The sequence below is a fragment of the Streptomyces sp. NPDC058198 genome (assembly GCF_042882605.1).
Taxonomy (GTDB): domain Bacteria; phylum Actinomycetota; class Actinomycetes; order Streptomycetales; family Streptomycetaceae; genus Streptomyces.
In genome coordinates, this window is sequence record NZ_JBHVVP010000007.1 from 1 (window position 1) to 115,343 (window position 115,343).

Genomic DNA, 115,343 nt, shown 5'->3' on the forward strand with positions numbered 1-115,343 from the left:
GCGCGCCCCGCCGCGAGCAAGCGGCGGGGCGCGCTGCTCGCTGTCCGGCGGCCGGCCGCGCCGGCCGCCCCCTGCTGGTCGCTTGCGTGATCAGTTACGTAAGCTCGCGTCCTCCCGCGCGTCACCGAACTCCTTTACGCTCCTCCACGGTTGACATGCCCAAGACATGCGCAACGGGAGGAACAAGGAATATGGCAAAGCTCCTTCGCACCACGGTGGCGGCCGGTGCCGTCGCAGTGCTCGCTCTCGTCACCACCCCGGCCCACGCCGCCGACCCCGCTCAGCTGCCGTACTCCTCCACCACCGGGGTCGGTGTCCACAACGCGTACGTGAAGACCACCTTCCCCTACTTCGCGGACGCGCTGGACTCCGGTGCCGGGATGCTCGAACTCGACGTATGGACCAATGTGTTCGGCGCCTCCTGGCGCGTGTCGCACGACAATCCGATCGGCAACGACAACAACTGCGTGAACGCCGCCAACGCGAGCGGGCTGCGCACCGGTGCGCAGAACCGCGATCTGGCCGGCTGCCTGGCCGACATCAGAGCCTGGCACGACGCCAACCAGGGCCACCGCCCCATCGTCCTCAAGATCGAGCTGAAGGACGGATTCCAGGGAAAGTCGGGACGCGGCCCCGCCGCCCTCGACGCGCTGCTCGGCAGTAAGCTCGGCGACGCGCTCTACCGCCCGGCCGACCTGGTGGGCGGTCACAGCGACCTCGACCAGGCCGCCCAGGCCGGCGCCTGGCCCACCCGCGCGCAGCTGGCCGGCAAGTTCATCGTCGAGCTCATCCCCGGCACGGTCGAGGAGCAGAACCCGCTCGACACCCTGTGGACCGACCGTGAGTACGCCACCTATCTGCGTGACCTCAAGGTGGCAGGACGGCTGAGCGAGGCCGCGGCCTTCCCCGCCGTCCACGGCGTCGCGGCCGGCGATCCCCGCACCCGGTACGCGGACGCGTCGATCAGGCCCTGGTTCGTCTTCTTCGACGGCGACGCCTCCGGCTACGCGGCCAGTGGCTTCGACACCGCCTGGTACGACCAGCGCCACTACTTCCTGCTGATGACGGACGCGCACAACGTGGCGCCCGCCATCGACGGCACCAGCCCCACCGAGCAGCAGGCCCGCGACCGGCTGACGCTGCTGGCCCAGCGGAACGCCAGCCTGATCTCGGCGGACTGGCACGCACTGCCGACGGTGCTCTCGACCGTCGTCCCGCGCGGCACGGCCCAGTAGCGGTGCGGATCCCGGGACCGGCGCGATGCCGGTCCCGGGTCCTCAAGGAACGAGGCGTTTCTTAAGAACCGAGGCGGCCCGTAAAGACCGAGGCACCGCACGTCCGGCGCGGCCCGACACGCTCAGTCCTGTGGTCCCGCGTCCCGGCCGTGGGCCGCCAGCACCGTCCCGACCGTGTCCGCCTCCGCCGCCGGTTTGTCCTCGCGGTAACGGATCACCCGGGCGAAGCGCAGCGTCACCCCCGCCGGATAGCGGGACGACCGCTGCAGCCCGTCATAGGCGATCTCGACCACCAGTTCAGGACGTACGGTCACGGTGAAGCCGTCGTCCCGGACCGCCAGTTCCCCCAGGCGCTCGGTCTGCCACTCCAGCATCGCGTCCGTCAGCCCCTTGAAGGTCTTGCCGAGCATCACGAACGAGCCGTCCCGCCGCCGCGCGCCCAGATGCAGATTGGAGAGTCTGCCGGTGCGCCGGCCATGGCCCCACTCGGCGGCCAGCACCACGAGGTCCAGGGTGTGCACCGGTTTCACCTTCAGCCACCCCGCGCCGCGCCGGCCCGCGCTGTACGGCGCGTCGAGTCCCTTGACCACCACCCCCTCGTGTCCCCGCTCCAGGGTGTCCCGCAAGAACTCCTCGGCGGCGCGTCCGCCGTCGTCGGACCGGCCGGCGACGACGATCCGCCGTACCCGCATCGGCTCCGGCACCAGCCGGGCCAGCGCCTCGTACCGGTCCGCGCACGGCAGATCGAGCAGATCCTCGCCGTCGGCCGCGAGGATGTCGAAGAAGACGGGGGAGAGCGGCACCGCCGCGGCGGCCGAGCGCACATCGGTACGTGAGCCGACCCGGCCCGCGACCTCCTGGAACGGCCGGGGCCTGCCCTCCTCGTCCAGCGCGATGACCTCCCCGTCCAGCACGAAGCGGTCGCCGTCCAGTTCCCGCGCGACCGCGGTCACCTCGGGCAGCCGGTCCGTGATGTCGTCGAGCGTGCGGGTGAAGATCCGTACCGTGGAGCCGTCCCGGTGCACCTGCACCCGGATGCCGTCGAGCTTCTCCTCGACGGCGCAGCTCCCGAGCCGGCCGATCGCCTCCGTGACACCTCCGGCGCTCTGCGCGAGCATCGGCAGTACGGACCGGCCCACGGTCAGCTGGAACTCCTCCAGCACATACGGGCCGTCGGCGAGCAGCCGCTCGGCCACCCGCTGCAACGAGCCGGCCAGCATCACCGCCCGCCGGACGGCGCCGGCGGCAGCGCCCGAGGTCTCCGCGAGCGCCTCCACGGCGACGGCGTCCAGCGCTCCCTGGCGCACCTCGCCGGAGATCAGCCCCACCAGGAAGCGCTGCTCCTCGCCGGTGGCCGCGCCCAGCAGTTCCTGCACCAGCCGTCGGCGCTCGCCCTGTGCGCCGGGGCCCGCGACGGCCGCGAGGGCGCTGAAGGTGTCGTCGACCTTGTGCACGGTCAGCGTGGCCCGGTCCGCCGCCGGGGGCGGGTCCTTCAGGGCGTTCCAGCCGACCCCGATCCGGCCCTGGGGCAGCCGCCCGGCCAGATAGGGGATGACGACGGGCACGTCCTCGGGACCGGCCGTACGGAAGAGTCCGGCCAGCAGGGAGATCTTCCGGGACCTGGCCGACGTCTCGGCGACCTCCCGGGAGACATGGGCGAGCGGTGCCAGCAGCATGCAGCCATCGTGCTACGCCGGGCGCGGGTTCGCCCGGCAGGCGCCGGCGCGCACCATTCCGGGCGCGCACCATTTTGGGCGTGCGAAGGACAGCCGCGCGCGTGGGCTCCTTCGCGTCCGGCGCGGGAGCCCGCACACTTCTGTGAGGAGAGTGACCGGCCCCGCCCGGCCAGGGCGGACCTCCGAGAGGGACAGGCCCCGGCACCCGTCCCGCCCCGTGCACCGCGCACAGCCGGGCGGCCATACTGGACGGGCCGGGGAGGGCGTAGCGAGGCGACGGGGGCGACAGCACGCGATGGCGGAGACCAGGCTGATCCAGGGCCGCTACCGGCTGCTCGATCTGATCGGGCGCGGGGGGATGGGAGAGGTGTGGCAGGCGCGCGACGAATCGCTCGGCCGGCGCGTCGCGGTCAAGTGCCTCAAGCCGCTGGGACCTCAGCAGGACCACTCCTTCACCCGGATCATGCGCGAGCGGTTCCGCCGTGAGGCGCGGGTCGCGGCGGCTCTCCAGCACCGGGGTGTCACCGTCGTCCATGACTTCGGCGAGGACGAGGGCGTCCTCTATCTCGTGATGGAGCTGCTGGAGGGACGCAACCTCAGCCAGCTGCTGGAGGACAACAAACAGCTGCCCCTGCCCGTGCCCGATGTCGTCGACATCGCCGAGCAGGTCGCCGACGCCCTCGCGTACACGCATGAACAGGGCATCATCCACCGCGACTTGAAGCCCGCCAACATCATGCGGCTCACCGACGGCACGGTGAAGATCTGTGACTTCGGCATCGCCCGCCTCGGCCACGACATCGGCTTCACCTCGCGGCTCACCGGCACGGGCATCGCCATGGGCACCCCGCACTACATGTCGCCCGAGCAGATCGGCGGCGGCCATGTCGACCACCGCAGTGATCTGTACTCGCTGGGGTGTGTGCTGTACGAGATCGCCACCGGCGCACCGCCGTTCGACCTGGACGACGCCTGGGCGGTGCTGGTCGGCCACCGCGACACCGTGCCGGAGCCGCCCCGTACACACCGCTCCGACCTCCCCGTCTTCTTCGACCGGATCGTCCTCGATCTGCTGGGCAAGACGCCCGAGGAGCGGCCCGCCGACGCGGGGGACCTCCGGCGCAGGTTCGGCGCCGCGCGCCCGGCCATGAGCCGTCACCACTTCGTGGCCGTACCCGCTCCGGACGAGGGCCGGGCCCCGTCCCTCTCCGGGGTGCCCGGGCCGTCGGCGAGCGAGTCCCGGCTGCCGTCCTGGACCTGGGGCATGACGACAGGACACAAGGCGACCGGCGTCTCGGTCCCGCGGCCCACCCCGCCCGACCACACCGCCGGCCTGACCGGCGAGTGGACCAGCCCGGCGGACCCGCGCGCCGCCGCCCGTACCTCCGCCGGCTCCGCGCGGCCCACCCCGTCGCCTGAGCATCTCGCCGTCCTCACCAGCAGACACAACGCCGGTCTGAGCCTCGGCCGGCTGGGCCGCTGGGAGGAGGCGGGCGAGGTGCACCGGGCGGTCGCCGCGGAGCGCGAACACACCCTCGGCCCCGATCACCCGGACACCCTCGGCAGCCGGTACGAGGTCGGGTTCACCCTCAGCAGGACCGGGCGGACGGCGGACGCGCTGCGTGAGTTCACCCGCGTCGCCGAGGGGCGCGAGCGGACCCTCGGCCCCGACCACCCGGAGACGCTCGCCGCCCGCCAGGAGATGGCGTACGTCCTGGGGCAGCTCGGCCGCCACTTCGAGGCCCACCAGGCGTTCGCGGCGGTGCTCGCCTCCCGCGAGCGCACGATGGGGCCCGACCATCCGGACACCCTGCGCTGCCGCCACAACCTGGCGTACAACCTCGGCAGGCTGGGACGGCTCGACGACGCGTACCGGCTCGCGCACGAGGTCGCCGCGAGCCGCTCCCGGGTGCTCGGCGCCGGCCATCCCGACACCCTGGTCTCCCAGTACGAAGTGGCCTACGCGCTCGGCCGGCTGGGCCGCTGGCCCGAGGCGCTGGCGGGCTACCGGGAGGTGGCCGCGGCCCGCGCCCAGGCGCTCGGCCCCGACCACCCCGACACGCTCGCCGCCCGCTACGAGACCGGTATCAGCCTGGGCAGCCTCGGCCGCAGCGCGGAAGCCCTGGAGCTGTACAGGGCCCTGGCCGACGACCGCACCCGTGTCCACGGACCGCTGCATCCCGAGACCCTGCGGGCCCGGCACGGCCTCGGCGTCAATCTCGGCCGGCTCGCCCGCTGGGCGGAGGCCCTCGCCGAGGCCCGCGCTGTCTGCGCGATCCGCGAACGGGTCCTGGGCCCCGACCACCCCGACACGCTCGTCAGCCGCCGGGAGATCGCCGTCGGCCTGGGCTGGCTGGGCCGCTGGCCCGAGGCGCTGTCCGTCTACCGCCAGGTCGCGGGAGCCCGCGACCGGATCCTGGGCCCCGCCCACCCGGACGCCCTGGCCAGCCGCAACGACGAGGCGCACTGCCTGGAACGGCTGGGCAGGGGAGCGGAAGCGGCGGAGCTGTACCGCCAGGTGGCCGCGCTCCGGCAGCAACCCGGCGCGCGGGGCGGCTGACGGCAGGGCGGCGACCCGGGCGGCAGGGGTGCGACCCGTCGGCCTCCGGCCACGGCAGCCGCGCACCCTTGGCTTCGCGATCATCCTCGTGCTACCAAGGGCCATGCCCGCACATGTCTCGTACGACGTCGTCATCGTGGGCGGCGGCCACAACGGTCTGGTCGCCGCCGCTTATCTCGCCCGCGCCGGGCGCTCCGTTCTCGTGCTGGAGCGCCTGGGGAACACCGGAGGCGCGGCGGTGTCCAGCCGCCCCTTCGCGGGGGTGGACGCACGGCTCTCCCGCTACTCCTATCTGGTCTCCCTGCTGCCCGAGAAGATCGTGCGGGAGCTGGGTCTGCGCTTTGCCGTGCGCAAGCGCACCGTGTCCTCGTACACCCCGCAGGGTGGCGGCGGACTGCTGGTGGGCGAGGGGCGTACCCGCGCTTCCTTCGCCGCTCTGACCGGCGGCGAGGCGGAGTACGCGGCCTGGCAGGACTTCTACGCGATGACGGGGCGGGTCGCCGAGCGGGTCTTCCCCACGCTCACGGAGCCGCTGCCCACCCGCGAGGCCCTGCGTGAACGGATCGGCGACGAAACCGCCTGGCGGACGCTGTTCGAGGAGCCCATCGGGGTCGCGATCGAGGAGCGGTTCAGCGATGACCTCGTACGCGGCGTGGTGCTGACCGACGCCCTGATCGGCACCTTCGCCGACGCCCATGAACCGTCGCTCGTGCAGAACCGCTGCTTCCTCTACCACGTGATCGGCGGCGGCACCGGCGACTGGGACGTGCCCGTCGGCGGGATGGGCGCCCTCACCGACGCGCTGGCCGCCGCCGCCAGGTCCGCGGGCGCGGAGATCGTCACCGGGCACGAGGCGACCCGGATCGACACCGACGGACAGCGCGCCGAGATCTCGTTCCGTACGGACGACGGAGGCGGGGACACCGGCGCCGGGGACAACGGCGGCGCGAGCGGTACGGTGACGGCCCGCCAGGTCTTGGTGAACGCGTCGCCCCAGGCCCTCGCCGCACTCCTCGGTGAGGAGCCCCCCGCCGCCGCCGAGGGCGCCCAGCTCAAGATCAATATGCTGCTGAGCCGGCTGCCGCGGCTGCGTGACCGGTCCGTCGATCCCCGCGAGGCCTTCGCGGGAACCTTCCATATCGCCGAGGGCTACGGGCAGTTGGCCACCGCCTACCAGGAGGCGGCCGCGGGCCGGCTGCCGAGCGCCCCGCCGTCCGAGATCTACTGCCACTCGCTTACGGACCCGTCGATCCTCGGCCCCGAACTCGCCGCCCAGGGCTACCAGACGTTGACCCTGTTCGGACTGCACACCCCCGCGCGGCTGTTCGCCCAAGACAACGACGCCGTACGCGCGGAGCTGCTCGCCGCCACCCTCGCCCAACTGGACGATTGCCTCGCGGAACCGATCGCCGACTGTCTCGCGGTGGACGAGGACGGCCGTCCCTGCATCGAGGCGAAGACCCCGCTCGACCTCGAACGTGAACTGCGGCTGCCCGGCGGCCATATCTTCCACCGCGACCTCTCCTTTCCCTACGCCGCCGAGGGGACAGGACGCTGGGGCGTGGAGACGGCGCACGCGAACGTGCTGCTCTGCGGCGCGGGCGCGGTCCGCGGCGGCGGGGTCAGCGGAGTGCCCGGCCACAACGCCGCGATGGCGGCGCTGGGGCGGTGAGCACGGCCGCCGCGCGGACCGACGGTGATATCGAGCGGGCCGGCGGTGGCGTCAGGCGGGCCGGCGGTGGTGTCGAGCGGTCCGGCGGTGGCCTCAGCCGGTCCGGCCGTGGTCTCAGTCCGCGGACGTCACCCAGCCGGACGCCTCGATACGGTCCGCGTCCCCCTGCCGCGCCTCGTCGAAGACGGTACGGCTGCCGTCCTCGACCCGCAGCCCCTCCACGTACGCGCCCCGCCCCACATACCGCCGGTCCGTCGTGTATCGCCAGCGCAGCCGTACCTCCGCGCCGCGCCAGGCGGCGAGGTCCGCGGACAGCCGGTGCCAGACCCGGCCCGACCAGCCGGTGGCCGTGCCCGCCGGATGGGTCCGCTGCTCCTGCCCCGTACGTACGGTCGTGAAGGGCACCGGCCGCCAGCTCGACCCCGCGTCGGCCGAAGCCTCCAGGAACAGCGCGTCGCTCCCGGGCTCGGTGTCCCACCACAGGGAACAGCGCAGCCGCGCGTGCCCCGAGGCCGGCACGACCGGGGGCAGCGTGAGCGTGGCCGTCGTGCCGCTCGCCATGCCGGAGAACCAGGCGGTACGGCCCCGCTGGGGCCGGACCGCGACCGCGCGCGCCAGCCGGTCGGCGGCCGCCACCCGCGGCCCACTGCCGGAGCGCCAGCCACGTACGGGATGAACGGAGTTGCCGAGCACGATCAGGAAGGAGTCGGTCGTCGGGTCGAGGACGAGACTGGTGCCGGTGAATCCGGTGTGGCCCGCCGTGCGCGGAGTGGCCATCGCGCCCATGTACCAGTGCTGGTAGAGCTCGAAGCCCAGACCGTGGGAGTCACCGGGGAAGCCGGTGTTGAAGTCGGTGAACATCAGCTCCACGGACTCCGGGCGCAGGATCCTGGCCCCGCCGTACGCGCCGCCGTTCAGGAGCGTACGGGCGAGGATCGCGAGGTCCCAGGCACAGGAGAAGACACCGGCGTGGCCCGCGACCCCGCCGAGGCTGTACGCGTTCTCGTCATGGACCTCGCCCCAGACCGGCCCCCGGTCGAGACCGGACCACGGCGGCCGCGCGTCCTCGGTGGCGGCGATCTTCGGCTTCCAGGAGGCGGGCGGGTTGTAGCGGGTGCGGTGCATCCCGAGCGGAGCGGTGATCCCGGTCCGGAGCAGGGCGTCCAGCGGGTGCCCCGTGAGGTGCTCCAGGATCAGCTGAAGCGAGATCAGATTGAGGTCCGAGTACAGATAGACCGTGCCGGGCGGATGCGCGGGCGCCTCGTTCCACAGGAGCTGGAGCTTGCCCTCGCGGGTCGGCGCCGCGTAGAGCGGAATCCAGGAGCGGAAGCCGGACGTATGGGTCAGCAGCTGGCGCACCGTGATGTCCTGCTTGCCGCCGCCCCCGAACTCCGGGAGGTACGTGGTGACTTTCGCCTCCAGCTCCAGCGCGCCGCGCTCGATCTGCTGGACGGCGAGGACCGAGGTGAACAGCTTGGAGACGGAGGCGAGATCGAAGACCGTGTCCTCGGCCATCGCGATCTGCCGGTCGGCCGGGAACTCCACTCCGGTGTCGGACTTCTCGTCGTACGCCGCATAGCGCACGGCCGTGCCGATCGCCCGGTGCAACGCCACTGTGCCACCCCGCCCGGCGAGCAGCACGGCCCCGGCGTACCAGGGGTGCGCGGGGGACGGGCCGAGGAAGGCCATCGCGTCGATGACCAGCCGCTCCAGCTGACCGGGGATCAGCCCCGCCCGCTCGGGGGTGCCCCGCCGCAGCGTCCGCCTCCCGGAGCTGGGCCCCCGGCCCGAACGTGTCCCGGCCCCGCAACCCGGTCCGGCCGTCTCGGCGCGGGGCGGGCCCGCGGCGAAGGGAATCGGTGCCACCAGGAAGCCTCCCCCTTGAAAGTATCTTTCGGGATCTAGATCAACGGCTGAAACTTTCTTGCGGGACGCGGGTGCTGTCAACCCCTTTACTACATGCGGCCCGGCGGTCCCGGAGACGCGCGTGCCGTCTGGCGCAGCCCACCGCGCGTGCCTCCGCCGCCTCTGGCAGCGTGTGCCGCATGAGTGCGAGCACCGGCATCAGGTCGCTGACGTCCCAGTGGACCGTGGTGGTGCCCCTGCTCGCGATCGTCGCCCTGGTGCTCAGCTGGGGGCGGCAGCTGCCCGGCTTCGCGGTCGGGCTGGTCGCCCTGTGTCTCGCGGGCGCGGTGCTCGCCGCCGTGCACCACGCCGAAGTCGTCGCCCACCGGGTGGGGGAGCCGTTCGGCTCGCTCGTCCTCGCCGTCGCGGTCACGGTCATCGAGGTGGCGCTGATCGTCACCCTGATGATCGACGGCGGTAGCAAGACCGCCTCGCTCGCCCGGGACACCGTCTTCGCCGCCGTCATGATCACCTGCAACGGCATCCTGGGCCTGTGCCTGCTGGTGGGAGCGGTCCGCAGCAGGGTCGCCGTGTTCAACGCCGAGGGCACGGGCGCCGCACTGGCCACCGTCGCGACGCTGGCCACCCTCACCCTCGTCCTGCCGACCTTCACCACCAGCAAGCCAGGACCCGAGTTCTCGCCGGCCCAGCTGGCCTTCGCCGCGGTCGCCTCGCTCGCGCTGTACGGGCTGTTCGTCGCCGTACAGACCGTGCGCCACCGCAACTACTTCCTGCCCGTCACCCAGGAGGGTGAGGTACGGGAGGAGGACGCGCACGCACCGCTGCCCAGCCGGCGTGCGACGACCCTGAGCCTGGTGATGCTCCTCGTGGCGCTGGTCGCCGTCGTCGGGGACGCGAAGGCGGTGTCCCCCACCATCGAGTCGGGGGTGGAGTCGGCGGGGCTGCCGCAGGCCGTGGTCGGTGTCGTCATCGCCCTGCTGGTGCTGGCGCCCGAGACGCTCGCCGCCGTCCGCGCCGCCCGCCGCGAGCGGGTACAGACGAGCCTCAACCTGGCGCTGGGCTCCGCGATGGCCAGCATCGGGCTGACGATCCCGGCCATCGCGCTTGCCACCATCTGGCTGAACGGACCGCTGGTGCTGGGGCTGAGCGCGACCCATATGGTGATGCTCGCCCTCACCGTGGTGGTGGGCGCCCTGACCGTGGCCCCGGGCCGGGCCACGCTGTTGCAGGGCGGGGTCCATCTGGGGATCTTCGCCGCGTTCGTCTTCCTCGCCATCAGCCCGTGAATTCCGTCCGGTGTCCGTGCTCTTGACCCGCCGTACGGCTCCACGGAGGATCGCGCCATGAACGCCGAGGAGAGCGCCGAGGGCAGCATCGGGGACAGCATCGGGGAGACCGCCGCGAACCGCGCCCGGGACGACATGTTCCCGGACCTGCTCGACAGCACCGTCGACGGCGTCGTGCGCCGCAGCGCCGCACGGATCCCGGACCGCGTCGCCGTACGGTACGCGGACCGCGTCTGGACGTACGCCGAGCTGGACGCGGCCGTCTCCACCGCCGCCGCCCTGCTCAGGGCCCACGGGCTGGCCGACGGTGACCGGGTCGCGGCCTACGGACACAACTCGGACGTGTATCTGATCGCCTTCCTCGCCTGCGCGCGGGCCGGGCTCGTCCACGTACCGGTCAACCAGCACCTCACCGGCGACGATCTCGCGTACCTCGTCGCGCAGTCGGGCAGCGCCCTCGTACTCGCCGACCCCGCCCTCGCCGGACGGCTCCCCGCAGGCGTACCGGTCCGCGCCCTGCGGGACACCGACGACTCCCTGCTCACCGCGCTGGACACCCCGAAGCCGTACGAACGCGAGGGCGACCCGGGCGACCTGGTCCAGCTCCTCTACACCTCGGGCACCACCGCGCTGCCCAAGGGCGCGATGATGACGCACCGCGCCCTGGTCCATGAGTACGCCAGCGCCCTCACCGCCCTGGATCTGCGCGAGACCGACCGGCCCGTCCACTCGCTGCCGCTCTACCACTCCGCGCAGACGCATGTCTTTCTGCTGCCGTATCTCGCGGTCGGCGCGGAGAACACGATCCTGGACGCACCGGATCCGGTGACGATCTTCGATCTGGTGGGCGCGGGCCGTGCGGACAGCCTCTTCGCGCCGCCCACCGTATGGATCGCCCTGGCCGGCCACCCGGAATTCGCCGCACGCGACCTCAGCGGGCTGCGCAAGGCGTACTACGGCGCGTCGATCATGCCGGTGCCCGTACTGGAACGGCTGCGGGGCCGGCTGCCGTCGCTCGCCTTCTACAACTGCTTCGGGCAGAGCGAGATCGGTCCGCTCGCCACCGTCCTCGGCCCTGACGAGCACGAGGGCCGGATGGACTCCTGCGGCAGGCCCGTCCGCTTCGTGGAGGCACGGGTCGTCGACGAGAACGGCAAGGAGGTCCCTGACGGCACGGCCGGCGAGGTCGTCTACCGGTCTCCGCAGCTCTGCGAGGGCTACTGGGCCAAGCCGGTGGAGACGGCGGAGGCCTTCCGCGACGGCTGGTTCCACTCCGGCGACCTCGCGGTGCGGGACACCGAGGGCTTCTACACCGTGGTCGACCGGGTGAAGGACGTCATCAACTCCGGTGGCGTGCTGGTCGCTTCGCGGCAGGTCGAGGATGCCCTCTACACCCATCCGGCCGTCGCCGAGGCCGCCGTCATCGGACTGCCCGACGACCGCTGGATCGAGGCCGTCACCGCCGTCGTCGTCCCGCGCGGCGAGGTCACCGAGGCCGAACTCCTCACCCACGCACGCGAGAAGCTGTCCCACTTCAAGGCCCCGAAGCGGGTCCTGTTCGTGGCGTGGCTGCCGCGCAACGCCAGCGGGAAGATCCTCAAGCGTGAGCTGAGGGAGCGCTTCAGCGCGTCCTGAGGTCCACGCCCCGGCTTCCTTCCCTACGCCCCGTTCGCCGCGCCCTCTATGACTCTTGGTGGTGACCTCAGTGCCGGATCAGGCCGCCGACCGGGACGGGAGCGACGTGGCCGGTTGCCGGAACGGTCTGCGCCAGGGCGAGGCCGATGTCAAGCAGCGAGGATCGGCCGAGGCGAGCGATGTCGGGGACCGGAGTCCAGACCGACTCGGCGGTTTCGCCGTTCGGCTCAGGCCGGAGTTCGCCGCCGGTGATGCGGACCTGGTAGAAGATGCCCACATTCTGGAGCTCGGGCCGACCGGGCAAGCGGCGCTCTGCCGCCGGGATCACCCGTGAGTCCACGCCCAGCAGGCGTTCAACCACAGCATCCAAACCGGTCTCCTCGGCGACCTCCCGGATCACCGCGTCGAACGGATCTTCCGCGTGCTCGACCCTGCCGCCCGGAAGAGTCCACGTCTTCTCGCCGTCCGGCCGCACGGCATGAGCGAGCAGCACCCGCCCGTCCTCGATACACACGGCGTACGCCGCCAGTCGAAAATCCATCCCCGGAGGCTATCCAGGCATGGGCCGACCTGCCGCAGCGGCTGTGGCGGCTCACGCAGATGCTGCTCCGCTAAATTAGGGCTGAGATTGGACGACCTTCTTCCGCGTCCGCGAAGGTCTCCGGTGACGAGCAGCCCTGGCGTCCGCTGGTGGGTACGTACTTCAGTCGCGCGGCGCGGCCCAAACGTCTGGAGTCAGTCATGAAGCCGAATCGCTCCATTCCGGCGTCGACGGTTATCCCCGTCCTGATCTATCCCGATGTGCGCGAGGCGGTCGCCTGGCTTGGTGCAGCCTTCGGGTTCGCCGAGCGGGTGCGGATCGGCGAGGACCACCGCGCTCAGCTCAGTTTCGGCGATGGTGCCGTGATCGTCGGAGATGTACGACATGATCGCCGCCCGCCACGCCCCGGCGAGGTCACACACTCGGTGACGGTGCGTGTGGAAAACGTTGGCGCCCACTACGAGCGGTCCCGAGACCATGGCGCACGCATCATCATGGAACCGACCGACTTCGAGTACGGCGAACGGCAGTACACCGCCGAGGACCTTGCGGGCCACCAGTGGACGTTCTCGGAGACGCTCGCAGATGTTGCCCCGGAGGAATGGGGCGGAACGTCCGTCGCCACCGATTGACGCATCCTTGGCGTCGCTGCGTGGCGATGTGGGTGGCGAGCCGCGTCTCCGCAGGTAGGCGCGGTTCGCGCGGGAGCCGTACGCCTTATCGGCGCGACCTTGTCCGGCCGGGTGCGCGGTCGGCCCAGGCCGGGGCGGGGCACCCGGACGGCCTCCAGGCGCCGTCGCGCTGCCAGCGCCGGAACAGGTCGTAGGTCCGGTCCCACGAACCGTACCGTTCTGGTTCGCCACCTTATGCCGTCGACCAGTTGCCCGCCGTGACCATGTCGGCGGCCGGCCCGACTTCTTGCCCACCGGCAACAACGGCGGCTCAAGTCGTACGTGACTCGGGGAAATCATGCAGTACTGGCCGCCGGCCGCGCCGATAGTCTCTCCGGAACAGACCCGACGAACGGTGAGTAGCCAGTGATCCGAGACCTTCACAACGTCCGGTTGCAGCCTGCGGAAGGCGGCACCACGCCACTGACCGAGGAGGAAGAGCAGCGTGCGCGGGCGGTGTTGTTCAGTGATCTCGGCAACGTGATCGCCGAACGGGGCTGGGTCCGGTTCCCCGCGTACTCGCCGGAGGAGCGCCGCCGGCTGGTCGATGTCGCGCACCGTCTCAGCTCTCATTGGGGGCAGCAGGTGTACGTCGAGGCCGAGGATCAGTGCGCCCTGAAGCTCTATCTCGCCGGACACGGGCCGCAGTTGGCGAATCCGCCGCTGCCGCAGGCGTAGGGCGGGTCCACGCCGGTGGACGGCCCGGCTCGATGGCGCGCACGAAGTCGATGGCCTCGTCCGTTCATCCGGTGCGGAAAGCCGTTGCCGTGATCGTCGGCGGGCTGTGAGGATCGCGCCATGCCCACGTTCAGCGCGCACGACGGAACGGAACTGGCCTATCGCCTCCTTGGGGAGGGCGAGCCCCTGGTGTGTCTGCCGGGCAGGCCGATGGCGTCGGCGGCGTATCTCGGCGACCTGGGTGGACTCTCCGCCCACCGGCAGCTGGTGCTGCTCGATCCACGGGGGACGGGCGGCTCCGCGGTGCCGGACGACCCGTCGACGTACCGATGCGACCGCCAGGTCGACGATGTGGAGGCGCTGCGCTCCCACCTCGGCCTGGATCGCTTCGACCTCCTCGGGCACTCGGCGTCCGGGAATCTCGCCACCCTCTACGCGGCCCGGTATCCGCGGCGGCTGAGGTCCCTCATCCTGGTGACCCCGGGGATGAGGGCGGTCGGGATCGAGGTGACCGAGCAGGACCGGCGCGAGGCCGTGGACCTGCGCGTCGGCGAGCCCTGGTACGCGGCGGGCCTGGCCGCCTTCGAGGAGGTCGTACGAGGGCGGGCGACGCCCGAGGCGTGGGACAGCCTGGCGCCCCTCGGCTACGGGCGCTGGGGCGACGCGGCCAGGGCCCACGCCGCGTCCACCGACGAGCAGCGGAACGGGGAGGCGGCGGCCGCCTTCTACGGAGACGGCGCGTTCGACCCGGACGCGACGCGGGCGGCGCTCGCCGCGGTGGACACGCCGGTGCTGGTGCTCGCCGGGGAACTGGACGCCGGGCCGCGGCCTGAGCGGGCCCGTCAGCTCGCGGAGCTGTTCCCGCAGGGCTCGTTCGCCGTACAGCCCGGCGCGGCGCACTACCTGTGGCTGGACGGCGCGGGGGCCTTCGTCCGTACGGTCGCGGCCTTCCTGGATCCCGGCGTACACAGCGTGGCGGTGAACGGCGTCCGGCTCGCTCATCGCGTCTGGGGCGCCGAGGACGCGGAGCCGGTGGTGCTCGTCCACGGGCGCTGCGGCAGCGGCCAGGACTGGACCGAGATCGCCGAGCGGCTCGCGGGCAGGCGTCGGGTCATCGCCGTGGATCTCAGCGGTCACGGGTTGAGCGACTGGCCGGGCGACTACTCCCTGCCGGGGTACCGCGACGAACTGCGCGGTTTTCTGGCGGCCCTCGGTCTGGCGGGCGTGGATGTCGTCGCGCACTCCATGGGCGGGTTCGCGGCGTATCTGCTGGCGCAGGAGTCACCCGAGCTGTTCCGCAGGCTCGTCCTTGAGGAGAGCCCGCCGCTCTTTCCGCTGGATCCGCCCCGGCCGCCGGCCGAGCGGCCGGGGGGCGAGCCGGGTTACGACTGGGCTCTCGTACCCTCCATCGACGCCCAGCTCAATGAGCCGGACCCGCGGTGGCGGGAGCGCTTCGACCGCGTCACGGTGCCCGCGCTGGTCATCGCGGGCGGCGCCGACAGCCATATCGCCCAGGAGAAGTTCGCGTGGATGGCGGACCGGATCCCGGACTGCCGGCTGGTCACGATCGAGGCCGGCCATCTGGTGCACAGCATGCGGCCGGCGGAATTCCTGGCGGCGCTGGAGGAGTTCGGAATCTGATGGGGTGTGGGCCGTGCCCTTCCTCCGCGGCCTGTCCGGGACCGGCGGCGCTCGCTAGTCTGACCCCGGACGACGCAGCGGGAGGAGCAGGACGTGGCCGAGAGCACCACCACCCACCAGCCGCTTTCAGGCTGGGACAAGCCGGATCTCGATCTGAGCAACGCGGACTGGCAGTCGGGCAGCACAGGAACGGGCGACGTCCAGATCGCCTTCGTCGAAGGCTTCATCGCCATGCGGAACAGCGGCCGGCCGGAGAGCCCGTCGCTGATCTTCAGCCCGGCCGAGTGGCGGGCCTTCGTGATCAACGCGCGTGACGGGGAGTTCGACCTCACCTGACGGGCGAGGAGGCCGGCGGCAGGGGGCCGGACCCTGCCGGTGCCCCAGGTGTCCGGACCCTGCCGGTGACCTGGGTCCTGTCCGGCGGAGGGCTCGATATGGCGCGGAGGGGGCGGCGGGCTCCGGCGTGCCCCCAACGCCCGCGAGGGCGTGTCACATGCGCCCCGTTCGTACCGTCCGCACCACCCGCACCACCCGTCACGACGTGCTGAAACCGGTCCGCGCGGCCCCGCCCGCAGCCGCTTGAGAGACGGTCCACCCGGCTCCGGAGGAGCGGCGCGAACACGTACCATGGTGGGATGTCCTTCCTCCGCCGCCGCAGCGCCGCCACACCCGCCGGCCCGGACTTCGATGTCCTGGCCATGGACCCGGGTGACTGGCCCGGAAACCTGGGCGCCGGTCTGCTGCCCGCGCCCGACGGCAGCTGCCAGGGTGTCTTCCTCCGGTACGACCTGTTCGGCGGCCGTGGCCCCGCGATGATCATCGGCAATCTGCCGGAGGGCTCCCCGGCCCGTGATCTCGAGGACGGACAGATCCCGTTCGAGGTGGCGCAGCTGCTGCTGGCGCTGGAGAACGAAGAGCCTGTCGAGGTCGTCGCCGTCGAGGACATCCCGGTGATGCAGGGGGACAATCTGCTGATCGTCCACCGTCTGAAGCTTTCCGAAAGCCGCATCTCCTGCGTGCAGTTCGACCGCAGCGACAATGTCCTGGTCACCATCGCCAGCTGGGACCGGCCGATCACCGACGATCTCTACGCGCTGCTGAAGCCGCTGCCCGCGGAACTGTTCCAGCAGGGCTGACCGGCGGGGCCGGCCGGGGCTGACCGGCAGGGCCGGTCCGGCCGACTGAACCGAGGGCCGAGGGTCGAGGGCCGAGCACGGCCGCCCGGCGAATTTGTCATGTCCCTTGCCAATTCAGTCATCGGACTTTTAACGTGACTGGCCATGACTCCTGGGATGAGCCGCAGAACCACAATCAAGTCCGCAATCGGGGTAACAGGCGCCCTGGCGCTGGGTATTCCGGTCATGTCCGGAACCGCCGCCGCTGCCGACCCCTCCGATGAATTGACTCTCTGGTACGAAACACCCGCAGCCGACTGGGAACGCGAGTCGCTCCCCATTGGCAGCGGTGCGCTCGGCGCGAGCGTCTTCGGAACGCTCGCCACCGAGCGGCTCACCTTCAACGAGAAGAGCCTGTGGACCGGCGGTCCCGGCTCCGGGGGCGGCTACGACCACGGCGACTGGACCCAGCCCCGGCCCGGTGTCCTCGCCTCCGTCCAGCAGCGCCTCGACTCCGAGGGAAAGCTCACCCCGGAGGCCGTCGCCGCCGAGCTCGGCCAGCCGAAGCGCGGCTTCGGCGCCTATCAGGTCTTCGGCGATCTGGAGCTGGCCGTTCCCGGCGCGCCCACCGGCCCCGACGGCTCGTACCGGCGTTCCCTCGACATCGCGTCCGCCGTCGCCGGAGTCGCGTACAGCCACCAGGGCGTCGCGTACACCAGGGAGTTCTTCGCCTCCTACCCGGGCAAGGTCATCGCGGGACGGTTCGCCGCCGACCAGCCGGGAAAGATCGGCTTCACCCTGCGCTACACCTCACCGCGCGACGACTTCAGCGCCACGGCGAGCGGCGACCGGCTCACCGTGAAGGGCGCGCTCCAGGACAACGGGCTGCGGTTCGAAGCCCAGATCCGGGTACGCACCGACGGCGGCAGCGTCAGCGCGGGGGCGGACGGCACGCTCACCGTCAGCGGCGCCGACCGGGCCTGGTTCGTCCTCGCCGCGGGCACCGACTACGCCGACACCTATCCGGACTACCGGGGCGACGACCCGCACGCGGCCGTCACCGGCGCGGTCGACGCGGCCGCCGGCCGCTCGTACGACGATCTCCGCGCCGACCATGTGAGTGACTACCGCGCCCTTTTCGACCGGGTCTCGCTCGACATCGGCCAGCAGCTCCCCGATCTGCCCACCAGCAGCCTGCTGACCCAGTACACCGGCGGGACGAGCGCCGCCGACCGGGCGCTCGAAGCGCTCTTCTTCCAATACGGGCGCTATCTGCTGATCGCCTCGTCACGCGCGGGCTCGCTGCCCGCGAACCTCCAGGGCGTGTGGAACAACGTCACAGAACCGCCCTGGTCGGCGGACTACCACGTCAACATCAACCTGCAGATGAACTACTGGCTCGCCGAGGTCACCAACCTCGCCGAGACCACGGCCCCCTACGACCGCTACGTCGAGTCGATGCGCGCACCCGGCCGCCGCACCGCACAGGAGATCTTCGAGTCGGACGGCTGGGTCGTGAACAACGAGACCAATCCGTACGGGTTCACCGGCCTGCACAACTGGGCGACGTCGTTCTGGTTCCCCGAGGCCGCCGCCTGGCTCACCCAGCAGATGTACGACCACTACCGCTTCAACGGCTCCACCGACTATCTGCGCTCCACCGCCTACCCGGTGATGAAGGAGGCCGCGGAGTTCTGGCTCGGCTTCCTGCGGACCGACCCGCGCGACGGGAAGCTCGTCGTCACCCCCAGCTACTCGCCGGAGCACGGTGATTTCACCGTCGGCGCCGCGATGTCCCAGCAGATCGTCCACGATCTGTTCACCAATACGCTGGAGGCCGCGCAGACCCTGGGGGACGACCCCGCTTTCCGTACCCGCCTGGAGGACACCCTCGGCAACCTCGACCCGGGGCTGCGTATCGGCTCCTGGGGCCAGCTGATGGAGTGGAAGACCGACGTCGACAGCCAGACGGACGACCATCGCCATGTCTCGCACCTCTTCGGGCTCCACCCGGGCCGGCAGATCGAAGCGGGCAGCGAGTGGGCGGAGGCCGCCAAGGTCTCACTGACCGCGCGCGGCGACGGCGGCACCGGGTGGAGCAAGGCGTGGAAGATCAACTTCTGGGCACGGCTGCGTGACGGCGACCACGCCCACAAGATGCTCTCCGAGCAGCTCAAGAGCTCGACCCTGCCGAACCTCTGGGACACGCATCCGCCGTTCCAGATCGACGGCAATTTCGGCGCCACGTCGGGCGTCGCGGAGATGCTGGTGCAGAGCCAGCACGGACCGGTCGAGGTGCTGCCCGCACTGCCCGCCTCCTGGCCCGACGGCCAGGTGACCGGGCTCCGGGCGCGCGGCGGCGTCACGCTCGATCTCGTCTGGTCCGGCGGCCGGGCGAGCCGGATCGCCCTCCACGCGAGCCGTACGACGGACCTGACCCTGCGCAGCACCCTGTTCCCGGGGGGCGAGCACACGTTCAGGGCGAGCGCCGGACAGACCTACGTCTTCCCCGACGCCTGAGAAACGCCCTATGAGAGGTGGCCCCGCCCGTGCCGGGCGGGGCCACCTGCCGTACCCGCCTCGAAGATCGCGCGCCCCTCCTGCGGAACCCGGCGGCATCCCGCAAAATGGATCCACGACTGGGGGCCCGCATGCCGGCCGTCCGACCCGCTGCCGGACCTTCATCGAGCGAAGGGACAGCATGGACAGCAACGCTCTGACGCCCGACGTCCTGCGGGAGCTGCGCGCGCCGCGCCCGTATCCGGCTGTATCCCTGACGATGCCCACACACCGGCGCGAGCCACGCAGCGAACAGGACGTGGTGCGGCTGCGGAACCTGCTCGCGGAAGCCGGCCACAGGCTGGACGCCGAACCGCAGCTGGACAAGCGGGCGCGCGCCGCGGTCAAGGAGCAGCTCGGCCGGGCCGTAGCCGAGGTCGACCTGCTCCACAAACTCGACGGGCTGCTGATCCTCGCCGACGCGCAGGAGCACCGGATCTGGTATCTGCCGCGCGAGGTGCCCGAGCGCGTCGTCCTGAGCGACACGTATCTCACCCGGAATCTGGTGGCCGCCACCGCGCAGTCCCGGCCGTACTGGGCACTGGCGGTCGCCGCCGACCGCGCCAAGCTGTGGAGCGGCTCCGGCGAGTCCCTGCACGGGCACCGCGGGGACGGCTTCCCCATGACCCCGCCCGAGGAGAGCTGGGACGTCGAGCGTGAGGAACGGATCGGCGACACGCCGAGCACCTTCACCGACGAGGAGACGCGCCGGTTCCTGCGGTCCGTCGACACCGCCATGGGCAAGGTCCTGTCGTGCCGGCCCCGGCCGCTCCACCTGGTCGGCCTCGCGCCCGCCCTCGCCCTGCTGGAGGAGGTGGGCAACGCCAGCCACACGGCCGTCGGCCGGCTCGTCAAGGGCGGTCTGGCGGACGGGCCGGCCCCCGTGCTGCTGAAGGAACTGCGGCCCGTGATCGAGGAGTACGCGCGCCGCGAGAAGGACGAGGTGCTGACCCGTCTGGACGAGGCGAAGGGCCGGCGCACCTTCGCCGCGGGACTCGACGAGGTGTGGGAGTCGGTGCGCGAGAAGCGGGCGGATCTGGTCGCGCTCGAAGACCACTTCCGGCGTACGGCCCGGGTCAGCGACGGCCATCTGGTCCCCGTCGACGACCCGCCCGTGGCCGGCCCCGATGTCCGCGACGACATCGTCGACGAACTGGTGGAAGCGGCTCTGGACAGCGGCGCCGAGGTGGTGTTCCTCCCGGACGACACCCTCGCGGGGCACGACCGGATCGCCGCCGTACTGCGCTACTGACGCACCGCGCACCCTGACCCACCGCGCCCACCGGCACAGGCAGCGGCCGGGCGCCACCGGCCCCGGAGCGTGTGGCGAAAGTCCCGCTACGTTCGCAACACGCCCCGGGCCCGTGACGCCCGGCCTCCCAGCTCCTAGCTCCTGCGGTCAGCGGCGCGTCGGCCGCACCTCCACATCGGCCGCCTTCACATAGCCGATCCGGTGCCCGAACTGGATCTCGTAGTACATCTCCTTGCCCCGCACCACCTGGTGTCCCGTGGTGTCGAAGGTCGGGGCGAAGTAGTACTCGCCCGGCGCGAGGTCACCCACCACATACCGCTGGCCGGCGAGCACCTTGTACGGCAGCGCGGAGACCGTCTGCACCGGAACGCCCGCGGGATACGCCGACGCCTCCGGGTAGGCGCGCCCGTACACCGGCACCTCCGCGACCCCCGCCTTCGGCGTCAGCACCGACGCCTTGGCGCCCACCGCCGTCGGCTGCGTACGCGGGTTGTGGAACCACGCCTTCTGGCCGAGGTACCAGATCGCTGTCCAGTCGCCCTCGCGCCCGGCGACCGCGTACTGCTGGCCGGTCGAGGCGCGGGCCCCCAGGTCATTGACGTCGGTCGTGGAATCCTGGCCGCCGGGGCGCAGCCCGATGTCCTTCACCAGCGGCGCGTTCTCGTCCGGCGCGGTGCGCAGCCGTACGGCGCCCGAGCCGTGCGGGGCACAGGCCTCCCCGGCCTTCTCGCACCCGGTGTACGGCGGCTTGTGGGCCGCGAAGTCGGGCCGGATCGTCACCGCTTCCGCGTTCGCGCCCGCCGTCGGGACGAACGGCTTGCCCAGCAGCTGGAAGTAGTGCGCCCAGTCCCAGTACGGGCCCGGGTCCGTGTGCATCCCCGGGATCGTCGCGGTCGTCGTGCCCGGCACATTGTCGTGGCCGATGATGTGCTGCCGGTCCAGCGGGACGTCGTACTTCCGCGACAGGTACTTCACCAGCCGCGAGGACGTGCGGTACATCGCCTCCGTGTACCAGGCGTCCGGCGAGACGAGGAAGCCCTCGTGCTCCAGACCCACCGACTTGGCGTTGATGTACCAGTTTCCGGCGTGCCAGGCGACATCCTTGGCCGGCACATGCTGGGCGATGTGCCCGTCGGACGAGCGCAGGGTGTAGTTCCACGACACATAGGTCGGGTCCTGCACCATCGTGAGGGTGGTGTTCCAGGAGCCCTCGGTGTCATGGATGACGATGTAGTCGATCGACTGGGACGTCGGCCGCTCCGCCTTGTCGTGGTTGCCGTAGTCGCCGTCGCCGAACTCCGCGTACGCCGCCGGGATCCACTCGCAGGCGACCGAGCTCGGGCACTCGGTCTCTCCCGCCCTGGCCTTGCGCAGCCCGAGCTGTGCGGCCTGGGAGATGTCCGGCGAGATCTGCGGGGCCGCGTGCAGTGCCACCTGCTGGCCGCTGTCCGTGGTACGCCGCTGGCCGTCCTTGATCACCGCGTACACATCATTGGCGTAGGTGGCGGCGGTCGCGGAGTCGTCAGCCCCGGAGAACCGGGCGACCGCTCCGTACCATTCGGCCGGATCGCTGCTCAGCGGCTCACCCAGCTCCCGCTGGGCCGCGGCCAGCAGCGCCGCGCCGCCCCGCACATTGGCGGCGGAGCTCTCGCGCAGCTCCTTGGCGGACAGCCCGGTCAGCTTGGCGGCGCGGTCCAGGGTGCGCAGCCGCGCGGGGAGTTCCGACGTCTTGGGCAGTACGGCCTCGGTGACCGTCTTCACCTTGCGGGAGGTGTCGCCGCGCGGGTCCTCCGTGCCCTCCGAGTGGTGCGGTGCCTCGGCGAGCGCCGTCCTGGCGTCGGTCAGATGCATCGGGCCGTAGCCGCCGGTGACGCTGGGCGCCCCGCTGTGCGTGTCCCAGCGGGACTGGAGATACGAGACACCGAGCAGCACACTCTGCGGCACGTGGTACCGCGCGGCCGCCGCGGCGAACTCACCCTGCAGGGTGCCGGACCGGGGCTGTTCTGCGGTGGCGGAGGGACCGGCCGAGACCAGTGGCAGCAGCAGGGCGGCGGACGCCACGACGCCTCCTGCTCTCAGCGCGCGCCCGCGGCGGGTTCTCGGGCATGGGGGGACGGAACCTTGCAATGCAGCCTCCAGTGACGGGTGGTGCGCGAAGGGCCTGCGGAGGGCCGAGTCGACTACAGGGGTATCGGCTTCCGCACGATCCGTCAATCATGCGCCACAGCAAGGATTTCGCACGTCAGCACGGGTTCGCGGAGTTTCGCGGCGGTGGGGCCCCGGCCTGCGGCGCGTCAGTGGAGTGAACCAATGAAGGTATACGGTCCGTCGCTCGACGGGCGCGGAGGCCGCCCCGGCGGCGGGGGCGCCGGCCTCGCGAACGCGCGGTGCGCCCCGTGTGTCGGCACGGAGCCCACAGCGCCGTCTTCCCCCCGGACAGCCTCTGGGCCGGCCGGGTCAGCGCGTGCCGACCGCGGCCCGCACGGCCCGCCGTGCCATGGCGCAGTCGTCGTGCAGGCGCCGCAGCAGCAGCCGCTGCTCCTCGCCCGCCGACAGACCGCTCTGCCGGGGCGGGGACTGGGCAGGGGGCGAGCCCGTACCGGGGGAGGGCTCGCGCATCGCGCGCTGCACCGCCGTCTCGTACATCCGGATCTCCCTGGTCAGTACGAGCATCAGGTTGACCAGGAACGCGTCCCGCTCCGCCGGCCCGTTGGCCTGGGCGAGCTGGCTGATCTGCCGCCGCGCCGCCGGCGCGTACCCGAGCACCGCCCACAGCGTCGCCAGGTCGTACCCGGGCAGATACCAGCCCGCGTGCTCCCAGTCGACGAGCACCGGGCCGGCCGGGGACAGCAGTATGTTGGAGAGCAGGGCGTCGCCGTGGCAGAACTGGCCCATCCCCTGCCGGCTGCCCGCGAGACCGTGCAGCAGCTTCTGCAGATCATCCAGATCGCGGTCGGTGAACAGGCCCAGCTCGTGATAGCGGGCGATCCGCGGTCCGTACTCGAGCGGCGCGTCGAACAGTCCGGCCGGCGGCCGCCAGGTGTTGAGCCTGACGATGGCGCCGAGCGCGGCCCGCAGATCGGCGCGCGGCGGAGCCTCCACCGGATGGCGGGCCAGCGCCGCCGCACGGCCCGTCATCCGCTCGACCACCAGCGCGCAGTTGTCGGGGTCCGCGGCGATGAGCCGGGGCACCCGCACCGGCGGGCGGTGCCGGACGAAGGAGCGATAGGCAGCTATTTCGTGGCGGAACCGCTCCGTCCATACGGGGGAGTGGTCCAGCAGACACTTGGCGACCGCGGTGGTGCGCCCGGTGGATCCGACGAGCAGGACGGAGCGCCCGCTGCGGCGAAGCACCTGCACCGGATTGAACTCCGGACAGATCCGGTGCACGGCGGTGATCGCCATCCGTAGCTGCGCGCCGTGAGGGCCGGACAAGTCGATCCTCCCGCTGAGCGGTTGGGTGACTGTCCCCGCCCTGAACCGGGTCCGGCCGGCGTGCGCGGGGTCGAGATACGGTCCGCTGCCGGGCGCGACCGTACGCTGCGTCCGGGGCGGGGCGGACACGGAGGACGATGCTGTGTACATGGGCGATACAGATCCCTTCGTGCGCCGATGAGTTACGTGCGCCGTCCCGTCCCGGCGACTGGTCCGCACCCTGGGGAGTACGTCCGGTCGCCGGGACGGGGTGGCGCGTTCCTACCCGACACCGGCGAGCGGGTGGCACACCATCTGGCGCACCCTGGCGAAACCCTGGCGAATAGTCGCTCAGCATCTGACAGGGGGTTAGTGTCAACCCAGCCGAGAACCTGGGGGCTTGACGTGAGCGGAGAACCCAACACCCGTCTGTCGGATCTGTTCGGCCTGGCCGGCTGGTCCAAGGGCGAACTCGCACGGCTGGTGAACCGGCAGGCGGCGGCCATGGGCCACCCGCAGCTGGCCACCGACACCTCGCGGGTGAGGCGCTGGATCGACATGGGGGAGACCCCGCGCGATCCCGTGCCGAGAGTGCTGGCAACCCTGTTCACCGAGCGGCTCGGTCGTGTCGTGACCATCGAGGACCTCGGGTTCGTCAGGAACGGGCGCGCGGGAAAACGACAGGACGCCGGGAAGGCCGACAACCCCGACGCCCTGCCGTGGGCGCCCGACCGGACGGCAGCGGTCCTCACCGAATTCACGGGAATGGACCTCATGCTCAACCGCCGCGGCTTGGTGGGCGCGGGTGCCGCGCTCACCGCAGGTTCCACACTCAGCAGCGCCATGCATGACTGGCTGCACTCCGACCCCGCACTCTCGTCCGACGCCCCCCGGCTGGACGATCCCCTGCCCGCAGAACCCGCCGGGTTCGACCGTTACGAGGCCGCCCCCATCGGGTCGCAGGAGATCGAGGCGCTGGAGCATTCCGTCGAGGTGTTCCGCGCCTGGGACGCCGCCCGTGGCGGCGGACTCCAGCGCAAGGCCGTGGTGGGCCAGCTCAATGAAGTGGGCGGCATGCTCGCCTACCGTCACCCCGACCATCTCCAGCGGCGCCTGTGGGGCGTCGCCGCCAACCTCGCGGTACTCGCCGGCTGGATGTCCCACGACGTCGGCCTCGAACCCACCGCCCAGAAGTACTTCGTCATCGCCACCCATGCGGCGCGCGAGGGCGGCGACCGTCCCCGTGCGGGCGAAGCCCTGTCCAGGGCCGCCCGGCAGATGATCCATCTGGGCCGGCCCGACGAGGCACTCGATCTGATGAAGCTGGCCAACTCGGGATCGGGCGCGGAAGCCCTGCCCCGTACCCGCGCCATGCTGCGCACGATCGAGGCCTGGGCCCAGGCGTCCATGGGACGGGGGCAGGCCATGCGCCGGACCCTGGGCGAGGCGGAGGAGCTCTTCGTCTCCGACAAGGGGGATTCCCCGTCGCCCTGCTGGATGCAGATGTTCGACGAGGCCGATCTCCACGGCATGGAGGCGCTGGCCTTCCGTACCCTCGCCGAATACGAACCCTCGGCGGCGAGCATCGCGCAGCGCCATGCCAAACAGGCGCTGGAGCTGCGGATCGGCGGCCGGCAGCGGTCCAAGATCTTCGACTACATCTCGCTGGCGTCCGCCTGCTTCATCGCGGACGACCCGGAGCAGGCCGACGGCTATGCCCGGCTCGCGCTGGTGTCGATGGGGGAGACCTCCTCGCACCGCACCTGGGACCGGCTGCGGGAGATGTACCGGCTCACCGGCCAGTACGCGGACTACCCGAAGATCGAGAATCTGCGCGAGGAGATCGAGCTGTCCCTGCCGAAGAATCGCGCCAAGAGGGCGAGGAACGCCGCTATTTAGGGCGTCCCGTGCCCCTCCCGGCACCGTGTGCCGCGTCGACGTTCACCCGCCGATTCTGGCGGCCGTCACAGAGGCGGCGTCCGCGCGCCCGTCATCGCCAGGAGCCGCCCGCTCCGGGCCCGTGGTGTCACCGTCGCGCCCCGTCCCGTCGCGGAACAGCAGCGGGGCGCGGCGCTGCGCGGTCCGAACGAGGGACCGTAATAACTGTGGCACAGGCGTACGGGGTCCGTACGGGATTCGGCGATACTCGATCCGATGGTGCTTCTGGCATATGCCACAGGCCGTACGAATCCCGGGTGCCCCCACCGGCAGCGGGTGTTCCCGGCCGTCAGTGCGACGTCGGCGGCTCTTCCATCGCGCGCTTGAGATTGCGCAGCGTGGTCCGGATGTTCCGGGTCTGGAAGGCGGCGAAGGTGTGGCCCCGGGTGGCGATCCGGTCGAACGCGTTCGCCACGGCGTCCGGCCAGGAGCGCCGGTCGTCCGTCCAGGTCTCGGTGACACGGGTGCCCCCGGGCACGGGCTCGAACCGGTACTCCCAGGTGGCGATGGGGCCCCGCAGCCGTGGCGTCCGCATGCCTATCGCATGGACCCGGAAGGCGAACCGTTCCCCGGGATCGGCGGCGGTCACCGTGCACCGCGTGGTCCAGCGCGCGGGACCACGTTTGTTGTGGCCGTCGAAGACCGTCCCGACCGTCGCCTCCCGCTCGTCATGGACGGTCGCTCCGAGATTCTCCGGACTCCACCGGCCCATCAGGGAAGGCCTGCTGACCTGTCCGTAGACCGTGGAGGCGTCCGTCGCGATGACGATGGAGTCGGAAACGGTGAACGTGCGAGGCATGGAATCTCCGATCGTGTGCCGACGACAGTAGCGGCCTCGCGCGCGGGCGGCACGGACGTCGGCGGGGCCTGCCCGCTTCTCGTCCGTGCCGCGCCGTGGCACCCCCGTTCATGACCGCCCGCCAGGGATTACGGGACAGCCCTCAGCCTGCCAGCGGCAGGAGCTTCCGCGAGGGCACCGCCTTCAGCAGTTCCGCTCCCACCGGCTCCCCGCTGTCCGCGTCGAGGAAGCTGACGCGGACGAGGGGGTCGCCGGGGGTGTCTCGGCTGGATGTGGCGTCGAGTGCGAACACCACGGAGACCGGCCGGGCGCCCTCCTGTGTCCCGTACACGCCCGAGAACAGGAGAAAGCGCCAGCCGCCCTCCTCCCAGTGATCCAGCAGAGCCGACCGGACGACGGGTGAAGCGGCCTGCCAGGCAAGGGAGTTCTCCAGCAGTTCGACGCTCGCCGCGACCGGTACCCGGTCCTCTGTCGCGGTGCCGAAGAGCGGATGCCCGAAGACGCGCAGCCTCGCCCGGCGCAGCGGCAGCAGCCACCACCGGTCGAGATCGGCCGAGAGTGCGATCAGGACGACCGCGGCCGTGGCCAGGAACCCGAGCGAGCCGGCGGGCCGCTCGGAGACCGTGGACCACCAGGTGCCGTTCGCCATGGCCGCCGTCACCCCGCTCACCAGCACCACCGCGGCACGCGCGAACGCGCGCCAGGTGATCGGTGTGTCCTCGTTCGCCGAGCAGCCGCAGGAGGACTCCGGCGCCAGCGCCCGCCCGTAGCCGAGATAGCCGAGAAAACCCACGCCGAGGACGGCGGCGGCCGCCCCCGGCACCGGGTTCGTCGGTACGGCCAGCAGCCCCGCGGCGATGAGGAGCTCTCCGGCGCCGACGCCGCGCAGCACCAGCGCTGCTCGCTCGCTGCTGCTCAGCATGCGGGCCAGCGCCGTCTTCGGCGCCTGCAGAACGGTGCCCCGGCTGAAGAGCTTGACCGCGCCGGTCCACCCCAGCAGACCCGCGAGGACCAGCGGGGCGAGGCTTGTCGTCAGGGAGAGCATCTCAGTGCCCGACCGAGATACGGACGACGTCCACGGAGTTGTCGGCCGGCCGCCAGGCCCCGAGGACCTGGGCACTCTGCCCGATGCGCAACTGGGACAGGTCGGACGTGAGCGCGCGGCCCGCGTAGGAGGCGTTCGTGGTGTCCGGGAGGATGCGGCCGACGAGTTCGTGCTGACCGTGGGCGAGGTGCAGCCGGTCCTTCCCGATGCCACGGATCCGGGCGTCGAGGTTCACGATGTTCACCCACACCGCGTCGGCGGCGACGGTGCCGTCGGGCATCGGTACGCCGCGGGCGTAGAGCCCGTCGCCGATCTCGATCTCTGCGGCCGTGGTGGCGCGGACCTTCCACACACTGGTGGCGTTGGTCATCTGGACGCGGGAGCGGTCGCCGTAGGAGCCGGCGACCTCCAGGACGCTGCCGGTGATGCCCGTGATCCGGCCCTCCACGAAGGAGGACTTCGCGATGGCGGGGTCGAGTGACGGCTCGGCGGCGAAGGCGGCGTCGGCGTCGATGCCGCCGAGCGCGGTCGCGCCGATGATGGTGGCGCCGCTGAGGGCGGCGGTGGTGAGGAAGCGCCGGCGGCCGAGGTCGCGGCTGTTGTCCTGGCGAGAGGTCATGACCGGATCGCTCCTCACTCGTAGATGTAGACCGGCAGCTTGCCGGAGCTGAGGTTGCCGAGGACCGAGAAGGCGGCCGGGGTCAGGTCCAGGACGCGGTTGGTGCGGCACGCGCCGTTGCAGCAAGCGGCCTCCCCGCACCACTCCTTGGTGCGCGGTCCGCAGTCGGTGATCGTGATGCACACCGTCGCACCGGAACACTGGTGCTTGACGTTCATCACGGCACCGCAGCCTCTTCGGGGGATGTTCTCGCCGCACAGGTCGGGCCGGGTGATGTCCCAGCAGGCCTGTGACGCGTTGGGCCAGGCGCCGTGGTTGGCACTGGACCGGCAGTTGCCGCAGGCGCCGCCTCCGGCGCTGCCGCACGGACCCCACGAGGATCCGCAACAGAACCAACTCGTTTCACCAGCCCACAGGCTGGTCGATCCGCAAGCCATCGTGTCGCCTCCATGATTGACGAGAGCATGACAAAAACGCGCGAAGGTCGTGCGCCGAAACAGCCCAATGATGAGGGTGTCTACGCGCGTTGGCTAGTGCCGCGACCGGGAATGTTTGCCCGTCGAGGAGCGGCGGCCGGTGCGTGCGATCGCAAGGCGGCCGGAGGCCCTTGTAGCGGAGCTACTCGGGTCTTTGGCCAACGCGGCGAGCGTGCGTGCTGGGCGTCGCGACGGGGCAAACGTTTCCGGGAGGGGCACTAGAGGGCCCGGACATCGGGGCGGCGCGAGCTCGCTGATGCGGAAGGAAATCGGCTCCGGCCGTTCCTGCCCGCCGCGATGTCCGGCGCCCTACTCCGTGGGCAGCCGGTGGAGCGCCACCAGCAGCCGCCAGATCCGCACCGCGATTCCGTCCGGGGTGTCCTCGATCAGACCGTGCAGCCAGTCCGCCAGCACCCCCGTGAAGGTGGCGGCCACCGCCGAGGCGATCAGCTCCGGGGCGGGCGCCCCGGCCAGGGCGCGCTCGGCGCGGCTGCGCTCGCGCAGTTCGCGGTGGAGCAGTTCGCCCAGCGGGCCGCCGCCCCCCGGTCGCAGCAGCGACCGGTAGAGCGCGGCGTGCGGGGTCAGGCCGGTGAAGAACGAGCCGAGCGCGGGCGGCGGTACGCGCGGATCGGGGACGCCCCGCCACGCGTGCAGGGCGTCCACCGCGTCCCGTACCACCTCCGCACAGGCGTCGACGGCCAGCGCCCGCAGATCGGTGTAATGCAGATAGAACGTGGCCCGGCCCATCCCCGCGCGGCGCACCAGCTCGGCCACACCGACCTCTTCGAGCGGCCGCTCCGCGCAGGTGTCGAGGAGCGCCTGCCGCAGTCTGGCCCGGGTCCTGGCCGTACGGGGATCGCCCGCGGGTCCGCCGCCCCCGCCGGGTGTGTCCGCCGGCGCGCCGCTCAATCCGCCGCTCATCCCGCCGCCAGGACGGCGGCCAGGGTGATCGCGCCCGGCAGCGCCTGGACGAGCAGGATGCGCCGGTTCGCGGTGACCCCGCCGTACACACCGGCGACGACCACGCAGATCAGGAAGAATATCTGGACGCGGTACCCCGTCGGGTCGGCGGCGATCAGGCCCCAGAACAGACCGGCGGCCAGGAAGCCGTTGTAGAGACCCTGGTTGGCCGCGAGGGGCGCGGTCGCGCGGGCCATGTCGGCATCGAATCCGGAGAGCCCGCGACCGGGCTTCCGCTCCCACAGGAACATCTCCAGCACCATCACGTAGACGTGGAACACGGCCACCAGGCCGACCAGGATATTCGCGGCTGTCTGCATGATCGGATCTCCTACGCTCGCTCAACTGGACAGGTGTCCATGAAGTATAGACACCTGTCCAGAAGATCGGGCCCGAAGTCGCTACGGCAGCCGGAAAGCGTCGGCCAGTGCGTCGAGTTGGGCCGTCAGCAGCGTCCCTGCCCGATGTCCCATCCCCGCGTACTGGCCGGACACCTCCAGGCTGACCGCGCCGTGCAGTTGGGTCCAGGTCAGGACGGCTCCGGCGAGCGCCGTGCCGGAGCCCGGGTCCTGCGCCCCCAGGCCGGTGTGTTCCCCGAGCCAGTCGGCGACCGCCCCGTCCCGGCGTACCCACGCGTCCATCTCGGCGACGACCGGGCGTACGGCATCGGTGGGCGAGGCCCCGGCGAACACCCTCAGGAGCGGCCCCAGGGCGGCCCGCGCCCTCAGCAGGGTGTCGGGGGGAGCGGCGTATCCGGGGACGGGTGTGCCCTGGATCAGCTGGTAACGGTGCGGCTCGGCCACGGCCCAGTCGCGGTACGCGCCGGCGAGGACATGCAGCGCGGCGCGGGCGTCCTCGCGCGGCGCGCTGTCCGTGGCGTGCTCGACGGCCAGGGCCACCTCGTCGTACGCGTCCCTGATCAGGGCGCTGAGCAGATCGTCACGGCCGGCGAAGTACCGGTAGAGGGCGGGGCCCGAGAGGCCCATGTCCTTGGCGATGCGGGTCAGCGCCACCGACTGCACGCCCCCCTCGGCGAGCTGCTGGAGCGCGGCCGCCTTGATCTCCGCGCGGGTCTGCTCGCGGTAGCGCGCCCGGGGGGTCTGGGTCTCGCCGGCCATGGTGTCCTCCTGTATCCGTGACGGTGTCTAACGGATGTTACAGGGCATAGGTCAGCCACTTGCAATGCGTCATAGCAAGAGTTACGGTCCATAACAGAAGCGAGGGTGTGTCAGTCCACCAGGGTTTGCGCGCCACTCCGTCCGATCGAGAGGAAATCGCCATGTCTGCCGCCGAAAGCAACCTCCATGTCGTGCTGGGCGCCGGCCCCGCCGGCACCACACTCGCCGCCGAGCTCGCCCGCCGCGGCCACGCCGTACGGCTGGTGGACCGCGCGGGGTCGGGCGACGCCCCGGAAGGCGTCCAGCGGTTCGCGGCCGATGTGAGCACGCCGGAAGGGGCACTGGCCGCCGTGGCGGGCGCCGCCGTCGTCTACCACTGCGTGAATGTCGGCTATCACCTCCAGGTCGAGGTGATGCCCCGGATCCAGCGGGCGGTGCTGGCCGCGGTGGAGAACACCGGCGCGCGCCTGGTCGTCCTGGACTCCCTGTACCCGTACGGCGAGACACGGGGCGACGTGATGACGGAGGACACCCCCTGGCGGGCGACGACCCGCAAGGGCCGGATGCGGGCGCGGCTCGACGAGGTCTATCTCGCGGCGCACCGCGAGGGGCGGGCCCGGGTCGTCCTCGGCCGGTCTGCCGACTTCGTCGGTCCCGGAGTGCTCAACTCGACACTGGGCGGGGCGGTCTTCCCGGCCGCCCTGACCGGCGGCGAGGTCCTCGGTCTCGGCGATATCGACCTGCCGCACAGCTATACGGACATCGGCGATGTGGCGGCCGGACTGGCCACGCTCGGTGAGCGCCCGGAGGGCGACGGACGGGTCTGGCATCTGCCCACCGCGCCCGCGGTCACCACCCGCGAGATCCACACGATGATCCAGGAGCGGGTGGGCGGTCCCTTCACGACGGTCGTTCTCGCCGAGTCCCGCCCCTTCGGGCCGTTCGACGAGGTCTTCATGGACGAATACGCGGAGATGTTCTACCAGCACACCGAGCCGCAGATCGTGGACTCGTCGGCCTTCGAGCGGACCTTCGGCGTACGGCCCACCCCGCTGTCCGTGACCCTGGACTCCACGCTCGACTGGTACCGCGGCCTGCTCGCCCTTCCACGGGGCTGACGCGGCGTGCCGGGGCAAGCCGAAGCCCCCAGGAGAAGCGCGTCCTGGGGGCTCGGGCCAACATTTCCCCGGTGGGGGCGCTTGGAGTTAACCCGGCACAGTCTGGCACCGGGGATGATCAGGTACGGGCGTGCCGCGCCGCGCTCACCAGATGGACTCGACCCATTCGGGGTGGTCGATGAACGGGTTGCGGTTGTGCTGGTACTGGTCAAATATGACCTGGTTGCGGCGCTGCTCGAAGGAGTCCGGCGGGTCCTCGTCGTTCCACTGCTTCAGCACGGACAGTTTCCCCATGGCGGGGCTGGAGCCGTTGTTGACCCTCTCGTTGGGCTCGAGGTCGGCCCAGGAGTCGTCGCCCTCGTACCGCACGGCCATGTAGAGGATCATCCGGGCGACATCGCCCTTCACCGCGTCGCGCGGCTCGAAGGAGTCGGAGTCGGTGTAGTTGCCGGGTGCCCCGGAGACCGAACTCCCGCCGTTGTCGAAGTCCTTGTTCCCCCGGATGGAGTTCACCTGGACGTCTTCCGGCCGCAGGTGGTGGATGTCGGTGCCCGGGCCGGCCGAGGTGCCGAAGTTGCCGTGGGACTGGGCCCAGACGTGCTCACGGTTCCACTGGCCCACGTTGCCGCCGTTGCTCGACTTCGACTGGGACCTGCCGGTGTACAGCAGGATCACGTTCGACGAGTTCGCGGGGTCCTGGTCCGTGACCTTCAGCGCGTTCCAGACCTGGTCGTAGCTGATCTTCGACTGGGTCTTGATGATCGTGTGCAGGCTCGCCTTGAGCTGCGGTCCGGTCTTGCCGAGGGCGGCCTGGTAGTACGTGTCGTCCAGAGCGGCCGTGGCCGAGGCCGAAGCCGTGGGGGCGGCCGCGGACGGGGTGACGGCCGGTGCGGCGGCCGCGGTGGTGGCGAGCACCGCGGTGGCCGCGCAGACGGTCAACAACGTGCGTCGGGTGAGACGTTGGCGACGGGCCATGTGAGGGCTGTCCTCTCCGGGGGACCATCTCGGCGCGCGGTCACGGGGTGGGGACGGGCGCTGTCGTGGTCGTGAGGTAACGGTTCAGCGGGAGCCTTCCACAGGACCCGTGGAGCTTGTGTGAACATCAGGCGTCAGTCATGTGCAGGTCAAGTCAAGGCGGGGATCGGTGGCCGGTCGCCCGGTTGCGGAGGGTCTGCGTTCATATGGATGAGCGGCGGACACAAATCTGCCCAACTTTGGTCCATACCAGCTTCTTGACGGCCCCTTGGACCCTTACTTAAATCAAGTATTGAATTAAGCGCCTGAGATGGTCCCCTGGACCTCTCGGCGTGCAATGTCATGCGCATGACCCCCCATGTGAAGTGATGTGATGACTGTGCGAACCCCCCTGGGGCGCCGACTGGCCCTGTCCGCTCTCGCTCTCCTGTGCTGTTCCGGCGTGCTGGCAGCCGTGCCGGCAGGAGCCGCCGCCGCGCCTGAGCCGCGTACGAAAGCGGCCGCCGCGGCCGCCGCGGTGACGTTCACCGACGACTTCAACGGTCCCGCGGGATCGGGTGTCGACGGCGGCAAGTGGCAGATCGAGACCGGCGACAACGTCAACAACCACGAGCGGCAGTACTACACCGCCGGCAACAACAACGCCGCGCTCGACGGCCAGGGCAACCTGGTCATCACCGCGCGCAAGGACAACCCCGGCAACTACCAGTGCTGGTACGGGCGGTGCGAGTACACCTCGGCGCGGCTGAACACCTCCGGCAAGTTCACCTCGACGTACGGACGGGTCGAGTCGCGGATGAAGATCCCGCGCGGCCAGGGCATCTGGCCCGCGTTCTGGATGCTCGGCAGCGACATCGGCAACGTCGGCTGGCCCAACAGCGGTGAGATCGACATCATGGAGAACGTCGGCTTCGAGCCCGGCACCGTCCATGGCACCCTGCACGGCCCCGGCTACTCCGGCTCGGGCGGCATCGGCGCCGGCTACACCCTGCCGGGCGGACAGGCGTTCGCCGACGCCTTCCACACCTTCGCGATCGACTGGTCGCCCAACTCCATCAAATGGAGCGTCGACGGCAACGTCTACCAGACCCGGACGCCCGCCGACCTCGGCGGCCGGCAGTGGGTCTTCAACAAGCCGTTCTTCATCATCCTGAACCTCGCGGTCGGCGGCTACTGGCCCGGCGACCCGAACGGCAGCACCCCCTTCCCGTCCCAGCTCGTCGTCGACTACGTGCGCGTCAGCACGAACGACGGTGGATCGGGCGGATCGGCCGGCACGATCACGGGTCTGGGCGGCAAGTGCGTGGACGTGGCGGCGGCCAGTTCGGCCAATGGCACTCCGGTGCAGCTGTACGACTGCAACGGCTCCGCCGCCCAGCAGTGGAGCGTCGCCGCCGACGGCTCGCTCCGTGCGCTCGGCAAGTGCCTCGACGTCAAGGACAACAGCACCGCGGACGGCGCGCAGCTCCAGATCTGGGACTGCAACGGGAGCGCCAATCAGCGCTGGGCCCTCCCGGACGCCCGTGACGTCGTGAACATGCAGGCCAACAAGTGCATGGACGCGACCGGCAACAGCTCCGCCAACGGCACCCGTCTGCAGATCTGGACCTGCACCGGAGCCGGCAACCAGAAGTGGACGGTGAACCGCGCATGACCTCCGTACGCAGACCCTGGAAGCGCCTCAGATCCCTCGCCCTGCTGGCCGCGCTGCCCCTCGCGCTCGGCGCCTCCCTCCTCACCACGCCCACCCCCGCCACCGCGGCGGTCGCCGCGGTCGGCACGATCACGGGTCTGGGCGGCAAGTGCGTGGACGTGGCGGCGGCCAGTTCGGCCAATGGCACTCCGGTGCAGCTGTACGACTGCAACGGCTCCGCCGCCCAGCAGTGGGACGTCGCTTCCGACGGCTCGATCCGCGCGCTCGGCAAGTGTCTCGACGTCAAGGACAACAGCACCGCGAACGGCGCGCAGCTCCAGATCTGGGACTGCACCGGCAGCGCCAACCAGCGCTGGAGCGTCTCGGCGGCGCGGGACATCGTGAACACGCAGGCCAACAAGTGCGTGGACGTGACCGGTAACAGCTCCGCGAACGGCACCCGTCTGCAGATCTGGACCTGCACGGGAGCGGCCAACCAGAAGTGGACCGCGCCCTCGGGCGGCGGCGGCACCCCCGGGCCCAGCGGACCCATGGCCGTCGCGCCGTATATCTACAACGGCTGGGGCAGCCCGCCGAACCCGACCACGGTCATGAACGCGACCGGCGTCAAGTGGTTCACGCTGGCCTTCGTGCTCAGCAACGGCTACTGCAACCCCCAGTGGGACGGCGGACGGCCGCTGACCGGTGGTGTGGACCAGCAGACCATCAACACCGTGCGCGGCGCGGGCGGCGATGTCATCCCGTCCTTCGGCGGCTGGAGCGGCAACAAGCTGGAGAGCTCCTGCTCCAGCGCGGGTGAGCTGGCCGCGGCGTACCAGAAGGTCATCAACGCGTACGGCCTCAAGGCGATCGACATCGACATCGAGGCCGCGGCGTACGACAGCCCCACCGTCCAGCAGCGGACCGTGGACGCCCTGAAGACCATCAAGGCCAACAACCCCGGCATCAAGGTGTACGTCACCTTCGGCACCGGCCAGAACGGCCCGGACACCAGTCTGATCAATCGCGCGGCCTCCGCCGGCCTGACCGTCGACAGCTGGACGATCATGCCCTTCAACTTCGGCGGCGCCGGGCAGAACATGGGCACCCTCACCACCCGTGCCACCGAGGGTCTGAAGACCGCGGTCAAGAACGCGTACGGGTACAGCGACGACCAGACGTACCGCAGCATCGGCATCTCGTCGATGAACGGCATCACCGACAACAACGAGACGGTGACCGTCGCGGACTTCCGCACCATCCTCGCCTACGCCCAGCAGCACCACCTCGCCCGGCTGACCTTCTGGTCGGTCAACCGCGACCGGCCCTGCACCGGCGGCGGAGCCGACACCTGCTCCGGCGTGAGCCAGCAGGCGTGGGACTTCACCCGCGTCTTCGCCCAGTACACCGGCTGACCGGGCGAGGAGACACCGTGAACACACTCTCGTACGGCGGCGGAACCCTTCGCCGCCGCTACCGGCGCCTGTCGCCGGTCACGCTCGGGCTGACCGTGCTGGCCCTGGTCCTGTCGCTGGTCTCTCTCGACCAGCGGGAGGCCGCGGCGGGTACGGCCGCCGCCGCGGCCCTGCCCACCGGCTGGGTCACCGTCACCAACAAGGCGAGCGGCAAGTGCGTGGACGCCCGCGCCGCCGCCACCGGTAACGGCACCGCGGTGCAGCAGTACGCCTGCAACGCCAGCCTCGCCCAGAACTGGAGCCTCACCGCGACCAGCGGCGGCTATGTCAGGTCCGGCAACCGCAACGCCGACAACCAGGTCTGGGACGTGAAGGACGTCTCGGTCGCCGATGCCGCCGCGATCCAGCTCTGGACGTACAGCAACGGCAACAACCAGCAGTGGCTGCCGGTGGCGGAGGCCGACGGCGCGTACCACTTCGTCAACCGGAACAGCGGCAAGTGCCTCGATGTGCCGAGCGCCTCGACCGCCGACAGCGTCCAGCTCCAGCAGTACACCTGCAACGGCTCCACCGCCCAGTCCTTCCGGGTGGAAGCCGCAGACCCGGCGCCGCCCGCGGGCACGCCGGATCTTGGCCCCAATGTCGTCGTCTTCGATCCCTCGATGTCGGCCGCCTCGATCCAGAGCCGGGTGGACGCCACCTTCCGGCAGCAGGAGACCAACCAGTTCGGCACCCAGCGGACGGCCTTCCTGTTCAAGCCCGGTACGTACGACGCCAATGTGAATGTCGGCTTCTACACCCAGGTCGCCGGCCTCGGGCTCTCCCCGGACGACGTCAACATCCGGGGCGCCGTCCATGTCGAGGCCGACTGGTTCCCGCCGCAGAACGCCACCCAGAACTTCTGGCGCAGCGCCGAGAACCTGTCCGTCACTCCCACCACGGGCACCGACCGGTGGGCGGTCTCGCAGGCCGCCCCGTACCGCCGGATGCATGTCCGCGGCGATCTCGCGCTGGACGACGGCGGCTGGGCCAGCGGCGGGTTCATGGCCGACACGAAGGTGGACGGTCAGGTCAGGTCCGGCAGCCAGCAGCAGTGGCTGTCGCGCAACACCGAATGGTCGAGCTGGAACGGGTCGAACTGGAACATGGTGTTCGTCGGAGCGCAGAACGCGCCCGCGAACAGCTTCCCCAGCCCGCCCTACACCACGGTCGACCAGACCCCGCAGATACGGGAGAAGCCCTTCCTGTACGTCGACGCGGCCGGCGCCTACAAGGTGTTCGTCCCCGCGCTGCGTAACAACTCCAAGGGAACGACCTGGTCGGCCGGTGCTCCGGCGGGTACGTCGATCCCGCTGGACCAGTTCTACATCGCCAAGCCCGGCGCGACGGCCGCGGACATGAACGCCGCACTGGCGCAGGGCAAGAACCTGCTCGTCACGCCCGGTGTCTACCACCTCAACCAGACCCTGAAGGTCACCCGGTCCGACACCGTCGTCCTCGGGCTCGGCCTCGCCACACTCATCCCGGACAACGGCATCACCGCGATGTCGGTCGCCGATGTGGACGGAGCGAAGGTGGCGGGCCTGCTCATCGACGCGGGCCCGGTGAACTCCCAGCGGCTGATGGAGGTGGGCCCCGACGGCTCGAACCAGAGCCACGCGGCCAACCCGACCTCGCTGCACGATGTGTTCTTCCGCATCGGCGGCGCGGGCGTCGGCAAGGCGACCACCAGCCTGGTGGTGAACAGCCGCAATGTGATCGGTGACCATATGTGGATCTGGCGCGCCGACCACGGCAGCGGGGTCGGCTGGACCACCAACACCGCGGACACCGGTCTGGTCGTGAACGGCGCCGATGTCACGATGTACGGCCTGTTCGTCGAGCACTACCAGAAGCATCAGACGATCTGGAACGGCAACGGCGGCAAGACGTACTTCTACCAGAACGAGATGCCGTACGACCCGCCCAACCAGGCGGCCTGGATGAACGGAAGCACTCAGGGATACGCCGCCTACAAGGTGGCCGACTCCGTGACCAGTCACCAGGCGTTCGGACTCGGCAGCTACTGCTTCTTCAACGTCAACAGCAGTGTGACGGCGGAGCACGCGTTCGAGGTGCCCAACAATCCCAATGTCCGGTTCCGCAACATGGTGTCGGTGTCCCTGGGCGGCACGGGGACCATCCGGCATGTCATCAACGACAGGGGAGGTCCGTCGAACTCGGCCACGAACGTGGCCAATCTCGTCAGCTACCCCTGACGGATGATCCGCATGCCCCGGGCACCCGCGCGACGTGGGGTGCCCGGGGCATCCGGCGTTCCGTGGCCCCCCGCGGAGCGTGCCCGGGCGAGCCGGGCGCGCTCCGCGGGGTGAAGCTGGAGGAGTCACCACACTCCGCGCCCGGCTTCAGGAGGCAGCTATGCCAGTCACCAAGGTCTTCGTCACGGGCGGCTCCGGCTATGTCGGCCGCCACACCGTCGCGGCGCTGCTCGGGCGCGGTATCACCGTCACCGCTCTGGCCCGCAGCGACCGGTCCGCCGAGACCCTCTCCCGGCTGGGCGCGGAGCCCGTACGCGGCACGCTCACCGACACCGAGGTCCTGCGTGAGGCGGCATCCCGCGCGGACGGCGCGATCCACCTCGGTGTGGACTACTCGGAGGGGACGGCGGCCGCCGACCGCGTGGCCGCCGACGCCCTGCTGGACGGCGTGGGCGGCGGGCCGTACGTACACACCGGCGGGGTCTGGGTGTACGGGGACACGGACGGCGTAGTCGACGAGGACGCGCCGAAGAACCCGCCGGCGGTCACCGCGTGGCGGCTCGCCACCGAGAAGCACATCCTCGCGCGCGCGGCCACCGGGGCGCACCCGGTGATCGTGATGCCGGGCGTGGTGTACGGCGACGGCGGCGGGCTCGTCGAGATGTACTTCGCCGGCCCGGCGCGGGAGACCGGGGCGGTGCCCCTGATCGGCGACGGCGGCAATCACTGGGCGGTCGTCCATGTCGAGGACATCGCCGAGCTGTACGTTTTGGCCCTGGACGCGGCCGCCGGATCGCAGTACGCCGGCGTCAGCGAGGAGCACCCCACCCTGGCCGGGATCGTCGAGGCCATCGGCCGCTCCGCGGGCTGCCCCGGCCGTACGGAACCGCTGACGCCGGCTCAGGCGGCCGACCGGATGGGCCCGATCGCCGAAGCCTTCGCGCTCGACCAGCGGATGACCGGAGCCCGCGCCCGCCGCGAACTCGGCTGGAAGCCCCAGCACACGGACGCGCTCACGGAGCTGGCCCGCCCGCTCCCCACCTGACCCCACGGGGAGGACGGACTCGCTTCACCGGGGGTGGGAGCGATCCGGGTGTCCAGCGGTGCGTAGCGTTCTCCAGGGGGCCGGCGGAGGCTCACTCAGGGGCCGGCTCGACCTCCAGGAAGCGTCGTCGCCGGGGGCCGCGGTACAGGAGCGCTTCCCAGCCCAGGCGCTCCAGCGCGGCCGCGCACCCGGTCAGCGCGCGTTCCTCGTCCTGGGCGGCTCCGCTGCCGTGCGGGCCGAGCCACTCCACGTGTACGGCTCCGGCCCGCTCACCGGGACGTACGCGGAAGCCGGTGGCCATCCGCTGCCCGGCGTCGTCCGTGGCCGACGGCGCGAGGCCGGACGCCTCCAGCGCGAGCGCGACGGCCCGTACCGGTCGCTGCCGCTCCCACTGCGCCGGAACGGCCGCCGGATCACCGGCCCCGGTGTTCGTCAGGCGGCGGATCTGCAGCAGCCCTTCGAACGCGACCCGGACCTCCGCGGCCCGCGCCCGCGCCGTCACACCGGACACCGGACCGTCGCCGGTCGCCGCCCGGAAGCCGCCGTTCCGTTCCGTCTCTTCTTCAGCTGCCATCGTCGGTGCCGCCGTCGCCTCTCCGCCGCGCGGGCCCTTTCCCTGCCTGTCAGACCCTGTCCGTATGTCCCCCGAAGACTCTCTCAGCCGGCCGGTGTTCCGGGCGCCTGCCAAGGAATGTCTGCAATTTGCGTAACTGATCTTCATTTTTTGCGTGGTCGGTTGGTAGGTTGGTGGCGTGAAGAAAAGACTCTCTCAGGTGGCCGAGTTCGCCGGCGTCAGCGAGACAACAGCGCGACGGGTGCTCAACGGGGCGACGGATGTGGCGCCCGCGACCCGCGACGCGGTGCTGACCGCCATGGATGTCTGCGGTTTCGAGCGGCCGCGCCAGTTGCAGCGGGAGCGGGCGGCCCTGGTCGGGCTCGTGGTGCCCGACCTGCAAAATCCGATCTTCCCCGCGTTCGCGGAAGCGCTGGCGGGACTGCTGAACAAGCGCGGTCTCATCCCGGTGCTCTGTACGCGGACGGCCGACGGGGTCTCGGAGGCGCACTACATCGACATGATCCTCAAGCAGAACATCGGCGGGATCATCTTCGTCGGTGCCAGTTACGCGGACGCGGGACCGGAGCAGGGCCGGGCCCTGCGCGAGCGCCAGGTGCCGATCGTGCTGGTCAACGCGGCGGACGAGAACTTGGGTGTCGCCCAGGTGTCGATCGACGACGCGGCCTCGGCGGAGCAGGTGCTGGGTCATCTCGCGTCGCTGGGCCATGAGCGGATCGGTATGATCCTGGGCCCGGTCGGCCATGTCCCCTCGGCCCGCAAACTCGCCGGCTACCAGGCCTTCTACGGTCGCGGGAACGGCCTGGAGGGGGACTGGCGCAGGCTGGTCGCGCACGGCCTGTTCTCGATGGAAGGTGGCGCGACGGCGCTTCCCCGGCTGCTCGCCGCGGGGGTCACGGCGGTGGTCTGCGCGAGCGACGCGCTGGCTCTCGGCGCGATCCGAGCCGCCCGCCGCCAGGGGCTGCGCGTGCCGCAGGACCTGTCCGTCGTGGGATTCGACGACTCCCTGTACATGGTGGCGACCGACCCGCCGCTGACCACGGCCCGCCAGCCGGTCCAGGCGATGGCCGCCGCCGCGGTCGCCTCGCTGACCTCCCAGATGAAGGGGCACGCGACGGCGGGGGAGCTGATGCTGTTCGACACCGAACTGATTGTGCGCAGCTCAACGGCGCCCCCGGCCCGTCCCGGGCGCGATTGACGACACCGGCGGTGGCGCTCGCCGCCGCCGGCCGTCACTGAGGGGCCCGGCCGTCCGCCGGGCCCCTCTCCGCTGTCCGCGACCACGGTGCGCGAAACCCCGGCCGTCTCCGGTGCTGTGACGGTGTGTTACGGGCGCAAGCGTCAGAGATTAAGTTCTTGCGCAGAGTCATTGACTTCTTGCGGCGGGAACTTTTACTGTCAGCGCCGTTGAGACGACGCAGGGCACCAGCCCGTCGCACGTCTCACGCAAACCGTTTGCAGACCTCGCTGCCCGCGACCGGGCGAGGCGTCTGCTGTCGTTGTCAGGAAGGCATGGGATCCCCATGGTTGGCATAGCAAGACGTCAAGCGCTCGGCCTGGCCGTGGCCACCGCGCTGTCCCTCGGTCTCGCCGCCTGCGGCAGTCCGGCGGAGCCCTCGGGGGTGGGCAAGGACGGCGTGGTGACCATCAGCGTCAACGGCATGCCCACGAAGACCCAGCCGGCCGACCGCAAGGACTTCGAGGACCTCGTCAAGGAGTTCGAGGCGAGCCATCCGAAGATCAAGATCGATGCCCGTGAGGGCCAGATGGATCCGAAGACCTTCGCGGCGAAGCTGGCCGGCGGCCAGCTGGAGGACGTCTTCTACGTCTACTTCACCGACCCGGCCGGTCTGATCCAGCGTCACCAGGCCGCCGACATCACCCCGTACCTGAAGGGCGTGCCGTACCTCCAGGACGTCCGCCCCGAGCTGCAGGACGTCTTCAAGGACGCCGACGGCAAGATCTACGGTCTGCCGACCGGCAACTACTCGCTCGGTCTGCTCTACAACCGGGAGCTGTTCAAGAAGGCCGGGCTCGACCCGGACCGGCCGCCGGCCACCTGGGACGAGGTGCGTACGGCCGCCAAGAAGATCAGCGGACTCGGCGACGGCACCGTCGGCTACGCCGACTACAGCAAGAACAACCAGGGCGGCTGGCACCTCACCTCGTGGATCTACTCCATGGGCGGCGAGGTCGCGACACAGCAGGACGGCACATGGAAGGCCGCGTTCAACAGTGACGCCGGCCGTAAGGCGCTGCAGGCGCTGCACGACATGCGCTGGACCGACAACAGCATGGGAACCCGCCAGCTGCTGGAGATCGGCGACGTCCAGAAGATGATGGGCGCGGGCAAGCTCGGGATGTACATGGCCGGCCCGGACAACATCCCCACCATCGTCAAGCAGTTCGAGCGGGAGTACGACGAGTACGGTCTCGCCGCGCTGCCCGGCACCGCGACCCTCGGCGGCGGCGACGGCTTCATGTTCAACCCCAAGGCCTCGCCGGAGAAGATCAAGGCCGGTCTTCAGTGGATCCAGTGGAAGTACCTCAACCCGGACCGCGAGGAGAAGAACGTCAAGAAGTTCTCCGGCCTCGGCGTCCCGGTCGGCCTGCCGCAGCCGAACCTCTTCGGCGGCGCGGCGCAGGCCAAGAACGACGCCATCCACGCCAAGTACGCCAATGTGCCGCAGCAGAACTACAAGCCGTTCGTCGACCGCAGCCCGGAGGTCGCGGTGAAGGTCGAGCCGCCGAACGCCCAGCAGCTTTACACCGTGCTGGACGGCGTCATGCAGGCCGTGCTGACGAAGAAGGACGCGGACCTCGACGAGCTTCTCGCGACCGCCGCGAAGAAGGCCGACACCATCCTCGCGACGGTCAGGTGAGCTGACCGACCCGGCCGGGGCCGGCGGAGCACAGCCCCGCCCGCCGGCCCCCCACCCGGACCCCCGCACCGGCCCGCAGGAATCGAGTTCACCATGACGGCCCACCCGCTGACCCCAGCACGCGACGCGTCCGCCCCGGCGGCGGACACGGAGAGCGCGATGCCCCGGAACATGAAGCCCCGGAGCACGGCGCCCCGTAAGGGGACGCCCCGGAAGACGACCGCGCCCGCCGCGCCCGGCCGCAGGTCACGCCGTATCCGCGAGAACCTGGTCGCGTATCTCTTCCTGGCCGCCGGCCTCGTCTGCTTCGCGCTCTTCGCCTGGTACCCCATCGTGCGCGGCGTGCTGCTGGGCTTCCAGCAGGTCACCTTCGCGGAACCCGCCCGGTGGGTGGGCCTCGACAACTTCCAACGGCTCTTCGACGACCCGCTGTTCGTCACCGCCTGGCAGAACACCGGCTGGTTCACGCTGCTCGCGCTCGTCTTCGGGTTCGCCGCGCCCTTCGCCACCGCCGTCGTCCTGAACGAGCTGCGCCACGGCACGGCGTATCTCCGGATGACCGTCTATCTGCCGGTGATGCTGCCCCCGGTCGTCACCATGCTCCTGTGGCGCTGGTTCTACGATCCGGGACCGGGGCTCTTCAACAGTGTCCTGGAGGTCTTCCACCTCCCCGCCCAGCAGTGGCTGGAGTCGGAGAACCTGGCGATGGTCTCCCTGGTCCTGGTATCGACCTGGGCCAACATGGGCACCACCACGCTGATCTACCTCGCCGCGCTCAGCGGTATCCCCGGCGAGCTGTACGAGGCCGCCGAACTCGACGGGGCGTCGATCCGGCAGCGCCTGTGGCACGTCACCGTCCCGCAGATGCGCTTCATCCTGATGATCACGCTGCTGCTCCAGATCATCGGCACGATGCAGGTCTTCGTCGAGCCGTTCGTGCTCACCGGAGGCGGTCCCGACGACGCCACCGTCACCGTCCTGCTGCTGCTCTACCGCTACGCGTTCGTCTACAACGACTTCGGCCTGGCCAGCGCCATGAGCACGCTGCTCTTCGTGGTGCTGGGTCTCTTCGCGGGCGTCTATCTGCGCCTGACCCGCACCAAGGGCTGAAAGGAACCTCCCATGGCCGCCGAGACCGCCGTACGCACCCTGATAGCGCCGACCGAGATGAACCGCCGCACCGGCAGGTTCCTCCACCGCTTCGTCCTCACCGCGACGCTGACCGGATTCACCCTCGCCTTTGTCTTCCCCCTCTACTGGATGGCGACCGGCGCGCTGAAGTCGTCCGCCGAGCTGGCCGACCCGGACCCCGGCCTCCTGCCGCAGACCTGGCAACCGGAGAGCTACACCGAGGCCTGGACGAACGTCGGACTCGGTCAGTACTTCCTCAACACCTTCGTGCTCGCCGCCGGCGCCTGGCTGTTCCAGCTGGTGGTGGACGTCGCCGCCGCCTACGCGCTCTCGAAGCTGCGCCCGGCGCTGGGGAACGTGGTCCTCGGCATGATGCTGGCGACCCTCATGCTGCCGGTCTCGGCGCTGCTCGTGCCCACCTATCTGACCGTCGTCGATGTCCCGCTGGTCCATCTCAATCTCATCAACACGCCCTGGGCGGTCTGGCTCCCCGCCTGCGCGAACGCCTTCAACATCTTCATTCTGAAGCGGTTCTTCGACCAGATCCCCGCCGAACTCCTGGACTCCGCGCGCATCGACGGCGCGGGCACACTCCGGGTCCTGGTCTCCGTCGTGCTGCCGCTCTCCCGCCCGGTGCTCGCCGTGGTCTCCATCTTCGCGGTCGTGGGGGTCTGGAAGGACTTCCTCTGGCCGATGCTCGTCCTGCCCGACCCGGCGAAACAACCGATCACCGTGGCGCTCAACCGGCTGTCCCTGGACATGCCCGCCAACCAGCTGCTCGCGGGCATGGTCATGGCCAGCATCCCGCTCCTCGTCCTCTTCCTGATCTTCCAGCGCAGCATCATCGCGGGACTCACGGCGGGCAGCCTCAAAGGCTGATCCCCCGCCCCCGGATCCCGCTTCCCCCCTCATGCCCCTCATGGAAGGACACACCGTCGTGTCATCTGCACCGAGAACGCGACCGCCATCCCTACGACTGATCCCGGCTCTGCTCCTGTCCCTGCTGTGCGCCCTGCTGTACGGGCCGCTGGCCGCGTCCGCGCACGCCGCCGACGCCACGCTCGAAGCGGAGTCGGCGGCGCTCTCCGGCGGCGCGGCCGTCTCCACCGAGCACCCCGGCTACACCGGCAGCGGATTCGTCGGCGGCTACACCGACGGCAACAAGGGCCGCGCCTCCACCTCGTTCACCGTCCGCTCGGCGGCGGCCGGCGCCGGATCCGTCGCGATCCGGTACGCGAACGGCACCACGGCCACCATGACGCTCAGCCTGTACGTCAACGGGGCCAAGGTCCGTCAGATCAGCCTCCCAGCCACCGCCAACTGGTCCACCTGGACCACGCGCGACGAGCCGCTCACCTACCAGCAGGGCGCCAACAGCGTCGCCCTGACCTTCACCACCGCCGACAGCGGCAACATCAACCTCGACAACATCACGCCCACCACCCCCACGGGCACCACGGACCCGCCGCCCTCCACCCTCACCCATCAGGCCGAGGGCGGCTACTTCTCCGGCGGCGCCGCCGTCGCGACCAGCGCCACCGGCTATGACGGCAGCGGCTACCTCACCGGCTTCACCACCGCGGGCGCCCGCTCCGTGTTCTCCGTCAACGCGCCGTCCGCCGCGACCTATCCGGTGGTCGTGCGCTACCGGACCCCCGACAGCGCCGCCGCCACCATCAGCCTCACCGCCAACGGCACCAAGGTCCGCCAGCTCTCGCTGCCCGCCACCGCGGGCGCCTGGAAGTCCGTCTCCACCGACGCGCCGCTGCGCGACCGGCTCAACACCCTGACGCTGCGCACCGAGCCGGGCGACAACGGCAATCTGCAGCTGGACGGCATCACGGTCACCGGCTCGTCCGCGAACAGCTCGCGCGGCGCGACCGTCCCGTACACGGCGTACGAAGCGGAGAGCGGCTCCACCAACGCCTCCACCATCGGCCCCGACCGTACCTACCTCACCGTTCCCTCCGAGGCCTCGGGCCGCAAGGCCGTCGTCCTCGACCAGACCGGCGAGTACGTCCAGTTCACCCTGACGAAGCCCGCCAACGCGCTGACCCTGCGCTACTCGGTGCCCGACAACACGCCCGCCGCCACCCTGAGTGTCTACGCGGGCGCCGGCCATGTCCGTGATCTCGATCTGACGTCCAAGTACAGCTGGGTGTACGGCGCGTACCCGTACACCAACGATCCGTCCCAGGGCTCGGGCCACCACTTCTTCGACGAGGCCCGCGCGACGATCGGGAGCTTCCCGGCCGGCACCGTACTGAAGTTCCAGAAGGACGCGGGCGACACCGCGGCCTCGTACACCCTGGACCTCGTCGAGACGGAGACCGCACCGGCCGCCCTGGCCATGCCGGCCACCGGCTTCGTCTCCGCCACCACCCTGGGGGTCACCGCCAACGACGGCAGCGACGACACCGCCGCCCTCAACTCGGCTGTGTCCACCGTGAAGTCGCAGGGCAAGGGGCTGTGGCTGCCCGCCGGTACGTACAACATCTCGGCACACGTCAACCTCACCGGGATCGCGCTGCGCGGCGCCGGCGAGTGGTCAACGGTCCTGCGTGGCAGCAACGGCAAGGGCGGGCTCTTCGGCCGGGGCGGCACCAGCACCGTCCAGGACCTGACCATCGCGGGCGATGTCAGCTACCGCGACGACGCCAACTTCGACGCGGCGATCGAGGGTGACTTCGGCAACGGGTCGACGTTCCAGAACATCTGGATCGAGCACACCAAGGTCGGACTCTGGATCGACGCCCCCACCAACGGCCTGTACGCGAGCGGCCTGCGCATCCGCGACACCTTCGCGGACGGGGTCAACCTCCACAAGGGCACGGCCAACACCGAGCTGTGGAACTCCAGCATCCGCAACACCGGCGACGACGGTCTGGCGATGTTCTCCGAGGGCCAGGCGGTCAGCAACAGCGCCTTCCGCTTCAACACCGTCCAGGTCCCGCTGCTCGCCAACACCGTCGGCATGTACGGCGGCAACGCCAACCGGGTCGAGGACAACATCCTCGCCGACACGGTCACCGCCTCCGCGGGCATCGCGATCAGCAGCCGCTTCGCGCCCGTTCCGTTCAGCGGCACGACCTCGGTCCAGCGCAACACCCTCCAGCGCACGGGCGGGTTCGAGCCCAACTGGCAGAGCAAGTTCGGCGCGCTCTGGATCTACGCCGACTCCTCCGACATCACCGCCCCGGTCCTCGTCCAGGACATCGACATCCTCGACAGCACCTACAGCGGTGTCCTGCTCTCGTACCAGAAGACGATCAGCAATCTGACGCTGAAGAACATCAAGATCCAGAACACCGGCGCCTACGGCATAGAGATCATCTCCGGCGGCTCAGGCACCTTCTCCGGTGTCACGGTCACCGGCGCGGCCTCCGGCGGCCTCAGCAGCACCGGCGGCTTCACCATCACGCGCGGCGCGGGCAACAGCGGCTGGTAGCCACCCCCACGCGCGCCTCGGTGCGGGCCCGCACGGACGGGCCCGCACCACCCATCGAGCAAGGAGCTCCTGTGACCCACTGGTGGCGGCATGCCGCGATCTACCAGATCTACGTACGCAGCTTCGCGGACGGCAACGGCGACGGCATGGGAGACCTGGCCGGAGTCCGGGACCGGCTGCCCTATCTGCGGGAACTGGGCGTCGACGCCCTGTGGTTCACCCCCTGGAACACCTCCCCGATGGCCGACGGCGGTTACGACGTCGCCGACTACCGGGACATCGACCCCCTCTTCGGCACCCTCGCCGAGGCCGAGCGGCTCATCGAGGAGGCACACGACCACGGTCTGCGGGTACTGGTCGACCTGGTCCCGAACCACTGCTCCGACCAGCACATCTGGTTCCAGGAGGCAGTGGCGGCAGGACCCGGCTCACCGGCCCGTGAGCGCTTCTGGTTCGTGCCGGGCCGCGGCGAGGACGGAAACGAGCCGCCCAACGACTGGCAGTCGTACTTCGGCGGCCGCGCCTGGACCCGGATCACCGAGGCGGACGGCACGCCAGGGCCCTGGTACCTGCACATGTTCGCGCCTCAGCAGCCCGATCTGAACTGGGAACACCCGGAGGTACGGGCCGAGTTCGAGGACATCCTGCACTTCTGGCTGCGGCGCGGGGTCGATGGCTTCCGTATCGATGTTGCCCACGGCCTGGCCAAGAAGGCAGGGCTGCCCGACGTCGGCCACGCCCCCGACGTCACCGACCTGCCGTACCAGGACTGCGACGAGGTCCACGACATCTACCGCTCCTGGCGCAAGATCCTCGACGGCTACGACGGCGACCGGATCTTCGTCGGGGAGGTCTGGCTGCCCACGGCCGAACAGTTCGCCCGCTATCTGCGCCCCGACGAGCTGCACTCGGCCTTCAACTTCGACTTCCTGTGCTGCGCCTGGGACGCCACCGCCCTGCGCGGCGTCATCGACTCGACCCTCGCCGCGCACGGTCCGGTCGGAGCGCCCCCCACCTGGGTGCTCTCCAACCACGACACCATCCGGCACGTCACCCGCTACGGCCGCGAGGACACCTCCTTCGACATGGGGGACAAGCGCCTGACCGACCCGAGCGACCGGGCCCTGGGCCGCCGCCGGGCACGGGCCGCCGCGCTGCTGACCATGGCGCTGCCCGGCGGGGTCTACGTCTACCAGGGCGACGAACTGGGACTGCCGGAGGTGCAGGACCTTCCCGACGAGCTGCTCCAGGACCCGACCTTCGTACGCTCCGGGGGAACGGACCGGGGCCGGGACGGATGCCGTATCCCGCTCCCGTGGCGCAGCGGCAGCGACTCGCTCGGCTTCTCACCCGACGGTGCCACGGCGGATCCCTGGCTTCCGCAGCCGGGTGACTGGGCCTCGCTGACGGCCGACGCCCAGGAGGGCGATCCCGAGTCCTTCCTCACGCTGTACCGCGCGGCCCTGGCCCTGCGCCGGGCGCGGCTGACCGGTCTCCCGGAGACGCTGTCCTGGGTGGAGACCGGCCCGGGGACGGTGTGCTTCGACCGGTCCGACGGCTTCCGCTGCCTGGTCAACACCGGTGCGGCGGCGCTCCCGCTGCCGGCCGGAGCGACCGTACTGCTGAGCAGCGCGCCGCTGGAACGTACGGCGGACGGCGTGACCATGCCCGGGGACAGCTGTGTGTGGCTGAGCATGGCGTAGCGCGCGGCAAGAGACCCCGACCGGACGGGGGGCGCCGATCGGGGCCGTTGAGGAAGGGTGCGGATGGCGGTCGCCTCGCGGCGGTAGGCTCCGTGGGGCTTCAGCCTAACGATCTTCCCCACAGGCAATTCTTATGTGGGGCCCGGGGACACAGTTCCATCCACACCCTCAAAGCCTTCAACGGTGTGCGACGGGCGAATGTTCCCGAATGTCGCTGTCGGCCACCTGTCCGACGACCAGTGCCGCGCGGGGTGACGGTTCCCCCGCCGGCGCCGGTCACCGGGTCGGCATCGAACCGCGGAGTGGCGGCGGGATAACGGGGAGCCGGGCCCGATGGGCCCGATGACATTGATGAGCTGCGGGTTTGGCTCCAGGCGGCTTCGTCCGAGCCGCTATACACGCCGTGTATACGTCGTGTGTATAGTGCGGGTATGCCATGCGGCCATGCCCTGTCCGGGCCACTGATCCGCGTGGCATAGCGGCCGACCGACCCCGTGCCGCTTTCACCGGCGGCGCCCGTGTGCCCCGCCGGCTCCCACACACGCCCCGCGCCGGGCTCCGTGCTGCCCCTGTGCGGCCCTCGCGGCGGCGGCTCACCCGTCGGAAGAGGGATGTGTCATGCCATGGAAGATATCGACGGTCCGGCGCCGGACGGCCGCCGCTCTGGTGGCGGTCGTGTCATGGAGCCTGGCGCTGAGCGGCTGTACGTCGTACGACACCACCTCGCCCCGTGACGCCAGGAGCCACCCCTCGGACGACGCGAAGGGGGAGAGGGGCGCGGTCGACTGCGGCAAGGAACGTTGTATAGCCCTCACCTTCGACGCCGGGCCGGCCAAGGACACGCCCCGGCTGCTGGACATACTCAAGGAGAAGAAGGTGCCCGCGACCTTCTTCCTGCTCGGCAAGAACCATGTGGTCAAACACCCTGACCTCGTCCGCCGGATGGCGGCGGAGGGACATGAGGTGGCCAACCACACCTGGACCCACCAGATCCTGACGGAGCGGGACGCCGACGAGGTACGCGAGGAACTCTCCCGCACGCAGAACGCCATCGAGAAGATCACCGGCCACAAGCCCACGCTGATGCGTCCGCCTCAGGGCCGCACCGACGACCAGGTCGCGGAAGTGAGCCGCGACCTCGGCCTCGCACAGATCCTGTGGAGCGCCACCGCGAAGGACTACTCGACGACGGACTCGGCCCTCATCAAGAAGCGCGTCCTCGACCAGGCGGACCGCGACGGCATCATCCTGCTGCACGACATCTACGCCGGCACCGTGCCCGCCGTCCCCGGAATCATCGATGAGCTGAAGAAGCGCGGCTACACGTTCGTCACGGTCCCCCAGCTGATGGCGCCGGGGGTGGCGGAGCCGGGGAAGGTGTACAGACCCTGACGGCGGGCGCCGACCCGGGCCATACGGATGGCCGTGCGGCGCGGCTGCCCCGGCTCCGGGCGAACCGACTCTAACGTCAGGGTAGAGATCGGCGGCCCGCAGCGGCGCCGCGGGCACGGAGCGGAAGGGTCAGGACCCCAGGCGTGAACTCCCAGCACATGCGAATCGGTGAGGTGTCCGCACGCACCGACATGTCTCTGCGCACCATCCGGCACTACGAGGAGACCGGGCTCGTCACCCCCTCCGCCCGCTCGCAGGGAGGCTTCCGTCTCTACACCGAGTCGGATGTGGCCCGGCTGATGGTCATCCGGCGGATGAAACCGCTCGGATTCTCGCTGGACGAGATGCGCACCCTGCTCGCGGCCACGGACCGGCTCGACGCCGACGAACCGCCGGACGCGGACGAGCGGGACGAACTGCTGGCGCGGGTGGGCGTCTTCGAACGGGCCACCGCCGACCGGATGGCCGATCTGCGGACCCAGCTGGCACGGGCCGAAGAGTTCGCCGCCACACTGCGCCGGCGGACCGCGCGGGTCACGCGGGGCGCGCGGCTCGGCGGCTGACCGCCCCCCGGCGCGTACGCGACCCGGCGAGCTCCCCGGCGGCCCCGTCGGCGGTGGCGGCGGCACGGGACGGGTCGTACGGTGAAGGGGCGAGTGACTCGATGACCCGCGGGGTCGGACGGGTGGCAGCGACATGACGAACAACGAAGAGCGGCTGGGCGGGATCATCTGCAGTCACCTCGCGGAGGTCGGGCCGGTGACCGCGGACAGCAAGGACAGCTGCCCGGAGTGCGTCGCCCTCGGAGACAGCTGGGTGCATCTGCGGGAGTGCCAGGGCTGCGGGCACATCGGCTGCTGCGACTCGTCCAAGAACAAACACGCGACGGCGCACTACGGCGCGTCCGGGCATCCGCTGATCCGCTCCTACGAGCCCGGCGAGGGCTGGTGGTGGTGCTACGAGGACCAGGTCGTCTTCGAGGTCGAGGGCGTCCCCCCGGTGCGCACGGCCTGACCCCTGCCACCACGACCCGGGCCACTACGCGACGAGACCCGGGCCGCTACAGCCCGGGTCTCGTCGCGGCGGGGTGGTTCAGCCCGACGTGACGGTGAACAGAGCACCGTCCGGATCGCGCAGCGTGGCCTCCCGCGGATCGGGCGTTGTCCCGTCGGAGGAGGTGACGAGCGCGCCATCGGCCTTGAGTGCCGCCGCGACGGAATCGGACACCTCGGGCACCCGGAAGTAGACGTGCCACCGCGGCCGGATCTGCGGGTCGGGCGTGGCCTGTACGGCGCCGCCCCGGATCTTGGCGACCACCTGGTCGTCCTGCCGCAGCACCGCGTGATCGCCTTCGTGCGCGAGCGTGAAGCGGCCCTCGGCCTCCGGCGCCCAGCCGAGGACCTGGCTGTAGAACCGGGCCGCGTTGGCCATGTCGCGGGTGCGCAGCTCCAGCCAGGCCGGCGCGCTGCCGCGTCCCACCGTCCAGTCGGTGCGCACGGCGCCTTCCCAGATGCCGAACGCCGCCCCGTCGGGGTCGGTGGCCAGCGCGGCACGGCCCGACTGGAAGGCCAGCGGACCCACCGCCACCGTGGCGCCCCGTTCCCTGATCCGGGCCGCGGCCTCGTCCACATCGGCGACGGCGAAGTACGGCGTCCAGGAGACGGCGACCTGCAGCGAACCGGCCAGCGCCCCGATGCCCGCGACGGGCAGCCCGTCGGTCAGCGCGACACAGAAGTCGTCCCCCAGCCCCGCCGGCCGGTAGGTCCAGCCCAGGACGTCACCGTAGAAGGCCTGAGAGGCGGACAGCTCACGCGAGAGCAGGGTTACCCAGCATGGAGCCCCGGCCACCGATTGTGAGTCCATCTTGTCCTGCTCCACACCGCTCACTCCGCCCTCGTCCGAACTGCTGTTGCCACTACGTGTTGCCGCGATTGGCTGCCTTTACTCTGCCAGGCCGCAGGCCACTTGCCCGCCGCGGGCGGTCGCGCCGGGGTCCGCCGGGCGCGGACCCCGGCACGGGTCAGCGCCCGGCGTTCGCGAGCGCCGCGTCGGCCTTGGCGCTGGTGGGCTGCCACAGAGTGGTGACCGGCTCCCAGACCCGGATACCCGCGGGCCATCCCAAGGAGGCCGCGTAGAACCGCGCGCCGAGGTGCGACGGATCACCCGCGACGGTGATGTACGCGACCGTACGGGCATCCTCGGCGGCTGGGTCTACCGTCCGCACCGCGGCGTACGCGGACGTGCCGGCGGCGAGCCGGTAGGGGGCGCTCTCCGCCGGCGGCACGGGCTGGGCCGCGCCGTCCAGGTCTCCGAAGGTGACGGTGGGGATGTGGTCGACGACGCAGGCGCGGCCGCCCTCGTTGGTGATGCTGATACGGACCACGTTCGCCGCGCCGGACCGCGTGGCGGTCACGTCGATGGAGCCCTCGCGGCACAGGGCGGCGGCCGCCGGCGCGGAGACGGCGGCCGAGGCGCCGGTGGCTGTCAGGAGCACGGTGAGGGCGGCTGCCGCCGAGGCGGCGAGGGCGGGACGGATACGCATGGGTGTTTCCCCGTTTCGGTCGATCGCTTCGACGGCAACACAGCGCCGGACACGAGTGGTTCCAGCATTGGTCGTGCCGTGATGCCTGCCTGGAATGACACGCGGCGGGGCCCGGTGGTTGTACGAACCGACAACATTCGATCACCGAATGCCCCTCCGTCATCCGTGTGGGTGACGGTGCCTCAGTCACGCTCCCGCGACCGCGCCCCCGCCGTCGGTGCCGTCGGTGGCGGCCTGCTCGGGGGTCCGCTCCCGGCCGCCGGGGTGGCGGTGGCGCCAGAACCAGAACGCGGAGGTGGACACGAGGGCCCAGCCCGCCATGACGGCGAAGGGAAACACATGCTGCGCGTCGCCGAAGTACACGGCGGTGTGCTGGGCGTTGACCGAGGCGCCCGGCGGCAGCCAGCGGCCGATGTGGCCGAGCACCGACGGCAGCAGCGGCCAGGAGACCGCTCCTCCTGAGGAGGGGTTGCCCAGCAGCACCATCAGCCCCCAGGTCGGGAGCATCGCCCAACGCCCCATGAAGGTGTTGAACATGGTGAAGACCATCCCGGAGGTGAACATCGTGAACGCCAGAATCAGCCACGACTCGACGAAGGGAAGTCTGAGCGCGCCGAGCCACCAGTCCACCACCGCGGCGATGGTGAAACCGCCGAGCAGGGCATAGGCGAGGGTGAAGGCGATCCGTTCCGCCGGGTTGAGGCCGCGCGCGTGGACGCTCGCCTGAATGGCGCCGACGAATCCGATGATCACGGCCGCGAGCGAGATGTAGAAGAGCGCCAGCCCGCGCGGATCCCCCTTCTGGAGGGGTTTGATGTCGCGGATCCGCACGGGGATCTTGGCGGATCCGGCCACCGTGGCCGCCGTTTCCGTGAGCACTTGCGCCACGGACGCTCCGGCGGCGCCGGCCACATCGAATTCGACCCCGCCGGGACGGAACGTCAGGATCGCGAACACTTCCTGTTGTTCCACCGCGTGGCGCGCGGCAGCGTCCGTGGCATAGCGATGGAGTTCGAGCGAGGCGTTGAGCCCCTTCTGCATGCCGTTCACGAAGGCGGTGGCGGGTGCGGAGCCGGTGGGCCCCACCACGGCGGCGGGGATGCGGCGCGGCGTCGGGTTCGCCATGTTGTAGGTGTAGGAACCGGCGAAGAGCCCGGCCGCCGCGGCGAGGATGAACAGCAGCACGACGGCGGGCAGAAAGGGCGACGCCGTGAAGGCGGCCCACCTCTCCGCGATGGTCCGATGTCCGCCGCGCGTGGCGCCGGAGCGTGGGTGATCCTCGTGATCCGCATCCATGAAAGCACCGTAAAGCACGCATATCGGAATGCCGATGTGCTGCCTGCGCGCCCGGCCGGTGGCAGGCGGGGGAGGCCGTTGCGGGGGCTCAACGCAGCAGCAGCTGAAGGCCGCCGAGGACGGTCGCCGCGATCACCAGCCGCTCGAAGAGCCGTTGGTCGATCCGGTTCACACAGGCCTTGCCGAGGAAGGCGCCGGGTATGACGAAGAGCACCAGAACGGCGTCCAGCAGCAGGGACCGCCCGTCGATCAGGCCGAGACCCACACTGAACGGCACCTTGGAGGTGTTGACGATCAGGAAGAACCACGCCGAGGTGCCCAGGAAGCCCAGCTTCTGAAAGCCCGCCGAGAGCAGATACAGCGACATGACGGGGCCGCCCGCGTTGGCGACCATGGTGGTGAACCCGCCGAGCACACCGTACGAACGGGCCTTCAGCCGCCCGCCGGACGGCCCGGGAACGGCGGACGGCCCCGCTCTCTCCCGCGCTTCCTGCCCGCCCCGCCCGTCCTGGTCGTTTTTGCTGTCCTTCGCGCCGTCCGCCGCGCCGCGCCGCCGCCACATCGTGACTCCGGCCATCAGCAGCAGAATCGCTCCGATCGAGGTACGGACAGCGGCGTCGTCGGCCCAGAGCAGGAACACCGTGCCCACCACGACACCCCCGGCCACCGCCGGGAAGAGCCGCCACAGGGTCGGCCAGTGCGCGTGCCGCCGGTACGTGAGCACGGCGAGCACATCGCCCGCTATGAGAATCGGCAGCAGCACGCCCGTCGACTCACGGGCCGGCAGCACGGCCGCGAATACGGCCAGGCTGACCGTATTCGCGCCGCTCACCGCGGTCTTCGAGAAGCCGACGAGCGTCGCCGCCGCGGCGAGCGCGGCCCATCCCCACCAGGTGATATCCATACCGGCAACCGATGCTATGCCTCGCGCCCGGCGCGGTGCGGGGCGGGCACCACGCGCGAGCGCCGGGCACGGAGAGCGGACGGCAGGCCTCAGACAGGCACGGGCCGCGGTACGGGGGCCTCCAGCCGGCCACTGCGAGCCAGCGCGAACACCGCTCCCGCGCAGGCCAGTCCGGTTCCGGTCAGCGCGGTCCAGGGCAGCCACAGGGCGTGCTCGCGCTCCGCGACGTCCCAGAGCGCGCCGATGGCCAGATTGCCGAGCGTGATGCCCAGCCCCGAGACGGTGTTGTAGAGGCCGTAGTGGGTGGCGACCAGACGGTTGCCCGACAGGGCGACGACCGTGTCCATCTCGAAGGGGTAGACCACCGCGCTCCCGACGGCCAGTCCGACCACCGCCGCCACCAGGGCCGTGAGAACCCCCAGGCGCGTCATGCGCCCGTCCCCGGCCGGCACCAGCGCCAACGGGAGGAACGCGAGACCCATGACGGCGAGCCCCCGTACCAGCGCCCCGTGCGGACTCCAGCGGCGCGTGGCCCAGCCCGTCAGCCGCAGTTGCCCCACCACCGCCACGGCGGCCGAGATCACGAACAGCGCGCCCGTCGCCTTCGCACCGGCCGGCCCCAGCGCGTCGGCGGCGGCCAGCGGCAGTGCCAGATAGACCTGGAAGGTCAGTACGTACGAGCCGATCATGGCGACCGAGAACAGCAGGAACGGCCGGTTGGCCAGCACCGTACGCCACTGCGCGGGCAGCTCCGCCGGACCGTCGCCGGCGTTCCCACCGCCGCCGCGCGCCGGCAGCGAGCGCCACTGGAGCAGGGTCAGCGCGGCGAAGACCAGCGCCGCGACCGTGCACACCAGACGGAAGTCGGCGGCGAGCAGTACGAGGCCGACCGGCGGGCCCAGCAGCATCCCGGCCTGGTAGTAGACATTGAACGTCGCGAACGCCTCGACCCGTCGCTCTCCCGCCTCGGCCGCCAGATAGGCGCGGACCGCCGGGTTGAACAGAGCGCCGGCGAACCCCGTCGCCGCCGAGGCCACGATCAGCGCGGGCAACTGGTCCACCCAGCCCAGCAGCGCGAACCCGCCCGTGCGCAGCAGACAGCCGGCCATGATCGGCGCCTTGTAGCCGAAGCGGTCGGCGAGCGTGCCGCCGATGAGGAACATGCCCTGCTGGGAGAGGTTGCGTACGCCGAGCACCAGGCCGACCGCCCAGGCGGCCAGCCCGAGTCCGCCGGCCAGATGCGCCGCGAGGTAGGGCATGAGCATGTAGAAGGCGAGATTGATGGCGAACTGATTCGCCATCAACAGCCGCGCCGCGGGCGGAAAGGAGCGGGTGGAGGCCCACAGGCCCACCGTCGGAGCCTTCACCGGGCCGCTCCGGCGGCCGGGGCGGCGCCGCTGCCGGCAGATCCGGTCGCGGCGAGCGGGTCCACCACCGTGGTGCAGCGCGTCCACCGGGTGACGGTGTGATCGCCGGGATGCGCGATCTCCTGCGGATGGTCGGCGGGCCGGTGTCCCAGCAGCCGGTGCTCACGGCAGTACGCGTCGTCGTACACGGTCCCGATGTACCGCTGCGGACCGTCGGGGAAGACCGCCACGATCCGCTCCTCCGCCGGCCGGACGGCGGCCAGCCACCGCGCGACCAGGGCGACCGCCCCCACACTCCAGCCGCCGGTGGCGTAGCGCGCCCTGGCCAGCGACCGAGCGGCCCAGACCGCTTCCGGGGCGGCCACCCAGTGCACCTCGTCGAAGAGGCCGTACGCGACATTGCGCGGATGGATACTGCTGCCCAGGCCGCGCATCAGCCGGGGCGCGGCGGGCTGACCGAAGATGGTCGAGCCGGTCGTGTCGACCCCCACCACCCGCAGGTCCGGGAAGAAGCCGCGCAGGACCGAGGCGATGCCGGCGGAATGCCCGCCCGTCCCGACACTGGCGACCAGGGTGTCGATGCGGCCCAGCTGGGCCACGAGTTCGTGCGCCAGCGGACGGTACGCGGCCACATTGTCCGGATTGTGGTACTGGTCGGGGCACCACGCGTCCCGATGGACGGCGAGGAGCTCCTCCACCCGGCGGCGCCGCGCCTGCTGCCAGCCGCCGACCGGATGCGGTGTCCGTACCAGCTCGATGTCCGCGCCGTACGCGGTCAGCAGACCGGTCATCAGCGGTTCCATGCCGGGATCCGTGACCACGGTGACCGGGTGGCCGAAGGTCACTCCGGCCAGGGCCAGCCCCAGACCGAGGGTGCCGGAGGTGGATTCCACGATCCGTGCCCCGGGCAGCAGCTCGCCGCGCTCCCGGGCGCGCGCCACCATGTAAAGGGCCGTACGGTCCTTGATCCCGCCGGGGTTGCTGCCCTCCAGCTTCGCCCAGAAGCCGCGGCCGGACGCCGTGAACGGTTCACCGACCCACAGGGTGGGGGTGTCGCCGACCAGCGCCGCCGGGCTGTGCGCCGGCTGCAAGGGCGAGGTCAGCAGCTGGGCGGGGGAGTCGGGCACCCGCGCGGAGGCAGGTGCGGTGCACATGGGGGCGGAGGCCACAGGGGCGAGGGACATGGGGGTCGAGGACACATGGGCGGGGGAGATGCCGAAAGAGTTCATTGCGCTGTTCTCCTGAGGCCGGGCGCGCGAAGGCGCACCCCGGCCGGGATGGTGGGAAGAACGGTCAGAGAGCCGGCGGGGCCACCGACAGCACGAGCGCGCGAAGCCGCTCGCGCGCCGTCAGAAGCCCGCGGACCGTCATCAGTTCCGCCACACACCCAGGGCCGCACGCCGCCGGTGGTCCGTGCCCCGTCCCGCGCCGGCGCCGGCGCCGTAGCGCCCCGAGCGGGCGGGAAGGGCCACGGGATTCCGTACGACGGCGTCCTCGGCGGTCGTCCCGTGTGCCGCGGGCGGTACGGCGGACTCGTCCGTACGCTGCGTCAAGACGCTCGGCTCGTCCACGTCGGTGCAGGACGCCGCCCCATGAGCGGCCCGTCCGGTACAGGCGATCAGCACCACGGGCGCCGGCGCGTACCGAGGCGGCGCCGAGGAGGCCGAGGAGGCAGGGCCGTGCGCGCATCCCAGGACATGGAGCAGCGCGGTCAGTACGGCGAACAGCGCGACGAGGGACCTCGCCCCGCGCCTGCTGATCGCATGTCCGGCCGTATCGCTCACGTGACGCAGCGTATGCGATCGGTCGCCTAAAGTTCTCGTGAGGTTCTCGGGGACAGGCGCACGTTTCTGGACGATGATCAGTTCGAGAGACTGAGCCAAGAGACTGAGCCGAAAGACCGAGCCAAGAGGTGGATGCAATGAGTGTGGAGCGGCCGGCGGCCTTCGATTCGGGCGTGGCCCATCCCGCACGGGTGTACAACGTCTGGCTGGGCGGCAAGGACCACTACCCGGCCGATCAGGAGGCCGCCGAGCTGGCGGCCGCGGCCAATCCCGGAATCGTCCCCGCCGTCCGCGCCAACCGCGCGTTCCTCGGCCGGACGGTCCGTCATCTCGCGGGCGAGGTAGGGATCCGGCAGTTCCTGGACATCGGCACCGGCATTCCCGCCGCGCACAACACCCATGAGGTAGCCCAGTCCGTCGCCCCGGACTCCCGGGTCGTCTACGTGGACAACGACCGGATCGTGCTCGCCCACGCCCGTGCACTGCTCGTCGGCACGCCCGAGGGACGGACCGACTACATCGAGGCCGACGCCCGCGACGTGGAGACCATCCTCGCCGAGGCGGCGCACACGCTGGACTTCAGCCGGCCGGTGGGTCTGATGCTCGTGGCGATCCTTCAGTACATCCCGGACGCCGACGACCCGTACGGGACAGTGGCCCGCCTGCTGGACGCGCTGCCGTCGGGGAGCCATCTGGTGATCTCCCATCCGGCGTCCGACATCACCGCCGACGAGGTGGCGCAGTCGATGCGGGTCTACAACGAGCGCGCCGCCGCGCACGGCGCCGCCACGCCCCGTACCCATGACGAGGTCGCGCGGTTCTTCGACGGTACGGAGCTGCTGGAGACCGGAGTCGTATCCCTGCCGCACTGGCGGCCGGGGCCGCACGACGTGGTGTCCGACGCCATCCCGATGTGGGGCGGAGTCGCCCGCAAGCCCTAGCCACGAACCGCGAACCGCGAACCGTGAAGCGCGGACACGGCCTCGGACACGGACACGGCCCCCGGATTCCTCACGGAGTCCGGGGGCCGTCCGCAACCGCCTCGGTCGGCTTCGCTCAGCCCGTGAACTCGGCGAAGATCCGGCTGAACTCCCAGCGCTCCTGGTCGACGCCGGAGCAGGTGTCGTCGTTGGGGTAGGCACCCGGGCACGGCCGGTCGCGGTTGACCGACCAGAAGGAGAGCCGTGCCAGGTGGTGCTCCTGGGCGTAGTCCTTGATGGCCGTGAAGTCGTCGGTCGTCACGGTCTCTTCGACATCGGTGATGCCGTTCATCGAGGACAGCCCGCTGTGGCCGTACGCCTCCGCGTCGCTGTAGCCGTAGGCGTCCTTGACCGCGTTCTTGAGCCCGTCGGTGGCCTGCTTGGTCAGCTCGGCCATGTTCTGGCCCGCCCCGCCGAAGTCGAACGGCATGATCGTCCAGCCGTCGACCTCCAGACCGGAGTCGGCGGCGCGCCGGATCATGCTGCCGTCGGGGCCGGACTGGTTACTGGGGAAGGTGACGTACGTGACGAGGCCCGCGTTGTCGGCCTTGACCTGCTTCAGCGCGTCGATCGTCTTCTGCTGGACCGCCGGGTCGTTGTAGGCGTCGCCCTCGATGTCGATGTCGATCGCCTTCAGGTCATAGGCGTCGATGACCTTCTGGTACGCACCGGCCAGTGCGCCGGCGTCCGCGCACCGCTGTTCCAGCTTGGCGCCGCTCGCGCCGCCGAAGGAGGGCACGACATCGCCGCCCGCGCCGCGCACCGTGTCGACGGTCTCCTGGTCGACGCCGCCGGTGAGCGGACGGCTGCCGTCCCAGCGCGGGTCGCAGTCGCCGCTGTCCAGGACGAATGCCATCGTGAACCAGCTGACCCCGGTGGCGTTCATGACCTCGATGGGGTCCGGCGGATTTCCCCAGCCGTTGTACAGGTAGGGCGCGACGGCCTGCGGCGCCGCGGCGGGCCGTACGCCGTCAGTAGCCGTGTAGGCACCGGCCGACGCGGTGGTACCGATGGCGACGGCGGCCGCGCAGACCGCGATGGCGGATCCGCGCAGGAGGCGCCGCTTCCTGGATCGCGTTCCAGGGCGTGCTGAGGTGCTCATGTGGGGGGCCTTCCTGTGTGGGGGAGGGAAGGTGTGGAGCGGGCGGGCCGCGCGTCCGCCGACCTGACGTGGATGGCGGAGATCGCCCAACTGGCCCTGCTCCATGATTAATTCAAGGCTTGAGTTAACTCGTGAGGCAGATGAGCGTCAAGGGGGTGGATGGCTATGGCATGTATGCGTTTCCTCAAGGCGGCGACCGTCGCGCCGGCGGTCAAAACGGGAGGACATCGGTCGCCGTGATCCGTAATCTTCTCGGTGCTGTACGACGACCGAGCGGGATTCTCACGAGTTGACGGGCATGGAAAAGCACATGGAAGCTGTCGGCCGACCGATCGTCGAGCTGCTGGCCCGGTACCGCACGCAGGACTACGCCGAGGCCGCCGACGTCGGCCGCGTACGTGAACTCGCCGAGACCGCCGCCGACCCGTGGCTGCGCTCGATCCCCCTGCATGTGACGGCATCCGCCCTGATCGTGCACCCCGGGAGCGGACGGGTGCTGATGCGCTGGCACGGGCGGCAGCAGTCGTGGCTGCAGGTGGGCGGTCACGGAGACCCCGGCGAGACCGACCCCCTCGCCGTCGCGCTGCGTGAGGCGGGCGAGGAGACCGGCCTCGGCGACCTGGCGCCCTATCCGGACGCGTCAGTCGTGCAGGTGGTGATCGTGCCCGTCCCCGCCAGGGGCGACGAACCCGCGCACGAACACGCCGACCTGCGTTTCGTCCTGGCCACGGCCGAACCGGACACGGCACGCCCGGAGACGGCCGACGCGCCTCTGCGCTGGCTGACCCTGTCGGAGGCGAAGGAGGCCACGGCCGAGGACAACGTCCGCGAAGGGCTGCGACGCGTGGAGAAGCTGCTGACGGGGACACCGCGCGACTGACGGCTGGACGGGGGCGGCGCGGTCCTGTTCTCCGAACGGGCCGGTCTCACCCGGCGGTCCCGGCCGGCGGGGCGTCCGGCAGGGGCGCCAGGACGAAGACGCAGGCGGCGCTCGTGACCAGCGTGGCGGCCAGAGCCACCACACCCGCCACCGTCACCTGCAGCAGCAGCGCACCGGTGGCCGCTCCGCCGAACATGGCCAGCAGCGAACCCACCCTGCGATGCGGCTTGGCGCCGGTGCCCGCCCCGAGCACACTCTCCGCACTGAGCCCGGTGAGGGTCTGGGTGAGCACGGTCGTCGTGAGATCCCTGGGCGCCAGCAGGCGGACGGTCGCGTTCTGCAGACCGCAGCAGGCGCCGAGCAGGGCGATGACCCCGAACTTGAGCCCGCCCCCGGCCCGCAGAACCCCGGTGCCGAGCAGGACCGCCGTCAGGACGAGTCCGGCGGCCTGACCGCCGAAGGCCACGCCGAGCCAGAGCCGTGGCCGGTGGCCGAAGTTCTTGCTGAGCTGGCCGCCCAGGAACGCACCCAGCACGAAGGCCCCCATGGCCACGATCGGCGCGACCACGGGCAATCCGGAGTTGTGCGACACGGAGAACCCGAGAAAGACGACGTTGCCGGTCATGTTGGCGACGAAGACGTGTCCCAGCCGCAGATAGCTCACCGCGTCCACCAGGCCGGTCGCGAAGGTCATGACCAGCAGCGCCCCCACGGCCCACCGCCGCGACACGGGAAGATTCTCGGGCACGGGCCACCTCCCTTCCTCCGGGCTTCCCGCGGGCTTCCCCACGGATCTCTTTCCGAGGCGTACGGCCCTGCTCACACGCGGTAACCGAGTCAACACACTAGCCCCGGCGTACGCGCTCACCCGTTCTCACCAGGCGTGTCAGCGCCGGCGGTGACATCCGGCCGCGGTGCCCCGTTGCCCGGGCTCGCATGCCAGAGTGGCGCGAGCGACAACGTGAGGGGCATGGCCGCCATGCCCGGACGCAGCGGAGGAGAACACAGTGCCTGTGACGAACTGGGCCGGCAACATCACCTTCAACGCGGCACGCGTGCACACCCCTTCGTCCGTCGAGCAACTGCGGGAGATCGTCGCCGGCAGCCGTTCGGTGCGCGCGCTGGGCAGCGGCCATTCCTTCAACAGGATCGCGGACACCCGCGGCGACCTGGTCTCCGTGGCGGGGCTGCCCAAGACCGTCGAGGTCGACGAGGCGGCCGCCACGGTGACGGTCGGCGCGGGCCTGCGGTTCGCCGAGTTCACCGGCGCCGTGCACCGGGCGGGACTGGCCCTGCACAATCTCGGCTCGCTGCCGCACATCTCGGTCGCCGGAGCCTGCGCCACCGGAACGCACGGATCGGGCGTCGGCAACGGCACGCTCGCCTCGGCGGTACGCGCGCTGGAACTCGTCACCGCGGACGGCGGGACGCTGACGCTCGAACGGGGCGAGGAGGACTTCGCGGGGGCGGTGACCTCCCTGGGCGCGGCCGGCATCGTCACCCGTATGACGCTCGACCTCGTGCCGGGCTACGACATCCGGCAGTGGGTGTACGAAGGGCTCCCGTACGGGCGGCTGCGCGAGCGGTTCGACGACGTACTCTCCGCCGCCTACAGCGTGAGCCTCTTCACACGCTGGCGGACCGACGCGATAGAGCAGGTGTGGCTGAAGCAGCGGACCGGTGACGGCGATCCGGGGCCCGCGCCCGACGCCTGGCTCGGTGCCGTGCTCGCGGACGGCCCCCGGCATCCGGTGCCCGGCATGGCCCCGGAGACCTGCACGGAACAGTCCGGGGTCGCCGGGCCGTGGTACGAACGGCTGCCGCACTTCCGGCCCCAGTTCACCCCGAGCAGCGGGGAGGAGCTGCAGAGCGAGTACTTCGTCGCCCGGGAGGACGGTCTCGCGGCCTTCGACGCACTGGCCCGGATCAGGCACCGGATCGCGCCGGTCCTGCAGATCGGTGAGATCCGTACCATCGCGGCGGACGACCTGTGGCTGAGCCCGGCGTACGGACGCGACTCGGTCGCCTTCCACTTCACGTGGTTCCCGGACACCGCGGCCGTGACGCCGGTGCTGGGGGCCATCGAGGAAGCGCTCGCGCCGTTCGCCGTCCGGCCGCACTGGGGAAAGCTCTTCACGACGAGCCCGGAGCGGGCCAGAGAGCTGTACGAGCGGTACGCGGACTTCGAGAAGCTGACCGCGAGGCTCGATCCGCGGGGCACATTCCGTAACGATTTGATAGAGCGCTACTTCCCCGGCGGCCGCGGATAGCGGGGGTGTCGCGCGTAGGATGCCGGGCGTCTCAGGTTTTTGTCACGGATCGTTTACCTGGGAGATAGCCGCTTCTCAGTTTGTCTTTCTACCCTCGCGCCATGTCCAGGCCCAGGTTCTTCCCGCACGCCCTTACCTATGTCCGGCGCCGTCCGTCGCTCTGCGTCTCCGCCGCCCTGGTACTCCTCCTGGCCGGATGGGCGGTGGCGGGCGGTCTCCATGTGATCGCCCGGGGCGACTCACGGGCCGTGCCGATGCTGTCGCCTTCGCCCTCGGCCTCACCCTCGGCCCCAGCCTCACCACCGCCTTCACCCTCGCCTTCACCCTCGGAATCCGTGGGCACCATGCGGTTGGACGGAGTCGGCCAGTCGACCGAGGCGGATCCCGACCAGGTCCTGGCCGAGCGGCTGGCACCGATTCTGAAGACCACGACGGCCTCCCTGTCGGTGGCGGTGCTCGATCTGGAGAACGGCCACCAGGCGCGGTACGGCGTACGCACCGGGACGACATACGACACGGCGAGCATCGTCAAGGTCGACATCCTGGTGGCTCTGCTGCTCAAGGCGCAGGACCAGGACCGCCGGCTCACGGCGCAGGAGAAGACCTACGCGGTCTCGATGATCCGGGTGAGCGACAACGCGTCGGCGGACGCGCTGTGGAGCGCGATCGGCGGGGCGCCCGGTCTGGACGCCGCGAACCGCCGGCTCGGGCTGACCGGAACGACGGCCGGGAGCAACGGGCTGTGGGGGCTGACGCAGACCACCGCGACGGACCAGGTGGCGCTGCTGTCCGTCGTGTTCGGCGAGGACTCCGAGCTGGCCGCGGCGTCGCGGAGCTATGTGCGGGAGCTGATGGGCGGGACAGCGGAGGGCCAGGACTGGGGTGTGTCGGCCGCGGGCACGGCCCCGGAGCTGAAGAACGGCTGGCTGCCGCGGACCGCGACCGGTCTGTGGGACATCAACAGCGTCGGGCGGATATCGGTGGACGGGCACAGCTGTCTGCTGGCGGTGCTGTCGGGAGGCAGCGTCAGTAAGCAGGCCGGGGTCTCGCTGGTGGAGAAGGCGGCGAAGGCGGCGGCCGCGGTGATTTCGGCCTAAGGTTGGCGGATTTACGTCGGAATGATCCTCGTATCCGTACCTCGCGGACCGCGGAAATGCGGCAGGCTGGTCGCGTGAGCGCGAACTCGGACGAGGCAGCAGACGAGGTATTCGACGATGCGGCGGCCAGACGGCTGCTGGAGCTGGGACAGCGTGAGGAGGCGCTGCGACGTAAGTATCCGGTGGACGGGCCTGTCTGGGAGCGCATGTCGGTCTCGCACTACACGGCGTACGCCGCGATGCTGCACGAGGACCGGGGCTGGCGGCAGCTCTTTCCGGCCGTTCCCGCCGAGGACGAGGCGCGGATGGATCTCCGCGACGTACTGCGCGTACGAGCCGCGGACGGGGGAGAGTTAGGCCCGCGCTTCGCACGCGCCGCCGATGCGGTCGCGCACGGCGAGGATCAGGTGATCATCGGCGGGGATGTGTACCGCATGGTGCGGGTCGAGCAGACGATCATCATGACCGGCCATGGCCCACAGCCACCGCAGCCGCGGGACCAGGAGTTTCCCGAAGTGCTCGACGAGCGTCCCGGGCCCAGAGGGCCGGGGCTGGCACTCGACGAATAGGGCGCCGGACACGCTTTGACCGGGTCATGCCCGGCGTGCCACCACCAGGACGCAGCGGGGGGTGCCGTCGGGCAGGTGGCCGAGGTCCGTCAGTGGGCGGAGCCCGGTCGTGAACCCTGCCCGGGCCAGTTCGTCCAGTACATCCGCAAGCCGGAACGTGCGGTAGTACATGACGAAGCTCGGGTGCCACAGCAGATTGCGCAGACGCATCGCCGTGTCGAATCCCCAGAGCGTCCAGTAGAGCTTCGAGCCGACCCGGGGCGGGGCCGGGACCGGAAAGACGAACCGGCCGCCCGGCCGGAGCGCCGCGTGCGCCTGGGCGAACAGCGCGGGCAGCTCACGGGGGAGGAAATGACCGAACGCCCCGAAGCTCACGGCCAGATCGAAGGCCGGTGCGAAGGGGAGGGCGCGCGCGTCGGCCCGTACCCAGTCCACCACCGGTGCGCCCGGGACAGCCGGGAAGGCGGACCTCGCGGCGGCCAGCATGCCCGCGCTGAAGTCGACGCCGGTGACCCGCTCCTCGCACAGCTGCCGCAGCACCCCCACGCCGGCGCCGGTCCCGCAGCAGATGTCGAGCCCCGTACGGAACGGCCCGAGCGGCCGGACAGCGCTTACCACCGCGTCCAGCAGATGGTCAGGCGTCCGGAACGGCGTCCGGTCGAATTTCGGAGCCAGCAGGTCATAGCCGTGCTCGATGGACGAGAGCGCCTGCACGGCGAGTTCGCGAAGGGTCGGGCCCTGAGGGGTGAACATCAATGATCAGAGTAACGACTTAACCGGACGCGTCGACGTGGCCCTGCCCGAGCCGTCGGCGGTCTCAGGAGACGCTGACCCACCTGGTCCTGCCGCGCGTGGTGTGGTCCCCCGCCGAGCAGCCTTCATGAGATCGCAATGCTGTGATCTCGACAGATACCCCCCTGAAGTGCGACTCTCCCGCCATGCGCCTCACCGCCCGGAGCCTTCTCCCCGCCCTGTTCGTCATCGCCCTCACCGCCGCCACGGGCTGCGCCCCGCAGGAGACGTCGTCCACCGACACGTCGTCCGCCGGCGCTTCGGCCGCCGCGTCGTCCTGCGACAAGGGCGGGCCGGCCACCCAGGTGAAGGGGAAGCTGACGGTCGGGACGGACAAACCGGCCTACGCGCCCTGGTTCGTGGACGACGATCCGGCGAGCGGCAAGGGCTTCGAGTCCGCCGTCGCGTACTCCGTCGCCAAGGCCCTCGGCTACGAGAAGGACCAGGTCGTCTGGCAGACCGTGCCGTTCAACAACGCGTTCGCGCCCGGTGAGAAGAACTTCGACTTCGACATCAACCAGGTCTCCATCAGCGCCGAGCGCAAGCAGGCCGTCGACTTCTCCTCCGGCTACTACGAGGTCCGCCAGGCCGTCGTCGCGCTGAAGAAGTCCCCGTACGCCAAGGCCACGAGCGGCGCGGACCTCAAGGGGGCCAAGCTCGGCGCCCAGGTCGGCACCACCAGCCTCGACACGATCAACGAGGTCATCAAGCCGTCCCAGCGGCCCGCCGTCTTCCAGAAGAACGACTTCGCCAAGTCCGCCCTGCGCAACGGCCAGGTGGACGCCATCGTCGTCGACCTGCCCACCGCCTTCTACATCACCTCGGCCGAGGTGCCGGACGCGCGGATCGTCGGCCAGTTCGCCGATGCCGGCAGCGCCGCCGAGCAGTTCGGACTCGTCCTCGACAAGGGCAGCGCGCTCACGGCCTGCGTCACCCGGGCCGTCGACGGGCTGCGCGAGGACGGCACCCTCGCCGCCCTGGAGAAGCAGTGGCTGTCCGACGCCGTGGACGCCCCGGTGCTCAAGTGACCTCGGAGACCGTCCACGAGCGGAAGGACGCGGGCAGGGACGAGGACGCGTACACACCGTCGGCGCGGCGGATCGAACGGGAGCGGTACAAACGCGTCCGCGCCCGCCGTGCCACCGCGGTCGCCGCGCTCTCCACCCTGGTGACGGGCGTCGTGCTGTTCCTCGTCATCACCGGCTCTCCCGGCTGGCAGCGCACCCGCGAGACCTTCTTCAGCGCCGAGTACGCCCGCATGGCGCTGCCCCAGGTCCTCGACGGCCTGCTGCTCAATCTGCGGCTGCTCGCGGTCTGCGGAGTGTGCGTCCTCCTGCTCGGACTGCTGCTGGCCGTCGCCCGTACCCTGCGCGGCCCGGTCTTCTTCCCCGTCCGCGCGCTGGCCACCGCGTACACCGACTTCTTCCGTGGGCTGCCCCTGATCATCTGCCTGTTGATGGTCGTCTTCGGGGTGCCGGCGCTGCGCCTGCAAGGCGTCACCACCGATCCTGTGCTGCTCGGCGGCACCGCCCTCGTCCTGACCTACTCCGCGTACGTCGCCGAGGTCTTCCGGGCCGGCATCGAGTCCGTACACCCCTCCCAGCGGGCGGCGGCCCGTTCGCTCGGGCTGTCCAGCGCCAAGACGCTGCGGTACGTCGTCCTTCCACAGGCGGTACGGCGCGTGGTGCCGCCGCTGCTCAACGACCTGGTGTCGCTGCAGAAGGACACCGGCCTCGTCTCCATCGCCGGCGCCGTCGACGCCGTCTACGCGGCCCAGATCATCGCCGGAAAGTACTTCAACTACACGCCGTACGTCGTCGCGGGCCTCGTCTTCGTCGCACTGACGATCCCGATGACCCGCTTCACCGACTGGGTCACGGCCCGGATGGACCGCCGGCGCGCGCAGGGAGGAACCGTATGACGGCCGACCACATCCCTCCGAAGGCCGGCGACGCGCCCGTGCTGCGCCTGGACTCCGTACGCAAGACCTTCGGACGGGACCGGGTCGTCCTGCGGGACGTCACCCTCGACGTGGCACCGCACACCGTGACCGCGCTGATCGGCGCCTCGGGCTCCGGTAAGTCGACCCTGCTGCGCTGCGCCAATCTGCTGGAGGAGATCGACGACGGGGCGATCTTCCTCGACGGCGAGGAGATCACCGATCCGCGGGCCGACCCCGACGCGGTGCGCCGCCGCATCGGCGTCGTCTTCCAGTCGTACAACCTCTTCCCGCACATGACCGTCCTGCAGAACATCACCCTCGCCCCGCGCCGGGTCCTCGGCGTCCCGCGCGAGGAGGCGGAGGAACGGGCCCGCGAACTGCTCGTCCGCCTCGGCCTCGGCGACAAGGCGGCGGAGTACCCGGACCGGCTCAGCGGCGGCCAGCAGCAGCGCGCCGCGATCGTACGGGCCCTCGCGGTGCGCCCGCGGCTGCTGCTCCTCGACGAGATCACCGCGGCGCTCGACCCCGAACTGGTCGGTGAGGTGCTGTCGGTCGTACGGGACCTCAAGGGCGAGGGGATGACGATGGTGCTGGCCACGCACGAGATGAGCTTCGCCCGCGAGGTCGCGGACCAGGTGTGCTTCCTGGACGGCGGTGTCGTGCTGGAGCGGGGCACGCCCCAGCAGGTGTTCGGCGACCCGCGGCAGGAACGTACGCGGCGGTTCCTGCGGCGGATCGTCGAGGCGGGCAGGCTGTGACCCGGCCGGGCGTCTCAGCGTCGCGCCCCCAGCCGCACCGGCAGCGTCGCTGAGCTGTTCGAGAACAGCGAGGGCACCGGGATCAGTTCGTCCGGGTCGACGGCGAGCGCGAGGTCCGGGGGTCCTGAACCCGGCGGGGGGTGAAGGTCTGGGTGACCAGGGTGCGCAGCCTGCGGTGCTCCTGGCCGTCGGCCGTCACCATATCGGTGACCTTCACCATGCCGATGAGCGGCCGGCCGTCCGCTGTCTCGCCACGGACGATGGCGTTCCAGTGGGGATCCGGGCCGGACGGCTCATGAGGCGGCGCCCGCTCTCTCCGCGGCGCGCATCGCGCCGAGGCTTGTCACATAGGCGACAAGGCCGATCAGCGCGTCCACCGACGGGATGTGTTCCCGCGCGTCGCACGTCACCACGGACGTCTGCTCCGGCGCCACGGCCGCGCCGGCGCTGACGCGCGTGACGGGGAGCACCGACGCGGCCAACGCGGCGAGGGTGACCAGCAGAGCCGCCGGCCAGAGCAACTGCCCCCGGCGGGACCGGGGGGCGGGCGCGGGGGAACGTGCCATGGAGAACCTTCGAGTTGTCTGAAAATCATGGTCCGGCGGACTGTCGCCCGGGGTGGTCACGGGAAGCGGAGCCGGTGCGGTGCTGGTACGACGGCCAGGTGTGGGGGCGTCGGGCGGCGGGCTCCATCCGCCCCGCCGCGGCCATGCACCTTGATCATGTAATGAACTACCTCTTCACCGGGGGTTGTTGGGGGATCGTATATCCGGCAGTCATATCCGGAAGTCGGTTCCCGGCCACGCCGCGGTCACCCCCGCGGCGCACGGCCGGGTCGTACCCGGTGAGGCATGACGGGTGATTCGTGGGGCAGCGGAGAGTCGTGTTCACTTACGGTGAGACCCTGTCGGGGCCCCGCGGCGAGGGCCCCACGGTGCCCGCGCGTGCGGGAAGCGGGGCCTTCGTACACGGCGAAATGGGCGGCCAGTGGTTCTGAAGACGTTCAGGTGGGCGTTCCTCGTCACCGCGCTCGGCCTGGCGGCCGGGGGCCTCTACGACGGATGGGCCGCCTTGGGGATCGTCGCGGTCCTGGCCGTCCTCGAGATCTCGTTGTCCTTCGACAACGCGGTGATCAACGCCGGAATCCTGAAGAAGATGAGCGCCTTCTGGCAGACGATCTTCCTCACGATCGGCGTGCTGATCGCGGTCTTCGGGATGAGGCTCGTCTTTCCCGTCCTGATCGTCTCCCTCACCGCCAAGATCGGCCCCGTCAAGGCGGTGGAGCTGGCCCTGAACGACAAGGAGCGCTATCAGCAGCTGGTGACCGACGCGCACCCGTCGATCGCCGCCTTCGGCGGTATCTTCCTGCTGATGATCTTCCTCAACTTCGTCTTCGAGGACCGGGAGATCAAGTGGCAGGCCTGGCTGGAGCGGCCACTGGCCAAGCTCGGCAAGGTGGACATGCTCGCGGTCTGCATCGCGCTCATCGTGCTGCTCATCGCGGCCATGACGGTCGCCACCCATGCCCATCAGCACGGCGGCCAACACGCCGACAAGGCCCAGACGGTGCTGACCGCCGGGCTCGCCGGCCTCATCACCTATCTGATCGTCGGCGGTCTCTCCAGCTTCTTCGAGAACCGGCTCGAAGCGGAGGAGGAACGCGAAGAGGCGGAGGAACGCGCGGAGAGGGCCGCCGGCAGGAACGGCTCCGGGGCCGCCCTCACCGGCAAGGCGGCGTTCTTCATGTTCCTCTACCTGGAGGTCATCGACGCGTCGTTCTCGTTCGACGGTGTCATCGGTGCCTTCGCCATCACCAACGACATCGTGCTCATGGTCCTCGGTCTCGGCATCGGCGCCATGTACGTCCGGTCGCTCACGGTCTACCTGGTCCGGCAGGGAACCCTCGACGACTACGTCTACCTGGAGCACGGCGCGCACTACGCGATCGGCGCGCTCGCCGTGATCCTGCTGGTCACCATCCAGTACCAGGTCAGCGAGATCATCACCGGACTGGTCGGCGTCGTCCTGATCGGCTGGTCCTTCTGGTCCTCGGTCCGCCGCAACCGCCGCGAAGACCGGCCGGACACGTCCTGAGGCGTGCCGTCAGCCGGTGGTGATGGTGAACAGACCGCCGTCGGGATCGCGGAGGGTGGCCTCACGCCCGGTGGCGGAGGTGGCCGGGGAAAGGACGACGGTGCCTCCGGCGGCGCTCGCGGCCTTGACGGAGGCGTCCACGTCCGGCACATGGAAGGACACATGCCAGCGGGGCCGGATCTGCGGGTCGGGCGCGCTCTCCACCGCTCCGCCGCGCAGCGCGGCGACCGTGTGCGAATCGTCGCGTACCAGCACCTGCCCGTCCTCGTAATGGACCTCGCAGCTGTCCTTCTCGTCCGAACCCCAGGTGAGGACCTCGGCGTAGAAGATGGCGGCGGCGAACGCGTCCCGGGTACGCAGCTCCAGCCGGGCGGGCCCGCTGCCCAGCCCCACCGACCAGCCCGGGATGATCCGTCCCTCCCAGAGGCCGAACACGGCGCCGTCCGGGTCGGCGGCGAGCGTGGCCCGGCCCGTGTTCATGCTGAGGGGCCCCACGGCGACGGTGGCACCCCGCTCGCGTACCCGGGCGGCGCTCGCGTCCGCGTCGTCGACGGCGAAGTACGGAGTCCACGCGACCGCGGCCTGGAGGCTGGGAGCCAGCGCCCCGATGCCGGCGACCGGCGATCCGTCGGCGAGCGCGACGGTGAAGTCCTCGCCCAGGGACGTGGGCCGGAAGGTCCAGCCCAGCGCCGTGCCGTAGAAGTCCTGGGCGGCCTGGAGGTCACGGGCCATCAGACTCACCCAGCACGGGGCCCCGGATACGGACTGACGTGACGCCGACATGGCTCTGGACCACTCCATTCTTCCTGGTGGGGCCGCCCTGGCCGCCGCTCTCCATACTTCACCCCACCGTGCCGCTCCGCGCGCCGGTACGCGTGTGGCCCGTGCGGGACGCCTCAGGCCCGGGCCTGGGGGAGCATCCCGGCGCGCAGCCGGGTGAGGATGCGGGTGAGCAGCCGGGACGCGTGCATCTGGGAGATGCCGAGCGCGGCGCCGATCTCGGCCTGCGTCATCTCCGCCCCGAAGCGCATCGCCAGGATGCGGCGGTCGCGGTCGCCCAGTTGGGCCAGCAGGGGCTTGAGGACGTGCAGGTTCTCCACGGCTTCGATCGCCGGGTCCTCCTCGCCGAACCGGTCCGCGTACGCGGAGCCCTCGCTGTCCCCGGGGCGGCCGGGCAGATCCAGGGATCCCGCGGTGTGGCCGTTGCCGGCCTTGATCGCCTCACCGACCTGCTCGCCGCTGAGCCCGAGGTGCTCCGCGAGTTCGGCGTGGGTCGGCTCGTGGTCCAGGCGCTGGGAGAGCTCGGTGGTGGCCGCGGTGAGGGCGACGGCCCGCTCCTGCAGTGCGCGGGGGACATGCACCGCCCAGCCGTTGTCGCGGAAGTGCCGCTTGATCTCACCGGTGATGTAGGGGACGGCGAAGGTCGCGAACTCCACCTCGCGCGAGAGGTCGAAGCGGTCGATGGCTTTGATGAGACCGATCGTCCCGACCTGGACGATGTCCTCCATGCCCTCGTGCCGGCGGCGGAACCTGCGCGCCGCGAACCGCACCAGCGTCAGGTTCAGTTCGACGAGGGTGTTGCGCGTGTACTGGTGCGCGTACGTGCCCTCCTCCAGGCCGCGCATCCGGTCGAGCAGCACCCTGGACAGCGCCTTCACATCGGTCGGCGCCGCCTCGGCCGGCCCGGTCACCGCCCCGTGTGACATCCGCGTCTCCTCCGCATGGCCGTGATCATCCGCGCCCGCCCGCCCCGGGCGACCATGTTCACGCCGACAACGTCCCCATCCCGGCCAAGGACCACCCGGGTGGGTGCACACCGGCACGCGGCGGTGGCGCTGACCCGGATCCTCAGCCCATCGCGCGGTCGAGGTTGATCGCCGAGCTGATCAGGGCGAGATGCGTGAACGCCTGCGGGAAGTTGCCCAGATGCTCGCCGGTCAGCCCGATCTGCTCGGCGTACAGGCCGACATGGTTGGCGTAGGTGAACATCTTCTCCAGTGCCAGCCGCGCCTGCTCCACCTCGCCGGTGCGGGCGAGCGCCTCCACCCACCAGAACGAGCAGATGGAGAACGTGCCCTCGGTGCCGTCCAGGCCGTCCGGGGCCTGCTCGGGGTCGTACCGGAACACCAGGCTGTCCATCACGAGCCGGCCGGCGATGGCGTCGACGGTGGACCGGAACCGCGGGTCGACCGGTGAGACGAACTTGACCATGGGCATCAGCAGCAGGGAGGCGTCCAGGATGCACTCCGGATGGTGGTCGGCGTCAGCGGAGAGACGCTGTACGAAGGTGCGGGCCCGCGGATCCCAGCCACGCGCCATGATCTCGTGGTAGATCTTGTCGCGCGTGGCGCCCCAGCGGTTCAGATCGCCCGGCAGACCGCGCTGGCGGGCCATCCTGATCATGCGCTCGAACGCGACCCAGCACATGAGCCGCGAATAGGTGTGGTGCTGCTCCCCCGCCCGGGTCTCCCAGATGCTCTGGTCGGCGCTGTCCCAGTTCTCCAGCAGCCATTCCAGGATGGCGCACAGGTCGATCCAGCTCTCGTGCGAGATGCCCACGCCGTACTTGTTGAACAGATAGACCGAGTCGATCAGCTCACCGTAGATGTCCAGCTGGCGCTGGCCGCTGGCGTTGTTGCCGGTACGCACCGGATGCGAGCCCCGGTAGCCCTCCAGGTGCCCGAGTGTCTCCTCGGGAAGACTGGCGTGCCCGTCGATCGAGTACACGACGTGGAGCGGGCCGTCGTCGCGGTCGGTCGCGGCGCGCAGCCGCTCGGTCAGCCAGTCCATGAACCCCTGCGCCTCCTGCGTGAATCCCAGCCGCAGCAGTGCGTACAAGGAGAACGCGGCGTCCCGGATCCACACGTACCGGTAGTCCCAGTTGCGCGCGCCGCCGACCTGCTCGGGCAGCCCGAGCGTCGGCGCGGCGACGATGGCGCCGCTCGGCTCATGGGTCAGCAGCTTGAGGGTCAGCGCGGAGCGGTGGACCGTCTCGCGCCAGCGGCCGGTGTACGTGGACTGGCTCAGCCAGCGACGCCAGAAGACCACGGTGGCCTCGAAGAGCTCTTCCGCGGCGGCCGCCTCGTCCGTGCCCGCGCCTGTCCCCGAGGCGGGGTCCTCGTCCTCGCCGTCCGTCTCGAGGACGAACAGCGCGGTCTCGCCCTCGGTGAGGTCGAACTCCGCGTGGGCGTCGGCGTCGTCGAGGTCCAGATCGATCGAGGACCGCACGGAGAGCGTGAGCGTCTCGCTGGCGAACCGCACGCCTTGCGGCATCCGCTCCAGCCGGTGCCGCTCGCGGCCGTAGTCCATCCTCGGCGCGATCCGCACCGCCAGGCGCATCCGGCCACGCACATTGACCACCCGGCGCACCAGGCGCTGCCGGTGCCGCGGGTCCTGTTCTCGCAGGACCGGCATGAAGTCCTGGACCTCCACGATGCCGTCGGCGGTGAGCATTCGGGTGATCAGGATGTTCGTGTCGGGGAAGTAGAACTGATTGCGGGTGGCGACCTGACACACCGGCACGATCTCCCAGAAGCCGCCGCGGTCCGTGTCGAGCAGCGATCCGAAGACGCTGGGGGAGTCGAAACGGGGAGCGCAGAACCAGTCGATGCGACCGTCGGTACCCACCAGCGCGGCGGTACGCAGATCCCCGATCAGCCCGTGCTCGGCGATGGGCAGATAGTCCTCACGCTGCTCGTCACGCTCGCGCTCGCCCTGTGTCGGATCGCAGGGTTCGGTGGTGTCCTGATCGTGGTCGTTCATCCTTTCGAGTCTCGCTCACCGGACGGAGACGCGCATGTCGGTGCGGGCCTCCCGCCACGGGCGTCACGGGCGGTGGACGCGCAGGGCCTCGACCTCGTACGACATGGCTGTCACGCCGCGCTCCGGCGCCGGGTGGTACCGGCCGGCGCAGACGGAGAGATTCACGATGAGGTAGGCGTGCCAGTCACGGCCCACGCCCTTGGTGTCGGCGAAGGCGCGGACGCCGTTGACCCACCAGACGACTGACCTCGCCCCGAACTCGACCTTCAGGTCCAGCCACGCACCGGGCCGGATCGACGCGTCGGTGTAGTAGCTCCCGCTGCCGTTCACATGATTCGACAATTCCAGCAGGTTCGGGTTGTCGGGGTGGTACTCGAAGACATCGATCTCGTTCCTGCCGTCCCGCCAGGTCCAGATGGCGGGCCAGGCCCCCATCTCGGTGGGCAGCAGTACGCGGGCTTCGAGGATGTCGCCGGCGCGGACGGTGAATTCCTCGGCGCTGCCTTCGGTGGTGAGCAGACCGGTGTTCCACTTGCCGTCGGGACGGCGGGACGCCCGGAAGACACCGCTGCGGCTGTATTCGGCGTCGGGCACGAGATAGTCGAGCTTGTTGTCCCCGGGATTGACCGGACCGCCGCCCGGATACGCCCATGAGCGGCCGGCGACCCACTGTTCCGGCGACGAGAAGTCGGCCGTGAAGCAGGGCTCCCCGCTCGGCACCGGCGGACCGCCGGGCGTTGGCACGGTCGGTGCCGGCACGGTTGGCGTCGGCACGGTCGGTGTGGGCCTGGGCCTGGGCCGGAGCTTCTGTGTGAGCCACTCCAGCAGCTCGGATCCGCGGTGGCTCATGGCGTCCCTCTTCCCCGAGGCTGAGGACATCTCGTGGCGGACGGGCCCTCGGCTTCCCAAGGAAGTCCGGATCCGCCGCTGTTGGACAGGCTAGGGAGGCATGCCCGGCCCCGGGGCCGACGCGCCGTCCCTCATCCGGCTGACACCCGAACGAGTGAAGCCCGTCAGCTGTCGGCCGCTCGGGGAGAGGCGCTCCGCGGTGCCTGCCGTCGCACCCGGGCGAGCATGAGGACGGAGGCCACCGCGGCGAGGGCGCACCAGGTGGAGACGAACTCCAGCCGCCAGAGCGCCGCGCAGAGTAGGGCTCCGGCCGCGACCACCACGCCCAGCAGCCGTACCGGGGGATCGCCCCCGAGGAGCAGCGAGCCGATGGTGGCGAGGAGATAGCCCGCGACGATCAGCGGGACGATCAGCGGGGCGTCCGGCAGATCGAGGGCGTAGCCGACGGTGTGACTGCGGACGTCAGCCGTCACCGTCCCGGTGGCGAGGCAGTACGCGAGGGCCGCGGCGGTGACGAGCCCGGCGACGGCCGGCACCACCAGCCGGCGCCGCGCCCGTGGCGGCGCGGCGAGCAGCACACCGAACGGCACCCACACCGCCAGCACGGGCAGAGCGATGACGGCCCAGGCCAGGGTGGCGGGGCCGGTGCCCCCGCCGGAACGCCACACCACGGATTCGACGATCTGGTGAGCTCCGAGGAGCAGCGGCAGCGCGGCGAGGGGCAGATCGCGGGCCTGGCGCCGCCGCACCACGCACGCCACACAGGCCACACCGATCGCGGCGATACCGGCGCCCGCCACGAGATCGGCCGTCGCACTCCAGCACATGACGCCATCCAGAGCACCCGGTAGTCACGAATCGTCGGTCGACGCATGTCACCGTACGGGGCCCGATCTGATTCTGCCGTCCTGACACGGAGAAATCTGTTGTGGCCGCAGTAGACATGCGGCGCTGACGTGGTTAGAGTTTCTCGTGTAGCCAACGAAGTCAGTGATCGCGGCAGAGACGTACCGGCACGAGCGGTGCACGGCACGGCAGTGGAGTTCTGGGGCCATGAGGTGATGGAGGTCCCCGGGCTGATTGCCGGGCCGGACGGCCCCAGGGCCGCCGAGTGGCACCGCGAGAGAAACGCAGGGTACGGACCAGCCGGAACACCCGGAGATCACCAGATCAGAGAGGAGTGGAACACCATCAGGATGGTCCGAGCGGGTTGCAGTCCGCTCGGGTACCGCAGGTCCCGGATTGGCAGGTGGTTTACCGTCACGCATCCGCGATCCCCGCACCTCCCACCCCTCGGGCGGACGTGCGGAAACAGACAGCCGGCGCACAGAGCCGGTAGATGGTGTTGAACCCCTCGGGGCCCTGGTGCCATACGGCACCGGGGCCCCTCGATGCGTCCCAAGAAGAGGTGCAAGTGCCCCCAGATACCCAACCGCGCGCCACCGACCGTTTTGACGATGATGACTATCCCGCCTACACCATGGGCCGGGCCGCGGAGATGATCGGCGCCACGCCCGCCTTCCTCCGGGCCATCGGCGAAGCCCGTCTGATCACCCCGTTGCGCTCCGCCGGCGGCCACCGCCGCTACTCCCGGTACCAGCTGCGCGTCGCCGCCCGGGTCCGCGAACTCGTCGACCAGGGCACCCCGGTCGACGCCGCCTGCCGCATCGTCATCCTCGAAGACCAACTCGAAGAAGCCCTGCGGCTCAACGAGACGCTGCGCGACGCCCCCGCCGAGCCGGGAGGGACCGGCACCGGTCCGTGACATCCGAGCACCGGAAGTGAATATCTATTGCCGCTGGTGCAGAAATTGACTCCATGCGTGGTGAGAATTTATGGCCTGACAGGCAGAGCGATAACACCTGCCGTGCCCGGCCGCTTGCACCGTGCTACTGTTGATCTCAGTTGCAGTTGTGGTTCCCAAAGACTTCAAGTGCTCTCGTCGGCGTTCGGTGTCGATGAGCGCGCTTTTGTATTTCCGGTGCTTTCTTCCGGACGGGATAATCATGCGGCGATGCGGGGTTCGCACAGTGCGGACCTCCGGGCAATGCCCCGAAGGAGATCAGACATGGCCAGTGGCACCGTTAAGTGGTTCAACGCGGAAAAGGGTTTCGGCTTCATCGAGCAGGACGGTGGCGGCGCTGACGTCTTCGCCCACTACTCGAACATCGCCGCCTCCGGCTTCCGTGAGCTGCAGGAGGGCCAGAAGGTGAACTTCGACGTCACGCAGGGCCAGAAGGGCCCGCAGGCCGAGAACATCGTTCCCGCCTGACGCTGAACCGTACAACGTAGCTGGGGCCCGCTCCTTGGGATGCGGGCCCCAGCTACGTTGCTTTTTGTATGGCGTATTTATTCGGCTCGATCTTGCGATTCTTTGTGCGGTTGTTCCTGCCAGGAATTCTCGATACGTGCCGCATCGAGAAAGGTTCTCAGTGAACCGCACAGCACGCACGAACGACCGTTATTCCCGCACTCGCACTGGCGGGTCCGCCGGCTCTGGCGGCTACGGGGGCTCCGGTGGCTCCGGCAGGGGTGGCCGCTTCGGCGCCCAGGCCTCGGGCCGCTCGGCTGGACAGGGCCGTTCGGGAGCCCCCGGCCGCTCCGGTGGCAACGGGGGCCGGTCCGGCGGCAACAGCCGTCGCCCCGCCGCGCTCCAGGGAGAGTTCGCTCTTCCGGTCACCATCACTCCGGCCCTGCCCGCCGTCGCGTCTTTCGCCGAACTGGGCCTGCCGCCCGAGCTGCTGAAGATGCTCACCAGCCTCGGTGTGAACGAGCCGTTCCCGATTCAGGCGGCGACGTTGCCGAATTCGTTGGCGGGCCGGGATGTGCTGGGGCGGGGGCGTACGGGGTCGGGTAAGACGTTGGCTTTCGGGTTGGGTCTGCTGGTCCGTACGGCGGGGCAGCGTGCGCAGCCGAGGCAGCCGGTGGCGCTGGTGCTGGTTCCGACGCGGGAGCTGGCGCAGCAGGTCACTGACGCGCTGACGCCGTATGCGCGGTCGTTGAAGTTGCGGCTGGCGACGGTGGTGGGTGGTATGTCGATCGGGCGGCAGGCCAGTGTGCTGCGTGGCGGGGCCGAGATTGTCGTGGCGACGCCGGGGCGGCTGAAGGATCTCATCGAGCGGGGTGACTGCCGGCTGGACCGGGTTGCCATCACGGTGCTGGACGAGGCCGATCAGATGGCGGACATGGGTTTCATGCCGCAGGTCACGGCCCTGCTCGACCAGGTGCGGCCGGAGGGGCAGCGGATGCTGTTCTCGGCCACCCTCGACCGTAATGTCGACCTGTTGGTGCGCCGTTACCTGCACGACCCGGTGGTCCATTCGGTCGATCCGTCCGCGGGTGCTGTGACCACGATGGAGCACCATGTGCTGCATGTGCACGGCGCGGACAAGTACGCGACGACGACCGAGATCGCGGCCCGTGACGGCCGGGTCCTCATGTTCCTGGACACCAAGCACGCCGTCGACCGGCTCACCGAGCACCTGCTGAACAGCGGGGTACGGGCCGCTGCGCTGCACGGCGGCAAGTCCCAGCCCCAGCGCACCCGGACGCTGGCCCAGTTCAAGACGGGTCATGTCACAGTGCTGGTGGCCACCAATGTCGCGGCCCGGGGCATTCACGTCGACAACCTGGACCTCGTGGTCAACGTCGACCCGCCCAGCGACCACAAGGACTACCTGCACCGCGGCGGCCGCACCGCCCGCGCCGGCGAGTCCGGCAGTGTCGTCACGTTGGTCCTGCCCAACCAGCGCCGCGACATGAGCCGTCTGATGGCCGACGCCGGGATCACCCCGCAGACCACCCAGGTCCGCTCCGGCGAGGCCGAACTCAGCCGCATCACCGGCGCCCAGGCCCCCACCGGAGTCCCCGTCACCATCAGCGCACCGGTCACCGAACGCCCCAAGCGCGGTGCCTCCTCGGCCCGTGGCCGCGGGCGGGCCGGCCAGTCCCGCCGGTCCTCCGCCTCGTCCCAGGCGCGTACCGCCGCCGCGCAGCGTCAGTCCCCCCGCAGCAGCGCGGCCTGACCAAGGAGACGAACGAGCCCCGGTACCAGCTGGTACCGGGGCGGGACGAGAGGCTCGGAACGGTCGGCGGCGGACGGACTCAGCCGTCGGAGTAGCTGAAGTCTCCTACCGTCCAGGCGCCCACATCCTCGATGGCGATGCGGTACATCCCACCGGTCTCGGGAATGCCGACACTTCCCTGGAGGATCCTCGCGACATGGAAATGCAGATGGGTGGGCGGCTCACTCCGCTGTCGCACGTGAGGGTCTGAGCCGGCCGACATGAAGATGGCGGAGAACGGTCCGAGACGCTCCGAATCCTCCAGCACCTCGGCGACTCGCTGCCTCCATACGGTCTCCGGCGCCAACCGTCCAGTGATGACGGCACCTTGGACGACCACGGTGAGGGACATCTGATTGCATTGCTCGGACTCCACCGTGGTGGCGATGTCAACAAGCAGATCATCAGGCTTCGACATGGGCGCCGACTCTACTACGCGGGCAGGGCCGTACGTGGTCGTGGGAAGCTCCGCCCTGACGGGGCGACAGTCCCCGGCCCCGGTCAATCGCGTGCGAGAGTCCCGAGGAGCGCTGACGCGGTCTCGAGCGGGCTGAGGGTCGCGGCGGTGGCCGGGACGGGGGCGGCGTGGCAGGTGAAGCCGAGGCGGGTCAGCGCCCTGGTCACCTCACCGGAGGTGAAATCGCGGCGGTCCTGCCGGGTGATCACTTCGCCCACCTGCTTGACGGGGTAGAGCCGGCGGCCAATGGCAACGGACTCACCCGTGATGGGTTCGGGCTTGATGCCCTTCATCGACTGCTGCACCTCGCTCTTGACCAGCTCGAAGGGGAAGCGGGCGATGACGCAGCGCATAGTGCCTCGGTGGGAAGAAGGGGAAATCCTGAAACCTCAGCATCCCACACGATGCCTCGGTCGGGAAGCCGGGTGTTTCCGCCGGGCGCCCATAAAAGGCCGCCCATAAGTGCTGTCGTGATTGGTGCTGCCGGAAATCAAGGAGCATTTACCGCCTGGCTTTCAGGGAAGCCGCCGCGAGAAGGTGATCTGCTCCAGGTGGTAGTAGCTGGCCACGCAGGAGGCCGGCCAGGGCTTGCGTCCGTTGGCGCCGAACGGTTCTCCCATCCCCCTGATCGACAGCGGTGTGTACGGGAGGACCCGCGCGCCGTCCGCCGCCCGCGCACGCAGCCACTGATCCTGGTGATCCCATTTCTGGGCCCGTACGCGCATGTCGTCCCCCAGCTGCCCCAGGGGGGCCACGAGTCCGGCGCACACGATGGCGCACGCCGCCGCGCCGGCCGCCGTCGCCACGCCCGTACGCCTCCCGCGCCGTCGCAGCGCACGCCCCAGCAGGGCGCCGGCGCCCATGAGCAGCACGACGTACAGCAGGAGGTAGTCGTTCCAGGTCCGCGTCGCTGTCACCACCCGTGAGCCGAACATGGGGTACGTGATGACCGTGCACAGATAGCCGGCGGCGAGGAAGGTGAGGGCGCCGACGGCGGCCAGGAAGAGAGGCCGGCACGGGAGCAGGAGCGACGCGCGCGGTGCCCGGCTCCTGGCCAGCAGACCCAGCAGCACCCCTGCCGCCACCGCCCCGGCGTACTGCCAGGTCATGAGGAGGCTCTCCAGGATGTCCGTGAACGCGCGCAGTGATGCCGTCAGTGACTCGGGCGCGAACATCGACGTGGTCTGCGCGCCGTAGCGTTCGCGGCGGTTGCGCGACCCCGGGGACGTGAGCAGGACAAGCGTCCCGATACCGACCCCGGCGACCCCGGTCAGACACCAGGCACGCGCGAAGCCCCGTACCCGCGGGGTGAAGATTCCGCGGCTGATCAGAAGAACGGCCGAGAGCACCACCAGGGTGACCACCGACGCTTCCTCGGAGAGCGTGCCGATGAAGGCCCCGACGACGAGCGCGGCGGTGAGAGCGGCGATCCGTCCCCCGCGTGACCGCGCCCACAGCAGGGGAATCGCCGCGGCGCAGGCCAGTACGGGCGCCGCGGTGTGCGACACGGAGGAGGCGGGCCAGTAGAAGGTCTTGTACGTGTTGGGGGTCGCGAAGAGGAAGACCGCCGTCATCATGGACGCCACGAGCAGGGGGATCCCGCGCGGCGCCGTCCGGCCGGCCATGCGCAGCAGCCGGACGGTCACGGCCCACAGCAGGCCCAGCATGACCACACCACTGATCACACCGAACCACTGGTGGCCCGCGACCCCGAACTTCGCGTACACCCCGACCAGCAGGCCGTTGCCGAGGCGTCCGTTGTCCGCGTAGTAGAACTTCTCGATCAGCCCCGAGATGCCGGTGTCCCGCACGCTGGGCAGGAAGCACCACTCGTCGGCGCTGGGGCGGACATGACGGCCGAGCCACGAGGCCATGCCGAGAAGCCCGAGCGGCAGGAGCGAGAGGCACACCGGCCAGAACGCCGTCCACGCGCGTACGGATCCCCGGTGGCCGTTCCCGCCCGGCCGGGCTCGCTCGCCCGGCTGTCTCGGGATGGTGACGCTCGATGCGCCCGCGGCCATGTGCACCACTGCCTTTCGGTTTGGTTCGAACCGGCCTCGGCGGCCGCGCCGGAGGTGATGGCCCACCGCGCGAGCAGGAACGAGAGCGGTGTGACGAGCACACCGGCGGCGACGGCGGCGACGTTCTCGTCCACGCCCAGCCTGCTGACGGTGATCTGGAGCAGGACCCCGGAGGCCACGAGATTGACCGCGCCCGACAGGGGATACCGGGCGAAGGCACGCCAGGTCGGCCGCGTCCGGCACGTGATGTACGAGTTCAGCAGGAACGATCCCGTAATGCTCACCAGGTATCCCAGTACATGGGCGGCCAGATAAGGGATCCAGACATTTATCGAGGCATAGACCGCGAAGTAGACAGCTGTGTTGGCGACGCCGATCACCGTGAAACCGGCGAACTGGCGCAGTGTGCGGGACCTCATGGCTCCGAACGCGCCTGCGCGACGGTCGTCGATGACGGGCCGCCGGCCGGGAAGGCCGCGCGGGTCTCATTCGTTTCGCGGACCACATAATGAGGGCGCCGTTTCGCCTCGTGATAGATCCGTCCCACGTATTCCCCGATGATGCCGAGCGTGGCGAGCTGAATTCCGCTGAGCGCCACGACGGCGGTCATCAGCGTGGTGTAGCCCGGTGCGTCTACCCCGTTCAGCGCGACGTTCATGATGATCCAGAGGGCGTAGACGAGCGCCGACAGGAAGAGACAGAGGCCGGTGTGGATCGCCAGGCGCAACGGCCGGCTGTTGAACGAGAGCAGTCCGTCGATTCCGTAGTTGAGGAGGTTTCTGCCGCCCCACTTGGAATGCCCGGCCGCCCGCTGGACATTGCGGTAGGTGAAGCTGGCCGTGTCGAAACCGATCCAGGAGAAGATTCCCTTGGAGAACCTGTTGCTCTCGGGCAGCGACAGCACACTGTTCACCGCGCGGCGCGACAGCAGTCTGAAGTCTCCGGCCCCGTCGACGACATGGACCTCCATGCAGCGGCGGACCAGCCGGTAGTAGGCCAGGCTGAGCGCCGTACGCAGGGCGTTTTCGCCCGCGCGGTCGCGCTGGGCGATCACCTGGTCGTAGCCGTGCCGGTGCAACTCCAGCATGCGGGGGACGAGTTCGGGAGGGTGCTGCAGATCGGCGTCCATGAGGACCACCGCGTCGCCCCGGGACATACGGAGCCCCGCGAGCATCGCGGCTTCCTTGCCGAAATTACGGCTGAAGGAGGTGTAGCGGACTCGCGGATCCATTCTGGCGAGATCGCTCAGATGGCCTCTGGTCCGGTCGTTGCTTCCGTCGTCGACGTAGCAGATCTCAAATGTCTGCCGGGTTGGTTCGAGGGCGGTGATCAAAGCTTTGTGGAAGGTCCTGATCACCTCGCTCTCGTTGAAACACGGTACGACAACCGAAACCTGAAGCATTGTCATCTCACTCCACGCGACCGCGAAATGCCAGGAGTCCAAAGGCTATGACCGCCCTCTTCTTCCTTGTTGACATTCGAGTTGACATCCGACGTTGATCGTCTTGTCTCCACCATAGAATTTATCGATCCCCCGTCAAGCGTCGCGGCGGCACGGCGTAAACGCCGTGAGGATGTTTCTTTGGGATGATCTGATTGTCGGTCTGAGATACGTTGTGAGGACTGGCCGGTTTCGCACGATGTGCGAGAGTGTGTCGGTCGGACCGACGTGTCGGCGGACGCTGTGTCACACCGTGTAGGCGCCTCGCGCGGATGATCGCGCCAAGCCTTGAGTTGTTGTGATGTTGAGCACAGTGGTTATCCCTGGAGCCGGGTCAGCATTTCATGCACATGACAGGTCGATATCGCTTATGTGATCCCGCGATGGAGGTCCTGGGAAGTGCCGGTGCTACGTCCCCATACAGCAAACCTCCCACTACGCACCGTGCGAAAAGGTATACGCAAGGTGACGTGTTGCTCAGTGTGACCGGTTGACCCCGGGGAAGCCGGGCCAGTTAACTACCGGCCGGTACCCCCCACATCGATCCGGGAGACTTCATGCGGATGCCGGACCCCGGCGAGTCCATTGGCTTCTCGCTGACACATTCGGTCATCGCGGTCAACCCACTGCACCGCCCGTCGCCACGGCTCACCGCCGTCGCCGCCCGCGCGGGAGCCGTCAGTGTGCTGGAGCTGTCCGTCGGCGATCCCAGGGATGTCGCCGACACACTGGACCGCACCTGCCGCTGGTCGCCGCTGCCGTTCGGAGTGCGGATACGGCCCGGTTGCACCGTGACCGCCGCCGACCTGCCCGAGCCCGTGGACACCGTGCTGCTCGCGGACCCCGGGCGGTCGCCCGCGGAGTTCGCCGGCCGCCGTGTGCTGGTGGAAGTGACCGACCGGGCGGGCGCGCGCCGTGCCGCCGGGGCCGGAGCCGCCGGCCTGATCGTCCGTGGCGCCGAGAGCGGGGGACGGGCCGGCGAACTGAGCACCTTCGTCCTGCTCCAGCAGGTCCTGGCGGATCCGGACCTCACCCTGCCGGTCTGGGCGTGCGGAGGCATCGGGCCGCACACGGCAGCCGCCGCCGTCGCCGGGGGCGCGGCGGGTGTCGTGCTCGACACCCAGCTCGCGCTGTTCGACGAAGCGGGGCTGCCGACGGACATCACCGGCGCGCTCACCGGGCTCGACGGCTCGGAGACCGTGCTGCACCACGGGACGCGCGTACTGCGCCGCCGTGGCCCCGGCGCCCCCGAACTCCCCGCCGACCCGGACGAGTTCGCGGCCAGGATCGGCAGCGACGACCTCCGGACGCAGTTCCTTCCGGTCGGCCAGGACGCGTTCCTCGCCGCCACCTTCGCCGAGCGCTGGAAGACCGTGGGCGACGCGGTCCGGGGCATCAGGACGGCGATGACCGCCGCGATCGAGGACGACGGGCCCGCCGCGGCGCTGGCCGCCGGATCGCCGGGCGCCAGGGCGCTGGGCACCCGACTGCCGGTCGCCCAGGGGCCGATGACCCGCGTCAGCGACCAGCCCGAGTTCGCCGCCGCCGTCGCGGCCGGGGGCGGGCTGCCGTTCCTCGCGCTGGCGCTCGCCGGCGCCGACCGGACCCGGTCGATGCTGGAGCGCACCCGGGACGCCCTCGGGGACGCCCCGTGGGGCGTCGGTGTGCTCGGCTTCGCCGACGAGGAGATCAGGGCCGCGCAGCTGGAGGTCGTCCAGGAGCTGAAGCCGACGCACGCGATCATCGCGGGCGGCAGGCCGGCCCAGGCCGCCGCGCTGGAGGCGGAGGGGATCACCACCTTCCTGCACGTCCCGTCACCGGGACTGCTGCGGCAGTTCCTCGCGGCCGGCGCGCGCACCTTCATCTTCGAGGGCGCCGAGTGCGGCGGACACGTCGGGCCGCGCAACAGCTTCCCGCTGTGGGAGGCCCAGACGGACGTCCTGCTCGACTTCGTGGCGGAGGCCGGCGACGAGGCGGCCGCCGAGCTGACGGTGCTGTTCGCGGGCGGCATCCACGACGAACGCTCAGCGGCGATGGCCGCCGCGCTGGCCGCCCCGCTGACCCGCGCCGGAGTCGCGTTCGGCGTGCTGATGGGCACCGCGTACCTCTTCACCGAAGAGGCAGTGGCAGCCGGAGCGATCCAGCCGCTCTTCCAGCGGCAGATCGTCGCCGCCGAGCGGACCGACCTGCTGGAGACCGCGCCAGGACACGCCACCCGCTGCGCGCACAGCGCCATCACCCAGGACTTCGCGGGCCTCAAGGACGAACTGCGCGGACAAGGCGTGCCCGACCGGGAGATCTGGGAACAGCTGGAGCGGTTCAACGTCGGCAGGCTGCGGCTGGCCAGCAAGGGCATCGAGCGGGTCGGCGACGAGCTGCGGCCGGTCGACGAGGCCCGCCAGGCCGACGAAGGCATGTTCATGGCGGGCGAGGTGTGTGTGCTGCGCGACGCCATCACCACCGTCGCCGCGCTCCACACGTCCGTCGCCGACGGGGCCGCCGCATGGCTGCGCACCCGGGCCGCCGCACTGCGCGCCGGACTCGGCCTCGGCGATACGGCCGAGGAACCGGCGCCCGAGCCGCTGCGCATCGCCGTGGTGGGCATGGCGGGCATGTTCCCCGGCGCCCCGGACCTGGCCGAGTTCTGGGCCAACATCCTCGCCGGCAAGGACTGCGTGACCGAGGTCCCGGCGCACCGCTGGGACGCGGAGCAGTACTACGCGCCGGACGGCGACGGCGAACGCACCCCGTCGCGCTGGGGCGGCTTCCTGCCCGAGATCCCCTTCGACCCGCTGCGCTACGGCATACCGCCGGCCTCACTGGCCAGCATCGAACCGGTGCAGCTGCTCGCGCTGGAGGCCGCACGGCGCGCGCTGGCCGACGCGGGGTACGCCGGTGAGACCGACCACGCCCGTACCTCCGTGGTGTTCGGCGCCGAAGCGGGCAGTGACCTGTCCAACGCGACCACCCTGCGCACGGTGCTGCCCGGGTACGTGGGCACCATCCCGCCCGCCCTCGACGAGCAGCTGCCCCGGCTGACCGAGGACTCCTTCCCCGGCATGCTCGCCAACGTCATCGCCGGCCGGATCGCCAACCGGCTCGACCTCGGCGGCGCCAACTACACCGTCGACGCGGCCTGCGCGTCCTCACTCACCGCCGTGGACGTCGCCTGCAAGGAACTGGTCACCGGCACCAGCGATCTGGTGCTGTGCGGCGGCGCCGACCTGCACAACGGCATCAACGACTATCTGCTCTTCTCCTCCGTGCACGCGCTGTCCCCGTCGGGCCGCTCGGCCACCTTCGACGGCGCCGCCGACGGCATCGCCCTCGGCGAGGGCGTGGCCTGCGTGGTGCTCAAGCGGCTGGCCGACGCCGAGCGCGACGGCGACCGGATCTACACCGTGATCGACGGCGTCGGCAGCGCGAGCGACGGCCGCGCCCTGGGCCTGACCGCACCTCGCCCGGCCGGACAGCGCGCCGCGCTCACCCGGGCCTACCGCAACGCCGGAGTCTCACCCGCCGACGTCGGTCTGATCGAGGCGCACGGCACCGGCACGGTCGTCGGCGACCGCACCGAACTGGCCACACTCACCGAGGTGTTCGCCGAGGCCGGTGCCCAGCCCGCCAGTTGCGCGGTCGGATCGGTGAAGTCCCAGATCGGACACACCAAGTGCGCCGCCGGACTGGCCGGGCTGATCAAGACCACGCTGGCGCTGTACCACGGGGTGAAACCGCCGACCCTGCATGTGCGGCAGCCCAACGCGGCCTGGGACGGCGAGAGCAGCCCCTTCGTCTTCCACACCGCCGCCCGGCCCTGGGCCACCGAACCGGCGGACCGGATCGCCGGGGTGAGCGCCTTCGGCTTCGGCGGTACGAACTTCCATGTCGTCCTGCGCGCGTACGACCAGCCGCCGCCCGCGCACGCGCTGAACGCGTGGCCGGCCGAACTCTTCACCTTCCGCGGCCGGGACGCCGCCGCGGCCCGGCGGGCCGCGCGCGCCCTGCTCGACCTGACGGAACGCGGCGGCCAGTGGCGGCTGCGTGACTACGCCCGTCATATGTCGCGCCGCAGCGACCAGGCGGCCGTCCGCGGCGAGTCCGTACTGATCGCCGTGGTCGCGGACAACCTCGCCGGGCTGCCCGAGCTGCTGCGCCGCGCCGCCGACGGGGAGCACGCGCCGGAGGACGGCATCTACGCGGCCGTCGCCGTCGCCGAGGGCTCTGCCGAGGAGACCGGGACCGGCGCGCTGGCGTTCCTCTTCCCCGGACAGGGCAGCCAGCGGCCCGGCATGCTCGCGGAACTGTTCGTCGCCTTCCCCGAGTTGCAGCGCTACCTCCACCTCGGCGCACGCTGGGCGGAGGCGCTCTACCCGCCGGCCGCGTTCGACGAGGAGGGGAAGGCCGGCCAGCTGGCCCATATCACCGACACGGCCGTCGCCCAGCCCGCACTCGGCGTCGTCGAGCTCGCGGCCGCCGAACTGCTCGCCTCGGTGGGCGTACGGCCCGCCATGGCCGCGGGTCACAGCTATGGCGAACTGGTCGCGCTCGGCGTGGCGGGAGCGCTCGCGCCGCAGGACGTGCTCACCGCGAGCGCCGCGCGCGCCGAGGCCATCCTGACCCAGGTCGAGGGGCGCGACGCCGGCACGATGGCCGCCGTCACCGCCACGCCCGAGCAGGTCGAGGAAGTACTCCGGCTCGCCGGTCTCGACGAGGACGTCGTCGCCGCGAACCGCAACTCGCCCGTGCAGACCGTCATCTCAGGACCCACGGAGCCGGTGGCCGTGGCGGTCTCGCGGCTGCGCGACGCCGGTTACCCGGCCAAGCCGCTCCAGGTGGCCTGCGCCTTCCACAGCCCCCTGCTGGCCGGCGCGGGCGACGCCTTCGCCGACAGCCTGGACGGCATGACGGTGTACGCGCCCGCGTTCGACGTCTGGGCCAACCGCACGGCCGCGTCGTACCCCGCCGAGCCGGCGGCCGTACGGGCCGGGCTCGCCGCACAGATCGGCGCGCCGGTCCGGTTCGCCGAGCAGATCGAAGCCATGTACGCCGCGGGCGCCCGCGTCTTCGCCGAGGTCGGTCCCGGCCGCGTACTGAGCGGGCTGGTCGCCGCCGTGCTCGGTGACCGCCCCCACCGCACCGTCGCGCTGGACGGCGGCCGGGGAGCCGGGCTGACCGGCTTCCTCACCGCCCTGGCCCAGCTCGCCGTCAGCGGCGCCGATGTCCGCACCGGCCGGCTCTTCCAGGGACGGGACGCGGTCGACCCGGAGACCGCGGTCGCCGACCGGCCCGCCGGCTGGACCGTGGACGGCCAGCTCGTCCGCCGCGCCGACGGCACCATCCCGCCCAACGCCCTGCATCCCGCCCGACCCGTTACGGAGCTGATCGTGCCGGAGAACCACGCCCCCCACGGCGCCGCAGTGTCCGGTCCGGACGCCCTGGTCGCCGAGTTCCTGCGCACCAGCCGGGACTTGGTCGCGGCGCAGCGTGACGTCATGCTGCGCTACCTGGGTGGTCCCGAGACCGTCCCCGCCTACCAGGCCCCCGCCTACCAGGGCGTCGCTTACCAGGCCGTCGGCTACCCGGCGGGGCAGCCCGCGGCCGTCCCCGCCGCGCTGCCCGCGCCCGTCCCGCAGCACGTGCCCGTCGCCCCGGCGCCCTCGCCCGTGACGGAGCCGGTCGCCGCCGTCATGGACCTGGACACGGTGCTCGCGTCGGTGCTGGCGGTGGTGGCCGAACGCACCGGCTACCCGGTGGACATGATCGAGCCGGAACTCGATCTGGAAGCCGATCTGAGTGTGGACTCGATCAAGCGTACGGAGATCGCGGGCGAGCTCGCCGTCCGGCTCGGCCTGCCGATGGACGCCGGCGCCGATCTCGAGGGGCTCAGCGCCGCGCGCACCGCGGCCGGCATCGCCGAGCTGCTCGTCACCCGGCTCGCCGGCCCGGGCGGGGCGGACGACGGCCCCGCCGGGGCCCCGGCGGCCGAGCAGCCCGCGCCCGCCGGCGCCGAGGCCGAGATCGTGCCCCCGCAGCGGCTGGAGTTCACCGAGGCCCCGCTGCCCGAGGTGACCGGCGTGATCGAGAGCGGCAGTACGGTACTGCTGCTGGGCGGCGGCGAACTGGCCCCGGTGCTCGCCGAGCGGCTGCGCGCGGCCGGCGCGCTGCCCCAGCTCGTGCCTGCCGGAGAACTGCCGCAGGCCACCGCGGACGCCGTGCTCTTCCTGGACGCCCTCGACGCGGCGGACGCGCCCCTGCCTGAGGCGTTCCCGCTGTTCCAGACCGTGCTGGCCGGCGCGCCGCGCAAGCTGATCGCCGTCGAGCGCAGGACCGAAGGCGCCGCCAGCGGGCTGCGCGGCTTCTTCCGCAGCGTCGACCGCGAGTACCCGGACCTCTCCGCGACCCTGGTCGAGGTGGCGCCGGGCGCCGGGCCGGAGGCGGTGGCGGGGGCGCTCGTCACCGAACTCGCCGCCACGGACCGGGAACCGGTCGTCCTGACCGACGGGGGCAGCAGGCGCGCTCTGCGGCTCACCCTCACCGACCTGGGCACGCTGGGCTCCACCGGCGCGGGCCCGGCCGGCGACGGCGTCGCCGAGGCCGAGGCGGCCGGGCTCGACCGGGAGTCGGTCGTCCTGCTCGTCGGCGGCGCCCGCGGGATCACCGCGCGGTTCGCCCGTACGATCGCCGCCGCGAGCCGGTGCCGTATCGAACTCATGGGCCGTACCCCGGTGCCCGCGGGCACGGAGGACCCGGCGACCGCCGGCGCCGCGGACCGCGACGCGCTGCGGGCCGTCTTCCTCGGCTCGGGCATGACCTCGCCCGCCGACGTCGAGCGCCGGGTGTCCGCTGTACTCGCCGAGCGCGAGGTGCGCGCCACGCTCGCCGGGCTGCGGGCGCTCGGCAGCGAGGTGCGCTACCACTGCGTCGACGTGCTCGACACGGAGCTGGTGGGGGCCGCGGTGAAGGACATCCACGCCGAGCACGGCAGGCTCGACGGCGTGGTCTACGCGGCCGGCGTCATCGAGGACAAGCTGATCGCGGAGAAGCCGGTCGAGTCGTTCCGCCGGGTGTTCACCACCAAGGTGGGCGGCGCGCGGGCGGTGCTCGACGCGGTCGACGCACTGCCCACCGGGCCGCGCTTCGCGGTGCTGTTCGGCAGCATCGCGGCGGCGCTGGGCAACCGCGGCCAGTCCGACTACGCGGCGGCCAACGACGCGCTGGAGGAGCTGGGGCGCCGCTGGTCCACCGAGGACCGCCGCGGCCTGACCGTCCACTGGGGGCCGTGGGCGGCCTCGGAGACGAACGGCGGCATGGTCACCCCGGAGCTGATGCGCTCGTACGCGGCCCGTGGCATCAAGCTGATCGACCCCGAGGAGGGGCCGCTGAGCCTGCTGCGTGAACTCGCCTGGGGCGCTCCCCAGGTGCACGCGGCGGTCTACACCGCCTCGGGCTGGTGACCCGCATGCCCTCCAGCACGCCGGTCGCCATCGTCGGCATGGCCGCGTTCTTCCCGGGCGCCAGGAACCTGGACAGCTACTGGCACAACATCGTCAACGGCGTCGACGCGATCACCGAGGTGCCCGCCGACCGCTGGGACGAGGAGTTCTACGCGCCCGACGGGCCCCGGCGCAGTGACCGGGTGTACTGCCGGCGCGGCGGATTCGTCGACCAGGACGCCGAGTTCGACGTCGCCCGGTTCGGCATCATGCCCACCTCCGTGCCGGGCACCGAGCCCGACCAGCTGATCGCGCTGGAGGTGGCCCACCAGTCCCTCGCGGACGCCGGTGGCGAGCCGGTGCTCCCGGCCGACCGGCAGCGCGCCGGGATCGTCCTGGGCCGGGGCGGCTATCTGACGCCCGGTCTCGTCCGGCTCGACCAGCGGGTGCGTACCGCCAACCAGGTGGTCCGTACGCTCCGCGAGCTGGCGCCCGAACTCGGCGACGACCGGCTGGAGGAGGTGCGGTCGGCGTTCGCCGCGCAACTCGGCCCGGAACGGCCGGAGTCGGCCATCGGGCTCGTACCCAACCTGGCCGCCTCACGCGTCGCCAACCGGCTCGACCTGCGCGGTCCCGCCTACACCGTCGACGCCGCGTGCGCGTCCTCACTGGTGGCGGTCGACCACGCCGTGCGCGAACTGGCCGCCGGACGGTGCGACGTCATGCTGGCCGGTGGGGTCCACCACTGCCACGACATCACACTGTGGAGTGTGTTCAACCAGCTCGGCGCGCTGTCGCCGAGCCAGCGGATCCGCCCGCTGCACCGCGACGCCGACGGGGTGCTCATCGGCGAGGGCACCGGCATCGTGGTGCTCAAGCGTCTCGCGGACGCCGAGCGCGACGGGGACCGGATCTACGCCGTGGTGTCCGGGACCGGAGTGGCCAGCGACGGCCGCTCGGCCAGCCTGTTCAACCCCGATCCCGGCGGCCAGGTGCGCGCGGTCCGGCAGGCGTGGGACGCGGCGGGACTCGACCCGCGCGCGGCGGACGCCATCGGGCTGCTGGAGGCGCACGGCACCGCCACCGCCGCCGGTGACAGGGCCGAACTGGCCACCATCACCGAGGTGTTCGGGCCCGCTGTCGGTGAGCGGGCCGCCATCGGCTCGGTGAAGTCCATGATCGGCCACACCATGCCCGCCGCGGGGATCGCCGGACTGATCAAGGCCGCGCTCGCCATCCACCACGGTGTGCTGCCGCCCACCCTGCACTGCGACGAGCCGAACCCCGCTTTGGAGGCCACCAGGTTCGTCCCGCTGGAGCGGGCCAGGCCCTGGACGGAGTCCGCCAACGGCGCGCCGCGCAGGGCGGGCGTCAACGCCTTCGGTTTCGGCGGCATCAACGCCCATGTCGTACTGGAGCAGCCGGCCACCGCGCCGGCCGCACGCACCGCCCGCACGACGGTGAGCGAGCCGGAACGGGTACTGCGGCTCGCCGCGGCCGACCCGTCCGCACTGGCCGCGCTGCTGGACGCCGACGACTCCGCGGTGCTGGCCGCCGGGCTCGACGAACGCGCCCCGGCGGCGGGACCGGCCAGGCTGGGCATCGTCGACCCGACCGCGCGCCGGCTGAAGCTGGCCAGGAAGGCGGTGGGCAAGGGCGCCGCCTGGCGCGGCCGCAGCGATGTGTGGTTCAGCCCCCGCCCGCTGCTCGGCGAGGCCGGTGGCAGGACCGCGTTCGTCTTCCCCGGCCTCGAAGCCGAGTTCGAGCCCCAAGTGGCCGAACTGGCCGAGCGCTTCGGCCTCGCGTGGTCGGCCGGCGAGGACGCCAGGGTCGGTGACGTGGGGCGGCACGGCGCGGCGGTGTTCCAGCTCGGCAGGCTGCTCGACACCTCGCTGCGCAGGCTGTCCGTGGTGCCCGACGCGGTCGCCGGGCACAGCGTGGGGGAGTGGACCGCCATGGCGTGCGGCGGTATCCACTCCGCCGACGAGGTCGACACCTTCCTGGCCGGCTTCGACCCGGACGCCCTGCGCGTGCCCGGCGCGGCCTTCGCCGTCCTCGGCATGCCCGCGGAACAGGTGCTCGCCGAACTGGCCGGCCGCGGCGACGTGGTGCTCTCGCACGACAACGCGCCGAACCAGTCGATGATCTGCGGCCCGGAAGAGGCGGTCGGCGAGCTCGTCCAGCGCTTCAGGGCCCGGGGCGTGATCGGCCAGGTGCTTCCGTTCCGCTCGGGCTTCCACACCCCGATGCTCGCGCCGTACCTCGATCCCATCCGGCGGGCCGCGGAGACGTACACCCTGCATCCGCAGTCCACCCCGGTGTGGTCGGCGACGACCGCCGCCCTCTACCCGGACGACCCCGCCGCCGTACGGGAGCTGTTCGTCCGGCATCTGCTCGAACCGGTGCGGTTCCGGCTGCTGATCTCCGCCATGCACGACGCGGGCTACCGCGCGTTCATCCAGCTGGGCGCCGGTCAGCTCGGCTCGCTGATCGACGACACCCTGGCCGGCAAGGACCGGCTGGTCGTCTCCGCCCACTCCCCGGCCAGGGACAGCCTCGCGCAGCTGCGCCGGGTGGTCACCGCGCTGTGGGTGGACGGCGGGACGCCCGACGCAGGGCCGCTCCTCGGACCCGTGTCCACGGTGTCCGCCACGGCCGCCAGGACATCTGGGCCCGGGGTCAGGCTCGACCTCGGCGGGGCTCTGGTGTCGCTGCCCCCGCAGGCCAGGAAGGCCCTCGCCGGGACCGTGACCCGCGCTCCCGCCCCCGCCGTCGCCGACGGCGGAGCGCTTGACCTGCTGGGACAGGCGGGCGCCCGGTTCCCGGTGGCGGCGGAACTGTCCGCGCTCCTCAACGACACCGCGTCCCTCGCCAACGAGCTCATCGGCGCCGGCGCGGCGCGCCGGGCGGCTCCGCCGGCCCGCCGCATCCCGCCGCGGCCGCCCGTGCGGCCGGCGCCGGGCCCGGCGCCGGTGCCGTCGGTGCTGCGCGTGGACGTCGAGGAGATGCCGTACCTCCTCGACCACTGCTTCTTCCGGCAACGGCCCGGCTGGCCCGACGAGGCCGACCGGTGGCCGATCGTGCCCGCCACCACGGTGATCGGGCATCTCATGGAGATCGCGGAACGCGCCGTGCCCGGCATGCGGGCGGTCGCGGTGCACGACGTACGGCTGCTGAAGTGGATCGAGGCCATGCCGGCCGTCGAGGTGCCGGTGGCGGTACGGCAGGTCGCGCCCGACCGGGTCGAGGTCAGCCTGACCGGCTACTCGCGGGCGGTGGTGGAACTGGCCCCCGGTCATACCCCGCCGCCGGAGCCGTGGCCCGTCGACCCGGCCGCCGAACGCGTCCCCGAACTGCGGGCCGAACAGCTCTACTCCGAGCGGTGGATGTTCCACGGGCCGCGCTTCCAGGGCGTCAGCGAGCTGACCGCCATCGGTGACCTCCACGTACGCGGCATCATCACCGCGCCGGAGGCCCCCGGCGCCCTGCTGGACAACGTCGGGCAGCTGCTGGGCTACTGGATCATGGCGACGCTCACCGAGCGCACCACGGTCTTCCCGGTACGCATGGACCGCATCCGCTTCCACGGTCCCGATCCCCGGCCGGGGGAGCGGCTGGTGTGCTCGATCCGCATCACCGAGGTCACCGACAGCACCCTCACCGCGGACATGCAGCTGGTCCACGACGGCCGGGTGTGGGCGGAGTTCACCGGCTGGCAGGACCGCCGGTTCGACACCGATCCCAACATCCGCGAGGTGGACCGCTTCCCCGGTGACCACACGCTGTCCACGCCGCAGCCCGGGGGCTGGACGATGGTGCACGAGCGCTGGCCGGACCTGGCGACCCGGGAGCTGATCATGCGCAACATGCTCGGCGGCGCCGAGCGTGCCCGGTACGACGAACTGCCCCCGGTCCGCAGGCGCCAGTGGCTGCTCGGCAGGGTCGCCGCCAAGGACGCGGTGCGCGGCCTGCTGTGGCGGGAGGGCGCGGGCGAGGTCTACCCCGCCGAGGTCGCCGTACGCAACGACGACGCGGGACGGCCCCTGGCGTACGGCGTGCACGGGCGCGAGGTGGGCGAGTTGACGGTGTCCCTCGCACATCGCCGGGAGACGGGGGTCGCCCTCGCCGGCCGCGGCCCGTGCGGGATCGACATCGAGGAGATCACCGAACGGCCCAGGGCCACCGCCGAGATGGCCTGCGACGCCGGGGAACTGGCCCTCCTCGACGGGCTGGTGGCCGGTTCGGCCGACAGCGGGCCGCTGTGGTTCACCCGGTTCTGGGCGGCCAAGGAGGCCGTCGCCAAGGCCCGGGGCACCGGGCTGCGCGGCCGCCCCGCCGAATACCGCGTGGTGGCCGCGGACGCCGACCGGCTCCGCGTGCTGACAGAAGGCCGGTCGTACGAGGTACACGTCCGGCAGGTGACCAATCCACCGGGACTGCCCGAGCGACGGTACGTCGTCGCCTGGACGACCGATGACAACGAGACAGGAGAGCGGGAATGAGCACTGAGGCGATCGGGTTCGCGGCCGCGGAACAGCGGGAGCGCACGCCACTCGGCCCCGATGATGCCGCTGTGCTGGCGGACATCACGGGCCTGCTGCGGGAACTGCTGGAGGAGGACGGCCTCGACGACGCCGAGATCACGCGGGAGACCACCTTCCACGACGACCTCGAACTGGAGAGCATCGACCTGGTGACGCTCGCGGGGAAACTGCGCGAGCACTACGGGGAGCGCGTCAACCTCGCGCTCTTCATCGCCGATCTCGACCTCGAAGAGATCATCGCGCTCACCGTCGGCGAGCTCGCCGACTACGTCGTGGCGTCGCTGCGCGCCACCGAGCAGGGCTGAGCCGATGAAGATACGCACCGGAGAGATCACCACCCATGTGCAGCGGCTCCCCGCGGCGCACCCGCCGGCCGACGGCGCCGAGCCGTCCGTCGTGGTGTTCGTCCACGGCCTGCTCACCGACAGCCTGGCCAGCTACTACTTCACCCTCGGCCCGGCCTTCGCCGCCGCCGGCTTCGACGTGATCATGTACGACCTGCGCGGTCATGGCCGCAGCGACCGGCCGCGGACCGGCTACCGGCTGGAGTCCTTCGTCGACGACCTCGCCGGGCTGCTCGACGCGCTGGGCGAGACCCGCCGGGTCCATGTGGTCGGCAACTCCTTCGGCGGTACGATCGCCACCGCGTTCGCCGCGTGGCACCCGGACCGGGTCGCCACCGTCACCATGATCGAGTCCGAGCCGCCGGTCGCGGAGTGGACCCGGCACATGGCCGACGGCCTCGCGGACGCCAAGAACCAGCTCGCCCGCGAAGAGGTCATCGGCTGGATCTCCGCCAACCACGGCGCGCACACCGCCCGGCTCTCCCGTGGCGCCAGCCGCATCCTGCGGACCACCACACTCGCCGAGGACGTTCCGGCGGGACGTGTCATCAGCGACGACCTGGGTGACCTCGGCTGCCCCGTGCTGGCGATCTTCGGTGACGAGTCGGGACTGAGCGCCCAGGTCTCCTCCCTGGAAGCCAAGCTGGCCCGGTGCCGCACCGTGGTCCTCGCCGAGCAGGGGCACTCCGTCCTGGTGGAAAGGACCGACGAGACCCGCGAACTGATCCTGGAGTGGGTACGGGAACACGTGCCGGCCGAGGCGGTGCGGTGACCCGCTTCCTGCTCGTCGTCCCCCCACTGGTCGGGCACATCAACCCCCTGGTGGGGGTCGCGCGCGAACTGGCCGGCCGCGGCCACCAGGTGGCGTGGGCGGGCCACGCCGACCAGATCCGCCGCCTCGCGGGCGAGGACACCGCGGTGTTCGACTGCCCGATGCCCGAAGGCGGCCTGAGCCGGCCACCGGGCATGACAGGACCCGCCGCGTTCCGGTTCCTCTGGGCGGAGTTCTTCGTACCGCTGGCCGATCTGATGGCGCCGGGTGTCGACGCCGCGATCGACGCGTTCCGGCCGGACGTCGTCCTCACCGACCAGCACGCCGTGGCGGGCGCGCTCGTCGCCGAGCGCCGTGGGATCACGCATGTCACCTCCGCCACCACCTCGGCCGAACTCATCGACCCGTTGGGCGGGTTGCCCAAGGTGGGCGCCTGGCTGAGTGAGCTGCTCGGCGCCCTGCGCGGACGGATCGGAGACCCGGAGCGGACGGGCGACCCGCGGTTCTCCCCGTACGGCGTCATCGCGTTCACCGGGCGCGAGCTGCTCGGGGACGCGCCGCTGCCGCACGAGCGGGTGCATCTGGTCGGACCGGCCATCGCCCCTCGCTCGGACCGCTCGGACTTCCCCTGGGAGTGGCTGGACCCGGAACGCAGCACCGTCCTCGTCTCGCTCGGCACGGCCAACGTGGACGCGGGCGGCCGGTTCCTCGCGGAGGCGGTCACCGCGCTCGACCGTCTCGGCGACCGGGTGCAGGGCGTCGTCGTCGACCCGGGACATACCCTCTCCGACGTGCCGCCCGGCGTACTGGTGCGCGAGCATGTGCCCCAACTCGACCTGCTGGCACTGGCCGACGCCGTGGTCTGCCACGGCGGACACAACACCGTGTGCGAGTCGCTGTGGCACGGGCTGCCGCTCGTACTCGCCCCGATCCGCGACGACCAGCCCATCGTCGCCGGACAGGTGGTCGACGCGGGCGCGGGTGTGCGGGTCCGCTTCAGCCGGGTGGACGCCACCCGGCTGGGCGCCGCCATCGAAACCGTACTGGACGGGAGCGGTGGCCACCGGGCGGCGGCCGAGGCCATCGGCCGTTCCCTGCGCGCGGCCGGCGGCCAGGTGGCCGCCGCCGACCACCTCGAACAGATCGCGGCGCGGCACACGCATGTCCCCGCACCCCACTGAACATCTCCCGCCCGCGACCCCGGGACCTCCCATGACAACCGCTTCCGAATCCGCCGCGACCGACCGGTCCCGCCCACCGGCGGGGGCCGACGCGGCGCCGCCGCCCTCCCCGCCTCCCGGGACGGCCCCGCTGCGGGTGCTGCTGCGCTACGCGCGCCCGCACCGGGCGGTGCTGTTCGCCACCCTGCTCCTGGTCCTGGCGGCCAGCGCCGCCGGGCTGGTGCAGCCGCTGGTGGCGCAGCACGTACTGGAAGGGCTGAGCGACAGCCGCGGCGTGCTCGGCCCTGTCCTGCTGCTCGCCGCGCTGGTCGTGGTGGGCGCCGGGCTCACCGGGCTGCAGTCGTGGTGGCAGCAGCGCACCTCGGAACGCGTGGTCCGGCAGATCCGCCGCGACCTGGTGTTCCGGCTGGTCCGGCTGCGGGTGCCCGAACTGGACCGCCGTCCCCCGGGCGACCTCATCGCCCGCGTCACCTCCGACAGCGCCCTCGTACAGAACGCGGCCACGGAGGGGCTGGTGATGGTCGCCAACGGGGTGCTCAGCATCCTGGGCGCGGTGATCCTGATGGGCGTGGTGCACCTCGGACTGCTCGCGGTGACCGCCGGCGTACTGCTCGCCGTCGCCCTGGTCATGGTCCTCATCCTGCCCCGGATCCGCGAGGCGGTGGCCCGTGGGCAGGAGTCCGTCGGCGCGGTGGGCGCCGCGCTCGACCGTACGCTCGGCGCCGCCAGGACCGTGAAGGCCAACGGCGCGGAACGCCGGGAGACCGCTCTCGCCGGAGAGGCGATCGAGGGCGCGTACCGGGCCGGTCTGCTCGGCGCCCGCTATGTGGCCATGGTGAAGGTCCTGTCCGGGGTGTCCATCCAGGCGGCGTTCCTCGCCGTGCTCGGGGTGGGCGGAGCCCTGGTGGCCTCCGGCGAGCTCGAAGCGGCCGCGCTGATCGCCTTCCTGCTGTACGTCTTCTACCTGGCGAGCCCGATCGGCTCACTCGTGGCCGGCCTCAGCATGCTGCAGCAGGGGCTCGGCGCCGTCGGCCGTATCGAGCAGGTCAAACACATGCCGGTCGAGGACGACGTCGACGTGCCCGACCGGCCCGCGGGACCACGCGGGCCCGGCGCGCCACCCGTCGAGTTCAGGGAGGTCCGGTTCTCCTACCCGGACCGAGGTCCCGCCCTGCGCGGGATCTCGTACACGGTCCCCGGCGGCACCCAGACCGCCCTGGTCGGACTCTCCGGCGCGGGCAAGACCACCATGTTCGCCCTGCTGCAGCGCTTCCACGAACCGGCGGCGGGACAGATCCTCATCGACGGGGTGGACATCGCCACGCTGCCCCGCGCGGAGGTGCGCCGGCGCATCGCCTATGTGGAGCAGGAGTCGCCGGTCATGGCGGGCACCATCGAGGACAACCTCCGGTACGCGGCGACCGACGCCTCCCCGGAAGACATCGCTGAGGTCCTGCGGCTGACCCGACTCGACACACTGATCGACCGTCTTCCGGACGGGCTGCGCACGGAGGTCGGCAACCGCGGTGTCACGCTGTCGGGCGGCGAGCGTCAGCGGCTGGCCATCGCGCGGGCCCTGCTGCGCCGGCCGGAGGTGCTGCTGCTCGACGAGGCCACCGCCCAGCTCGACGCGAGCAACGAACGGGCGCTGCGGGACGCGGTCGACCAGGCGGCCAGGCGCTGCACCGTGATCCTCATCGCGCACCGGCTGTCCACGGTGACCGAGGCGGACCAGATCGTGGTGCTCGAACACGGTCTGGTGCGGGCCGCGGGAACCCACCGGGAGCTGGTGGATGCCGATGTGCTCTACCGCGAACTCGCCTCGTCCCAGATGCTGGTCAGCGCGTCGAGCACCGGCGTCGGCCAGAGCGGTGACATCGGCCAGAGCGGTGACATCGGCGAGAGCGGTGACATCGGCGAGCTCGCCGAGGCGCCGCGTTGACGGACCGACAACGACAGTGAGGGCGTTCCGCAGACGATGCGGAACGCCCTCACCTATTCAGTCAGCTTGCTTGATCATCCGGTCAGACCGTTGAGGGCGGCGAGGTAGCCGTCCCGGTGGCCCGCGGCGTTCGGGTGGTAGGACTCATTGATCTTGTCCCATTCGAGGCTGGTCACCCAGGTCGAACCACTCGAGCAGATGGTGTGCGGGTCGAAGACCGGCCGCGCGTCGAGGAATGTGAAACCGGCCTCGGCCGCCCGGGCGGACATGATATCGGCCAGCGTGTCGGCTGCCGAGTTCATGGCCGTGCGTTCTTTGTCACTCAGACCGAAAATTCCGCAGGAACCGCTGATGGTGTAAAGCCGCGGATAACCGACGACAATGACTCTCGCATTGGGGGCGGCCGCACGCACGGCGGCGTAGGTCTGCGAGAGCGCGGGGGACAGATACGCCGCGGCGGCCTGCTTCGCGAGGTCGACCCCGTTGAGGCAGTCCTGGTCGTCGATGGTGAGGATGCAGTTCGTCAGTACGTCGACGAAACCGACGTCATTGCCGCCCACCTGCAGCGTCACCAGTGTGGTGTCTGCGGTCAGCTGGGGAATCTGCGAGCTGAGGACGTCGGCCGTGGTCGCGCCCGAGCACGACGCTTCCACGAACGCGGTCGACGGGTGCTGGGCCGCCCACAACCGGGAATAGGTGAGCGGGCCACGGCGGCACGCGTCGTCAGGGTTGTCGTAGGTCCAGGTGCCCGGGGCGACGGCGTAGGAGTCACCCAGGGCCACGTACTTGCCGTCGGCCGCTTGCGCCGGGGCCGATATCGTGATGGCCGCGGCGAATGCCAAGAGGACGGCGAAAAGTGGCTTTAATGAGCGCACGGAGATGCTTCTCCAATGGTGGGGGGACATGGACTCCACCTGGATATCAGCTCCGTGTGTCTTGTCATGCTCACTTCAAAGAAAAAATGATTACGATTCAGCTTTCACGGCGCTGTCGAATGCGGGATGTGGATGGCGGTGGCCACCAGGCCGCGCGCGGCGTGCCAGCGGCCCGAGAATCCGTCGAGGGTGCGGCCCCCGACCACCGGGCCCGGTACCAGGAGCCGGGCGTGGAAGGTCCGGCCGAGCGGATCGATGGCTATCTCCGCCTCGCTGAAGTCCAGCTCGCGTCCGGTGAGGGGGTACCACACCTTGAAGACGCTCTCCTTGGCGCTGAAGAGGAGCCGGTCCCAGCTGACCCCGGCATGACGCGCCATCAGGAAGTCCATGCGCGAGGACTCGTACGGCAGCGCGATGGAGTCCAGCACGCCCGGCGGCAGCGGCTTGTCGGGCTCCGCGTCGATGCCGACCGCCGCCGTCCCGGCCGACCTGGCCACGACCGCGGCGCGGTATCCCTCGCAGTGGGTCATGCTGCCGACGAAGCCCGCCGGCCACTGCGGCGCACCCCGTGGGCTGGGCAGCAGGGGCACGGGAGGCTGCCCCAGACGCAGCAGCGCGCGCCGGGCCAGGAACCGTACGGTGGTGAACTCCTGCTGCCGCGTCAGGACCGACGTCGCCACGACGGCGCGCTCCTGCGGGAACAGCTTCTCGTCCGGCTCCACCACACGGTCGTCGTACGCCACCTCCGTGACGACCGAGGCGGGCAGAATCGCCTCGATCACCGGACGCCCCGGCCGGCCGGGGCGGGCAGCACCTGACGCAGCGGCAGCCGTGGCGGCCGCTTGCGCCATTCGCGCGGGTAGCCGACCGAGACCTCCTCGAAGCGCACTCCGTCGTGCCAGGTGACCCGGGGGATGTGCAGATGCCCGTAGATCACCGCGGCGGCCCGGAAGCGCACATGCCAGTCGGCGGTCAGCTCGGTGCCGCACCACTGGGCGAACTCCGGGTAGCGCAGTACCCGGGTGGGGTCGCGCACCAGGGGGAAGTGGTTGACCAGGACGGTGCGCAGGGCCGGGTCGACGGCGGAGAGCCGGCGTTCGGTCTCCGCGACCCGGGCCCAGCACCAGGCGTCCCGGCCGGCGTAGGGCTCCGGATGCAGGAAGTACTCGTCGGAGCAGACCACCCCCGCGTCGGTGGCGATACGCAGCGATTCGGCCGTGGTGGTGGCGCCCGGCGCCCGGAACGAGTAGTCGTACAGCACGAACAGCGGAGCCACCGCCACCGGGCCGCCGGCGCCGCGCCACACGGGATAGGGGTCCTCGGGCGTGGCGACGCCCAACTCCCGGCACAGCTCGACGAGATGGAGGTAGCGCTTCTCCCCGCGCAGATCACACGGGTCCTGGGGGTGGGTCCACAGCTCGTGGTTGCCCGGCACCCAGATCACCTTGGCGAAGCGGTCGCTGAGCAGCCGCAGCGTCCATTCGATGTCGGTGTACTTCTCGGCGACATCGCCCGCGACGATCAGCCAGTCCTCGTCCGATTCGGGTCGCAGCGTCTCGACCAGCGCGCGGTTCTCGTCGTAGACGACATGCAGATCGCTGACGGCCAGGAGTTTTCCGTCGGGCACAGTTCCGTCCTTCTCGCTCGGGCTCGGACGCCTGACCGGGCCGGCCTCGGGTGCTGCGGGATCAGTCGCCGGCCGGCAGCCCGGCGCGCGGCGACTCATGGGCGCGCGCGGCATGCAGTCGGGCGTAGGCACCCTGGTGGTGGATCAGTTCGTCGTGGGTGCCCTGCTCGACGATACGCCCGGACTCCATCACCACGATGACATCCGCGTCACGGATGGTGGACAGCCGGTGTGCGATGACAAAGCTGGTCCTGCCCTCGCGCAGGGTGTTCATCGCGCGCTGGATGAGGACTTCGGTACGGGTGTCGACCGAGCTCGTCGCCTCGTCGAGCACCAGGACCGCCGGCTTGGCGAGGAAGGCCCTGGCCACCGTGATCAGCTGCTTCTCGCCCGCGCTCACACCGGCCGACTCGTCGTCGAGCACGGTGTCGTAGCCGTCCGGCAGGGTACGGATGAAACGGTCCGCGCAGGTGGCGCGGGCCGCCGCCACGATCTCGTCGCGGGTCGCCCCGGCGTGTCCGTATGCGATGTTCTCGGCGATCGTGCCCCGGAACAGCCAGGTGTCCTGGAGCACCAGACCGAACTGTGCCCGCAGGTCGTCGCGGGTCATCGACGCGATGTCCGTCCCGTCGAGCAGGATGCGGCCGTCGCCGACCTCGTAGAACCGCATGAGCAGATTGCCCAGCGTGGTCTTGCCCGCGCCGGTCGGTCCGACGATCGCCACGGTGCTGCCGGGTTCGACGGTGAGCGAAAGATCCTCGATCAGGGGGCTCTCGGGGGAGTAGCGGAACGAGACCCGGTCGAACCGCACCCGGCCGCCGGCCCGGCCCGGCCTGACCGGGCGCTCCGGGTCGGGGCCCTGCTCCTCGGCGTCCAGGAGGGTGAAGACCCGGGCGGCGGAGGCGATCCCGGACTGGAGGCGGCCGGCCACGCTCGCGACCTGGACGATCGGCTGGCTGAACTGGCGGGAGTACAGGATGAACGCCTGGACGTCCCCGAGGCTCAGCGAGCCGTTCACCACCTTCCACGCGCCGACCACCGCGACGACCACATAGCCGAGGTTGGCGATGAACATCATCGACGGCTCGATGGTGCCCGAGGCGAACTGGGCCTTCCTGCCGGCGCGGAACAGCGCCTCGTTGTGCGCGTCGAAGTGCCGCTCGGCCTGTTCGCGCCTGCCGAAGCCCTTGACCAGCGAATGGCCCGTGTAGATCTCCTCGACATGCCCGTTCATCGTGCCGGTGGCGGCCCACTGGTCCGCGAACCGGGGCTGGGCGCGCTTGCTGATCCAGGCCGCCAGTACGGCCGACACGGGCACGCTCGCCAGCATGATCAGGGCCAGGGACGGCGAGATGACCAGCATCAGGATCAGCATCGTCACGATGGAGAACACCGAGGTGATCAGCTCGGCGAGGGTCTGCTGAAGCGTCTGCTGGAGGTTGTCGACGTCGTTGGTGGCGCGGCTCAGCACCTCGCCCGCCGGATTGCGGTCGAAGTAACGCAGCGGCAGCCGCGCGAGCTTGTCCTCCGCCTTCTCCCGCAGGTCGAAGACCACCCGCTGTACGACGGCCGCGATCAGCCGCCCCTGCGCGAGCATGAAGAGCGAGGCCGCGACGTAGAGGACGAGCAGGATCAGCAGCACCCTGCCGACCTCGCCGAAGTCGACGCCGGGCGGGCCGGAGCCGACGGCGGCGCCGGGAGCGTGGCCGATGACGCCGTCGACGATCAGATCCGTGGCCCTGCCGAGGAGCAGCGGGCCGAACGCGTTGAGCGTGATCCCGCCGATGCCCAGGGCGAGCGCCAGCGAGATGAGGGAGCGGTGCGGCCGGAGCAGGCCGAGGAGCCGGCGGCCGGGCCCGCGCGTCCCGGGTTCGCTACGGCTGCCGGGCGAGACCATCGACGGCCTCCTCTTCGGTGAGCTGGGAGAGCGCGATCTCGCGGTACGTCGTGCTGTCACGCAGCAACTCGGCGTGGGTGCCGGTGTCGACGACGCGGCCCTCGTCGAGGACCACGATGCGATCGGCGAACCGGACGGTGGCGACCCGCTGGGCGACCGTGATCACCGTCGCCCGGGCCGTCTCGGGCGCGAGGGCGGTCCGCAGCGCGGCGTCCGTGGCGTAGTCGAGCGCCGAGAAGCAGTCGTCGAAGAGGTAGATGTCGGGCCGGCGCAGCAGGGTGCGCGCGATGGCCAGGCGCTGGCGCTGCCCGCCCGAGACATTCGTGCCGCCCTGAGCGATCTCGGCGTCCAGACCGCCGGGCATGCGCTCGACGAACTCGGCCGCCTGAGCGATCCGGAGGGCCTGCCACAGCTCCTCGTCGGTGGCGTCGGGATCGCCGAAGCGGAGATTGGTCGCGACGCTGCCCGAGAACAGGTACGGCTTCTGCGGTACGAAGCCGACGGCGCGGCTGAGCACCTCCGGGTCGAGCTCCCGTACGTCGACGCCGTTGACGCGCACCGAACCGTCGGTGACGTCGAACAGCCGGAGGACCAGGTTGAGCAGCGTCGTCTTGCCGCTGCCGGTGCTGCCGAGGATCGCCACGCTCTCGCCGGGACCGGCGGTCAGGTCGATCCCTTGCAGTACGGGCTTCTCCGCGCCCGGGTAGCGGAACTCCGCGGCGCGCAGGACGAGATGCCCGGAGGCGGCGGGCGCGGTCCCGGCCGGCTCGGCCGGCGGGGTGACGCTCGTCGGGGTGGTGAGGATCTCCTGCACGCGTGCGGCGGACACCTTCGCGCGGGGCACCGAGAGGAACACGAACGCGACCATCACGACCGACATCAGGATGAGGGAGAGATAGCTGAGGAACGCGCTGATCGCGCCGATCCGCATCGTCCCCGCGTCGATCCGGTGCGCGCCGACCCAGAGGATGGCGACCATGAACGCGTTCATGAGCAGCAGCACCACGGGGAGCATGGTCGCGATGAGCCGGCCGACGCGCTGCGAGACCTCGAAGAGTTCGGTGTTGGTCCGGGCGAACCGCTCGCGTTCGTAGGCGTCCCGGACGAAGGAACGCACCACGCGGACCCCGGTGATCTGCTCGCGCAGCAGCCTGCCCAGCCGGTCGAGGTATGTCTGCATCCGCTCGTAGAACACCCCCATACGGGCCAGGAGCAGACCGAACGCGACACCGACGACCAGGACGAGCAGCACCAGGATCAGGGCCAGCGGAACATCCTGCTGAAGCGCCAGCGCGACGCTGCCCAGGCACATGAGGGGCGCCGACACCACGATGCCGAAGCCCGACAGGGCCAGGGTCTGTATCTGCTGGACGTCGTTGACCGTCCGGTTCATCAGCGACGGCGTGCCGAAGCGGCCCACCTCGCGGGCCGAGAAGTCCAGCACCCGGCGGAAGACGACGGAGCGGATGTCACGCCCCATCGCCATCGCGGTGCGCGAGCCCAGCGACACCGCGCCGACGGCCGAGACGATCTGTACGAGCGCCACGGCGATCATGATCGCGCCGACCCGTGTGATGTAGCCGCCGTCCTCTCTGACCACACCGTTGTCGATGAGCGCGGCGCCGAGGGTCGGCAGCAGCAACGTGGCGAGGATCTGGGCCAGTTGCAGGAGGACCAGCAGAGCGGCCGCTCGCCTGTAGGGACGTACATGGGTACGCAGGAGTCTGAACAGCACGGAAAGACACTCCGGTTGACAGAGCCGGCCCGGACGCCGACGCACACAGTGCACCGCACGGGACGCCCGAAAATTACTAGTGTTCTCCGCTTCCCGCTTTCCGGCCGGCGGCGGGACTCAGGAATTCCCTAGTATGCCGGGGATTTCTTGACACCGTGGTCGGCGGCTTGCGAGCGTGCCGATGTCTATCGTCCGGACAGAAGCGTATTCGATGCAAGGTCGTCGACCGAGCTCTGCGTTTGGACGGTCTCTCCGTGGTCGAGAAGGGGTTGGAATGTCCAAGCGTGCGCTGATCACTGGAATTACCGGGCAGGATGGATCCTATCTGGCCGAGCACCTGCTCTCGCAGGGCTACCAGGTATGGGGATTGATCCGGGGCCAGGCCAACCCGCGAAAGTCGCGGGTCAGCCGGCTCGTCTCGGATCTGTCCTTTGTCGAGGGCGATCTCATGGACCAGGCCAGCCTGGTGTCCGCTGTCGACACCGTGCAGCCGGACGAGGTCTACAACCTCGGCGCCATCTCGTTCGTGCCGATGTCGTGGCAGCAGGCCGAACTGGTCACCGAAGTCAACGGAATGGGCGTGCTCCGCGTCCTTGAGGCGATCCGCATGGTGAGCGGCCTCAACAGCTCCCGCACCGCCGCGGGCACCGGCCAGATCCGCTTCTACCAGGCGTCGTCCTCGGAGATGTTCGGCAAGGCGGCCGAGACCCCGCAGCGCGAGACGACGCTCTTCCACCCGCGCAGCCCGTACGGCGCCGCCAAGGCGTACGGGCACTTCATCACCCGTAACTACCGTGAGTCCTTCGGGATGTACGCGGTCTCCGGGATGCTCTTCAACCACGAATCTCCCCGCCGCGGTTCGGAGTTCGTGACCAGGAAGATCTCCCTGGCGGTCGCCAGGATCAAACTGGGACTCCAGGAGAAACTGCACCTGGGGAACCTCGACGCGGTACGCGACTGGGGCTTCGCCGGCGACTATGTGCGCGCGATGCACCTCATGCTCCAGCAGGACGACCCGGACGACTACGTGGTGGGCAGCGGCACCATGCACTCGGTCTCCGACGCGGTGCGGATCGCCTTCGAGCATGTGGACCTCAACTGGGAGGACTACGTGGTCATCGACCCCGAGCTGGTCCGCCCCGCCGAGGTGGAGATCCTCTGCGCCGACAGCAAGCACGCCCAGACCCAGCTGGGCTGGAAGCCCTCCGTCGACTTCCCCGAACTGATGCACATGATGGTCGACGCGGACCTCGACCAGGTCTCCCGCGAACACCGGTACGGGGACCTTCTGCTGGCCTCCAGCTGGTAGTGGACCGCAGGACCGCGAAGAACTAGGGAATTCCCGTCGCGGTCGCGACGACACTCGCCACATGGCTTCCCCCGTAATCGGCCGTGAAGCCATGTGGCTTTCTCATTAATTGCATTGCACGACGAGCGCGAGATGTCCGGCGTGATTCATGTTCGGCCGCTGGCTGTCGAGATGGGTTGAGTTGAGATGGACAACGAACAGAAGCTCCGGGACTACCTCAAGCTTGCGACCGCCGATCTCCGACGGACGCGGCAGCGGGTGAGTGAACTCGAGACATCGGCTCAGGAGCCGATCGCCATTGTCGGTATGACCTGCCGCTATCCCGGGGGAGTAAGCAGCCCCGAAGACCTGTGGCGGATGGTCGAGGCCGGCGAGAACGGCATCTCCGAGTTCCCCACCGACCGCGGCTGGGACGCCGAGGCGCTCGCCTCGTCCAGCACCACCTCCGGCGGCTTCCTGCACGAGGCGCCCGACTTCGACGCCGACTTCTTCGGCATCTCGCCGCGCGAGGCCGTGGCGATGGATCCGCAGCAGCGCGTCGTGCTCGAATCCGCCTGGGAGGCCTTCGAGCGCGCGGGCATCGACCCGACCTCCGTCAAGGGCAGCCAGACCGGCGTGTTCATGGGCGCGATGGCCCAGGACTACCGGGTCGGGCCCGCCGACGGCGCGGAAGGATTCCAGCTCACCGGCAACACGGGCAGCGTCCTGTCGGGGCGGATCTCCTACTCCTTCGGCACGGTCGGCCCCGCCGTGACCGTGGACACCGCCTGCTCGTCGTCCCTGGTGGCCGTGCACCTCGCCGCCCAGGCACTGCGCGCGGGGGAGTGCACCCTCGCGCTGGCCGGCGGCGTCACCGTCATGTCCAGCCCCGGTACGTTCATCGAGTTCAGCCGCCAGGGCGGACTGTCCGCCGACGGCCGCTGCCGCTCCTTCGGCGACTCCGCCGACGGCACCGGCTGGGCCGAGGGCGTGGGCATCCTCGTACTGGAGCGGCTGTCCGACGCCCGAAGCAACGGCCACGAGATCCTCGCCGTCGTGCGCGGCAGCGCCGTCAACCAGGACGGCGCCTCGAACGGCCTCACCGCGCCGAACGGCCCGTCCCAGCAGGAAGTCATCCAGCAGGCCCTGATCAACTCCCGGCTCTCCGCCGACCAGATCGATGTCGTCGAAGCACACGGCACCGGCACCACGCTCGGCGACCCGGTCGAGGCACAGGCCCTGCTGGCGACCTACGGCCGCGACCGCGACGAGAGCCGCCCGCTGCTGCTCGGCTCGGTCAAGTCCAACATCAGCCACACCCAGGCCGCGGCCGGTGTCGCCGGCGTCATCAAGATGGTCATGGCGATGCGGCACGGCGTGCTGCCGCGGACGCTGCTGGCCGACGAGCCCTCCTCGCACGTCGACTGGACACAGGGCGCGGTCAAGGTCCTCACCGAGAACGCCGCGTGGCCCGAGACCGGAGCGCCCAGGCGGGCGGCCGTCTCCTCCTTCGGCATCAGCGGCACCAACGCGCACACCATCGTCGAGCAGGCCCCGGAGCCGGAGGCGCCCGAGGCGGCGGACGGCGCGAACGCCGAGCCCGGCGTCGAGCCCGGTGTCGTACCCGTGCTGCTGTCCGGGCGGACCCCTGACGCGCTGCGGGCACAGGCCGCCGGTCTGCTGTCCGCGCTGGACGCCGACGCCGCGACTCCCCTCCTCGACACCGCCTTCTCGCTGGCCACCACCCGGGCAGGCTTCGAGCACCGCGCCGTGGTCATGGCCGCCGACCGCGACGCCGCGCTCGCCGGACTGACCGCCCTCGCCGAGGACGCGCCGGCGGCCGACCTGGTACAGGGCTCCACGCAGGGCGCCGCGCAGGGCGACGGCAAGCTGGCGTTCCTCTTCACCGGCCAGGGCTCCCAGCGCCTCGGCATGGGCCGCGAACTGTACGGCCGCTTCCCCGTGTTCGCCGAGGCTCTCGACGCGGCGCTCGCCGAGCTGGACCAGCGGCTGGACCGTCCGCTGCGCGACGTGCTGTGGGGCGAGGACGCCGACACGCTGGACCGTACCGAGTACGCGCAGCCCGCGCTGTTCGCCGTCGAGGTGGCGCTGTTCCGCCTCGTGGAGTCCTGGGGCATCAAGCCCGACTACCTGACCGGTCACTCGATCGGTGAGATCGCCGCCGCCCATGTGGCCGGGGTGCTCTCCCTCGGCGACGCCGCCGCGCTCGTCGCCGCCCGGGGCCGGCTGATGCAGGCCCTGCCCGCCGGCGGCGCGATGGTCGCCGTACAGGCCACCGAGGACGAGGTCACGCCGCTGCTGGCCGGCCACGAGGACCGGGTGTCCCTCGCCGCGGTCAACGGTCCGACGGCCGTCGTCCTCGCCGGCGACGAGCACACGGTCGGCGAGATCGCCGCCCGGCTGGAGGCCGACGGGCGCAAGACCAAGCGGCTGCGGGTCTCGCACGCCTTCCACTCGCCGCTCATGGAGCCGATGCTCGACGAGTTCCGCGCCGTGGTCGCGGGACTGTCCCTCCAGGCCCCGCTGATGCCGTTCGTCTCCAACGTCACCGGTGAGCCCGCGACGGTAGGACAGGTGACCTCCGCCGACTACTGGGTGGACCATGTCCGCCGCGCCGTCCGGTACGCGGACGGCGTCGACTGGCTCCTCGGCCACGGCGTCACCACTTTCCTGGAACTCGGTCCCGACGGCGTCCTGTCCGCCATGACCCAGGACGGCGTCGACGCGGCGGGCGCCGACGGCGCCGCCGCGCTCCCCGTACTCCGGGCCGGCCGCCCGGAGACCCACACGATCACCACGGCCCTGGCCGGTCTGCACGTCCGGGGCGTCACCGTCCGCTGGGACGACTACTTCGCGGGCACCGGCGCCCGCCGCGCCGACCTGCCGACCTACGCCTTCCAGCGCCGCAGGTACTGGCCCAAGGGCACCCAGGGACACACCGCGGACCTGCGGGCCGCCGGACTGGGCGCCGCCCACCACCCGCTCCTCTCCGCCGCCGTCTCCCTGGCCGACTCCGAAGGCGCCCTGCTCACCGGCAGGCTCTCGCTCCAGTCCCACCCGTGGCTGGCCGACCACGCCGTACGCGGCACCACGCTGCTCCCCGGCACCGCCTTCCTCGAACTGGCCGTCCGCGCCGGTGACGAGGTCGGCTGCGACCGGGTCGAGGAACTGACCCTGGCGGCGCCGCTGATCCTCCCGGAGCAGGGCGGCATCCAGGTCCAGCTGTGGATCGGCAACCCCGACGACTCCGGCCGCCGCACCGTGAACGTCTACTCCCGCCCCGAGGGAAGCGACGAGAACGCGTGGACCCGGCACGCCACCGGCGTGCTCGCCCTCGGCGAGCAGCGCTCGGTCCTCGACACCGCCGTGTGGCCCCCGGCCGGCGCGGAACCGGTGGGCATCGACGGTCTCTACCGCCGGCTGGCCGAGGACGGTTTCGGGTACGGCCCGGTGTTCCAGGGCCTGCGGGCCGTCTGGCGCCGGGACGACGAGGTGTACGCCGAGGTCGTGCTGCCCGAGGGCGGCGAGGCCGACGCGGACGCGTTCGGACTCCACCCCGCGCTGCTGGACGCGGCGCTGCACGCCGCCTCCTTCGTCGAGCTCGGTGCGGAGAGCCACGGCGGACTGCCCTTCTCCTGGGAGGGTGTGTCGCTGCACGCGACCGGCGCCTCCGCGCTGCGCGTACGGCTGTCCCCGGCCGCCGAGGACGCGGTGTCCCTCACCGTGGCCGACGCCTCGGGCGAGCCGGTCGCCTCCATCGACTCGCTGGTGCTGCGCCCCGTCGCGGCCCAGCAGTTCGGCACCGTCGCCCTGGTCGGCAGGGACGCGCTGTTCGGCCTCGACTGGACGCCGGTGCGGACCGGGACGGCGGCCCCCGGGCCGGTGGCCCTGGTCGGCCCCGACGTGTTCGGACTCGCCGAGGACCTGGCGCCGGTGAGCACCGCCGTGACCTACCCGGATCTGCTGTCGCTGGCGGCGGCGGAGTCCCCGGTCCCGGATGTCGTACTGACGGCGCTCGCCGGTGAGTCCGGCGACGGCGCGGCGCGGTCCGCCCACGCGCTGGTGGCGGACGCGCTGGCGTCGGCCCAGGCGTGGCTGGCGGACGAGCGGTTCGCCGACGCGCGGCTGGTGTTCGTGACGCGGGGTGCCGTCGGCGGCCGTGACGTGGCCGCGGCCTCGGTGTGGGGCCTGATCCGCTCCGCGCAGGCGGAGCACCCCGGCCGGTTCGGCCTGGTCGATCTGGACCCCGAAGCGCCGGCCGCCCTGCCGCCGCGGGCTCTGGGCGTGGCCGAGCCGCAGTTGGTGGTCCGCGGCGGTGAGGTACGGGCCGGACGCCTGGTGCGCCGGCGGACGGCCGGCGGCGCGGGCGTGGGCCCGGTCTGGGGCGCCGGCGGCAGTGTCCTGATCACCGGTGGTACGGGTGGTCTGGGCGCGGTGCTGGCACGGCACCTGGTGGCGGAGCACGGCGTACGGCGGCTGCTGCTGGTCAGCCGGCGGGGACGGGCCGCCGAGGGCGCCGAGGAGCTGGTGGCCGAGCTGGAGCTGCACGGCGCCGAGGTCGCGGTCGAGGCATGCGATGTCGCCGACCGCGACGCGCTGGCGGGCCTGCTGGCCGCGCACCCGGTCTCCGCCGTGGTGCACACGGCGGGGGTGCTGGACGACGGCGTCATCGGTTCACTGACTCCGGAGCGGCTCGACACGGTCCTGCGGCCGAAGGCCGACGCGGCCTGGAACCTGCACGAGCTGACCCGTGATCTCGACCTGTCCGCGTTCGTGGTGTTCTCCTCCGTGGCCGGCGTGTTCGGCAGCGCGGGCCAGGGCAACTACGCGGCGGGCAACGCCTTCCTGGACGCGCTCGTGGAGCGCCGGCGGGCCGAGGGCCTGCCCGGCTCCTCCCTGGCCTGGGGTCCGTGGGACCGTACCGGCGGAATGACCGGCGGTGTGACCGACGCGGACATGGAGCGGATGGCCCGCGCGGGCATGCCGCCGCTGTCGGTGGAGCAGGGTGTCGCGCTGTTCGACGCCGCGCTGGCCACCGGTGAGGCGGCGGTGGCGCCGGTGCGGCTGGACCTGGCGGTGCTGCGGGCCCAGGGCGAGGTCCCGCCGCTGCTGCGGACGTTGATCCGTACCCGCTCCCGCCGGGCCGCGGTCGCCGGCTCCGCGACGGCGAGCGATCTCGTACAACGGCTGAACCGGCTCGACGAGACCGACCGGCACGACATGCTGCTGGACCTGGTCCGCGCGCAGGTCGCGCTCGTACTCGGCCACGCCAGTGGTGCGGACATCGACGCGGAACGCGCGTTCCGGGACCTGGGCTTCGACTCGCTGACGGCGGTGGAGCTGCGGAACCGGCTCAACACCGTGACCGGGCTGCGGCTGCCGGCCACGCTCGTCTTCGACTACCCGACCGTGCGGAACCTCGCCACGTACATCCTCGACGAGCTGCTCGGCTCGGACGCCGCGGCGCCCGCCGCCACCCGGACCGCGGCGGTGGCCGACGATCCGATCGTGGTCGTCGGCATGAGCTGCCGCTACCCCGGCGGGGTGACCTCACCGGAAGACCTGTGGCGGCTGGTGACCGAGGGCGCTGACGCGATCTCCGGATTCCCGGTCAACCGTGGCTGGGATGTCGAGTCGCTGTATCACCCGGACCCGGACCACGCCGGTACGGCCTACACCCGCTCGGGCGGATTCCTGCACGAGGCGGGCGAGTTCGACCCGGCGTTCTTCGGGATGAGCCCGCGCGAGGCGCTGGCCACGGACTCGCAGCAGCGCCTGCTGCTGGAAGCGTCCTGGGAAGCGGTCGAGCGGGCGGGTGTCGACCCGCTGTCCCTGCGGGGCAGCGCCACCGGCGTGTTCGCCGGCGTGATGTACAGCGACTACAGCGCCGTGCTGGCGAGCCCCGAGTTCGAGGGTTTCCGGGGCGGCGGCAGTTCGGCGAGTCTGGCCTCGGGCCGGGTGTCGTACACGATGGGCCTTGAAGGCCCGGCCGTCACCGTCGACACCGCGTGCTCGTCCTCGCTGGTCGCCATGCACTGGGCCATCCAGGCCCTCCGCTCGGGCGAGTGCTCGCTCGCCCTGGCCGGCGGCGTCACCGTGATGTCGACGCCCTCGGTGTTCGTGGACTTCTCCCGGCAGCGCGGTCTGTCGCCCGACGGCCGCTGCAAGGCGTTCTCCGAGTCGGCCGACGGTGTCGGCTGGGCGGAGGGCGTCGGCATGCTCGTCCTGGAGCGGCAGTCCGACGCGGTGCGCAACGGCCACCGGATCCTGGCCGTGGTGCGCGGCTCCGCGGTCAACCAGGACGGCGCGTCCAACGGCCTGACCGCCCCCAACGGTCCCTCGCAGCAGCGGGTGATCCGGCAGGCGCTCGCCAGCGGCGGACTCACCGCGGACGAGGTCGATGTCGTGGAGGCGCACGGCACAGGCACCACCCTGGGCGACCCGATCGAGGCCCAGGCGCTGCTGGCCACCTACGGCCGGGACCGTGACCCGGAGCGGCCGCTGCTGCTCGGCTCCGTGAAGTCCAACATCGGCCACACCCAGGCCGCCGCCGGCGTCGCGGGTGTGATCAAGATGGTGATGGCGATGCGGCACGGCACCCTCCCGCAGACGCTGCATGTCGACGCCCCGTCCTCCCATGTGGACTGGACCGAGGGCGCGGTCGAGCTGCTGACCGAGCCGACCGCCTGGCCGGACACCGACCGCCCCCGGCGCGCCGGTATCTCCTCGTTCGGCATCAGCGGTACGAACGTCCACACCATCATCGAGCAGCCCCCGGCCACCCGCGCCGAGGCGCGGACCACCTCGCCCCGCGAGGCCGGAGCCGTACCGTGGCTGATCTCGGGCCGGACCCGCGACGCCCTGCGCGGCCAGGCGGCGCGGCTGCTGTCCTACGTACAGGCGCAGCCCGAACTCGACCTGGTCGACGGCGCGTTCTCGCTGGCCACCACCCGTTCGCAGTTCGACAGGCGCGCGGCCGTGGTGGCGCAGGACCGTACCTCGCTGGTGAGGTCGCTCAGCGCGCTCGCCACCGGCAGGACCGACGCCGGGGTGATCGAGGGCGAGGCCGCACGGCGTGGCAGGACCGCCCTGCTCTTCACCGGCCAGGGCAGCCAGCGGCCCGCCATGGGCCGTGAACTGTACGAGCGCTTCCCGGTGTTCGCCGAGGCGCTCGACGAGGTGTTCGCCGAGCTCGACCCGCTGCTCGACCGCCCGCTGCGCGAGGTGCTGTTCGCCGCCGAGGGCACGGCCGAGGCCGCACTGCTGGACGAGACCGGCTGGACGCAGCCCGCGCTGTTCGCCATCGAGGTGGCGCTGTTCCGTCTCGTACGGACCTGGGGCGTCAAGCCCGACTTCGTGGCCGGCCACTCGATCGGTGAGATCGCGGCGGCCCATGTCGCGGGCGTGCTGTCGCTGGCCGACGCGTGCGCCCTGGTCGCGGCGCGCGCCACGCTGATGCAGGCGCTGCCGGCCGGCGGTGCGATGGTCGCGGTGCAGGCCACCGAGGACGAGGTCGTCCCCCTGCTGTCCGAGCGGGTGTCGATCGCCGCCGTCAACGGCCCCACGTCGGTCGTCGTCTCCGGGGACGAGGACGCGGTCCTGGACCTCGCCGCCTCGTTCGGCTCCCAGGGACGCAAGACCAAGCGCCTGCGGGTGAGCCATGCCTTCCACTCGCCCCGTATGGCCGCGATGCTCGACGCGTTCCGCGAGGTCGCCGAAGGACTGACCTTCACGGCGCCGGACATCCCGCTGATCTCCAACCTGACCGGCCGGCAGGTCACGGACGAGCAGGTGCGCTCCGCGGAGTACTGGGTCGCACAGGTGCGGGAAGCGGTCCGCTTCGCCGACTGCGTACGGACGCTGCGCGACGCGGGCGTCACCACCTTCCTCGAACTGGGCCCCGACGGACCGCTGTCCGCGATGGCCCAGGACACCCTCGGCGACGACTACGACGCCGAACTGGTCCCGCTGCTGCGCGCCGGCCGCGCCGAGGAACTGGCCGTCACCACGGCGCTCGCCCGGCTCCAGGTGCACGGCGTCGCCGTGGACTGGCCGGCCTACTTCGCGGGCAGCGGCGCCCGCCGGGTGGACCTGCCCACCTATGCCTTCCAGCACGAGTTCTACTGGCCGCAGCTGCCCGCGCTCCCCGCCGCCGCGACCGCCGACCCCGCCGACCAGCGTCTGTGGGCCGCCGTGGAGCGCGGCGACGCCGACGAACTGGCCACGATCCTCGGACTCGGCGAGCAGGAGCACTCCTCCCTCGGCTCCCTGCTGCCCGCACTGACCTCCTGGCGCCGCGGCAAGCAGGAGAAGACCCTGCTGGACTCGCTGCGCTACCGGGTCGAATGGACCGGTCTGCGCAAGCCCGCCGCCCCGGTGCTGG

Annotated in this window: 86 protein-coding genes and 2 pseudogenes (1 of these 88 running past the window's edge); 47 read left to right on the forward strand and 41 right to left on the reverse strand. The window is 71.1% G+C overall.

Features of this window, described 5'->3' with window-relative positions:
• The first annotated feature begins 191 nt into the window (after positions 1-191).
• Positions 192-1,235, forward strand: a complete 1,044-nt coding sequence (locus ACFVWW_RS23325) for a phosphatidylinositol-specific phospholipase C domain-containing protein (protein WP_386879353.1) — start codon at positions 192-194, stop codon at positions 1,233-1,235.
• Between the two features lie 122 nt (positions 1,236-1,357).
• Here the strand turns inward: ACFVWW_RS23325 and ACFVWW_RS23330 are convergent, their stop codons facing one another.
• Positions 1,358-2,911, reverse strand: a complete 1,554-nt coding sequence (locus ACFVWW_RS23330; protein WP_386879352.1) for an ATP-dependent DNA ligase — start codon at positions 2,909-2,911, stop codon at positions 1,358-1,360.
• A gap of 295 nt (positions 2,912-3,206) precedes the next feature.
• Between ACFVWW_RS23330 and ACFVWW_RS23335 the strand changes: the two genes are divergently transcribed.
• A complete protein-coding gene (locus ACFVWW_RS23335) occupies positions 3,207-5,471 on the forward strand; it encodes a tetratricopeptide repeat protein (RefSeq protein WP_386879351.1) in 2,265 nt (754 codons plus the stop codon).
• Positions 5,472-5,574: 103 nt separating this feature from the next.
• Positions 5,575-7,143, forward strand: a complete 1,569-nt coding sequence (locus tag ACFVWW_RS23340; protein WP_386879350.1) for a phytoene desaturase family protein — start codon at positions 5,575-5,577, stop codon at positions 7,141-7,143.
• 114 nt (positions 7,144-7,257) lie between these two features.
• On the opposite strand, the gene ACFVWW_RS23345 is transcribed toward ACFVWW_RS23340, so the two are convergent.
• Positions 7,258-9,009, reverse strand: a complete 1,752-nt coding sequence (locus ACFVWW_RS23345; RefSeq protein WP_386879349.1) for a serine hydrolase — start codon at positions 9,007-9,009, stop codon at positions 7,258-7,260.
• Positions 9,010-9,188: 179 nt separating this feature from the next.
• Between ACFVWW_RS23345 and ACFVWW_RS23350 the strand changes: the two genes are divergently transcribed.
• Positions 9,189-10,295: a calcium:proton antiporter gene (locus tag ACFVWW_RS23350; protein ID WP_384190350.1), complete on the forward strand. Its 1,107-nt coding sequence runs from the start codon at positions 9,189-9,191 to the stop codon at positions 10,293-10,295.
• A 135-nt stretch (positions 10,296-10,430) separates the two neighbouring features.
• The gene (locus ACFVWW_RS23355; protein WP_386879357.1) at positions 10,431-11,930 is read left to right on the forward strand and encodes a fatty acyl-CoA synthetase; all 1,500 of its coding nucleotides are present in this window, start codon (positions 10,431-10,433) and stop codon (positions 11,928-11,930) included.
• A 67-nt stretch (positions 11,931-11,997) separates the two neighbouring features.
• Here ACFVWW_RS23355 and ACFVWW_RS23360 read toward each other — a convergent pair whose 3' ends face one another.
• Positions 11,998-12,471 (reverse strand): NUDIX hydrolase, encoded by a 474-nt coding sequence (locus tag ACFVWW_RS23360; RefSeq protein WP_386879348.1) that lies wholly within the window; start codon positions 12,469-12,471, stop codon positions 11,998-12,000.
• A 200-nt stretch (positions 12,472-12,671) separates the two neighbouring features.
• On the opposite strand from ACFVWW_RS23360, the gene ACFVWW_RS23365 reads away from it, so the two are divergent.
• The 7 genes from ACFVWW_RS23365 to ACFVWW_RS23395 all read left to right on the forward strand — a co-directional run bounded on the left by ACFVWW_RS23365 (position 12,672) and on the right by ACFVWW_RS23395 (position 20,387).
• Positions 12,672-13,103: a VOC family protein gene (locus ACFVWW_RS23365; protein ID WP_384337128.1), complete on the forward strand. Its 432-nt coding sequence runs from the start codon at positions 12,672-12,674 to the stop codon at positions 13,101-13,103.
• 432 nt (positions 13,104-13,535) lie between these two features.
• Positions 13,536-13,820, forward strand: coding sequence for a hypothetical protein (locus ACFVWW_RS23370; protein WP_386879347.1), 285 nt, complete (start codon positions 13,536-13,538; stop codon positions 13,818-13,820).
• A gap of 120 nt (positions 13,821-13,940) precedes the next feature.
• Entirely contained in the window at positions 13,941-15,461 is a 1,521-nt protein-coding gene (locus ACFVWW_RS23375) for an alpha/beta fold hydrolase (protein WP_386879346.1), read from the forward strand.
• A gap of 93 nt (positions 15,462-15,554) precedes the next feature.
• A complete protein-coding gene (locus ACFVWW_RS23380) occupies positions 15,555-15,797 on the forward strand; it encodes a DUF397 domain-containing protein (protein ID WP_384190336.1) in 243 nt (80 codons plus the stop codon).
• Positions 15,798-16,096: 299 nt separating this feature from the next.
• Positions 16,097-16,597 (forward strand): hypothetical protein, encoded by a 501-nt coding sequence (locus tag ACFVWW_RS23385; RefSeq protein ID WP_384337134.1) that lies wholly within the window; start codon positions 16,097-16,099, stop codon positions 16,595-16,597.
• A gap of 225 nt (positions 16,598-16,822) precedes the next feature.
• On the forward strand, positions 16,823-19,096 hold the full coding sequence (locus ACFVWW_RS23390; protein ID WP_386879345.1) for a glycoside hydrolase N-terminal domain-containing protein: 2,274 nt from the start codon (positions 16,823-16,825) through the stop codon (positions 19,094-19,096).
• A gap of 181 nt (positions 19,097-19,277) precedes the next feature.
• Positions 19,278-20,387 carry a chemotaxis protein gene (locus ACFVWW_RS23395; RefSeq protein WP_386879344.1) on the forward strand — a complete coding sequence of 370 codons (1,110 nt, stop codon included), beginning with the start codon at positions 19,278-19,280 and terminating at the stop codon, positions 20,385-20,387.
• A gap of 147 nt (positions 20,388-20,534) precedes the next feature.
• Here the strand turns inward: ACFVWW_RS23395 and ACFVWW_RS23400 are convergent, their stop codons facing one another.
• The gene (locus ACFVWW_RS23400; RefSeq protein WP_384337136.1) at positions 20,535-22,514 is read right to left on the reverse strand and encodes an N-acetylmuramoyl-L-alanine amidase; all 1,980 of its coding nucleotides are present in this window, start codon (positions 22,512-22,514) and stop codon (positions 20,535-20,537) included.
• A gap of 330 nt (positions 22,515-22,844) precedes the next feature.
• The gene (locus ACFVWW_RS23405; protein WP_386879343.1) at positions 22,845-23,972 is read right to left on the reverse strand and encodes an aminoglycoside phosphotransferase family protein; all 1,128 of its coding nucleotides are present in this window, start codon (positions 23,970-23,972) and stop codon (positions 22,845-22,847) included.
• A 234-nt stretch (positions 23,973-24,206) separates the two neighbouring features.
• On the opposite strand from ACFVWW_RS23405, the gene ACFVWW_RS23410 reads away from it, so the two are divergent.
• Complete coding sequence (locus ACFVWW_RS23410; protein WP_386879342.1) at positions 24,207-25,700, forward strand: hypothetical protein; 1,494 nt, start codon at positions 24,207-24,209, stop codon at positions 25,698-25,700.
• A 328-nt stretch (positions 25,701-26,028) separates the two neighbouring features.
• On the opposite strand, the gene ACFVWW_RS23415 is transcribed toward ACFVWW_RS23410, so the two are convergent.
• The 7 genes from ACFVWW_RS23415 to ACFVWW_RS23445 all read right to left on the reverse strand — a co-directional run bounded on the left by ACFVWW_RS23415 (position 26,029) and on the right by ACFVWW_RS23445 (position 30,756).
• On the reverse strand, positions 26,029-26,538 hold the full coding sequence (locus ACFVWW_RS23415; protein WP_386879341.1) for an SRPBCC family protein: 510 nt from the start codon (positions 26,536-26,538) through the stop codon (positions 26,029-26,031).
• 142 nt (positions 26,539-26,680) lie between these two features.
• Complete coding sequence (locus tag ACFVWW_RS23420) at positions 26,681-27,583, reverse strand: MauE/DoxX family redox-associated membrane protein (protein ID WP_386879340.1); 903 nt, start codon at positions 27,581-27,583, stop codon at positions 26,681-26,683.
• Between the two features lies 1 nt (position 27,584).
• On the reverse strand, positions 27,585-28,202 hold the full coding sequence (locus tag ACFVWW_RS23425; RefSeq protein WP_386879339.1) for a cell wall protein: 618 nt from the start codon (positions 28,200-28,202) through the stop codon (positions 27,585-27,587).
• A 14-nt stretch (positions 28,203-28,216) separates the two neighbouring features.
• On the reverse strand, positions 28,217-28,420 hold the full coding sequence (locus ACFVWW_RS23430; protein WP_384190310.1) for an RlpA-like double-psi beta-barrel domain-containing protein: 204 nt from the start codon (positions 28,418-28,420) through the stop codon (positions 28,217-28,219).
• A gap of 567 nt (positions 28,421-28,987) precedes the next feature.
• Positions 28,988-29,587: a TetR/AcrR family transcriptional regulator gene (locus ACFVWW_RS23435; RefSeq protein ID WP_386879338.1), complete on the reverse strand. Its 600-nt coding sequence runs from the start codon at positions 29,585-29,587 to the stop codon at positions 28,988-28,990.
• A gap of 8 nt (positions 29,588-29,595) precedes the next feature.
• Positions 29,596-29,958, reverse strand: coding sequence for a DUF1304 domain-containing protein (locus ACFVWW_RS23440; RefSeq protein WP_384337148.1), 363 nt, complete (start codon positions 29,956-29,958; stop codon positions 29,596-29,598).
• Between the two features lie 81 nt (positions 29,959-30,039).
• The gene (locus ACFVWW_RS23445; protein ID WP_386879337.1) at positions 30,040-30,756 is read right to left on the reverse strand and encodes a TetR/AcrR family transcriptional regulator; all 717 of its coding nucleotides are present in this window, start codon (positions 30,754-30,756) and stop codon (positions 30,040-30,042) included.
• Positions 30,757-30,917: 161 nt separating this feature from the next.
• Here ACFVWW_RS23445 and ACFVWW_RS23450 point away from each other — a divergent pair, with 161 nt between their 5' ends.
• A complete protein-coding gene (locus tag ACFVWW_RS23450; RefSeq protein WP_386879336.1) occupies positions 30,918-31,874 on the forward strand; it encodes an NAD-dependent epimerase/dehydratase family protein in 957 nt (318 codons plus the stop codon).
• A gap of 144 nt (positions 31,875-32,018) precedes the next feature.
• Here ACFVWW_RS23450 and ACFVWW_RS23455 read toward each other — a convergent pair whose 3' ends face one another.
• A complete protein-coding gene (locus ACFVWW_RS23455; protein ID WP_384190299.1) occupies positions 32,019-32,849 on the reverse strand; it encodes an endonuclease I family protein in 831 nt (276 codons plus the stop codon).
• 379 nt (positions 32,850-33,228) lie between these two features.
• Here ACFVWW_RS23455 and ACFVWW_RS23460 point away from each other — a divergent pair, with 379 nt between their 5' ends.
• The 4 genes from ACFVWW_RS23460 to ACFVWW_RS23475 all read left to right on the forward strand — a co-directional run bounded on the left by ACFVWW_RS23460 (position 33,229) and on the right by ACFVWW_RS23475 (position 39,200).
• Positions 33,229-34,503 carry a ricin-type beta-trefoil lectin domain protein gene (locus ACFVWW_RS23460; protein WP_384190373.1) on the forward strand — a complete coding sequence of 425 codons (1,275 nt, stop codon included), beginning with the start codon at positions 33,229-33,231 and terminating at the stop codon, positions 34,501-34,503.
• Positions 34,500-35,897 (forward strand): ricin-type beta-trefoil lectin domain protein, encoded by a 1,398-nt coding sequence (locus ACFVWW_RS23465; protein ID WP_384190296.1) that lies wholly within the window; start codon positions 34,500-34,502, stop codon positions 35,895-35,897. The genes ACFVWW_RS23460 and ACFVWW_RS23465 overlap by 4 nt, the downstream gene beginning before the upstream one ends.
• Positions 35,898-35,992: 95 nt before the next feature.
• The gene (locus ACFVWW_RS23470) at positions 35,993-38,155 is read left to right on the forward strand and encodes an RICIN domain-containing protein (RefSeq protein WP_384190370.1); all 2,163 of its coding nucleotides are present in this window, start codon (positions 35,993-35,995) and stop codon (positions 38,153-38,155) included.
• Positions 38,156-38,315: 160 nt separating this feature from the next.
• Positions 38,316-39,200, forward strand: coding sequence for an NAD-dependent epimerase/dehydratase family protein (locus ACFVWW_RS23475; RefSeq protein ID WP_384190293.1), 885 nt, complete (start codon positions 38,316-38,318; stop codon positions 39,198-39,200).
• 91 nt (positions 39,201-39,291) lie between these two features.
• Here ACFVWW_RS23475 and ACFVWW_RS23480 read toward each other — a convergent pair whose 3' ends face one another.
• Positions 39,292-39,774, reverse strand: a complete 483-nt coding sequence (locus ACFVWW_RS23480) for a hypothetical protein (RefSeq protein ID WP_384190292.1) — start codon at positions 39,772-39,774, stop codon at positions 39,292-39,294.
• A gap of 178 nt (positions 39,775-39,952) precedes the next feature.
• On the opposite strand from ACFVWW_RS23480, the gene ACFVWW_RS23485 reads away from it, so the two are divergent.
• The 9 genes from ACFVWW_RS23485 (at position 39,953) to ACFVWW_RS23525 (ending at position 51,344) form a co-directional block, all read left to right on the forward strand.
• Positions 39,953-40,972, forward strand: a complete 1,020-nt coding sequence (locus tag ACFVWW_RS23485; protein WP_386879335.1) for a LacI family DNA-binding transcriptional regulator — start codon at positions 39,953-39,955, stop codon at positions 40,970-40,972.
• A 325-nt stretch (positions 40,973-41,297) separates the two neighbouring features.
• Positions 41,298-42,656 carry an ABC transporter substrate-binding protein gene (locus ACFVWW_RS23490; protein ID WP_386879334.1) on the forward strand — a complete coding sequence of 453 codons (1,359 nt, stop codon included), beginning with the start codon at positions 41,298-41,300 and terminating at the stop codon, positions 42,654-42,656.
• 171 nt (positions 42,657-42,827) lie between these two features.
• Positions 42,828-43,766, forward strand: a complete 939-nt coding sequence (locus tag ACFVWW_RS23495) for a carbohydrate ABC transporter permease (protein WP_386879356.1) — start codon at positions 42,828-42,830, stop codon at positions 43,764-43,766.
• A gap of 12 nt (positions 43,767-43,778) precedes the next feature.
• The gene (locus ACFVWW_RS23500) at positions 43,779-44,666 is read left to right on the forward strand and encodes a carbohydrate ABC transporter permease (protein WP_384190283.1); all 888 of its coding nucleotides are present in this window, start codon (positions 43,779-43,781) and stop codon (positions 44,664-44,666) included.
• 58 nt (positions 44,667-44,724) lie between these two features.
• Positions 44,725-47,235: a CBM35 domain-containing protein gene (locus tag ACFVWW_RS23505; protein ID WP_386879333.1), complete on the forward strand. Its 2,511-nt coding sequence runs from the start codon at positions 44,725-44,727 to the stop codon at positions 47,233-47,235.
• Between the two features lie 71 nt (positions 47,236-47,306).
• A complete protein-coding gene (locus ACFVWW_RS23510) occupies positions 47,307-48,938 on the forward strand; it encodes a glycoside hydrolase family 13 protein (protein ID WP_386879332.1) in 1,632 nt (543 codons plus the stop codon).
• A 618-nt stretch (positions 48,939-49,556) separates the two neighbouring features.
• A complete protein-coding gene (locus tag ACFVWW_RS23515) occupies positions 49,557-50,330 on the forward strand; it encodes a polysaccharide deacetylase family protein (protein ID WP_386879331.1) in 774 nt (257 codons plus the stop codon).
• Between the two features lie 143 nt (positions 50,331-50,473).
• Positions 50,474-50,893, forward strand: a complete 420-nt coding sequence (locus tag ACFVWW_RS23520) for a MerR family transcriptional regulator (RefSeq protein WP_384190273.1) — start codon at positions 50,474-50,476, stop codon at positions 50,891-50,893.
• Between the two features lie 133 nt (positions 50,894-51,026).
• A complete protein-coding gene (locus ACFVWW_RS23525) occupies positions 51,027-51,344 on the forward strand; it encodes a UBP-type zinc finger domain-containing protein (RefSeq protein WP_384337162.1) in 318 nt (105 codons plus the stop codon).
• 78 nt (positions 51,345-51,422) lie between these two features.
• Here ACFVWW_RS23525 and ACFVWW_RS23530 read toward each other — a convergent pair whose 3' ends face one another.
• The 7 genes from ACFVWW_RS23530 to ACFVWW_RS23560 all read right to left on the reverse strand — a co-directional run bounded on the left by ACFVWW_RS23530 (position 51,423) and on the right by ACFVWW_RS23560 (position 58,223).
• Positions 51,423-52,193, reverse strand: a complete 771-nt coding sequence (locus tag ACFVWW_RS23530) for a VOC family protein (RefSeq protein ID WP_384192513.1) — start codon at positions 52,191-52,193, stop codon at positions 51,423-51,425.
• 157 nt (positions 52,194-52,350) lie between these two features.
• On the reverse strand, positions 52,351-52,872 hold the full coding sequence (locus tag ACFVWW_RS23535) for a DUF4232 domain-containing protein (protein WP_384329996.1): 522 nt from the start codon (positions 52,870-52,872) through the stop codon (positions 52,351-52,353).
• A gap of 186 nt (positions 52,873-53,058) precedes the next feature.
• Positions 53,059-54,168, reverse strand: coding sequence for an ABC transporter permease (locus tag ACFVWW_RS23540; RefSeq protein WP_386879330.1), 1,110 nt, complete (start codon positions 54,166-54,168; stop codon positions 53,059-53,061).
• A gap of 88 nt (positions 54,169-54,256) precedes the next feature.
• The gene (locus tag ACFVWW_RS23545; RefSeq protein ID WP_386879329.1) at positions 54,257-55,072 is read right to left on the reverse strand and encodes a sulfite exporter TauE/SafE family protein; all 816 of its coding nucleotides are present in this window, start codon (positions 55,070-55,072) and stop codon (positions 54,257-54,259) included.
• 89 nt (positions 55,073-55,161) lie between these two features.
• On the reverse strand, positions 55,162-56,373 hold the full coding sequence (locus tag ACFVWW_RS23550; protein ID WP_386879355.1) for an MFS transporter: 1,212 nt from the start codon (positions 56,371-56,373) through the stop codon (positions 55,162-55,164).
• 62 nt (positions 56,374-56,435) lie between these two features.
• The gene (locus ACFVWW_RS23555) at positions 56,436-57,623 is read right to left on the reverse strand and encodes a PLP-dependent cysteine synthase family protein (RefSeq protein WP_386879354.1); all 1,188 of its coding nucleotides are present in this window, start codon (positions 57,621-57,623) and stop codon (positions 56,436-56,438) included.
• A gap of 186 nt (positions 57,624-57,809) precedes the next feature.
• Positions 57,810-58,223 (reverse strand): hypothetical protein, encoded by a 414-nt coding sequence (locus ACFVWW_RS23560; protein ID WP_384192503.1) that lies wholly within the window; start codon positions 58,221-58,223, stop codon positions 57,810-57,812.
• Positions 58,224-58,360: 137 nt separating this feature from the next.
• On the opposite strand from ACFVWW_RS23560, the gene ACFVWW_RS23565 reads away from it, so the two are divergent.
• A complete protein-coding gene (locus ACFVWW_RS23565; protein WP_384192500.1) occupies positions 58,361-59,164 on the forward strand; it encodes an SAM-dependent methyltransferase in 804 nt (267 codons plus the stop codon).
• Between the two features lie 115 nt (positions 59,165-59,279).
• Here ACFVWW_RS23565 and ACFVWW_RS23570 read toward each other — a convergent pair whose 3' ends face one another.
• Complete coding sequence (locus tag ACFVWW_RS23570) at positions 59,280-60,305, reverse strand: chitinase (protein ID WP_386879328.1); 1,026 nt, start codon at positions 60,303-60,305, stop codon at positions 59,280-59,282.
• Between the two features lie 310 nt (positions 60,306-60,615).
• Between ACFVWW_RS23570 and ACFVWW_RS23575 the strand changes: the two genes are divergently transcribed.
• Positions 60,616-61,185 (forward strand): NUDIX hydrolase, encoded by a 570-nt coding sequence (locus tag ACFVWW_RS23575; protein WP_386879327.1) that lies wholly within the window; start codon positions 60,616-60,618, stop codon positions 61,183-61,185.
• 46 nt (positions 61,186-61,231) lie between these two features.
• Here the strand turns inward: ACFVWW_RS23575 and ACFVWW_RS23580 are convergent, their stop codons facing one another.
• Positions 61,232-61,933, reverse strand: coding sequence for a YoaK family protein (locus ACFVWW_RS23580; protein ID WP_384192493.1), 702 nt, complete (start codon positions 61,931-61,933; stop codon positions 61,232-61,234).
• 259 nt (positions 61,934-62,192) lie between these two features.
• Between ACFVWW_RS23580 and ACFVWW_RS23585 the strand changes: the two genes are divergently transcribed.
• The 3 genes from ACFVWW_RS23585 (at position 62,193) to ACFVWW_RS23595 (ending at position 65,121) form a co-directional block, all read left to right on the forward strand.
• Positions 62,193-63,455: an FAD-binding protein gene (locus tag ACFVWW_RS23585; RefSeq protein WP_386879326.1), complete on the forward strand. Its 1,263-nt coding sequence runs from the start codon at positions 62,193-62,195 to the stop codon at positions 63,453-63,455.
• A gap of 101 nt (positions 63,456-63,556) precedes the next feature.
• Positions 63,557-64,552 carry a hypothetical protein gene (locus tag ACFVWW_RS23590; RefSeq protein ID WP_386879325.1) on the forward strand — a complete coding sequence of 332 codons (996 nt, stop codon included), beginning with the start codon at positions 63,557-63,559 and terminating at the stop codon, positions 64,550-64,552.
• Between the two features lie 74 nt (positions 64,553-64,626).
• Complete coding sequence (locus tag ACFVWW_RS23595; protein WP_384192486.1) at positions 64,627-65,121, forward strand: DUF5954 family protein; 495 nt, start codon at positions 64,627-64,629, stop codon at positions 65,119-65,121.
• A 24-nt stretch (positions 65,122-65,145) separates the two neighbouring features.
• Here the strand turns inward: ACFVWW_RS23595 and ACFVWW_RS23600 are convergent, their stop codons facing one another.
• Positions 65,146-65,874 carry a class I SAM-dependent methyltransferase gene (locus ACFVWW_RS23600; protein ID WP_384192483.1) on the reverse strand — a complete coding sequence of 243 codons (729 nt, stop codon included), beginning with the start codon at positions 65,872-65,874 and terminating at the stop codon, positions 65,146-65,148.
• Positions 65,875-66,059: 185 nt separating this feature from the next.
• Between ACFVWW_RS23600 and ACFVWW_RS23605 the strand changes: the two genes are divergently transcribed.
• From ACFVWW_RS23605 to ACFVWW_RS23615, 3 genes are read left to right on the forward strand one after another with little or no spacing between them, the layout of a single operon-like run.
• Positions 66,060-66,941: an ABC transporter substrate-binding protein gene (locus ACFVWW_RS23605; protein WP_386879324.1), complete on the forward strand. Its 882-nt coding sequence runs from the start codon at positions 66,060-66,062 to the stop codon at positions 66,939-66,941.
• A complete protein-coding gene (locus ACFVWW_RS23610; protein WP_384192479.1) occupies positions 66,938-67,834 on the forward strand; it encodes an amino acid ABC transporter permease in 897 nt (298 codons plus the stop codon). The genes ACFVWW_RS23605 and ACFVWW_RS23610 overlap by 4 nt, the downstream gene beginning before the upstream one ends.
• Positions 67,831-68,613 (forward strand): amino acid ABC transporter ATP-binding protein, encoded by a 783-nt coding sequence (locus ACFVWW_RS23615; protein WP_384192476.1) that lies wholly within the window; start codon positions 67,831-67,833, stop codon positions 68,611-68,613. Before ACFVWW_RS23610 ends, ACFVWW_RS23615 begins: the two co-directional genes overlap by 4 nt.
• Positions 68,614-68,728: 115 nt before the next feature.
• Here ACFVWW_RS23615 and ACFVWW_RS23620 read toward each other — a convergent pair.
• Positions 68,729-68,887: pseudogene (locus tag ACFVWW_RS23620) on the reverse strand (cytochrome P450); the annotation flags it as partial.
• A 19-nt stretch (positions 68,888-68,906) separates the two neighbouring features.
• The gene (locus ACFVWW_RS23625) at positions 68,907-69,179 is read right to left on the reverse strand and encodes a hypothetical protein (RefSeq protein WP_386879323.1); all 273 of its coding nucleotides are present in this window, start codon (positions 69,177-69,179) and stop codon (positions 68,907-68,909) included.
• Between the two features lie 421 nt (positions 69,180-69,600).
• On the opposite strand from ACFVWW_RS23625, the gene ACFVWW_RS23630 reads away from it, so the two are divergent.
• Complete coding sequence (locus ACFVWW_RS23630) at positions 69,601-70,707, forward strand: DUF475 domain-containing protein (RefSeq protein ID WP_384192472.1); 1,107 nt, start codon at positions 69,601-69,603, stop codon at positions 70,705-70,707.
• A gap of 9 nt (positions 70,708-70,716) precedes the next feature.
• Here ACFVWW_RS23630 and ACFVWW_RS23635 read toward each other — a convergent pair whose 3' ends face one another.
• The 5 genes from ACFVWW_RS23635 to ACFVWW_RS23655 all read right to left on the reverse strand — a co-directional run bounded on the left by ACFVWW_RS23635 (position 70,717) and on the right by ACFVWW_RS23655 (position 76,145).
• Positions 70,717-71,439, reverse strand: coding sequence for a VOC family protein (locus tag ACFVWW_RS23635; protein WP_384192469.1), 723 nt, complete (start codon positions 71,437-71,439; stop codon positions 70,717-70,719).
• 164 nt (positions 71,440-71,603) lie between these two features.
• Positions 71,604-72,413, reverse strand: a complete 810-nt coding sequence (locus ACFVWW_RS23640) for a SigB/SigF/SigG family RNA polymerase sigma factor (RefSeq protein WP_384192466.1) — start codon at positions 72,411-72,413, stop codon at positions 71,604-71,606.
• A 142-nt stretch (positions 72,414-72,555) separates the two neighbouring features.
• Entirely contained in the window at positions 72,556-74,469 is a 1,914-nt protein-coding gene (locus ACFVWW_RS23645) for a glycoside hydrolase family 15 protein (RefSeq protein ID WP_384192464.1), read from the reverse strand.
• Between the two features lie 63 nt (positions 74,470-74,532).
• Positions 74,533-75,318, reverse strand: coding sequence for a beta-glucanase (locus ACFVWW_RS23650; RefSeq protein ID WP_384329957.1), 786 nt, complete (start codon positions 75,316-75,318; stop codon positions 74,533-74,535).
• A 164-nt stretch (positions 75,319-75,482) separates the two neighbouring features.
• Positions 75,483-76,145: a DUF6629 family protein gene (locus ACFVWW_RS23655; RefSeq protein ID WP_386879322.1), complete on the reverse strand. Its 663-nt coding sequence runs from the start codon at positions 76,143-76,145 to the stop codon at positions 75,483-75,485.
• A 587-nt stretch (positions 76,146-76,732) separates the two neighbouring features.
• Here ACFVWW_RS23655 and ACFVWW_RS23660 point away from each other — a divergent pair.
• The 3 genes from ACFVWW_RS23660 to ACFVWW_RS23670 all read left to right on the forward strand — a co-directional run bounded on the left by ACFVWW_RS23660 (position 76,733) and on the right by ACFVWW_RS23670 (position 79,343).
• Positions 76,733-77,083 carry a MerR family transcriptional regulator gene (locus tag ACFVWW_RS23660; RefSeq protein WP_384192456.1) on the forward strand — a complete coding sequence of 117 codons (351 nt, stop codon included), beginning with the start codon at positions 76,733-76,735 and terminating at the stop codon, positions 77,081-77,083.
• Between the two features lie 303 nt (positions 77,084-77,386).
• Positions 77,387-77,590 (forward strand): cold-shock protein, encoded by a 204-nt coding sequence (locus ACFVWW_RS23665; protein WP_033176054.1) that lies wholly within the window; start codon positions 77,387-77,389, stop codon positions 77,588-77,590.
• Between the two features lie 160 nt (positions 77,591-77,750).
• Entirely contained in the window at positions 77,751-79,343 is a 1,593-nt protein-coding gene (locus ACFVWW_RS23670) for a DEAD/DEAH box helicase (RefSeq protein ID WP_386879321.1), read from the forward strand.
• Between the two features lie 79 nt (positions 79,344-79,422).
• On the opposite strand, the gene ACFVWW_RS23675 is transcribed toward ACFVWW_RS23670, so the two are convergent.
• From ACFVWW_RS23675 to ACFVWW_RS23695, 5 genes and pseudogenes are all read right to left on the reverse strand, one after another.
• Positions 79,423-79,800 carry a hypothetical protein gene (locus tag ACFVWW_RS23675; RefSeq protein WP_384193444.1) on the reverse strand — a complete coding sequence of 126 codons (378 nt, stop codon included), beginning with the start codon at positions 79,798-79,800 and terminating at the stop codon, positions 79,423-79,425.
• Between the two features lie 83 nt (positions 79,801-79,883).
• Entirely contained in the window at positions 79,884-80,192 is a 309-nt protein-coding gene (locus tag ACFVWW_RS23680; RefSeq protein WP_384193442.1) for an SCO5918 family protein, read from the reverse strand.
• 162 nt (positions 80,193-80,354) lie between these two features.
• Positions 80,355-81,860, reverse strand: coding sequence for a DUF6056 family protein (locus ACFVWW_RS23685; RefSeq protein ID WP_386879320.1), 1,506 nt, complete (start codon positions 81,858-81,860; stop codon positions 80,355-80,357).
• A gap of 116 nt (positions 81,861-81,976) precedes the next feature.
• Positions 81,977-82,279 (reverse strand): annotated as a pseudogene (locus ACFVWW_RS23690) (GtrA family protein); the annotation flags it as partial.
• Positions 82,276-83,268: a glycosyltransferase family 2 protein gene (locus tag ACFVWW_RS23695; protein WP_384193437.1), complete on the reverse strand. Its 993-nt coding sequence runs from the start codon at positions 83,266-83,268 to the stop codon at positions 82,276-82,278. The pseudogene ACFVWW_RS23690 and the gene ACFVWW_RS23695, both read right to left, overlap by 4 nt.
• Positions 83,269-83,858: 590 nt before the next feature.
• On the opposite strand from ACFVWW_RS23695, the gene ACFVWW_RS23700 reads away from it, so the two are divergent.
• Genes ACFVWW_RS23700 through ACFVWW_RS23725 form a run of 6 tightly spaced genes read left to right on the forward strand, consistent with a single transcriptional unit; the run spans position 83,859 to position 99,517 of the window.
• Complete coding sequence (locus ACFVWW_RS23700; RefSeq protein ID WP_386879319.1) at positions 83,859-90,755, forward strand: SDR family oxidoreductase; 6,897 nt, start codon at positions 83,859-83,861, stop codon at positions 90,753-90,755.
• Positions 90,756-90,760: 5 nt separating this feature from the next.
• The gene (locus ACFVWW_RS23705) at positions 90,761-95,236 is read left to right on the forward strand and encodes a beta-ketoacyl synthase N-terminal-like domain-containing protein (protein WP_389680020.1); all 4,476 of its coding nucleotides are present in this window, start codon (positions 90,761-90,763) and stop codon (positions 95,234-95,236) included.
• Positions 95,233-95,583, forward strand: a complete 351-nt coding sequence (locus ACFVWW_RS23710) for an acyl carrier protein (RefSeq protein ID WP_384189157.1) — start codon at positions 95,233-95,235, stop codon at positions 95,581-95,583. Before ACFVWW_RS23705 ends, ACFVWW_RS23710 begins: the two co-directional genes overlap by 4 nt.
• 4 nt (positions 95,584-95,587) lie before the next feature.
• Positions 95,588-96,394 carry an alpha/beta fold hydrolase gene (locus ACFVWW_RS23715; RefSeq protein WP_384189156.1) on the forward strand — a complete coding sequence of 269 codons (807 nt, stop codon included), beginning with the start codon at positions 95,588-95,590 and terminating at the stop codon, positions 96,392-96,394.
• Positions 96,391-97,575, forward strand: a complete 1,185-nt coding sequence (locus ACFVWW_RS23720; protein ID WP_386879020.1) for a nucleotide disphospho-sugar-binding domain-containing protein — start codon at positions 96,391-96,393, stop codon at positions 97,573-97,575. The genes ACFVWW_RS23715 and ACFVWW_RS23720 overlap by 4 nt, the downstream gene beginning before the upstream one ends.
• A 31-nt stretch (positions 97,576-97,606) precedes the next feature.
• Positions 97,607-99,517 (forward strand): ABC transporter ATP-binding protein, encoded by a 1,911-nt coding sequence (locus tag ACFVWW_RS23725; protein ID WP_386879019.1) that lies wholly within the window; start codon positions 97,607-97,609, stop codon positions 99,515-99,517.
• A 74-nt stretch (positions 99,518-99,591) separates the two neighbouring features.
• Here the strand turns inward: ACFVWW_RS23725 and ACFVWW_RS23730 are convergent, their stop codons facing one another.
• The 5 genes from ACFVWW_RS23730 to ACFVWW_RS23750 all read right to left on the reverse strand — a co-directional run bounded on the left by ACFVWW_RS23730 (position 99,592) and on the right by ACFVWW_RS23750 (position 105,651).
• Positions 99,592-100,359: an SGNH/GDSL hydrolase family protein gene (locus ACFVWW_RS23730; RefSeq protein ID WP_384329936.1), complete on the reverse strand. Its 768-nt coding sequence runs from the start codon at positions 100,357-100,359 to the stop codon at positions 99,592-99,594.
• Between the two features lie 137 nt (positions 100,360-100,496).
• Complete coding sequence (locus ACFVWW_RS23735; protein WP_386879018.1) at positions 100,497-101,174, reverse strand: 4'-phosphopantetheinyl transferase; 678 nt, start codon at positions 101,172-101,174, stop codon at positions 100,497-100,499.
• A complete protein-coding gene (locus tag ACFVWW_RS23740) occupies positions 101,171-102,133 on the reverse strand; it encodes a metallophosphoesterase family protein (protein ID WP_384189149.1) in 963 nt (320 codons plus the stop codon). The genes ACFVWW_RS23735 and ACFVWW_RS23740 overlap by 4 nt, the downstream gene beginning before the upstream one ends.
• Complete coding sequence (locus tag ACFVWW_RS23745) at positions 102,081-103,916, reverse strand: ABC transporter ATP-binding protein (protein WP_386879017.1); 1,836 nt, start codon at positions 103,914-103,916, stop codon at positions 102,081-102,083. Before ACFVWW_RS23745 ends, ACFVWW_RS23740 begins: the two co-directional genes overlap by 53 nt.
• Complete coding sequence (locus tag ACFVWW_RS23750; protein ID WP_386879016.1) at positions 103,894-105,651, reverse strand: ABC transporter ATP-binding protein; 1,758 nt, start codon at positions 105,649-105,651, stop codon at positions 103,894-103,896. The genes ACFVWW_RS23745 and ACFVWW_RS23750 overlap by 23 nt, the downstream gene beginning before the upstream one ends.
• 274 nt (positions 105,652-105,925) lie before the next feature.
• Here ACFVWW_RS23750 and ACFVWW_RS23755 point away from each other — a divergent pair, with 274 nt between their 5' ends.
• Positions 105,926-106,960: a GDP-mannose 4,6-dehydratase gene (locus tag ACFVWW_RS23755; protein WP_384189144.1), complete on the forward strand. Its 1,035-nt coding sequence runs from the start codon at positions 105,926-105,928 to the stop codon at positions 106,958-106,960.
• A 186-nt stretch (positions 106,961-107,146) separates the two neighbouring features.
• On the forward strand, positions 107,147-115,343 hold the 5' end (the start) of the coding sequence (locus tag ACFVWW_RS23760) for a type I polyketide synthase (RefSeq protein WP_386879015.1). The gene runs 20,291 nt beyond the window's last position; only the first 8,197 of its 28,488 coding nucleotides appear in the window; the start codon lies at positions 107,147-107,149; its stop codon lies beyond the right edge, outside the window.

What these genes read in the sequence shown, in the direction of transcription:
- ACFVWW_RS23635 (WP_384192469.1), bottom strand. Translation starts at nt 71,439, where the DNA reads ATGGCCCGTGACCTCCAGGCCGCCCAGGACTTCTACGGCACGGCGCTG.
- ACFVWW_RS23555 (WP_386879354.1), bottom strand. Translation starts at nt 57,623, where the DNA reads ATGTCCCTCGCCCCTGTGGCCTCCGCCCCCATGTGCACCGCACCTGCC.
- ACFVWW_RS23565 (WP_384192500.1), top strand. Translation starts at nt 58,361, where the DNA reads ATGAGTGTGGAGCGGCCGGCGGCCTTCGATTCGGGCGTGGCCCATCCC.
- ACFVWW_RS23360 (WP_386879348.1), bottom strand. Translation starts at nt 12,471, where the DNA reads ATGGATTTTCGACTGGCGGCGTACGCCGTGTGTATCGAGGACGGGCGG.
- ACFVWW_RS23490 (WP_386879334.1), top strand. Translation starts at nt 41,298, where the DNA reads ATGGTTGGCATAGCAAGACGTCAAGCGCTCGGCCTGGCCGTGGCCACC.
- ACFVWW_RS23340 (WP_386879350.1), top strand. Translation starts at nt 5,575, where the DNA reads ATGCCCGCACATGTCTCGTACGACGTCGTCATCGTGGGCGGCGGCCAC.
- ACFVWW_RS23480 (WP_384190292.1), bottom strand. Translation starts at nt 39,774, where the DNA reads ATGGCAGCTGAAGAAGAGACGGAACGGAACGGCGGCTTCCGGGCGGCG.
- ACFVWW_RS23725 (WP_386879019.1), top strand. Translation starts at nt 97,607, where the DNA reads ATGACAACCGCTTCCGAATCCGCCGCGACCGACCGGTCCCGCCCACCG.
- ACFVWW_RS23350 (WP_384190350.1), top strand. Translation starts at nt 9,189, where the DNA reads ATGAGTGCGAGCACCGGCATCAGGTCGCTGACGTCCCAGTGGACCGTG.
- ACFVWW_RS23540 (WP_386879330.1), bottom strand. Translation starts at nt 54,168, where the DNA reads ATGGATGCGGATCACGAGGATCACCCACGCTCCGGCGCCACGCGCGGC.
- ACFVWW_RS23390 (WP_386879345.1), top strand. Translation starts at nt 16,823, where the DNA reads ATGTCCGGAACCGCCGCCGCTGCCGACCCCTCCGATGAATTGACTCTC.
- ACFVWW_RS23430 (WP_384190310.1), bottom strand. Translation starts at nt 28,420, where the DNA reads ATGAACGTCAAGCACCAGTGTTCCGGTGCGACGGTGTGCATCACGATC.
- ACFVWW_RS23695 (WP_384193437.1), bottom strand. Translation starts at nt 83,268, where the DNA reads ATGACAATGCTTCAGGTTTCGGTTGTCGTACCGTGTTTCAACGAGAGC.
- ACFVWW_RS23535 (WP_384329996.1), bottom strand. Translation starts at nt 52,872, where the DNA reads ATGCGTATCCGTCCCGCCCTCGCCGCCTCGGCGGCAGCCGCCCTCACC.
- ACFVWW_RS23625 (WP_386879323.1), bottom strand. Translation starts at nt 69,179, where the DNA reads ATGGCACGTTCCCCCGCGCCCGCCCCCCGGTCCCGCCGGGGGCAGTTG.
- ACFVWW_RS23385 (WP_384337134.1), top strand. Translation starts at nt 16,097, where the DNA reads ATGTCCTTCCTCCGCCGCCGCAGCGCCGCCACACCCGCCGGCCCGGAC.
- ACFVWW_RS23545 (WP_386879329.1), bottom strand. Translation starts at nt 55,072, where the DNA reads ATGGATATCACCTGGTGGGGATGGGCCGCGCTCGCCGCGGCGGCGACG.
- ACFVWW_RS23590 (WP_386879325.1), top strand. Translation starts at nt 63,557, where the DNA reads ATGTCCAGGCCCAGGTTCTTCCCGCACGCCCTTACCTATGTCCGGCGC.
- ACFVWW_RS23355 (WP_386879357.1), top strand. Translation starts at nt 10,431, where the DNA reads ATGTTCCCGGACCTGCTCGACAGCACCGTCGACGGCGTCGTGCGCCGC.
- ACFVWW_RS23420 (WP_386879340.1), bottom strand. Translation starts at nt 27,583, where the DNA reads ATGCTCTCCCTGACGACAAGCCTCGCCCCGCTGGTCCTCGCGGGTCTG.
- ACFVWW_RS23575 (WP_386879327.1), top strand. Translation starts at nt 60,616, where the DNA reads ATGGAAGCTGTCGGCCGACCGATCGTCGAGCTGCTGGCCCGGTACCGC.
- ACFVWW_RS23745 (WP_386879017.1), bottom strand. Translation starts at nt 103,916, where the DNA reads ATGGTCTCGCCCGGCAGCCGTAGCGAACCCGGGACGCGCGGGCCCGGC.
- ACFVWW_RS23615 (WP_384192476.1), top strand. Translation starts at nt 67,831, where the DNA reads ATGACGGCCGACCACATCCCTCCGAAGGCCGGCGACGCGCCCGTGCTG.
- ACFVWW_RS23395 (WP_386879344.1), top strand. Translation starts at nt 19,278, where the DNA reads ATGGACAGCAACGCTCTGACGCCCGACGTCCTGCGGGAGCTGCGCGCG.
- ACFVWW_RS23415 (WP_386879341.1), bottom strand. Translation starts at nt 26,538, where the DNA reads ATGCCTCGCACGTTCACCGTTTCCGACTCCATCGTCATCGCGACGGAC.
- ACFVWW_RS23465 (WP_384190296.1), top strand. Translation starts at nt 34,500, where the DNA reads ATGACCTCCGTACGCAGACCCTGGAAGCGCCTCAGATCCCTCGCCCTG.
- ACFVWW_RS23475 (WP_384190293.1), top strand. Translation starts at nt 38,316, where the DNA reads ATGCCAGTCACCAAGGTCTTCGTCACGGGCGGCTCCGGCTATGTCGGC.
- ACFVWW_RS23755 (WP_384189144.1), top strand. Translation starts at nt 105,926, where the DNA reads ATGTCCAAGCGTGCGCTGATCACTGGAATTACCGGGCAGGATGGATCC.
- ACFVWW_RS23325 (WP_386879353.1), top strand. Translation starts at nt 192, where the DNA reads ATGGCAAAGCTCCTTCGCACCACGGTGGCGGCCGGTGCCGTCGCAGTG.
- ACFVWW_RS23330 (WP_386879352.1), bottom strand. Translation starts at nt 2,911, where the DNA reads ATGCTGCTGGCACCGCTCGCCCATGTCTCCCGGGAGGTCGCCGAGACG.
- ACFVWW_RS23375 (WP_386879346.1), top strand. Translation starts at nt 13,941, where the DNA reads ATGCCCACGTTCAGCGCGCACGACGGAACGGAACTGGCCTATCGCCTC.
- ACFVWW_RS23640 (WP_384192466.1), bottom strand. Translation starts at nt 72,413, where the DNA reads ATGTCACACGGGGCGGTGACCGGGCCGGCCGAGGCGGCGCCGACCGAT.
- ACFVWW_RS23740 (WP_384189149.1), bottom strand. Translation starts at nt 102,133, where the DNA reads ATGCCGCGCGCGCCCATGAGTCGCCGCGCGCCGGGCTGCCGGCCGGCG.
- ACFVWW_RS23495 (WP_386879356.1), top strand. Translation starts at nt 42,828, where the DNA reads ATGAAGCCCCGGAGCACGGCGCCCCGTAAGGGGACGCCCCGGAAGACG.
- ACFVWW_RS23500 (WP_384190283.1), top strand. Translation starts at nt 43,779, where the DNA reads ATGGCCGCCGAGACCGCCGTACGCACCCTGATAGCGCCGACCGAGATG.
- ACFVWW_RS23455 (WP_384190299.1), bottom strand. Translation starts at nt 32,849, where the DNA reads ATGGCCCGTCGCCAACGTCTCACCCGACGCACGTTGTTGACCGTCTGC.
- ACFVWW_RS23450 (WP_386879336.1), top strand. Translation starts at nt 30,918, where the DNA reads ATGTCTGCCGCCGAAAGCAACCTCCATGTCGTGCTGGGCGCCGGCCCC.
- ACFVWW_RS23710 (WP_384189157.1), top strand. Translation starts at nt 95,233, where the DNA reads ATGAGCACTGAGGCGATCGGGTTCGCGGCCGCGGAACAGCGGGAGCGC.
- ACFVWW_RS23570 (WP_386879328.1), bottom strand. Translation starts at nt 60,305, where the DNA reads ATGAGCACCTCAGCACGCCCTGGAACGCGATCCAGGAAGCGGCGCCTC.
- ACFVWW_RS23335 (WP_386879351.1), top strand. Translation starts at nt 3,207, where the DNA reads ATGGCGGAGACCAGGCTGATCCAGGGCCGCTACCGGCTGCTCGATCTG.
- ACFVWW_RS23440 (WP_384337148.1), bottom strand. Translation starts at nt 29,958, where the DNA reads ATGCAGACAGCCGCGAATATCCTGGTCGGCCTGGTGGCCGTGTTCCAC.
- ACFVWW_RS23445 (WP_386879337.1), bottom strand. Translation starts at nt 30,756, where the DNA reads ATGGCCGGCGAGACCCAGACCCCCCGGGCGCGCTACCGCGAGCAGACC.
- ACFVWW_RS23600 (WP_384192483.1), bottom strand. Translation starts at nt 65,874, where the DNA reads ATGTTCACCCCTCAGGGCCCGACCCTTCGCGAACTCGCCGTGCAGGCG.
- ACFVWW_RS23525 (WP_384337162.1), top strand. Translation starts at nt 51,027, where the DNA reads ATGACGAACAACGAAGAGCGGCTGGGCGGGATCATCTGCAGTCACCTC.
- ACFVWW_RS23655 (WP_386879322.1), bottom strand. Translation starts at nt 76,145, where the DNA reads ATGTGCTGGAGTGCGACGGCCGATCTCGTGGCGGGCGCCGGTATCGCC.
- ACFVWW_RS23365 (WP_384337128.1), top strand. Translation starts at nt 12,672, where the DNA reads ATGAAGCCGAATCGCTCCATTCCGGCGTCGACGGTTATCCCCGTCCTG.
- ACFVWW_RS23700 (WP_386879319.1), top strand. Translation starts at nt 83,859, where the DNA reads ATGCGGATGCCGGACCCCGGCGAGTCCATTGGCTTCTCGCTGACACAT.
- ACFVWW_RS23515 (WP_386879331.1), top strand. Translation starts at nt 49,557, where the DNA reads ATGCCATGGAAGATATCGACGGTCCGGCGCCGGACGGCCGCCGCTCTG.
- ACFVWW_RS23605 (WP_386879324.1), top strand. Translation starts at nt 66,060, where the DNA reads ATGCGCCTCACCGCCCGGAGCCTTCTCCCCGCCCTGTTCGTCATCGCC.
- ACFVWW_RS23715 (WP_384189156.1), top strand. Translation starts at nt 95,588, where the DNA reads ATGAAGATACGCACCGGAGAGATCACCACCCATGTGCAGCGGCTCCCC.
- ACFVWW_RS23530 (WP_384192513.1), bottom strand. Translation starts at nt 52,193, where the DNA reads ATGGACTCACAATCGGTGGCCGGGGCTCCATGCTGGGTAACCCTGCTC.
- ACFVWW_RS23550 (WP_386879355.1), bottom strand. Translation starts at nt 56,373, where the DNA reads ATGGCGAATCAGTTCGCCATCAATCTCGCCTTCTACATGCTCATGCCC.
- ACFVWW_RS23705 (WP_389680020.1), top strand. Translation starts at nt 90,761, where the DNA reads ATGCCCTCCAGCACGCCGGTCGCCATCGTCGGCATGGCCGCGTTCTTC.
- ACFVWW_RS23675 (WP_384193444.1), bottom strand. Translation starts at nt 79,800, where the DNA reads ATGTCGAAGCCTGATGATCTGCTTGTTGACATCGCCACCACGGTGGAG.
- ACFVWW_RS23645 (WP_384192464.1), bottom strand. Translation starts at nt 74,469, where the DNA reads ATGAACGACCACGATCAGGACACCACCGAACCCTGCGATCCGACACAG.
- ACFVWW_RS23665 (WP_033176054.1), top strand. Translation starts at nt 77,387, where the DNA reads ATGGCCAGTGGCACCGTTAAGTGGTTCAACGCGGAAAAGGGTTTCGGC.
- ACFVWW_RS23685 (WP_386879320.1), bottom strand. Translation starts at nt 81,860, where the DNA reads ATGGCCGCGGGCGCATCGAGCGTCACCATCCCGAGACAGCCGGGCGAG.
- ACFVWW_RS23425 (WP_386879339.1), bottom strand. Translation starts at nt 28,202, where the DNA reads ATGACCTCTCGCCAGGACAACAGCCGCGACCTCGGCCGCCGGCGCTTC.
- ACFVWW_RS23680 (WP_384193442.1), bottom strand. Translation starts at nt 80,192, where the DNA reads ATGCGCTGCGTCATCGCCCGCTTCCCCTTCGAGCTGGTCAAGAGCGAG.
- ACFVWW_RS23405 (WP_386879343.1), bottom strand. Translation starts at nt 23,972, where the DNA reads ATGTACACAGCATCGTCCTCCGTGTCCGCCCCGCCCCGGACGCAGCGT.
- ACFVWW_RS23650 (WP_384329957.1), bottom strand. Translation starts at nt 75,318, where the DNA reads ATGAGCCACCGCGGATCCGAGCTGCTGGAGTGGCTCACACAGAAGCTC.